Source organism: Vibrio navarrensis (assembly GCF_000764325.1).
Lineage (GTDB): Bacteria > Pseudomonadota > Gammaproteobacteria > Enterobacterales > Vibrionaceae > Vibrio > Vibrio navarrensis.
This window is the reverse complement of the sequence record NZ_JMCG01000001.1, coordinates 1845484-1960826: the sequence shown is the minus strand read 5'-3', so window position 1 is coordinate 1960826 and position 115343 is coordinate 1845484. Positions and strand designations below refer to the sequence as shown.

Genomic DNA, 115343 nt, shown 5'->3' with positions numbered 1-115343 from the left:
GGTGCGAAACTCAAGCACCCAACGGTTACTCTCTTGTAACGCTTCTTTAAGCCCAGCCACCGACACCACTAAAGGCGTCGCCTTATCGGTGACCTGAGACAAACCATCATTAATGCCTTGAATTTTAAACGTACTGATGACGCCCAATAAGATCAACAACAGGAGCATCAACACGAATCCAGCGATAATCCGCTGTACGATAGATAAGCCCATGTACATATCCTCGTTGATGAATGAGTAGATAGATTAAACATAGCCCTGATTAGCGCAGGTGGTGCAACGGGCATCACGATTTGTGATGTTTAGTGTTGCAGTCGGGATTAAGCGAGGAGAAACAGAAAGAGCGCGCTTTGGCTAATCTTCGTGATGGTAGTGGCTTTCACTTTCAGAGAGATAAATCAAATCGGTCGTTTCTGCCATTGAGGCAAAGAAGCGAGTGATATGCACCAATGCATAGAATGCCAACCCATGGTGTGGTGCAAGATTGAGAAAACCGGGGCGAAGTAACTGCTCCCAAGCGGAGATAAACAGCACCATAAACGCCATCGCCAATTCCATCCTCGGAAATCGTAACCAGCGAATGGCCTGCTGCGCAGTGCGCGCCATGGTTTTTCTTGCCGCTTTACTGGCAAAGTAGATAGCGTCCATCAACTCTCCCGTGGTTTTGACCATGAACATCGCCCCCACCAACACTAAGTTCCAGTGCCAAACTTGGCTAAGCGCCACTTCACTATCAAATTCCTGAATCGCTTCACTGACGCCAATCACCACCAGCAATATGGCGATCATGATATGAATCAGAGCAATAAAGTTGAATCTGAGTAAAAATCGCGGCTTCTCTTTTTTATAGAAATGCTGAGCCGAATCCACCAGAAGGTCGACACTTTCAAGCAGCCTTAGCGTTGCCTTAAGCACCACCCAACTTCCAAGTAAGAACAGCCCTTTTGCTCCACTCAATTGATGTGTCTCTTCGACCGCGAACTCAAGTATTGCGGTGATTAAGACAAAAATGCCAATGACCATATCCACTCAAGGATTTTTTATCCAACCAATTAGCCAGCGACGAAAAATCACAAGTTTGGATACAGCCATAGCATCTCCTTTACTCGCCTGTGCGATTAACGTTTTGCGCTTAGCGCCTGACCCAATGAAGAGTAGAGTTCGATTTCACTGAAAATCTCACTGTTTTGCAGCGATTTCTGCACAGACTCATTCACCGCAACAAAACACAGACGTTCGTCTATCGTCAGTTTCTGCTTGATAAACATAATCTCGCGGATCGCCGCCGGGCAAATGGAATCCAGTTGACTGCATTCCATTACCAAACGGCTGCTGCCTTCCATGTCACCGACATACTGACTAAACGTCGGGATAGCGCGCTCATCAAAAGCGCCGGATAGACGTACCACACACGCCTCCGCTTGTTTCTCGACCTGCACTTTAAAGTGATCGACGCCGCTGGTTGGCGTGAGTCTGACTTTTACCGATAAACGGCTGTCCGACTGCGGCAAGTCGACGGTTAACGCCTTGGCATCAAACTTGTCATAAGGCTGGCCATCAATCGATACCGACTCAATCACGATGGAATCCTGCGGCAAGATATCTGGAGCGACGCGGAGAACGCGATTTTTAAATCCGTTCGGCAGCGGCTTGAAGTATAAATCCATCGGCTGTTTATGGATGAGCAAGTTGCCGTACACAGCCGCCAAGTAACACAGTTCAAACGAGTGATAACCACTCATGCTATGGCTGCCTTTTTCTCGTTCTTGCCCAAGCAGATAGGGCAAACCGTTCGCAAGCACGTTGAAGTAGATGCCGCCGTTATCGGTATCCAAGAACCAAGCATTGTAGAAGGCCTGCGATTCACGTGCGTACTTCAGATACTCGTCTTTACCCAAAATGCCGTGCAAAATCAGGTAGGCGAGAATGCCCTGTTCTTGTTGCCACCACGCTTTGCGATCGTGCCAAGCGAAACGGTGGAACTGTTCACCATCCGCCAGTTCACGCTCAACCACGTCATACCAACCGGTACGCTGTTTATCCATGCCATGCTCTGGCATAAGCGCCGCAATGCGTTCCGCCAACTGCTGATAACTGTCCTCTTTTTTTCGCTGAGATGATACGCATCAGGTTCCATGCAATTTTCAGGTTGTGTCCGACCACCGCGCGGTTTTGCTGCCAACCCCAAGTTTGATCTTTGCTCCAGTCCTCGTGGAACTTCTCCTGTACAAAAGCGCTGTGCTCGTAGTCTTGGAAATGGTTCACTACCGTATCGGCGCAGTAGGTCAGCATATCCAGATGTTGCTTTTCACCGGAGGCAAGAAAGAGGTTGATCAGATACGCTGGCGCGTGATCGCCCACTGAGTTCCAATTTTTTCGTGCACGATCGCGAGTCAGGCTGTCTGCTCTTGGATTAAAGGTGATCGGGTCAACATGAGAAAAATAGCCGCCCTGTTTGTGATCTTTAAAGTACTTCTCAAACAAGTTAATCGTCATGCGCGCATCATTGAAAATCTCAGGGTCGCCGCTAATACGGCCAGTCTGCACTGGGCCCGCCAGAGCATAAATCTGCTCGTAGGCCGGAATGGCATCGTAGTCATCGCCAAACTCGGAAGCGAGAATTTTGCGCGTTTTACCGCCTTTGACATCAATTGCGTGATACCAGTAAGTGATGTCTTGCTGCGTGTCGTGGGCACGAAAGTTCTCACGCAGGTAAAGCGTGCCCTTTTCTGCCGCTTCGAGGTACTTGTCTTTCCCCGTCAATAGATAAGCCGAGGCAAAACCGTACACCAAGCGAGAAATGGTGTCTGTCTCCTGACGCATATCTTGTTCGTGGCTCCCTTCTAGCGTTAGATGGGTGCGGTATTTCTTGTAATCGATCTCGCCGTTGCCAAATTGTGCATTGATGTAGAAATCTGCCAGAGAGTCGATTTGCTCAACCCACCAGTTGGATTTTTCAAAGCGAAACTCACCAACATTTTGCCCGAGGAAAACCAAGTGTTTCGCCTCAAAGGGCTTGTGATCCTCTGGATAAAAAAACACCATAGACAAATAAGAAGCGGCCCGGCTCCAACATGTCACGGATATTCGCGGTGCAATCGCGATAGGCTTCACCCAGATTACGCACCACCTCAGCAAACACCGTATCGGTCAGCTTGAGGTTAAACTCACGCCCGTCCGAGGTGTGCATTACGGCGATATCTGTCTTGAAATCAAATGATTGCACGTACCCAGCAATCATGTCAGAAAAAGTAAAATCTACATTTAACATTGTGCTTACTCCTAGCAACTTTTCTTACTTCGAAACCAAAATGGCGATACTGCGGCCGCTGACGTCAAATCGGCCTTCACGCACTTCAGGACGTTGTTTTTCTTCATAAAAATCATCAGGCGATGGGTTCGCGGTATTTAAAGCGAGATACCACTTACGCCCTGTAACTTGCGGTAATTCAAAGCGTTCACTTTCCCAATACATGTTGAGCATGATGTGCAAATCGGCCTCTTCCCCACGCCCCGCCAAGGTGTAAGAGAGCGCTCTGGCGTTGGGGTCATCCCAACCGGGTTGATTCAATTCGACACCGTGCCAACTTACGTCGGCTAAGCCACGCGAGTTGACTTCGTTGTCAAAGAAAGCGTTGGCATACAAGGTCGGATGGGATTTTCTAAATTGGATTAGCTGTCGGAAGAACCGGAGCATCGCTTGGTTTTGCTCAGTCAGTTGCCAGTCAAACCAGTTGAGGGCATTGTTTTGACAATAGGCGTTATTGTTACCCTGCTGGGTCCGACAGATCTCATCGCCAGCCAAAAACATCGGCACCCCGCGACTGATCATCAGTAAAGTGGCGAAGTTTTTCATTTGTTGCAGGCGCAACGCTTTGATTGCGTCATCGTCGCACGGGCCTTCTACGCCACAGTTCCAACTCATGTTGTCATTGTTGCCGTCGTTGTTCCCCTCACCATTGGCTAGGTTGTGCTTTTGGTTGTAACTCACGAGATCATTAAGCGTGAAGCCGTCGTGGCAATTGATGAAATTAATGCTGTTGACCGGTTTGCGCCCTGAGCCTTGATACAAATCGGCACTGCCCGACAGACGGTTGGCAACAGCGCCCACCAGCCCCGCGTCACCGCGTACAAAACAGCGCATGTCGTCACGGTAACGACCATTCCAATCTGCCCAGCGATAGCCGGGAAAATGGCCGACCTGATACAAACCAGCGGCATCCCACGCCTCGGCGATGACTTTAGTATCAGCAAGCACCTCAGAGAGTTCGATTTGCCATAGCACTGGCGGGTACTCCATCGGCTGGCCGTTCATATCGCGACTTAGCACTGAAGCTTCATCAAAACGAAAGCCGTCGACGTGCATCTCTTTAACCCAAAACTCTAAGCTCTCCACCACCAACTTTTCGACAACGGGCATGTTGCAGTCAAAGGTGTTGCCGCAACCGGTGTAGTCCATGTAAAAGCGTTTCTGTTCGGGGTTGAGGTCGTAATAGGTCAGGTTATCAATCCCTTTAAAATTGAGTGTCGGCCCTTGGTGATTGCCTTCGTCGGTATGGTTAAACACCACATCAAGGATCACTTCGATACCCGCTTTATGCAGCGCTTTGACCATGTCACGAAACTCATTGATATGGCAGCCTTCTTGCGGTGAAACACAATACCCGGGATGCGGGGCAAAGAAGTTGATGGTGCTGTAACCCCAGTAGTTGGTCAGCTCGGTGCCATCGTCATTGGTTCGCAGCGGCGTCGTTTCGTCAAAATGCATCACTGGCAAAAGCTCAACCGCGGTGATACCGAACGATTTGAGATACGGAATTTTCTCGATAATGGCTTGGTAAGTGCCCGGATTTTTCACTTTCGCACTGGGGGAGCGAGTAAAGCCGCCCGTGTGCATTTCATAGATGATCGTTTCGTTCATCGGACGATTGAGGGGCTGATCGCCTTCCCAGTCATACGCATCAAGATCAATCACTACGTTGCGCATTGAGGTGGCTAAATTGCCTTTGTCGCCACAGGCATCTGCGCGGACAAACAGATCGTCGGTTGCGCCATTGCCGTATGGGTCTAGCAGCACTTTGCGCGGGTTAAAGCGCAGCCCTTGATCGGGGTCTTGTGGGCCATCAACACGATAGGCGTAATGCATACCCGGTTTGAGCCCTTCCACAAAAATGTGCCAGAAGAAGAAGGTGCGGTTTTCACTCGGATCGAGTGTGATGATTTGCAGCGGTTCAACGCTGTCGTGCTTTTCAAATAGCAGCAACTCAACCGAGTTGGCGGCGCGTGAAAAGAGCGAAAAGTTAACGCCAGCCGTAGTGACACTGGCCCCCAGCGGGTGCTGTTTCCCCTTGCTGGTCGTGTAAGCAAGCATAGTGGTTCCCTCTCACAGAGGGCTAAACATCGCTCAGCCATCTCGCCGAGCATTAACCCTGACATCCTTAAATTGAATTGATCGCTTGTCACTCAGTCACAAGCGGAGGTGGATTCGCCTCATCTCGATACCCCTGATTGAGCTCGACGATATTGTCATCGGGGTCTTTGACCCAAGCGACCTGCATACCGGCAATGTACTGGCTCATATCCAAAGGACCGAGAGAGAGCGGCGCCGCTTGCCCCAATTGCTTGAGTAACGCGTCCAGATCCTCCACTTCAAGGCAAAAATGGCGTATGCCAGTAAAGGCGGAGCCATCGGGCGCGGTTCGCTAGCGCGGAACAGTTCGAGATAACACTCACCGAGTTTGATCATCACCACTTGGTTTTCACCCGGGTCATACACTCGGGTACGTTCGAAACCGAAAAACTGGCTGTAAAATCGCTCAGTGGCGATTGGGTCTTGGCAGTTGAGGGCGATGTGGGCAAGCCTGACGTTAGCCATGTTGCGCCTCCCGCTCTTCCAGCAACTGCAAGATTTTTTGTGCGAACAGATGACAGTGCATTCCCGTTCTTGCGGTGACTAAATCGCCATCCACCACCACATCCTGATCGACGTATTCAATGCCATAGGCTTTGGCATCGCCGAGCAAATTGTTGTGCACCACAGCCTTGCGCCCTTCCACCAGATGCGCAATCGGCGCCATCAACCACATACCATGACAAATGATGCCTTTGAGCAGACGAGGATTGGCGAACGCGCGCTCCAGCAGACGGCAGGCGGGTGGCAGCGCGTTGATATCTTCGGTGTATCTCAATCTGTCGGCGACAATACCGGACGGCACAATCAGGGCATCGAACTCGTCCAATAGCTCGTCACTCAGCGCTTCAAAACTCTCACTGCATTCCAGCGGCACCTTGTATTCGTGGCCAGTAAAGGTGATGGCATTTTGTCCCCAAAGACGGCTAAGTAGATGCAGCTCATAACCTGCTTCAGGGAAGCGAAACTGGTAGTAAAAGATCTCTTTCTCGAAGTAGTCACTTTCAATTAATACCGCGATTTTCTTGCTCATGATAAGTATCCTTGACGTTTGAGTTCATCGAGAAAAGGCTGCAATTTCTTGCTGTCGAGGTAATTCTTTTGCGAAATGATTTTGCCGTTTTGGATCAGATAGACATTGCATACGTCCACTTCTACCGCTTCGCCACTGGCCGTCACAGCTGAAATGTGCGTCTGTGCACAGGCGTGTTCACCATCGACAAAAAATGACAGTAAGTGATTTTGAAAAGAGCGATAGACTTTCGCCAACACCTGCGTGCCATCCGTCAGCGCTTGAATTCCGCTCAGCGTTCCAATTGGCTCTTCGATACTCGCATCATCGGCAAACAGGCTCAGCCAGGTTTGCCAATCGCCCGCGTTGACCGATTCAAAATAAGCTAAAACCACTTCTTGGGTTGTTTTTGCTTGCATAACAGATTCCTTATTCCACGCTGGTGAGAATGGTGATGATCGCCTCTTTGTCGAGGGCCTTGGCGCTGCCAACCGCGCCAAAACGCAAAGTGCGCTCGGCAATCGTCGGGATCAAACTGGTGTCGACACCGCTCGCCGACAACGAGAGATTGATGCCCAAATCTCGCCAATACTCTTTGGTCGCCTCAATCGCAGCTTGGCCGTAGGCTTCGTCACTACGCCCATTTCTTGGCAACTGCCACACGTTCTCAGCCATAGCAACAAAACGCGAAGGAATGGAACTTTGTACCTGCGGCATCCAACCGGAATAGATCAGCGCCATGCCATGACCATGGTTGAGATCGGTCAGCGCGGTTAACTCATGTTCAATCAAGTGAGAAGACCATTCCGGGATAGAGCCACACATGTTTTGATCGCAGCAAGCCCACGCAGCCGCGTAGAGCAGATACGCTCTGGCGTCATAATCTTTAGGGTTTTCTAACACCCGGCGGCCAGACTCAATCACGGTGCGCAGTAAACCTTCTTTGATTCTGTCGGTGGCAAGCGTGTTTACCGAGGGCGAGAGATATTGTTCTAGGTAGTGCGTCATGATGTCCGCAACGCCAAACACTGTCTCATCTTGTGGCAAGGAGAAAGTTAAGCTGGGGTCGTCAATGCAGAAGTTGGCGTAGATGGATTTGTTAATCACCATCAATTTCTCTTTGGTTTCACGCCGAGAAAGCACAGAGGTGTAATCAAATTCCGAGCCAGTTCCCGCTTTGGTCATCACAATCGCAAACGGCAGTACTTCTCCCACAGGGTATTGCACTGCGTAATTGGGGTTGTGCATGGCGCGGTTGAAATCTTCAAAGACATCCCACACGTCGTAGGCAAGTGGAGCCCCAACGGCAATCGCTTTGGCGGTATCACTGACGCTGCCGCCACCAACGCCTAAGACAAAATCCAGCTTATGCTATCGCACCAGTTCGATGCCCGTTTCAACCAGTTTGTATCTCGGATTGGGGTGCACACCTTCTAGCTCGACCCATTCAAGGCCCGCTTTTTTTAGTTGATCGGTGATCTTTTCATACAAGCCCGTTTGCTTGACATGATGTTGTCCGTAGACCAATAAAATGCGATGGCCATAAGGTTTGATCTGCTCGGCCAGTTGGTCGATTTGCCCGTTGCCAAACAACATTCTCACTGGGTTGTAATAGTCAAAGTTTTCCATGACTCACTCCTTAACTTGATGAGCCATTGCTTGATAATCAATGGTTTCGTAAGTGATGGCGTGCACGCTGCTGGACACCTCCGCGGCAAAACCTGCCGCATCTCGATGCACAGGGTGATGAAAGTAGTGGTGATAATCCTCTTGCGTGGCGAAGTCGGCCAACACGCACAGATCATCGGCATTAAATACCGCCGTCACATCTTGTTGGTGTGTACACACTTCGATGTGCTGGATGGAAGAAATGGCTTCGCGCATGTGGTTCACGTTGTGCTGAATACGCGACAAAATCTCTGCTTTATTCATGCCGTTGAATTCGTCTTTAAGACGAAATAGAACGATATGTCTGATCATGAGTTCCTCTCTTGATTGTCCTTGAGTTCTACCACCTGATAGTGAGCAATGCGCCAACGGCCATGCTCGTGGACCACTTGCCAGTGTTGCAGCGCATCAAAATCCAGCAGGCGGCTAAACGGCAGATCGCGATTGCGCTGACGGGCTTGCCAGTTCACCCAAATCGCCAGATGCGCCACTGTAGTGGATTGCCATTGAATATCGAGATGACGAATAAGATGTTGCTGGTCAAAAAACTGCTCACGCACACCGAGATACCAATGGTCAAACTCGTCACGGTTACTGAGTGTGGCTTCGGGGAAAGTCAGTTGGAAATCCGCCGCCAACATCTCCAGCAGCTTGCCTGTTGGGCGTTGTGTGGTGATGGCGAAAAACCAGTTTCGTACTAGTACCCTTTCCATTTAGTTTTGAATGGTTAGTTCATCATAAGCCCGGTGAAGTTTATTCCGGGCTTTGTCTACATCAAACAACCATTCAATGGATGCTTTCTCTGTATTGCGCATAGTCTCCCAAGCTTTAAGTTCCCGATGTAATTCCTCCCAACTCCCGATACGTCGATTAAGGCATTGCTGATTCATAACGCCGATCTCAATCTCCACCATGTTGAGCCAACTGGCATGAGGAGGGGTATAGTGGAAAGTGATTTTCCTTAATATTCGACGAGCCTCTTCCGCAGGGAACGTGTGATAAAGTGCGCCAGCCTTGTGAGTGGTAAAATTGTCTAATACAACATGAATTTGCTCTGCATCCGGGTAATGTTCATCAACTAACTCTTTCATGCACCAAGCAAAGTCTTCGAACTTTTTGGTTTTTGTTGCTTTCGCATGTCGCCAACCATTATGTCGGTCATACATCAGGAAGATATTCGCTACCGCTTCCCTGCGATATTCATAATCGATGCGTTCTGGTTGTCCAGGTTTAGCTGAAATAGGCTCTCTTGTATGGGAAACCATCTGCTTCATGGCCTCATCGAAGTTAATGACCGGCTCTTTGGGGTTGGCAGGTTGAGCATACAACTCCAAAACTTCTTCCATCTGTGCAATGAAGTCCGCATTGAGTTGACCAATGCACCACATTTTCTTCTGCCATGGTTTGAGTTGATTTTCCTTAAGTCGTGAGCGGATTGTTTCCAGAGAAATACTTTCTAAGTCCGTCAAAGCGATCAGCCTGTCTGCAATTAAAGAAAGCGTCCAGCGAGCGACCCCTTCAGGTGGCTTGGTACAGGCGATAGTGATAAGCGTGGCTTCCTCGCTTGAGCTTAATGCCTTCGGCTGCCCACGACGTTTTCCTTCTTCCAGGGCAGATTGCAGGCCTTCTTCAACAAAACCGCGTTTGGTTCTATAGACCGTTGAAGTACTGGTGTTTAAGAGCTGACATATTTCAGCGTCTGTATGTTGCCTGTGATTTGCCAGTAAAAGGATTTGGGCACGTTTTAGCTTTCTGGCGTTGTGCTTCCCTTTACTGGTGAGTTCGTTAAGTTCAGCAATTTCTTCACAAGTCAGTTCAACACGGTAGGAAATATTCATGGCATTATAGGCTTCATTCTTAAAACCAACAATTGATCATACTCCGGTAAAGATGTCGATCTAAGATGGGAAAATGTCTGGGAAATACACCAAGAAACAAGGGCAGTATCTGGCCTATATTTACTACTACACCAAAGTGAATGGACGAGCGCCAGCTCATGCAGATCTACAAGATTACTTTGAGGTATCACCACCAAGTGTTCATCAGATGTTATTGAAGCTTGAAGAGCGTGGATTGATAACGAAAGAAGCTGGTGTCAGCCGAAGTATCAAGGTGGCTATTGATGTAAAAGAGCTACCATTGGATTGGTAGCTCAATCGATCAGAATTAAATGGAAACGGTACTAGTAAACTGATCGCCATGTTGTCCTGACAGCGCTGCTCTGCGCTCATTGCAATATCGTTACTGCCCACATTTCACCCCCACTTGCGACGGGTCGTAATCACCGTCTAATCTGAGTTCAATTAAGAACGGTTTATCGTCAGACAGCATTTGATCCAACGCAGCTGGTACTTGATCGCGATGCTCTATACGCATCGCCTCAACGCCCATGGATTGAGCGATTTGGCAAAAATCGATGGCCGGATAAGAGAGATCAAAGCAGGTCTGATGCGGATCCATCGCTTGAGTTTGCCAGTAGTTGTCAATATTGAGTTGCAGCAGGCGGTAAGAGCGATTATTGCACACCACAAACTTGGCCCCGACACCATGGCGCACCGCAGAATAGAGCGCTTGGATGGTGTACATGCTGCCACCATCGCCGCTAAAACCGACCACGCATTTCTCAGGCTGCGCCAGTTTGACGCCAATGGCACCCGGAAAACCGACCCCAAGTGAGCCACCTCGGGTGATAAAACTCTGCCCGGTTTGGCTGGCTTTAAAATAGTGCGCCAACTGCGGCGAGCTGGTCAGCGCTTCATCAAACACCACCAACTGGTCAGCATCCACTTGCTGGACCAACTGCTCGGCAAAATCCGCCATACAGAGTTGCGTCGCGCTTTTCTGCTCGGTAATCTGCGTTTGCTCTACCTCTTGTCGGCGCAGCGCTTCTTGGCACATCGCCTGCACACGCTCAGCCGCCTTTTGTTTTTGCTCAGCACTTTGCTTTTGCTGCACAGACGCGATGAGCGCTTGCAGAGACAGTAACGGGTCGGCGAGCTGAGCTAAGGCTTCGCCCGCTTGCGAATACGCCACACCATCGCCGCAGTAGATCATTGGCTTTTGGGCAGTGAGCAAGTGAGTGGCAATGTTCGTGATGGTTTGCGGGTCTGGCAGCACGCGGGTGGACGGAATAGACGTCGGCAACAACGGCTCAGCGTTGGGCGCATCGAGAATATCGGCTGGTAGACAGACGTACACCGGCCCCATTGGCGGCGTGGCGGCGATTTTAATCGCTCGGCGCACGGTGCGTAGCAGCGACTTGCTGTCCAGCACCATGGTGGCATATTTGGTAACGGGCTCCATCATCGCCACCAGATCCCCCGCCATCTGTGCATCCATGTTCATGTATTTCAGCCCGGCATCTCCGCCGATAACCACTAGAGGTGCATGACCACGCTTGGCTTGATACAAAGCGCCAACCGCATTGCCAATGCCGGGTGAGCTATGCAGTTGCACTAAGGTTGGCTTTTGCGTCGAACGGGCATAACCATCGGCCGCCATTACTGCGACGGTTTCATGCAAAGTGAGGATGTATTTAATCTCTGGGTAGTCGTCCAAAGCATCCAAAAAACCTTGCTCAACCGTGCCCGGATTACCAAACATGTGATGTAAACCATCCAGCGCAAACTGAGCGAGAATGGCTTGCTTTCCGTTTCTTACTGCCATGCTCTACCACCCGTAACGTGTCAGCCCTTGTTCCAGTACTTCAACCATTTTTTCACCGCACTTCACTGACGATGCCGTGGAGCGGCTGGTTAAAAACGGATAGTCGACGATAACGCTAGTGCGGTTACCGACATTGCTGTGGTATTGACCTTCAGGCCCTGTCGCATCACGCAGAATGTACTCCAACGGATACGGTGGCGGCCCCATATTGAAATCGACGCCGAGAAAACCAGTGCCATCTTTGTAGTCGTACTCAAGCGGGTGGCCGGTAACGTGTTTGCCCCAAATAATGCTCTGCTTATCACGGCAATCACGGGCAAACGCCAGCACCGCCACGCCATAACATTCCGCCGCAATCAATTTGTTGGCTTTGTAAAATGCCAGCACCAGATCGTGCACTCGCTGGTTGTTGACCATGTCCACCACCGGTCCGCTTCCGCCGACCAGCAACAAAGCGTCATAACCACTGAGTTCTTGTTCGGCTTGCTCTAAGCGGTGGTAGTAGTTTTCCAGTGCGTGGAGGTAGTTTTCACTACTCAAGTAAGGGCGTTCAGGAATGAGCTGATTGAGTGCCAGCGGATTGTCCAAGCGATTGGTCGCTTCCAGTTGTTTGGCCGCCAGCTCCATCTCTTTCGATACCACACTGCGACCTAGTGGCGGATCGATGTAGCCTGCGTCCATGCTCGGCGGTAGTGCATGGGCGCGCTTACCTGTCGGGGTAGCAAAATCCACGGTGTAACCTTCCTTATCCAGCGCCTGCAAAGGCCCGACAAGCTCTTCGCCCCAGTATCCATACTCGGACAACACAGCCAGTATTTTCATGTTCAACTCTCTTTTCTTGGAATAATGAGAGCTAATGAGTGCACGAAAATCGCTCACTCTTAGCCCAACCTGACGTTTAGCTTTAAGAGCGTAGGACAGCTTTGTGACGAGGAAAGAACAGAAAACAATCTATTTATATGCAATTTAATTTATATTGAGTCAGTTCAAAAATATGAATGTAATCGTATACAAGATGATGTGTAGGTCTGGATGAGTGCGCGATCATGTACTAATGGCACGGAGAGAAAAGCCACACCGAGAATGGGCGTGGCTTTGGGGTGTGTTGGGGCATGAATGGGCGTTTTAACGCAGCATTGATTGGCTCATTTTTAAAACAGGAACTTATAACCCAACGAAATCATCAATAAACTGAGTGATACGGAAATCGTTCGTTGGATAAGTTTGGCGCCGTATTTCATAGCTGAAGAGCTCCCGAGATGGTTGCCGAGTAAATTCATGGCCACTAGAGGTATCGCCAGCATATAGAGAACATTACCAGCCACCATGAAGGCGAATAATGCGCCAATGTTAGAGGAAAAATTAAATAACTTTGACGTTGCTGACGATGAAACTAAATCAAATTTAAGTAGGTAGTGCAAAGCTAAAATCAGAAAGCTCCCCGTACCGGGACCGAAGAATCCATCATAAAAACCGATGACAAACACCGCGGTAGGAACACCAAATAGAATAACGGTTTTATTAATTGGCGCCGAGTTTTCTTCATTACGGTTCTTCTTAGGAATGAAAGATAGAATAATGCCAAATGGCAGCATAAAAAGAATAATTCTGCCGATAGTATCAGGATCAAAGTAAAGGATCGCTTGGGCGCCCGCATACGCCCCAATTAGACCCGCCGGTAGACCCGTTGCCACCGCCGTCCAAATAACTTTCTTATTTCGAATAAAATTACGGATGGCGGCAATAGTCCCCAATGTGCTGACAATTTTTTCTTGTCCAAGGGCTAATTGAGGAGGTAATCCCGCCAGGATAAAAGAAGGAACCAAAATGAGTCCTCCACCGCCTGCAACTGAGTCAATAAAACCGGCCGCAAAGGCAGATACCATTAATGCGATAAGTATTAACAGCGTAATGTCGTTACCGAATATTTCCATAGTGAGCATTCCTGTCAAAGTTATCGATCGTAGATTTTGAAAAGCACAGAGGTATCCATGCGACCGAAACCTTGTTGTTGCAAAGACTGGTATTCACCGTCTACTTGCTCAATTAACGGCAGCTCAATGCCCATTTTCGTTGCTTCATTGAGGCAAATACTGAGGTCTTTGTGCATCCAATCAATCGCAAAACCAAAATCGAATTTACCTTGTGACATGGTTACACCTCTATTTTCCATTTGCCACGAACCGGCTGCTCCATGCTTTAATACATCGACTAATTGGCTGATATTAAGATCAGTATTTTTTGCCAGAAGTAGGCCTTCGCTTAGTCCTTTTAACACACCAGCAATACAGATTTGATTGACCATCTTACTGCGTTGCCCCTGACCATTCTTGCCCATTAAAGCCGCCCGCTTACCATAACTTTTCAGTACGGGTTCGACGCGGTTGAAAACCGTTTGATCGCCGCCACACATAATGGTTAGTGCCCCATTTTCAGCACCTGCCTGACCACCTGATACGGGCGCATCGATAAACGAAATGTTCCTATCTCTGCATGCGCTGGCCAACTCTTCTGCAAGCTCTGCCGACGTTGTGGTGTGATCAACTAAAACTGAGTCAGGCGCCATACCTGCGAGTACACCATCTTCCCCATAGACCACACTTCTTACATCGTCATCATTTCCCACGCATAAAAAGACAATGTCACAGTTCATTGCTGCCAACTTTGGCGTTAGCTGGTACTCACCGGAAAATTCTTGAGCCCAGCGTTTTGCTTTGCTTTCAGTACGATTAAATACTGTGGTCTTGTAGCCGGCGTTTGCAAGATGACCAGCCATAGGAAAGCCCATGACACCTAACCCAATAAAAGCGACCTTATTTGATTCCATTTTCTTTTCCTTAGTCCTTGCCAATATGTTGTAATTCTGCGGAGACTGGAACGATGCGTTCTAATGTGCTCATTCCGAACATTCGTACTAACCAGCGGTCTGCACCATCTGATCTGGATTTGAATCCTTCACGGCTATGTAGAAGACGTTGGGTTTTCCTCACCTCAACGACATAACATCGAGCTGTCTGTCGCCAATAGCTAAAATAGGCAGACGTCTTTTCATTTTGACATTAAACGAGTTCAATTCCGAAATTGACATATTCCAATAAATAGACCGCGGATAATCAAGGCACATCGATCATGATCTGACTTAAAGCCCCGAATGGTATTGACTAAGTCATCATTTAGACTGTGTTTTACCACATTACCAAGCCATTCTCTTACGTTAAGCCACTCCTCATCCTCTCTAAATCGCAAGTTACTGAACGCACTTTTTAGCTTGTTTGCAGCGTCATATGACACATGAACTTCTTGAACACTTTGCTTTTTAAGTGTTTCTACTTTCTCTTTTAGCATTTCTTAAGCCTAATCTGATGTTGTTATAATCTGCATTGAGTTGGTTCAATTTCTTTTTTTTAGATTATTTACAAAATTGAACTATGTCAATATTTGATTTTGTTTTTGTTTAAAAGGATAAAAACTAAAAAGACATATGTTATAGTCTGCTAAATTAGGCTTATCCGAGGAGAAACCTTGTGAGCGACAGTAAATTCATTCGTATAGCAGAAGTGATAGAGCGGAAAATTGAAAAGGGTGAATATTCGCCAAGTTCAAAGCTTCCCACCCATAGAGCACTTGCAGAAGAGCTGGGGACAACACCTGCGACCGTGGCAAAAGCTTATAAGTTACTTATTGAAAAAGGATTCCTTGAGTCATTTATTGGACGAGGTACGTTTGTTCGCGCTAGCACGACACTCGATCAGGCCATTCAATCTCCCGATGAAGAGACAAACTTTAACTTTTCGATACTTCAACCTTGCCTAGAGCGAAATGTACCTGCACTGAAGAATGCTTATCGGCAGTCCGCAGAATTACTGACCGCAGCAGTGATTGGTTATACCGAATACTCGGGGCATGAAACCCATCGGGCCGCGGGGGTGAAATGGGCGAAAAAGTACGGCTTAGAAGGAGCAAACAGCAGCAATATGTTGCTGACGAACGGTGCTCAGCACGCCCTATCATTGCTTGTCGATACTTTGACAAAACCGGGTGATACCATTCTTGTCGAACGACTCACTTACCCGGGCATTCTGGCCATCGTCAATATGTCTGATCGTCAGGTGATTGGCGTCGATCTGGATGAACATGGCTTATGCCCAGAAGCGTTGGCAACAGCCATTGAACAACACCAACCTTCAATGGTGATCACGGTTCCCAGCCACCAAAACCCAACCGGTATTTCAATGCCGGAATCGAGGAAAAAACAAATCGCGCAAGTCATCAACGACAAGCGAGTGTGGCTGGTTGAAGATGATATCTACTGCTTTTTAGATGATGACCCCATCGCGCCAATCGCTAACTTCGCCCCGGATTATACTTTCCACATTTCGGCATTATCTAAAGCAATTAGCCCGGCTATGCGCTGCGGTTACTTAAAGGCCCCGGACAGCCAGATAACGGTTCTCAATGCAAATATTCGCACCAATATCTGGCTTGCATCACCAATCAATTTTATTGCAGCGACCTTGCTCATCGAATCAGGCGAAGCTTTTCGGTTAGCAGATCAACAAAGGGAAATCGCCAATGAAAGGCAGAAGATGGTCAGAGAAATTTTTACTTCCCTAGACTTTACGGCTTCGGGGTATCATATTTGGCTGCCGCTACCTGATCATTGGCAACCTGACCGGTTTGCGATGGAAGCCAAAAATCGTAATGTGATCGTGACAAGTGGTAGCTACTTTTGCGCGAATAATGGTAGTACTCCGCACGTTCGATTATCTTTGATGTCAATCGGCAATGAAGCCCGCTTGAGAGACGGATTGAATCAACTCCAACAATTACTGGACTCTGATATCAATAGCTTTTTCCCCTACTAATTAATCACACTCATGGTTTTGAGATGATGCTGAATCAATAACCAAACTGAAACAAAACGATTCTGTTAGAAGGCGTAAAAAAACGCGGCAAGAGCCTCGGCTCAAAAACCCATAAACGGGGAGCTTTGCCGCTTGCTCGCGTTTCTTACACAGCCAAACTCTTACCCTGCGTTAATCCAGCGTAGATGCATTTGCGCGAGACGCGTTTTGGTGCTCAATGGGCTGATTGGATTGATAAATCGAGTCATTAAGCGCCAATAAAAGCGGAGGCTATCGCCTTTGCGGCGAGGGATCAGGTGAATGTGTACGTGCGGTATGTGTTGCCCAGCGTCGCGGCCATTATTGACCACCAGTGTGTAATCACTCACGTCATCCAGCACTTCAAACATCTTCTTGCCGATTTGATGCGCAAACTGAAACAGCTCTGCGTGTTCTTCGGCAGAGAGTTGCTCAAGATGAGAGGCGTGGCTACGGCTTAGAATCAGCACATGACCTTCGGCTATCGGGAAGATGTCGAGTACGGCTTTTAGCCCATTTTGCTCGGCAATCCGATAGTGTTGTAAGTTATCGCTATTAATAGCGCAAATGATGCATTCATCACTACTTGGCAAAGCACTACTCCTTGGCTGTTGGCTGTTAACTGTTCGGTTATCGCTCGGCGGTCCAACTTTCCGCTGCTGTTCATCGGCAAGGGTCAAAGGTCACAGCAACCATACTAATCGATAGCGCCCTTTTGGCCACAACTGGCAGGATAAACTCTATTTTTAGAGTTGCGACTGCGCGATGGATTTAAACGTGCCCCGAGGTGACTATTTGGCGCGCGGGGTCGGCTTGGTCGGTTTACTTTGGAACTGTTTGATGCTGTTTTTATTTTGCGTGCGGCGATTGGCTTTTTTGTCACGCGGAGCGCGCTTACTCTCGCCCGTTGAGGGCTGATCCGTAACCGGGAAACCCTCTAGGTTCTGCACCGGCAATTCACGTTGTGTGAGGTGGCGAATGGCATTGAGCGCTTCCATTTCACCGTGGCACACCAGCGAAAGAGCAAGGCCTTGTTGTCCGGCTCTTGCAGTGCGACCGACTCGGTGTACATAGGTTTCGGCGTGCATCGGTAGGTCAAAGTTGATCACCACTGGCAGTTGTTCAATGTGTACACCGCGCGCTAAAACGTCCGTCGCAATCAGCACTTGGCTTTGGCCATTTTTGAACTGCGCAAGCGCCGCCTCCCGCTCGCTTTGGCTCTTATCCCCATGCAATACGCTGGCAGCGACGCCCGCTTTATTGAGCTTTTTATTTAAGCCATCGGCATGTTCTTTCGCACCAATAAACACCAACACCTGTGGCCATTGCTTTTGCTGTAAAAGCTCAATCAAAGCTTTGGTTTTACTGCCTTTATTGACGAGATAGAGCGTTTCCGCCACATCTTGATTAGTGCTGTTTTGCGCGTGAGCCGCCAGTTGAACAGGGTCTTGCATCAGCTGCGCGACTTTGTGCTTTAGCTCATCCGAAAACGTTGCCGAGAACATCGCGGTTTGTCGTGCACGGGCGGTTTGCTCGGCAATCTTCTGCACTTCAGGCCAAAAGCCCATATCGAGCAGCCGATCCGCTTCGTCCAGTACTAAGTAACCAACTTCGCTCAGCTCTAACCCGCTTTTGATCAGATCCAGCAAACGCCCTGTGGTCGCCAGCAATAGATTCGGCCCTTGCTCCAGCGCTTGCAGCTGCAACTCTTTATCGACTCCGCCAGACAAACACACGGTGTGCAAACCGAGCGCTCGACCAATTGGGCTAAGTGCTTCTGTGACTTGTTGCGCCAATTCGCGCGTAGGCACTAACACCAGAGCCTGCTGCTGAGTATTGGCTTTGAGCTTTTCCAGCAAAGGCAAACCATAAGCGAACGTTTTGCCACTGCCCGTATTGGCTAGCGCTAGCACGTCTTTGCCAGCCAGCATTTCTGGGATCACCAGCATTTGGATGTCGCTCGGCTTAACGATGTTTTTCGGCAAAGCCTGAATCAATTCAGGGCTTAAAGAAAGAGAGGAAAATGACATGGCAACGTACCTAGGCGAAAACAGAAACGGTATAAAGGCGAACTTTACCACGGGGCAATACTGCTGGCTAAGAGTTTACTCACCCCTTTTATCCTCCTGTTAGCCTGACGCGGCGCAGAAATAAACGTAAAATTTCGTGTGCGTCACAACTTTTTCAGCCGTATCTATTTGTTGAGCAATTTATCTGCTAATTTATCTTCAAAATAATGAAGATTAAAAGTTATGACTGTTCAATACATTAGTAAAGAAGGCGCGGCGATCATGAATATCGCCCGCTATTTGATGACCACCACAGAAGGTGATCGCCTGCGCACTATTGAGTCGCTGTCAGAAGAGTTTGTGGTGTCCGTCGGCTTTATTCAAAAGGCGTTAACCACCATTGAACAGCGCGGCGCGGTGGTTTTATCCAAACAAGGGCGCAATGGCACGTTTATCAGCCAGCTCAATTATCGCGAGCTGGTTGTGTGTGCGGGTATCAACAATGTGGTGTGCGCGATGCCACTGCCATATACCCGCCACTATGAGGGGTTAGCCAGTGGTCTAAAAGCCCAGCTTGGCAATTTGCCACTTTATTTTGCCCATATGCGCGGTGCAAGTGTGCGCGCAGAGTGTCTAAGAAATGGCACTTATGATGTGGCGATTATGTCAAAACTTGCTGCGAAACAGCTGGCATCAGGACTGGTCACCGCAATCGATTTAGGCGCAAACTCTTACTCTCACGAGCACCGTTTGATCTATCGCCAAGGGGAGTACGAGCAGATCCGCCGCGTCGGCGTCGATCCCGACTCACCCGACCAAAAAATTCTGACCAGCCAAGCGTTTGAAAATAAAACCATTGAGATCGTCGAAATTCACTACGGCGAAAGTTTAACTCACTTAACCAATGGCGATATTGATGCGGTGGTTTGGCTACCAGAAGCGATCGACATGGAAAAATATGGCCTTGCTGAACAATCTTTGGCGCACTTGCCAGCGTGCAAAGAGGCGTCTCAGGCGGTGATGTTGGTCAACGGCCACGCCCAGCACATTACGATTTTACTGCGCAAACTACTCAAACTTTCTCCACTGCTGGCACATCAGCAAGCCGTGGTGAAAGGGGAACTCACACCCAGCTATTAAAGGTGAACTATGCAACAACGTCTGGATCTCCTGCTGCAAGCCAGCGTCATTTCATCACAAGCCCATCGCGGCTGCGTGAAAGCGTTAGCACTACTCGACAGCACCTTCGCCATCGATCATGCAAGCGAGCAATATCAAATGGCCATCACTCACCTCGCGCGCGCCGCCGACCGAATTTGGCAGTTGCAAACGGTTGAAGAGGGATTGGATCCTGAGGTGCTTGCGGAGATACAAAGCGATCCCCACTATCCGCATCTGTTGCTGCTCCACCAAAAGGTGCTCGATGCGATGGGAATCACCGCTCTGCCAGCCAGTGAAGAGAGCTTTCTGCTCGCGAATCTTTACGCTTTGATGCAAGTGTCAAAGGAGCCAGCGCTATGATAGACGCCACTGGGTATACCTACTGCCACGAACATCTGCATATTGATCTCTCGGAGCAAAAGCACAACCTTGACTGCCGCTTAGACCAATTTGAGCTGCTGTGTGATGAGATGCGTGCCGTGCAACAACGCGGGGTACGTAACATCATCGAAGTCACCAACGCTTTTATGGGCAGAAATCCTCAATTTATTGAAAATTTAATCGATGCGACTGGTATTAATGTGTTGCTCTCAACGGGCTTCTACATCGAAGGCTTCTTTCCACAGGCGCTGTATCAGATGAGTGCCGAGCAAATCGCCCAAGGGATGATTGACGAAATTGAGCAAGGCATTCCCGACTCTCGCCTCAAAGCCAGCCTGATCGGCGAGATTGGCAGCAGTGAAGCCCATTTTAGCCCCACAGAACAAAAAGTGTTCCAAGCGGCAGCCATCGCCCACCTGCACACCGGACGGCCGATTTCCACCCACCAGTCCATGAGCACCATGGGCCGTGAACAGTTGCAACTGCTGCAGCACTATGGGGTTGCGATGGATAAAGTCACCGTGGGCCACTGCGATCTGCGCGACAATCTCGACCATCTGCTGTGGATGCTCGATCAAGGCTGCTATGTGCAGTTCGATACCATAGGCAAAAACAGCTACTACCCCGACAGCAAACGCGCGGCCACGCTTGCGCTACTGTGTGAGCGCGGTTACGAGAAGCAGTTGATGTTGTCGATGGACATCACCCGCCGCTCGCATTTAAAAGCCAATGGCGGGCTGGGATTTAGCTACTTAATGGACGAATTTGTTCCCCTTCTCAAGCAACACGGGATCGATCAAGCACAAATCGACACCCTACTCAGAACCAACCCTGCACGTTTATTCGGCGAATAAGCGTTTGAAATCATTAAGGATAGAAGATGAAAAAAATTGCCATAGCGGGTTTGCAGCGTGAGCAAATCAAACAACAGATAGAGACGGCCTTACCAGATGCCTTTGAATGCCACATTCTCACCGACATGGATGCGGCGGTGAGAGTGAAATCCGGGGAGATGGATTACTTCATCGGCTGTTGCAACACTGGCGCAGGCGGCGCGCTCGCCATGGCGATTGCCATTTTGGGTTATGCCCAGTGCTGCACCATCGCCAAACCATCCATCCAAGCCAAACAAGAAGAGATTCAAAGCTTTATCGATAAAGGTTGTGTGGCGTTTGGTCTCTCATTGGAGCACGTTGAACACGCCGTTCCCATGCTGATTAAACAACTCGCCGCCAGATAAGGAGTCGCTATGGACATTCTGCACATTGGGTTAGTAGCTGCGCTTTGCGCCATGACCGCGTTAGTCGCCAATATGAGCGCAGCCGTGTTCCACGACGGCATTCGGCCAATTCTGCCCCAGTTGTTTGAGGGCAATATGACGCGACGTGACGCGGGTTCGGTTGCATTTGGCCTCTCGATCGGTTTCGTTGCGTCGGTTGGCATCTCTTTTACGCTCTCAACCGGATTATTAAACCCTTGGCTACTGTTTCTTCCGACGGACATTCTTGGCGTTTTGATCGGCAGCCGAGTACTCGCCGCGCTGGCGGGCGGTTTGTGGGGCGTATTGGTGGTCACCTCACTCGCCGGGGTCAATGCGGTCTTAACTGGCTTGCCGATTGATGCGCTGGGCGCACTAGGAGAACTCGGCACCCCCGTTATGTCGGCGTTTGCCCTCTTCCCTCTGTTGGCCATTTTCTATCAATTTGGCTGGAAAGCGGGTGCGATTGCTGCGGGCGTGATCCTGTTTGCTCGTTTGATGATCATGAAATTTACTGGCATCTACCCGGAATCGATCCAGATCTTTGTTGGCATGATGATGCTGGTCTTCTTCGCTATCCGTAAAGATTTGGCCGATCGCCGTGCGGGTATCACCCCTCCCGATATGTCAGGCTTGCACAGCATTTTTGAAGAGCGCAGTAAACGCATCGTCAAACATCTGCCTTTTCTGGCCATCACAGGCGCGCTGATTGCAGCCGTCTCCAACGGTGGTATTTTTGCCGGTTCGGAAGTCTCTATTTATTCACTCGCAGACGCGTTGAAACTCAGCGATCCCGCAGCGAAAGAGGCTGCCATCGGCCAAGTGGCGCTGTCTGAATTTATGCGCGGCCTTGGCTTTATTCCGCTGATTGCCACCACAGCTCTGGCTACTGGTGTTTATGGCGTCGTGGGGATGACATTCGTTTTTGTCGTCGGTTATCTCTCACCGAATATGGCCGTTGCGGCAGGGCTGGGGGCAATCACCATCTGTCTTGAAGTGTTCTTGCTGCGTGCCATTGGGCGTTTCTTAGAGCAGTTCCCATCGATTCGCAATGCGTCGGATAACATTCGTAACTCAATGAATACCTTGATGGAATTTGCGCTACTGATCGGCGGCGTGCTCGCCGTGATGAAAATGGGTTCGACGACAGGATTCACCATTTTCGCCATGCTGTTCTACCTCAATGAAGTGATGGGACGCCCAATCCTGAAAATTGCAGCGCCTGCGGTTGCCGCGATCTTAACCGGCGTTATCTTGAATGTTCTGCATCTACTTGGACTCTTCGCCATTTAATTTAAGCAATCCAATGAGCTGATCGTCGGCTTAATACCAGCAAGTGAAACATCGTTGATGGTTATTTCGCGCGTGCTGACCAAAGTCAGTGCCGGCTCAGCTCATGCCTAAAAAGGGGAAAATATGTTTTTACACGCCTTAGAAAAGCAAAATCCCGACTTAATTACCGCCGCGCTGCGCTTATTTAAACAGGGCCAGATACTGCCAGATAGCACCGTCATTGATGTCGACCAGTTTCTTGCCAACGCCCAGCAGATGCGGCGCGTCGCCAATGAGCTGGGCATAAAGCTTTACGCCATGACCAAGCAGTTTGGTCGCAACCCCAAACTAGCAAAACTGTTAATTGAGCAGTGCGATTTTGACGGTATTGTGTGTGTCGATTTCAAAGAAGCACGCACGCTGGCCGCACAAGGTTTGCCCATCGCCAATGTCGGACATCTGGTGCAGCCGCCCAGCCATTTTATTCCAACCTTGGTGGCGGCTATCAAACCGCAAGTCATTACTGTCTACAGTCTGGAAAAAGCACGGCAAATCTCTGAAGCGGCGTACAATGCAAAAGTGACACAAGGTTTGCTGCTCAAATTCTATCATTCGCGCGACCAGTTGTACGTCAATCAAGAATCGGGCTTTGCGATCGAAGAGCTCAAACAGGTCGTGGCGGAAATTCAGGCCATGCCCAACGTCTATATTGCAGGAGTGACCCATTTCCCCTGTTTTTTGTTTAACCAAACATCACAAAAAACCGAACCAACCCCCAATCTGACCACGCTATTGGAAGCCAAGCTCGCTTTGCAAGCGCTCGGCGTCAACTGCGAGCAAGTCAACGCGCCCTCAGCTACCTGTATTGAAACCTTACCCCTACTGGCTAAATATGGCTGCACGCACGGCGAGCCGGGCCACGCCCTGACCGGTACCATACCCGGTAACGCGGTCAGCCCACAGGCGGAGAAAATCGCCATGCTCTATTTAAGCGAAATCTCTCACCATTATGGCGCCGACAGTTATTGCTTTGCTGGGGGATATTATCGCCGCGGCGCGCTCGAGCATGGTTTGGTCCATTATCGCGGGCAAAACGAGCGCGTACGTGTGTATAACGACGATCACGACAGCATTGATTACCATCTGCGTGTTGCCGGCCACTACCCCATCGGTTCTCCGGTGATCATGGCATATCGCACCCAAGTATTTGTCACCCGCAGTGATGTGGTGCTACTCCGTGGCGTCGCCCAAGGGCAGCCCAAAATCATCGGCAGGTTCGATGCACTCGGCAACCGCATCGACCAAACGGAGGTGTGTGATGGCTAGATGTATCGTGGTGGTACTCGATGGCTTTGGCGTCGGTGAAATGCCCGATGTGGCAGAAGTGCGCCCGCAAGACTGCGGGGCCAATACCGCCGACAAGCTGCTGAACCATTTTCCGCTCAAGCGCTTAGCGACGCTGGAAAAACTCGGCCTGCAAAATGTACTGCGCAATGGCAAATCCGTTATGCAGGCTAACCCCTTAGCCAACACAGGTAAAGCGGAGCTGGCTCATCAAGGCGGCGACACCTTTATGGGCCATCAGGAAATCATGGGCACTTGCCCCAAAGCGCCGCTCGTTCAGCCTTTTCAAGCCGTGTTGCCCGCTATTGAACAGGCGCTTATTGAGCAAGGCTATCGCGTGGAAACCATCACTCGTCAAGGGTTGTCCCTTCTGCTGGTCGAAGGCGCTGTGGTGATTGGCGACAATCTTGAAGCGGATCTTGGACAAGTGTACAACTTGACCTGTAATTTCCATCTGCTGTCATTTTCCGCTTTGCTCGACATCGCACAAGTGGTGCGCTCGGCCAACTCCGTCAGCCGCAACATCGCCTTTGGCGGCCACATTGGCGCTCCAGGACAAGCTGCCAGCATGCAGCGCATCTTCAACGCAATTGAAATCAAACCCAATGGTGCTGGCCAAGATACCTATATTGGCATCAACACTCCGGACAGCGGCGTGTACGACAACGGCTTTCAGGTGGCGCATTTAGGTTATGGCGTTGATGCGACGACTCAAGTGCCGTGGCTGTTGCATCAGCAAGGCATCACTACATGGCTGTATGGCAAAGTGGCGGACATTGTACAAAACCGAAACGGACACTCGTATTTGTCGGTGGTGGATACCGATGAGGTCTTTCGCCTACTCAACCACGACCTCGCGCAGCAAAACGATGGGTTTTTCTGCGCTAATGTGCAAGAAACCGATTTATCCGGCCACCAGCAAGATCCCAAGCAATATTGGCGCATCTTGGAAAAAGCCGATGCGGGTATTCGCCAAGTGATGACGCAGATGGGCGCTGAAGACCTATTGATTGTCATGGCCGACCACGGCAATGACCCATTTATTGGCCACAGTAAACACACGCGGGAACAGGTGCCTTTGCTAGCGTATCGGCAAGAAAAGCAATCGCTGGAGTTGGGACAGCGCAAAACACTATCGGATGTAGGAGCGACAGTGTGCACCTTCTTCGCCGCTGAGTTACCGGAAAACGGGGTAGCGATTGAGGCTTTACTCGATTGATCTCAGAATTCTCGCTACTTTTAAATAGGAAAGACCAACGCTGGGTTGGTCTTTTTCATTTTAAGGCGAAGGTGTTTGAAGAAGAACAAAGCGATCCGTTACAGCACGCTTTTGCGCGTTGGCAAAAATACTTCACCAAGCATACAGCGCACCGAACCGCCGCCAATCTCTTCGATGGTCTTCACATCGAAGGGAAGCAGTTTTCCGTGCGTGGCCAGTTGGTTGCGCTGCGCTTCTGAAAACGCATCATAGGCCGATTGCGACATGGCGATCACCTTGCTGCCGTTAACCGTTTCCAGTTGCAGGAGGTTGCCGCAAAAACGGTTCATCTGCTCGATGGAAATGGAGATCACCTGCTTGTCTTTGGCTAATGATTTCAAGACGAAACGACGCTCAAACTCGGGGATCACTTCATCACAAATCACACAAAATTTCTCGCCAATCGCCATCATCACATTGGTGTGATAAATCGGCTTGCCCGACGGTAAGCGGGTTTGAAAAGAGATCACGCGCGGGTAGCCGATACGTTTGGCATACTCTTCCAGCACCAAGCGATCACAACGTTGTGATAAGGCGGCGTAAATAGTTTTGTTGCAATGATCGATCACCATCACGCCCGTGCTTTCCAAAAATGCCTCATCGTGGGTGTATTGGGTCAGTGAATCTTGGTGGGTCACTTCTCGCCCTGCGGCAGTAAGCACGTCAATCAATGCTTGCGGGCGAACTTCTTCCCGGCGGTTTTCACACGCCATCGGAAAAGTGAAAAAAGCGCCCTCTTCGGTAGTACTAAACCAGTTATTCGGGAAAACGGCGTCCGGCGTTGCGACGGATGACTCGGGGTAGTCAAACTCCACCACTTGCACCCCTTCCTGACGCAGTTTACTCACCATCGCCTTAAACTCCGCCATGGTTTTTTGTCGCACCGCCTCTTGGCCGAGGGAGATTTGGTTCTGAAATTCGTTGTCGCGAGCGGTCTCTTCATTAAAACGAAACTCTTTCGGCGGCACCATCACCACGCAGTTGGCGTTTTGTCGCACGCTCTGTTTCGATAGATTTGTCTCATTCGGTAACAACATCGGTTCATTCCTTCTCACTAGATTAGGCAGATTGTAAAATTAATGTTAACCATGTTTTTACTGATTTTAAGCATAGCATACACCCCCTTCAGTAAGAGTTACTATAGAAGTGAGGGATGACAGAAATATTTATCGACACCCAGCCGATAAATATACTATTTCGTCTCCAGAGTGTCGCCTACGCCGAACCATTGTCTTAAAGCCATAACCAACTAGTTACATTTGCCGCGTCAATCCGTTAGACTACTTTTTGCCCTTCCAAGCCACTCTGTCTCGTTTTACCCGCACTTTCCGTCCGTGTGGGTGCATTACTTTAGGACGCGTTATGTTTAAACGATTTGAAAGCTTTACCAATCCGTTTCCGGCCGGACAGCCGGAGCAGCCACCAGAGGGATTACTGGCATTTTGCCGCTACTACACTCGTGGCTTTGAAAAACCGCTGATTTTGATGTCACTGTTGTCAACCATTGTCGCCATGGTCGAAGTCTCCCTGTTTGGCGCGATGGGCCAACTGGTGGATTGGCTGAGCAATAGCGATCCTCGTACCTTTATCGAGCAAAACCAAAGCGAGCTGATTTACTACGGCTTAGTGCTGTTGGTGGTGATGCCCACGCTCGTCGTGGTTTATTCGCTGGTGGTACACCAAACCCTGCTCGGTAACTATCCGATGTCGATTCGCTGGTTAGCGCACCGTTACCTGCTCAATCAGAGCCTGAACTTTTATCAGGATGATTTTGCCGGCCGCGTCGCTACCAAAGTGATGCAAACATCGCTGGCAGTGCGTGAATCGGTGATGAAAACCATGGATGTGTTCGTCTATGTTTCGGTTTACTTCACCAGCATCATCGTGATGCTGGCGGCGGCGGACTGGCGCCTCATGGTACCGATGCTGTTTTGGCTGCTGATTTACATCGCCATTCAGCTCTACTTTGTGCCGAAGCTGAAAAGTGTCGCTTCTGAACAAGCGGACGCGCGCTCCACCATGACCGGGCGTATCGTCGATAGCTACACCAATATTCAAACCGTGAAGCTGTTCTCGCACAGCAAGCGGGAAACGCAATACGCTGAAAACGGTATGCGCGAGTTTCTGGGCACTGTCTATCGACAAATGCGCCTGGTCACGGGCTTTAACATCGCCGTGCAAGTCACCAACTATGTGCTCGTATTTTCCATCGCGTCGCTCTCTATCTATTTGTGGCTGGGCGGGGCAATCAGTGTCGGCGCGATTGCGATTGCCGTCAGTTTGGCACTGCGTATCAACGGCATGTCGATGTGGATCATGTGGGAAGTCGGCGCGCTGTTTGAAAACATGGGCACCGTGGTTGACGGGATGAAAACTCTGGCAAAACCGATTGCCATCCAAGATAAACCGCAAGCCACTGAGCTCACAGTGACGCAAGGCGGCATCGAGTTTGAAGATGTCAGCTTCCACTACGGCGAGAACAAAGGAGTGATCAACCATCTCAATCTGAGCATCAAGCCAGGAGAAAAAATCGGCTTGGTGGGCCGCTCTGGCGCAGGCAAATCAACGCTGGTTAACCTGTTGCTGCGCTTTCACGATGTGGAAAGTGGCAAGATCAAGATCGATGGGCAGACTATCTCTGAGGTCACGCAAGATTCGCTGCGCGCGCAGATCGGCATGGTAACGCAAGACACGTCACTGCTGCACCGCTCGATCCGTGACAACATTCTTTACGGTAACCCCGACGCCAGCGAAGAAGAGCTGCTGCGCGCCACCAAACAGGCGCACGCCCATGAGTTTATCGAAACGCTGACCGACCCGTTTGGCAATGTCGGCTACGATGCACAAGTGGGCGAACGCGGGGTGAAACTCTCTGGCGGCCAGCGCCAACGCATTGCCATTTCTCGCGTGTTGCTCAAAGACGCACCGCTGCTGGTACTCGATGAAGCGACCTCTGCGCTCGATTCCGAGGTGGAAGCGGCAATCCAAGAGAGCTTGAACGAGTTGATGCAAGGCAAAACGGTGATCGCGATTGCTCACCGCCTCTCGACTATCGCGCAGATGGATCGGCTGATCGTGCTCGATAAAGGCAACATCGTCGAGCAAGGAACGCATCAAGAACTGTTGGATAACAAAGGCATCTACGCGCAGCTTTGGGCCCATCAAACTGGCGGCTTCCTCGCCGACGATTGTCCTGAAGAAAACAGCAAGATCGCCTAAATCCAGTCGAAAAACACCCATTTGTTGCCCCAAGCCCCGTTCATTCGGGGCTTTTTTTTAGCGAAAAACGTGCGCTTAAACCTCCATGCGAGGGTGGCTTAGATCACAAAATGTGATTAAAATCGCCGCACCGATGACTCAACTCAAATCAGATTTTGTACTAATGAACAAAAGCTTAATCACTAATTTGCTGTCGCTTGGCGCTTTGGCTGCGGGCTACGCGCTAAGTAACGATTACCTTCTTTACGCTGGCCTGTTTGCTTTTTCTGGGGCGATCACTAACTGGCTAGCGATTCATATGCTGTTTGAAAAAGTGCCAGGGCTGTATGGCTCGGGGGTCATTCCAGCGCGTTTTGAAGAGTTCAAAGCGGCGATCAAAACCCTGATGATGGAACAATTTTTCACCCGCGAAAACATCGACAAATTCCTCAACAAAGAGATGGCGGGTGGCAAGAGCCTCAATCTTGAGCCGATCATCGCCAAAGTGGATTTCAATCCAACGTTTGATTCTTTGGTCGATGTGATCGCCCAATCGCAGTTTGGCGGCATGCTAGCGATGTTGGGTGGAACAGAAGCCTTGGTGCCACTCAAACAACCTTTCGTAGAAAAAATGCAGGCGGCCATGGTTGAGCTTAGCCAGAGCGATAGCATTAAGCAGGCGTTAAAAGAAGAGTTGGAAGCGCCTGCCATGATGGAAGAGATCCAAGCCAATATTGAAAACATCATCGATCAGCGTCTCAACGAGCTGACGCCGAAAATGGTCAAAGAGATGGTGCAAAAGATGATCAAGCAACATTTAGGCTGGCTGGTAGTTTGGGGCGGCGTGTTTGGTGGCGTAATTGGCCTTATCACTGCGGTCATTGCTTAACGAGCCAGCGCCTGTCGCCGCAAACGAACCTTACTTGCAATTAAAACGCCCGCCAATTTGGCGGGCGTTTTGCAGTATGTCGACCAGAACATTTCGCTACTTTTTCGGCATTTCGAAAGACTGAGAAAAGTCGAGTGAAGGCTTTCCTGAATTGGCGTTTGGCGAAACGGGCTCTTGTTCAACTTCTACCGTATCCGCCAGCAAGGTTTCTTCAAACGCAGCGTCATCGCTAAGTAACTGAGTGTCCGCATCTAGCGGCTTTTCCAACGGAGGGAAGTATGCAGGGCGTTTGTAGACCTTGTTCAGCGCCTTGATAATCGAATGTTTGCCGACTTTGCCCGCTTCCAGTTTCTTCATCAACGGTTTTGCTACCGACTGCAAGCCAACAACGATATCTACACCAATTTTGGTCGCTACTTGATCACGCATCGCCCGGGCTTTTTCATAACCAAAATGCGACGCCAGAAACAGCCACACGTAGGCCAGCGCATTGCCCGTTTTACCGTAATCGCGCCACGCTTCACCAGCATGAAACATCGCTTCTGCACTGCCTTTCTCTGCCGCACGCTCCAGCCAGTAGGTGCCTTTGGTGTGATCTTTACTGGTGCCCAAACCACTTAAATAGCTTAGGCCAAGCTGAATTTGCCCATCGACGCTGCCCAAATCCGCCGCTTTGCGATACCACTCAAAGGCACTATCACTTGATTTGTCTGGGTTTTGATAAGACTGGCTCCAATCGCCCATAAACAGCATGGCATCCAGGTTGCCTTTGGTCGCCGCTTCTTCCACTAAACCGTAACCTTTAGGAATGTTCTTTTCTACCCCACGGCCGTTGACTAAGGCCTTACCCGCTTCAAACTTGGCTCCAAGGTTGCCCTCTGCGCCCGCAATCACCAATCGCCAGAAGTTGGCTTGCTCCTTGAGCACCATATCTTCGCGCATGCGTTCACTGATGCGCACAATGCCATACATGCAATTAATGTTATCCAAACGTGCGCCTTTGTTATACCAATAGAGCGCCTCTTTTAAGTTGGTGCGTTCTGCTTCCTTGGCTAAAAACAAAATGGTTGGAATGTGCCCACTCTCCGCCTTAAAAAGGCGTTCTTGCCGTTCCTGTTCTCGCGCTTTTTCAATCGCCCTGCGATACGCAGCCTCTTTTGCTTTCCTTTCCTGTTCTAGACGCTGCTTCCTTAATGACAGCGAAAACATCCAGACAAAAACCAACAGCAATGAAAGGCTGGTAGCACCAATTGCAACCGCCATCATACTCATAGTGTCATTTCTTTTATCATTGGCTCATCCTAAGCCTAATTAAACCACGCCTCGTGCTAAGTTTAACGGCTTTTATCGCAAATTCTTGAGCTATTCTACGAGGATAGCCAAACGGACGTCGCTTTCTCCAGTCACTTGCTCCCTAGCTCTACGCCCCCACAAGGATGAGTTCAATGCATTTCATATTCGCTAAATTAGCCGCTGACCAACCCTACATCTGCAAGTGAATAAACAATGAAAAAACAAAAATATTCAGTTTATCAAGTTTTTACTCGCCTTTTTGGCAACCAATGTGCCCGAAATCAGCCTTGGGGAACGTTAGAAGAGAACGGCGTCGGCAAGTTCAGTGACTTCAATGACGACGCGCTTGCGGCGATCAAACAACTGGGTATTAGCCATATTTGGTACACAGGTGTTCCGCATCACGCTTTGGTGCGCGACTACCAAGCCTACGGCATCAACAACGATCACCCGGCAGTGGTAAAGGGGCGGGCGGGCTCCCCCTATGCGGTCAAAGATTACTATTCGGTCAACCCAGATCTGGCCGACAATCCGGCCGAACGCATGGCGGAATTCGCCGCGCTGATTGAGCGCACTCATCATCACGGCATGCGCGTTATCATCGATATCGTGCCGAATCATGTCGCACGAAAGTATCATGGATTAAACAATCCTGAAGGAGTGCGTGACTTTGGTGCTGACGACGACACCTCGGTCGAATATCACCGCGACAACAACTTCTACTACATTCCCGGCCAAGCGTTTCAACTGCCGGATATTCCAGCGCCGTTTTCTCCCCTTGGCGGCGAAGCGCACCCGCAATTGGCACAGCCGTATGAGGAATTTCCCGCCAAGTGGACCGGCAATGGCTCACGACTTGCCAAACCCAACTTTGATGACTGGTACGAAACGGTCAAAGTGAACTACGGCGTGCGACCCGATGGCAGCAAAGATTTCGCCGAACTGCCAGCCGATTACGCGCAGCGTTCGTTTGAGGAACACTTTGCCTTTTGGCAGCAGCAAGAGGTGCCGAGCTCTTGGCGCAAGTTTCGCGATATCACGCTGTTTTGGCTCGATTTTGGCGTCGATGGTTTCCGTTACGACATGGCGGAAATGGTCCCTGTCGAGTTTTGGAGCTATCTCAACTCACACATTAAGATGCGCAACCGCGATGCGTTTCTGATGGCAGAAGTGTACCAACCTCATCTCTATCGCGATTACATTCATCTGGGCAAAATGGACTACCTGTATGACAAGGTAGATTTGTACGACGGGCTAAAAGCGGTAATTCAGGGCAAAGCATCTACGGCGATTATCGGTGAAATTCAAGCCAAGATGATGGATATTGAGCACAATATGCTGCATTTTCTCGACAATCATGACGAGCAGAGGCTGGCCCACGCCCAATTTGCTGGCGACGCCGATTATGGTCGCCCGGCCATGTTGGTCTCGGCGCTGCTGAGCAGTTCTCCCAGCATGATCTATTTCGGCCAAGAGGTCGGCGAGGCGGGCAATGAACACGCGGGCTTTGGCCTGCCAAGTCGTACCTCGATTTTTGACTACATCGGCGTGCCGGAACATCAGAAATGGATGAACAACGGCCTGTTTGACGGTGGCCTGTTAAGCGACAAACAAAAAGCGCTACGCGCCTTTTACGCCCGCTTACTCAACTTCAGCCTCGATTGCCCTGCGCTGTGTGGCGAGTATATGGATCTCTATCCACTTAACCAAAGAGCACTCGGCCAGCATTGCCATCTGTTTGCTCGCTTTGATCAGCAAACGCTGGTCTTAGCGGCGAGTAATTTCTCTGCTGATCTGAGTAATACGTGCCATGTGACGCTGCCTGAAAAGTTGCTCAGCCAGTTCGGCCTGAGCGACGGAAGCTATACACTCAGCGATGCGGTTGGCGAGCAAGCCGACATTCAGTTGCAAGTGCAACAAGGGCAAGGGGACGTCTGGATTGAACTGCCGCCCTTTGCGGCCAGCGCTTGGGTGTTGCAACAATAAACGGCAACGCGACATAGCCAAATTCCACCAAGATTGGCGAGGCAATATTTAGTTTTTGGGCTTGTTCACAAATTCGCATTAAGGTGACAAGCCCATTGACTTGATAACACGGTTTAGAAGCCTCGCTACAGAGTGTGATATCGATTTTTCCTATATCACTGCATCGCTTAGCTATTTCTCCCGCCACAAAAGAGACGTTAATATTCCACTCAGAACATATTAAACGGAATAATAACAATGAAACGAGTCATCAAAACCCTTTCTGTCTGTACGCTTGCAACCTTGATTGCCACGCCGGTCATGGCGATGCAAGAGGGCGAAATCACCATCTGGATCAACGGCGATAAAAGCTATGAAGGTCTGGCGCAAATTGGCAAACAATTTGAGCAAGATACTGGCGTAAAAGTGATCGTCCAGCACCCAGAATCACTGGAAGCCAAGTTCCAACAACATGCGGCCACAGGCGGCGGCCCAGACATCATCTTCTGGGCCCATGATCGTTTCGGCGGTTACGCGGAAGCGGGCCTGTTGTATGAGATCAAGCCAAGCAAAGCGTTTAAAGAGAAGCTGGTTGATTTCAGTTGGGACGCCGTGACCGTCAACGGAAAAATTGTCGGTTACCCATTGGCGATTGAAGCGCCTTCGCTGATTTACAACAAAGACTTACTGCCAAACCCGCCCAAAACTTGGGAAGAGCTGCCTGCGATTCAAAAGCAGATGCAAAAGCAAGGCAAGAAAGCCATCATGTGGGACATCAAAAACGCCTACTTTACTTGGCCGGTGATCTCCTCAGGCGGCGCGTTTGCCTTTGAGAAGATCGACGGCGGCTACAACGCCAAAAGCACTGGCGTGAATAACTCCGCCGGCGTGGCAGGCCTGCAGTTCCTCGTCGACATGGTTAACCAAGGCGTGCTCAACCCAGACATGGATTACTCTGTCTCGGAAGCCGCTTTCACTAAAGGCGAAGCGGCAATGACCATCAACGGCCCTTGGTCGTGGGGCAACTTGGACAAAATGAACGTCAACTACGGCGTGGCCGTTTTGCCTACTTTAAACGGCGGCAAAGGCAATCCGTTTGTTGGTATTCTCAGCGCGGGCATCAACGCGGCCAGTCCAAATACCGATCTTGCAGTGGAGTTTTTAGAAAACTATCTGTTTAAAGACGACGCGCTGAAAACCATGAACGACGACAAACCGCTTGGCGCGGTGACGTTGAAGTCATTCCAGAAAGTGCTAGAGAGCGACGATCGCATCAGATCTACCATGATCAACGCGGAAAATGGCGAAATTATGCCAAACATTCCGCAAATGACCGCTTACTGGTTTGCTGAAGGCGCCGCGATTGATAACGCCATGCAAGGCAAACAGAGCGTTAAACAAGCGCTGGATACCGCAGCCAAACAGATCACTAAATAACGATTTCATCGTATCCTTGGCACAGTTCGCTGTGCCTTTTTTCGTTTTTGGGAAGAAAATTATGCCTATGCCCACTTTATATTTAAAAGGCACCTTTAACGGTTGGGGACTTGATACCCCCTTTGTGCCTATTTCTGACTCACAGCTGCAAGTCAGCGTGGTGTTTTCCGCCGACCGCCATCAATACAAAATTGCCGATATGGATGGCAGCGCGCAATGGACACTGGCCGCGCATCCAACCAAAGCAGTGGCGCTTAATCTCGATCAGCCACAAACGCTGATCAGCACCCAAGGCATCGGCAACGATCTCGCCTTTACTCCCAGCCAAACTGGCCGTTTTACCTTGACGCTGGACTTATCCGGCCCCGCCCCCACGCTGACCATCACTTCTGGCGCAAGCAACCAACAAGCGCTCGCCCAGCGCGCGCTGCTTGATAGCGCGCTCAAGATCGATTGCGATCCGCTGCCAGCGCTCAACACGCGTCACGGCGCGCTCTCGGCCAACGAGCTGTTCGATACCCTCGCCATTGAAGAGACGGGTTCCTTTGCGTTTGTGTTTGGCGACAACGTCGATGGCTACTACGAAGGGCGCAGCCATTGCTTTGTTGGCGCGGGCCGTTATCGACATCATCAAGGTTGGTACTTAGGCGGCTTCGCCGCTTTTGTCGATGGCAAACTGCTGGATAAAACCCAAGCGAGCAGCGCACGTTTACTCCCTTACGGCATTGAGCACCAGTTTGCCAGCCATAGCCGAGATCGCCTCTCGATGGCGGCAGGGCAACGCTTGGTGACACTCAGCGTCGAAAGCCAAACCGAGGCGGTGCTGTCGCTGCTGCCAGAGCTCAATCTCGGCCTCAACGACTGCACGATTGAAGCGATTGACGACATGGTATTGATTGCGGTGAAACCTGAGCTGTGCCCAGAAGGCGCGCCACGCTTTATCGCCATCAGCGCCAATCAGGCCATTAGCGCCAAAGAGGCCAGCTTTGATGCGTATCCCGTGCTCGACACCGCTGTGCATCTCAACGGGCAAAATTGCAAACTGATGTTTAGTACGGTTCGAGCATGCGCTCAACTGAGTGTTTATCTCTGCTTTGAACACAACTCAGCAGAGGCGCTGCACAAGGCCAAACTGGCCGCCAAACAGCACGCCGAAAAGCAGCATCAACAGCAAATTTATCAGTTCCTGACCGACAATTACCTGTGGTGTGACGATGTGCAATACAACCGCGCGGTGATGTGGGCGAGGCTCGCCAGCCGCACGTTTGTCAGCCATGAATTTGGCGCTGGTATTTGGGCCGGTTTACCGTGGTTCAAAGATTGCTGGGGTCGCGATACCTTTATTGCCCTTTCCGGCACGTCACTAGTAAACGGCGCGTTTGACGAAGCACGTGAGATCATCAATAACTTTGCCGCCATGCAAAAGAAGGATCTGGATGACGTCAATCATGGCCGCATTCCCAATCGCGTCACCAGTAAAACCAACATCATTTACAACACCACCGATGGTACGCCGTGGATGATTCGCGAAGTGATGGAATACATCCACTACAGCGGAGATATGACATTTGCCGAGCAGATCTATCCTGTGGTGAAACGCTTTATCCAAGGGGTAGAAAAGCACTATTTAAGCGACGATGGCTTGATGTCGCATCGCGATCCGGATACGTGGATGGACGCCAAAATCAATGGCCAGATCCCGTGGTCGCCACGTGGACCGAAAGCCAACGACATTCAGGCATTGTGGTTTGAAAGCCTGCAAACTGCCGAACAACTGGCTCTTTGGCAAGGTGATGAGGCGTTTGCTCAGCACTGCCACCAGCTCGCCACCAAAGCGCAACAGAGCTTTGTCGCGAAGTTTTGGCAACCAGAGATTTGCTGTTTAGCCGATTGCCTGCGTGATAGTGAAGAGGCCGATCTCAGCCAGCGCCCCAATCAGTTGATGACATTAACCATCCCGATGAAACGTAACTTGCTTGCTGCCGAGATTGGCCAGCATTTAGTTAAAAACAGCGTTGAGCAGTTGCTCTTTCCATGGGGCATTTGTTCTTTGGCGCAAGATCACCTCGATTTCCACCCTTATCACGACAATCGCAGCGAATATCATAAAGATGCGGCTTACCACAACGGCACCATTTGGGGCTGGAATGCTGGCTTTACCGTCAGTGCTTTGTGCCAATTCAAGCAGCAAGATTTTGCCTATAAGCTGAGTAAAAATCTCGCTCAGCAGATCTTAACCCAAGGGCATCGTGGCACCATGAGTGAAAACCTCGATGCGTATCAATCAGATGAAAACGCCTTGGTGATGACAGGCACTTACGCGCAAGCGTGGTCGGTCTCTGAGTATGCGCGCAACGCACAGCAAGATTATCTCGGCTTTACGCCGCGCCTCGCCGAGCAGCGTATTATTTTGCGCCCTACCCTGCCAAGCGCTTGGCAGCAGTTCAAAGCGCGCCTGCCCTTTGGCCAAGATAATGCGCTGTGGTTTGAGATGACAAGCAACGAGGATGGCATTATTTACAGTGTAAAAGCCGAGCGTGACGAGCCATCGATCACCTTGCTGCTGGAGTTGGAGACGAGCGACAAACATCTGCAAATAACGGCAGCGCTGCAAAGCGAGCAGCAGGTGACTATCCGCGATGGCGAGGTCACTTTATCCCCGAGCGATGTGCACTGCGTCGAAAGCACTGCGGTGCACTATCCATTGCTCGATGGGCTCAGCTTTGCTCAACCGGACTGGCAACGCGAGCATCCAGCGCTGACGCAAAGTGACTACTTGCTGCAAAAGCGCATGGCGGAGAAGCTCAACATCGCACAGGATTAAACACAGCAGAATAGATCTCGACCAATAAAAAGCACTGGCAACCCCAGTGCTTTTTATTGGTGGCTTATTATTGATTGGCGTTCAAGCTCAAGCCTTTTCGGCAGACAAAGCCCAACGCGCAAAGTGTGGAAAGCGCAGTGACCAAGCGAGCTCATTGTGCTGATGACCAGCCCCTTCGATGTACTCCACCTCAAGGTTGGTTTTGTTTTGTAGCAGCGCGTGCATATCGCGCGAGCCTTGCAGATAGACTTGGGCAAAATCACTGCGGGCGTGATCGCTGGTTTCGTCGCTGCCCATATCCATATAAATGCGCATTGGGCAAACAAGCGTGGTGCGTTCGACCAAATCAAACATCGCTTGGCGATTAAACCAGAACGCCGGAGAAAAAACACCCAAAACGCCAAATACCGCCGGGCGCGTCATTCCCGCATACAAGCTGATGTAACCGCCCATCGAACTGCCCGCAATGACAGTGTGCTGGCGGTCGCTCAACGTCCGATAATGCTGGTCGATGTATGGTTTGAGCGTCTCTGCGAGAAAACGCACGTACGCTTCGCCTTCTCCACCAGAGGCGTGCAGCCCCTGTATATCGCGCCCGGGCAACTCAAACTGTGCATCCATTTGCCACGGCGAGTATTCATTAAAGCGACGTAGATCCTCTCCACAATCGATGGCGACCACAATCGCGCCCTCTCCTGATTGCTCATGCAGCGCATCTAACGTCTCCCCAACCCGCCAACTGCGGCCATAACTGGCTGTGGCATCGTCAAACACATTCTGTCCATCCTGCATGTAAATGACCGGATAGCGGCGCAAAGTGGTGTGATAGTCACGTGGCAGATAGAGACGAATGGCTCGCTCGCGCGCCAACTGCGGCAAGTGAAAAGCATCCAGAATCTGTAAACGTTCAGGATCAAATGCCATGACAAGCTCCTTAAAAATAAGACGCTCACAAGGAGCGTCTAAAAACGAAGGGATTTATTTCATCTGATTGACCGCGCGGACAAACGTCTCTTGCGCGCCGGGAATATTGAGCGCTTTGGCTTCATCCAATAGGCTCAGCGCTTTAGGAATATCGCCTGCCGCCACCGCTTGTTCAATCGCAGACAAGTAAAACTGCTGCGACTCTGGCTGTGCTTGAATGGTTTTTTCTACGACTGGCATTTGTACCGATTGTACGGTTTCTGCCGCGCGGAATGGACGCAATTTACGCGTCTCAACCTGCAACTCAATACGTCCGCCTAAACGATAGGTATAAACCGGATCAACCACCATCGGCATGACTTCACCAAATTCTTTGGCGCGTATTTTCGCAGGATGGTCAACCGTCACTTGTTTGCCCAATTGATCGGCGGGAGTGTAAATCACAAAGTACGGGGTTTGCTCTGCGTTGGTGGTGAATTTTTCAATATAACGTGTGCGGGTGAAAGCATCGGACGGCAAAATCTGGAAATCTTGCAGTTTTAAGGTCTCAACCACTTGAAACTGGTTATCCAGCAGCAGCACTTCTGGCGCAAACACCGAGTCATCAATCATCAGACTGGAGAGCGTCACCGTGACATCGCCGCTGCGCTCGCTAAAGCGAAATGCCGCAAAGTGGCTATTGCCCGCAGAAAAAGTGCCCACTGGCGAGGCAAGATCGACATCAAATTTGAAATCTTCGTTATCGTTCAGCTGAGCGTAAGGAAACTGAGCAAAATCGGTGCAACAGACTTCAGCATTAGTCGGAGGAGTAAGTTCTGTTTGCACCTTGGCATCCGATGCACAACCGGTAAGCAAGGCACCCAGCACGACTGCTAACAAAGAGTGTTTGTTTTTCATTTTATTTCTCACTATAGGTTGTAGGATACAAAGTCAAAAAGGCAGCCCGTGGGCTGCCTTTAATACTAAATGGTTTAGAACCAAATTTCAGTGTGGACACCAAAGACAAATTGGTCTTTTCCGTTTTCGATACCAATAACACCCGCACTAGTCTCATCATCCGCTTTGATGTAGCTGATGTAAGGCTTAACTTGTGGACGACCAAAGTAATCTGAGTTTGCTGTAAATGCGGTCGCAATCTCTAAGTTGATAACTTTCGTCTCATCCGCGTCTTTTCCTCGACCCCAATCACCTGGCTTGCCAAGCTCTTCATTGCCATAAGATGCTGTCGCTTCTAGACGAACATTGTCGCTTAGTTTGTAAGAAGGACGAGCAGCTAAAATCCAACGAGTAAGGTCTTCTTGCCCAAACAGGGTATCCAAGCTTGTGAAGTATGTTGCTTCCGTACCTAGTTGCATCTTATCTGAGATGTTCAATACACCGTAAGATGTGAAGAATAGAGACTCAGCTTTGTCATCACCGCCTGACCAGCCACCGAAGTTCACACCGCGGTTTTGCATTACACCTTTACCGTATGCAATCGCGGTTTGAGTCCAACCGTCTAGGCCGTAGTAGCTTGTATTTAGAGTCACCGATGCGCCGACGCCGTCATCATCTTTACCATCTTTTGCTTGGCGACCAAGTTTTAGGTCGAAATCAAGGCTACCAATACCAGCATCAACACCGTAGAAGTACAGGTCAATAGAAGAGTTGGTTTGACGAGTATTATTCGGATTTGCACTTCCTGCATCAGGATCGGCCATTACGTATGCAATACCTGCAGTTTTGCCTGCAAGTTTAGTTTGAATACCCGCACCGATACCTGAGGATTGCTTCCAGAATTCACCCGATAGGATACCTGCGCTACGGTTTAGAAAACGTTGGCCACCCCAAATAGAAGTGTCTTCGCCTAGAATGCCACCGAGCTCAACAAACGCTTCTTTCACTTCAAACTGAGCTGTATCGTTTGCTTTTTGGCTACCAGAAGAAGAATACGCGTAAGAGTTACCGTTACCGTACTCAGCACGTAAATTATAATCCGCCCATACACCGTTCTCGTATTCAGTGTGTTTTTTCACTGTAAACTCAACTTGGTTAGTACTCTTACCGTGAGTACCAGCCGTTAGGTAGTCAGGTTTACCAAATTCAGTATCAGTGGTGGTGCCATCAACAACACGCACGTTCGAAGACATGTAACCGTGAACTTCCCATCCGTCGGTTGTAACGTCAGTACCAACAGCAAAGGCAGTACCCGCTGCTAACGTAGAAGCCACTGCGGCAGCGATCAAACTTACTTTTTTCATTCTTAACTCCATTAAGGGTATTTATCGTTCTTTCTCCCCGCTCGCTCTCAAGATGAAGTAGGCAGTAAAAATCACCTAAAGAAAGAGAGGTAAGATGGGACAAAGTCCCCAGTTGTTTCAACACCGACTATGCTAAGAGAGGAGGAACAGAATAGCGTCCTCCACCCCCAAAAAAAATGGGGGGGATGAGAAAGGAGGATAGATTTTACAGAACGATGTTTAATAGAGCAGGATCACTGAATTAGGGTGGAGTTAGTAACTTTGCTAGAGATCTTCGCGCTACAAAGTGAGGCACAATTCATATTTTTGCCAACAATGGTAGGTAGAAAGTAATTTTATTACATATACATTAATCTTTGAGAGGCGCTTGACCTCTTTGTGACAAAGTTTTTTACTAATAGTTCAGAATATGGATAAAGACCCAAGAAAAATAACCATGACAGCATCGCTCTCACGCCCATACCCTCTGGGTGCTACGTTACACCAAACGGGGTGCAACTTTGCCATACATGCACCGGACTGTCCGTCGATTCGTTTGGCTCTGTTTGATGAAAAAAAACAATTCAAAACCTATGAGCTAGAAAATGAGTACGCGGGCATTCGTTACACTTTTGTTCCGGGCATTAAAGCTGGGCAAAAATATGGCTACCTAGTGGATAGCGAGGAAGGGCCATTGCTCCTTTCCGATCCCTATGCCAAAGCCTTAGATGGGCCACTACATTACAAGACACCTTACAGCGCAGAAAAAAGCTTCGCTATGCCCAAGTGCGTGGTCTATCAGGATGATTTCGATTGGCAAGATACCGATCACCCTCGTATTGCACGTGAAGAGATGATTCTGTTTGAAACGCATGTAAAGGGAGTGAGTAAACTTCACCCTGATGTTGCGGTGAGCGAACAGGGTCGGTATTTGGGCTTAGTGAGTAAGCCCATGCTGGCGTTTTACAAAGAGCAAAACATCAACACCTTACAGCTGTTGCCCATTGCCGCCTGCATGCACGAGCCACATTTGCTCGATATGGGCAAAGTGAACTATTGGGGCTACAACCCTTATTTGTTTATGGTGCCTGACCCGCGCTACGCCGATAAAGACGCGGTGCTTGAGCTTAAAACCGCAATACGGGAACTGCATCGCCACGGTATTCAAGTGATTCTGGATGTAGTTTACAACCACACCGCAGAAGGCGGCGCTGGCCCAACCGTGTTTAACCTAAAAGCACTCGATTCACGCTTTTACTTTAAACATGGTAGCCATTTTGCCAACTTTACCGGGTGCGGCAATACGATGGATCTCACCTATCAACCTGCGCTCAACTTGATTATGGATACCTTGCGCTACTGGGTAAGTGAGTTCAAAGTCGACGGATTTCGTTTTGATCTCGCTGCCACGCTGGGCCGCCAAGGGGATGACTACAACCCGGAAGCGGCATTTTTCAAAGCGGTCGCGCAGGATCCTATTTTAAAAGAGACCAAATTGATCGCCGAACCTTGGGATATTGGGCCAAATGGCTACCAAGTCGGCAATTTCCCGTTTGGTTGGAACGAGTGCAACGACAAGCTGCGCGACATCACTCGCAGTTTTTGGCGTGGCGATCAAGGCTATCTCAAAGAGTTTGCCACCCGTTTGATGGGTTCGCGTGATATCTACAGCGCGGTAAACTGGCCATACAAACTCACCGTGAATTACATCACCTATCACGACGGTTTCACCATGCAAGATCTGGTGTCTTACAAGCATAAGCACAATGAAGACAATGGCGAACAAAACCGCGATGGGCACGGTGACAACCGCTCTGAAAACTATGGCGTAGAAGGCCCCACAGAGAACTTGATGGTGATCGCCACGCGTGAAAAGCAAAAGCGCAACTTTATGGCGAGCCTACTGTTTGCCTTTGGTATCCCGCATGTTCTAACCGCCGATGTGTTGTCTCACACACAAAAGGGCAACAACAACGCCTATTGTCAGGACAACGAAACCAGTTGGCTTAATTGGCAATCATCAGAGCGTAAGCGAGATTTTAAACACTGGCTTTCCCAGATGGTGGCCAATCGACAGACCTATATGGTGCCGTTTATTCGTGCGTTCAGTGGCTCAAACCGCAACCTCAACCGCATTTTTTGGCGTAGAGTGGATGGCTCACCAATGGAGCACGAAGATTGGAATCGTTTAAGCGCGGTGGCACTGCATATTGGTATTGGCAAAGATGGCGCGGAAATGGTCTATCTCATCAACCAAACCAGCGCTCCGGCACGTTTTACCCTGCCCAATGACTGTAAACAAACCTGGACGCTGATCTGTGATACCAACGTACGTAATATCTCGCCTGGGCACGCAGAGGGCGAGTTATTGCTCTCTCCGGTGTCGATGGCGATATTACACTATCAGCCCCAAGAAGCACCCAAAAGCAGACTTGCTGAATAACACAAAGTAGAGGCTGGCAAAACCAGCCTCTCTGATTTTGACGCCATTGGCTTTTTTAGATTATTTCGTTATTAAACAACATTCTTAATGTTTCTTTTCGCTATGCATCTTGTCACCTATTGATAGTCAAATTTTTGCCGACAACATGCGTAACACGTTACATTCCCTTGCTTTAGGCCAAAGAAAGCCGATGGTCGTAACGACAAATATCTAACACTGCGACAATCCGTTCAGTCTCACATATCACCATACCTAACTAACACTTTTGAGGTATTGGTTCAAAAATCCATTTCTCAACTACAATTACGCTGTGAAGGAGTACAGGTTACAGAATTTATTGAGGGAAAATGGCCAGTTTAGCAGGACAACATATCGAAGAAATGGCGGATATAAGGCTGACGAGAAAGCGCAAAATTGTCAGCATATGCTCGCTCGCCTCCTGCGGACTGTTTCTCTACCACACCATTGAACAAGCGTTGGCGGCTCATCTGAGTATTGCGCTACTCAATGGTGCGTTTGCTTTGTTGAGCTTAGTGGTATTTGCTTACCTTCAACGCAGCGGTAAAGGCCTTAACGCCGACCTGATTTTGAGTGTCATTTTATTGCTTGGCGCAATGCCGATGATTTTCCACACCACGCCAAACCCTGATCGCTTGCTGTGGTTGTTCCCCATTCTAAGCGCAGTCATTCTAATTAACCGTTTTAAAATCGGCTTGTTACTAAACTTACTTTTTTGTCTCACCGTTTGCCTGACTCTGCTTGTCAGCCATCCCGCGCAAGGGTATCCGATCCAGACTGCCTACAGCCTTGTGATCGCCTTAATTTTCACCAGCCTTATTTGTCATGCCTTTGCGTTTTACCACTATAGATTGATCAGTTACGTCCATTCACTCTACCTCGAAGGTATCGAAGATCTCGCCTATACCGATAAGCTCACTGGGTTAGCCAATCGCTGGAGTTTCGAGAGCTGGGCAAAAGAGAAGCTCAAAGATATAGACGCCACACCCACGACTTGCATCACCGCACTTATCTTCATTGATATCGACAATTTTAAAACCATCAATGACAACTACGGCCATGATGTTGGCGATAAGGTGCTGCAACATTTTGCTCGAAGGCTGAAAAATAACATCCGCAATAAAGATCGCCGCACCGACAAGCATGATTACTCCATCGCCCGTTTCGCTGGCGATGAATTTGTCTTGATGCTCTATGATGTGAAAAGTCGCCAAGATCTGGACAACATCCTCAAACGCATCATTGCGCTCTATCGCACTGGCTATCAAGCGAATGAGCGAATTCAAGGTTTGACCTTAAGTTTAGGTGCGGCGATATACGGGCAAGATGCTGTTGAGCTCTCAGAGCTGAAACGCTGCGCAGACAAAGCCATGTACAAAGCCAAGCACGCAGGTAAGAATCGTTTCGCTTACTACAATGAGGACGAGCAAAAGCGCTTTAGTAACCCGTTGGAAACGTATCAGACAGCCTCTATGTCGAATGTGTCACCCTTGATACCTCGCCAACGCCCAAGCAAACATTAATGAGCCTGAACTACCCCGCCATATACATCAGCCACAAACAGACAGCTAAAAAAGTACATAACCAAATGGCATAACGCACTTTATTGATTTTATTTGGCCGCGGTTGTACCACTGGCTTCAACGCTGCCCGTTTGGCTGTTTTAATAATGGTGGGACGCACTTCCAACTGCTCTTTTCTTACCTGTGCTTTGTTGGCCACTGAGGTAAAGCGATGTCGCTGCTCGTTGGTCATATCCGGTACATCATAATGAGCGGGATGATCACTGTGTTTCGGTTGTACAGCCACACGACACCTCCGTCTTAGCTAGCCTACTGTGAGTATAGTCAATTCCCCCTGTGACGGTTTAAATACGTCTCTCAAATGAGAGTGAAAACCGTAAGCATGTGTTTCCGACATGCAGAATTGTCCAGAGCAGGATACAAATTTTCTCGCCAAAACACTTTCTGGTTTTCAAATCTTTCGAACATGTTGAACAACTTTCCAACCTGCTCTCATTAGACGAATGTCATTAAACTCATTGGAAAAACAAGGAGTCAGCCATGTCCTCATACCGCACTGTAAAACAACTCCATCGCGCCGTTCGAACCTCAGATGGTGACGGGGTAAATATTCGTCGTGTCGCGGGTTTTAACCAACCGAACTTTTCTCCCTTTCTGATGATTGACGAGCTGAAATCAGATGAGGCGGCCGACTATATCGGCGGCTTTCCACCACATCCGCATCGCAGGGCAAGATCATGAACATTTCTTGTACAACGCAAGGTTAAATTTGACCTGAAGCACGGTCTGTGATCTTATGCTCTTCTTTTGGGGAGCGACCATGAATATTAATACCATCAAAGCGCATTTCAGTATCATCCGTGACAAACGGCAAAGTGCAAAAGTTGATTATCCTCTGTTTGATATTTTGTTTGGGTCTATCTGTGCCGTGATAGCCGGAGGTCAAGGCTGGACTGACATTCGTGAATATGTTCTTGGCCACCATGAGTGGTTTCTTAAACAGGGACTGTTTGAAAACGGTGTGCCTGTCGACGATACCTTTGCTCGTTTGATTGCAAATATTGATCCTGCCGAGTTTCGCGACTGCTTCCTGGGTTGGATGAATGCGGTACATACCATGACGTTTGGTGAGGTGGTTGCCATTGATGGCAAGACTTTGCGCGGCTCCTACGATAGAGACGACAGGAAAAGCACCATCCATATGGTGAGCGCCTATGCAAGTGCCAACCAACTGGTATTGGGCCAACTCAAAACTGACGATAAGAGCAATGAAATTACCGCGATTCCAGAGCTTATTAAGATGCTCGACTTGCGAGGAGCTATCGTGACGATTGATGCGATGGCCTGCCAGACCAAGATTGCCAAGGCGATCACTAGCAAGGGCGGTGATTACTTGTTGGCAGTAAAGGGGAATCAAGGCAAGTTGTCGGCAGCCATACAGACAGCCTTCGCCCCACACCGCCGTGCCCCGATTGACAAAACCACTTATCAAATCGAGAAACAAAAAGGCCGCGTTGAAGCACGTACTTGCCATGTACTCAAGGCTAGTGAGTTAGAGGGTGACTTCTCAACGTGGAGCGGACTCGCCAGTATTGTCATGGTTGAAAATTACCGAGTAGCCAAAGGTAAAGCGCCAAAGTTGGAGTACCGCTACTACATAAGTTCAGCAGACCTGACCGCGGAGCAGGCAGGAAATGCCATTCGAGCCCACTGGGGCATAGAGTCAATGCACTGGATTTTAGATGTGAGCATGCGAGAAGATGCTTGTCAGATTTACCGACAAAACGCGGCTGAAAATTTGGCAGGTTTAAGACACATGGCGCTTAACATGCTAAGAGCTGAGCCAAGCAAAATTAGTGTGCCAATGAAGCAGAAACGTTGCATGATGAACCCCGGCTTCTTGGAGCAAGTCTTAGTCGCTGGATTTAAGTCAATGACTAAATTCTAACCACTCATGCGGACGCCCTGATCCGCATCGCGGTATTGAAACTTTGACCTATATGCTCAATGGTCATTTTCAGCATAAAGATCATATGGGGAATGTCGGAGAACTGAGAAGTGGTGGGGCTCAATGGATGGCGGCAGGTCGCGGCGTGATACACAGCGAAATGCCGATTATGACGGATGGGCAGTTGCATGGTTTTCAGATCTGGATTAACCAGCCAGCCAAAAACAAAATGTCGCCAGCGCAATACCACGATTTCCAGCCTGAGAGCATTACCGAAAAAAGCCATCCGGATTGGGGCTTAGTCCGCGTGATTGCCGGAGCGCTATCTATCGATGCGCAGGAGATCGCTGGCCCGCTGCAAAGCAGTTCGATAGCCATGACCATTGCCGATTGGCGCAGCAACGCCGCCCATGATCTCACGGTCGAGATCCCGCCAGACTTTCAATGTTTAGTGTTTGTCTACCAAGGGAAAATTGCCATTGACCAACACCTTATCAGTGCAGGGCAACTCGGCATTTTGAGCAGCGCAGACCAACTTAAACTGTCTGCATTAGAGGAAAGCGGCGCACTGATTCTTGCTGGAATGCCAATCCATGAACCTATCGTGCACTACGGCCCTTTTGTGATGAACAGCGTGGAAGAAATTGAGCAAGCCATCAAAGATTACCAAACGGGCAAATTTGTCTAGGTAGAGAAAAGGGCCCGAGATTCGGACCCTTTGTTTTTATAAGTATTCGCACAGATAAGCAGTGGCGATTTTGACCTGTAAGTCGAAAGAAGATTTACCCGCCACTTCAAACGCTTCACCTGCATTGTAGGTACTCCAAGTATCCTCTCCGGCGCGTTTAATGACCAAGGAACCTTTAATCACCGTCATGCGCTCAGGGGCATCGGTACCGAAAGTATAATTGCCTGGCAGCATCACACCCACGCTACTGTCTTCGCCGTTTTGTTCGAAGCCAAGAGATTTAACGGTACCTGCAAAATAGCTGTTTTCTTTGATCATTGTTTATCCTTAAACACTTCAATTACCGCTGGATGCGGAACCTCTTTTTACCGTGTTTTCCCATCGACCTCAAGCCATTCCTTGCGTGGTGATAAAAAAGCTCATCACCACATCGCTCACACAGAAAAGTACAAACTTTCTGAGGGAAAAGTTGCTAATTGGGCGCAAAAAAACCACTATTAGCCATGAACAAGGATGATGTATGAACACAAGTAAAACCACCAACGAAAATCGTAAACTGGACGACAATCGGGAAGAGGCAGAGCGAAGACGTCGCATCCGGCGTATTTTGGTTGCCTCGACCGTAACACTGTTTTTCCTTGCTCTAGTGACTTATTTTTCTTACCGAATTTATATCGAGTACCAGAAATACATTGACCCATCCAATGTATATGGCGATTGGATTGAAATTGGTGCGCCCCCCTATCAAACCGAAATACTGACCTTGAGTGACAAAGGTGTGTATCGCAATAATCGTTTGATCGCCACCAGCTATCAGTTTAATGGCAAACGCATCACCATTGAGACGGGTATTGGTTTGACCGTCTATCAATTGGCAGGTAACGCCAATTCACCTCAATTACGCCGTATCATTCCGGACTCCCCAACTCAGCGGCTAGTGAAAAAAGGCTTTGAACACACAGTGTTGCCGAGCTCTGGTGGAGCTGCGCAAGAGCGTCGCCAAGCATTGCGAGAACATTTCAACATTTCTAATTGATGCATCCTGCGATGGTGAAATCACTGACATATGACCAAATCATGTCAAACTGCAAAATTTTCACAATGCCGTACGATAATTTATAAAACTTTATGCCACGGTTCCATTTTCAATGTAACACGTCCTTTTCTTCCATCAATTTCTCTCTGGTCACTCGAAAAGCGCTTTAATTTTTTTTGCTGAAAAAAAAAGACTCTTCAATACTGTCCATGATGCCAAGTGAACTCATTCACTGGCAGCTTATGTCTCACTTTTTAATGACATAACATTCAAGGACTGAGAGAAAAATGATGAACAAATTAAACCTATGTGCAGCGAGTATTGCGTTGGCTCTTTCCGGAACCGCGCTTGCCGTACCTACCGCACCCAGCTTGGATCTGTATGGCTCCAACAATCTGCAGTTTTCAAAAATTGAACTCGCGATGGAAACCACGGCTGGTTACAACCAGATGGTGAAATATCATGACCAAGCCACCATATCGGTGAAATTTAATCAATGGAGTGGCAATACTGGCGATACATACAATATCTACTTTGATGGCGTTAAAGTGGCCTCTGGTGCTATCTCTGGTAGCCAGACCACAGCCACTTTCCAGTATGGTAAAGGCGGTTTATTCCAGATGGAAATCGAAGCTTGTGATGCCACTGGCTGTGCCAAAAGTGCCCCCGCAGAAATTACCATTGCCGATACCGATGGCGCGCACTTAAAACCACTGGTCATGAATGTTGACCCTAACAACAAGTCTTACAACACCGATAAGAATACCGTAGTAGGCACTTACTTTGTTGAGTGGGGCATCTACGGCCGCAACTACACAGTGGATAACCTTCCGGCACAAAATCTCACTCATATTCTCTACGGTTTTATCCCTATCTGTGGTCCAAATGAATCGGTCAAATCAGTTGGTGGCAACAGTTTCAACGCACTGCAAACCGCCTGTCAGGGAGTGCCAGATTATGAAGTGGTGATCCACGACCCGTGGGCCGCTTACCAAAAAAGTTTCCCACAAGCCGGGCATCAGTACAGCACGCCAATCAAAGGCAACTACGCGATGATGATGGCGCTCAAACAGCGTTATCCTGATCTGAAAATCATCCCATCTATCGGCGGATGGACTTTGTCTGACCCATTCTATGACTTCGTTGACAAGAAAAACCGTGACACCTTTGTTGCCTCGGTAAAACGCTTCCTGACCACATGGAAGTTTTACGACGGCGTTGATATCGATTGGGAATTTCCTGGCGGTGACGGCGCAGCAGCAGATAAAGGCGATCCGATAAATGACGGCCCTGCATATGTAGCATTGATGCGTGAACTGCGCGCCATGCTAGACGAGTTAGAAGCAGAAACAGGCAAAACTTACGAGCTGACTTCCGCTATCGGTGTCGGCCATGACAAGATCGAAGATGTCAACTATGCCGATGCAATCCAATACATGGATTACATCTTTGCCATGACGTATGACTTCTACGGCGGTTGGAACAATGTGCCTGGACATCAAACGGCATTGTACTGTGGTAACTTTATGCGCCCCGGCCAATGTGACGGTACTGGCGTCGATGAGAATGGCGTACCATACAAAGGCCCTGCGTACACCGCCGATCACGGTATTCAGTTGTTGCTTGCACAAGGCGTACCTGCGAACAAGTTGGTACTAGGAACGGCGATGTATGGCCGTGGTTGGGAAGGCGTGATGCCGAGTACCCTCACCGACCCAACCGATCCGATGACAGGCACAGGCACAGGCAAACTGAAAGGCAGCACAGCCCAAGGTGTTTGGGAGGATGGTGTCATCGATTACAAAGGCATTAAGTCTTACATGCTCGGGCCAGATAATACCGGCATCAATGGCTTTGAATATGGCTATGATACACAAGCTGAAGCGCCGTACGTTTGGAACCGTAGCACAGGAACGCTGATCACCTTTGATGACCATCGCTCAGTGCTCGCCAAAGGTGCTTATGCGAAAGCGCAAGGCTTAGCGGGCTTGTTCTCGTGGGAAATTGATGCCGACAACGGCGATATCCTTAATGCCATGCATGAAGGGTTAACTGGCGGTGTCGTGACACCACCAAACAAAAAACCCACAGCTAATGCGGGCGCTGACATCACTGTTGTCGGTCCTGCTACTGTGACGCTCGATGGCTCTGCGTCCAAAGACGCAGAAGGGCCAATCGCTAGCTATGCGTGGAAGCAAGTCAGCGGTACAGCGGTGACATTAACTGGTGCAAACAGCGCGTCCGCCAGCTTTAGCGCAGCGGAAGTGGCCGCCGATCAATCTTTGACGTTCCAACTGACCGTCACTGATGCTGATGGTGCCAGTGCAACCGATACTGTTGTGGTCACAGTGAAAGCGAAAGATACTGGCCCAGTCAACACCGCGCCAGTCGCGAAGGTGAGTGCGCCAGCAACAGCCAACGCTGGCGATGTGGTGGTGGTAGATGCTTCGGCTTCTTCCGATGCGGATAACGACGTCTTAACTTACACTTGGCAGTTACCACAAGGGCTGAACGCACAAGTTAACGGCTCGAAAGTGACCTTCACCGCCGCAGAATACAGCGCAGATACCAGCCTAGTTTTCTCGGTAACCGTGAGTGATGGCTTAGCAAGCTCGGTCGCTTCTACAACGGTTGTGGTGGCGAAGAAAGATAGCGGCAGCACCTGTAGTAATGCATGGGATGCATCCGCTGTTTACACTGGTGGTCAGCAAGTCACTTACGCAGACAAAACTTGGGAAGCGAAATGGTGGACTCAAGGTGATGATCCAACCAAATCTGGTCAATGGGGCGTATGGAAAGAAGTGGGCCCAGCCAACTGCAACTAACCTCCATTAGTTACTTAATCCACTAAAAACCAAGATCAGGTGCAAGCACCTGATCTTTGCTTTCTCAACGCACTCTGGCTAAACGATCAAAGCTCTCAAACACTTGCTGACATTTCATTACACGACCATGCCCCTGACCGCTGGTACTGATCAGTTCAACACGTGGCATTTCTCTGGCGGCAGAGGCCGATATTGCGTGGCTGGTGAATTTATCTTGCTGGTCGTGCACTATGATGGTCGGCGCTTCGCGCATTGCCAAACGGCGATACGGGTCGATAGACTGGATGGGATAATTGAACTGCTCTTCAACCTCTGACACCACCGCCTTAAACAGCTTCATCGAATACCCTGAACGTTCAATGCTGGAGAACAAGTTCTCAACATAATTGAGCACGGGTGCAATCAACAAAATCGGCTTGTTTTCCAGTTTACGATGACGGCATTCAAGCGCGGATGCGGTTCCCATGCTGTGGCCGATCAAACCTTCGATTTGCTCAACTGAGTCGAGTATCGCCTCTAAACCTTCGACAAAAGCGGGAATGTGTCCAATCTCACCTGAGCTCTCACCATGCGCCGGATGATCATAGGCAAGCGCAGTAAATCCTTGCGCAGCAATATACTCCATTAGCGGGAAAAACTGGCTGGCCGTTCCTGACCAACCATGGGTTAGCACCCAAACCGGCCCCGCACCTAACTGATAGGTGGTCAAAGTGCCGTGAGGTGTGCTGACTTGGCCTTTCACCAGTCCATTCGGTTGTGCATTTTTGCTCTTCGTTCGCGCCGGAGTCAGTAATAACTTACGTGCGGTTTTCTTCGCATGAGTCGGGGCAAGCGTATGATGCAAGCGAGTAGACCAGTTCACTAAACTGCGCTTTAGGCTAAACTTTCCTGACGTATTGAAGTAGATTTTTTCACTCATTTTGTTGTCCTTGGATCGCAATAGAACGACCGTGCTATTTTCATGCTTTAAAAAGGGCAACCGCGTTGCCCTTACTCATCGACGCCTAAAGCGCGCGCCAACTGACCAATAATTTCTCAACACCTAACCAAAAATGCGTTTGGCTATCCTGCTTACCACGAATCGAATAGAACACGTGAGCGCTTAAGTAGAGGCCATACAATTCAAATACCGCTTGCTTCGCTTGCAGATCAGCACGAAACGCACCGAGTTCGATGCCTTTTTCTACCTGAATTTGCAAGTAATCCAGCCACTGCCCTATCGATTGGCGCAACGCGTTTTGCAGCTCGCACTCTTTGCTACTTACGTCATTCCACGCATCAAGAAACATACAACTGCCTTGAAAAGAGTGATTCCACGTCATCCAATTATCGAGCAGCTGGCGGATCTTCTGTTCAATATCGCCATCCCCCAACCGCCTTGCTGGCGCAATGACACGCTCGGTAAACACTTGATTGGCGTACTCAAGCACGGACAACTGCAAATTCAATCTGGCATTGAAGTGGGCAAACAAGCCACTTTTCGACATACCGCACTGCTTTGCCAGTTCACCAATGGTTAAGCTGTCTAGCCCATTTTCACTGGCTAACTGAAACGCTTGCTGCAGTATGTACTCTTTTGTAATTCGACCTTTACTCATAATGGCCCTTTTTAGCACGATCGTTCTTTTCAACCAAGCAATAATTATCTGGTCACACCTGAAGCAATCAACTAGCGAGGAATTTTCCATGATCTTCCTCAGCAAAATTGTGATTAGACCTTTGCAAACTGCGACTCAAATCCCACTTCGGGCAAACCAGGTAAAGTAGCCAGCTCATTCCACATGTTGTAGCCAAAGATAGCAAGGAGGGGGTTATGTGGACCAGTCAATTAACACCGATTTTAGAACTCAGCGCCTGGTTGTCTCATGGCCTGTATCTTGTTGCCGCTCTGCTCAGTGTCGCAGGTTTATACAGTCTCAAACGCTAACCTTAGCGACGTCCAACGAATTGGACTGTAATCACACCTAAGCCGTTAATTTGTGTCTAGAATTTCTCCAAACAAATAAGGAGAAATTTCTATGAGCATTTTTCAATGGATGGCTGCATTCATCCTGCTATTTTTTCCTACTTGGAGTCATGCGGCGGACACCAGTACGCTTGATCACACCACTTCTGCCATTGGAATCGTCTCGCTGGTTATTTTCCTTTTCGCCTATCTCTTGGTGATGCTGGAAGAGTATCTCAAGATGCGTAAGTCGAAGCCTGTGCTGCTGGCGGCGGGTCTCATCTGGATCCTGATTGGTTTTGCTTATCAAACACATGGACAAAGTGACGTTGCCAAACTGGCCTTAGAACACAACTTACTGGAATATGCCGAGCTACTGCTGTTCTTGCTGGTGGCAATGACCTACATTAACGCGATGGAAGAACGTGGATTGTTTGACGCTTTGCAGGCTTGGATGGTGGGAAAAGGCTTCGATTTTCGCAAACTCTTCTGGCTCACGGGCTCTCTCGCATTTTTCATCTCTCCGATTGCCGATAACCTGACCACTGCTCTTTTGATGTGCACCGTGGTGCTCAAAGTTTCCGGCGATAATCGGCGCTTTGTCAATATTGCCTGTATCAATATCGTGGTAGCGGCCAACGCTGGAGGCGCATTCAGCCCATTTGGCGACATCACCACTTTGATGGTGTGGCAAGCTGGCCATGTCAGTTTTTCTCAGTTTATGCCGCTGTTTCTGCCTTCCGCCATCAACTACTTGGTGCCCGCTTTGATCATGTCGTTTTTTATTCCTCAAGAACGACCACAAACCATTCACCAGCACGTCGAAATGAAACGTGGTGCAAGGCGTATCGTCGCTCTGTTCGTCCTGACTATCGCCACGGCGGTAGCTTTCCATGCCGTGCTGCATTTTCCGCCTGTGATGGGAATGATGATGGGCTTGGCCTATCTGCAGTTTTTTGGCTATTTTCTCAGAAAAACCTTGGTGCGTTCTTTGGCGAGAAAAACCACCATCGCCATTGCCAATGGCGATGAAGAGGCGTTGAAACGTTTAGGTTCGGTGATGCCATTTGATGTTTTTCACCGTATTTCGCGCGCCGAATGGGACACCTTGCTGTTTTTCTACGGCGTAGTGATGTGTGTCGGTGGGCTCAGTTTGCTTGGCTATTTGCACGTGGTTTCGCTCACCATGTACAGCGAGTGGGATCCGATCTGGGCCAACGTCATGGTTGGTTTTCTCTCGGCGATTGTTGATAACATCCCGGTAATGTTCGCCGTGTTGAGTATGGAGCCCGCCATGTCGATGGGTAACTGGCTACTCGTCACGCTGACCGCAGGCGTTGGCGGCAGTTTACTCTCGATTGGTTCAGCGGCAGGTGTCGCATTGATGGGCGCAGCCAGAGGGCAATATACCTTCTTTGGCCACCTAAAATGGACACCTGTGATTTTGTTTGGTTACTTTGCCAGCATTGCCGTCCACTTAATGTTTAACTCCGCGCTGTTTACGCTCTGAAACGAAAAAGGGGTAAACCGATTCGTTTGCCCCGATAAAGCTTTCGCTTGGCGCGCTTTGGCGCAGAAATCAACTTTGCCAATTATTGCTGGTCCGCTGGGTGGTTGACGCCATCCATGAGCGGCACATCGCCCAACTCATACGGGTTCACACCATCCAGACAGCCTAGGTTGTAGCCATATTCATCCGGCGCGGAACGACGCTGATGATGAGTATAGATGCCGCAGTGAGAGCAAAAGTAGTGCTTGGCGGTGTGGGTATTAAATTGGTACAGCTTGAGCGATTCTTCACCTTGCAAAATACGGATACCGTCCAATTTTACCGAAGCGACGATGGCCCCTTTTCGGCGGCAGATGGAGCAGTCACAACGTCTTGGTTTCTCAACGCCATTGGGCAGGCTCAGTTCGAGCACGACCTTGCCACAATGGCAGGAAGCCGTGTGTTTTTCTAAGATCGGGGTTTTTCCAATTTGTTTGATCATCGATGCTCTCCTTGTATGCGCCTTGTAGCGAACTCGTTTTTTCCCTCAACCTCAATTCAGCCGTGTAAATTTTGTTAAACACATAACATTTTGCCGATTTAAGTATGCCACTCGACAAAAAACACAATAATCGACATCTTTAGCCCGTTTTACGTCTTTGACAACCAAATAAGAAAGGAATCATGATAAATGGATAAAGATCATAGCCTCAGAGAAAATCTATTGGCTCTGACGCTCGGTAGTGCCTTGGTTTCACTCGGCGTCATTTTTTTCAGTAAAGTGGGACTACTCACTGGTGGTACCGCTGGATTAGCGATTTTCCTGACAAAAATCAGCGATTTTAGTTTCGGTCAGGTATTTTTTGCCCTCAACTTGCCTTTTTACCTACTTTCCGTGCTGCGCATGGGTTGGCGTTTTACCATCAACACCTTTATCGCGGTCACGATTGTCTCTCTCGCCGTTGACCATCTGCATCACGTGATTGAAATCGCGCATATTGACCCGTTCTACGCAGCGCTATTGGGCGGCGGATTGATTGGGATAGGCATGCTGATCATTTTCCGCCACAAAATGAGTTTGGGCGGCTTCAACATTCTTGCGCTGTTTTTACAACAACGTTTTGGCATCCGAGCAGGCAAAGTGCAAATGGCACTCGATTGCAGCATCGTCATCATGTCGCTGTTTATTGTTGAGCCCACTCTGATTGCACTCTCCGTGTTAGGCGCAGTGGCCACCAACTTGATTTTGGCCATGAATCACAAACCCGGGCGCTATCAAGCAAAAACTCAAACGGCTTAACAATCAATTAGTCAGGGACTTATCGTCCCTGATTGCTTTCTCTTTCCAATAACCACTGTTTACGCTCAATGCCGCCCGCATAACCCGTTAGTTTGCCGTTTTTACCAATCACACGATGGCAAGGCACTACAATTGAAACCGGGTTTTTACCGTTGGCAAGCCCCACCGCCCGAACTGCTTTGGGGTTGCCAATCGTATTGGCTAACTCCTGATAACTCCATGTTTCTCCGTAAGGAATGGTGGTTAACGCCTGCCAAACCTGCATCTGAAAAGCGGTTCCTTTAGCCGCAATCGGCAAATCGAATTGGGTCCTTTTTCCTGAGAAGTATTCATTCAACTGAGTTAACGCCAGACCAAGTACTGGGTGGTTGGCATCTTCCTGTCCGAGATCATCAGGCCGAGTCGTTTGAGTGGTAAACCAGATGCCAAGGATGCCTTCATCATTGGCTTGTAACGTCATCTCACCCAGCGGGCTTGGTGCGATAGTGTAATAGTTCATCTTATTGATTCCATAGATGAAAAGTGGCGTAACTGCCCCATGGGGAGGCCGTTTTTGCGTTCAGTTGCGGATAAGCTAACAAGGCTTTTTTCACTACCAAGTCCTTATCTAAAAAGCAATCTGGGCGCGATTCTCCCCTGAGCTGCGCATAACTGACCGTCCATGGACCTATCCCTTTGAGCGCTAACCACGTTTTTGGATCCGCATCAGGGTTGTCTTGCACATAACAGGCGAAGCGATGCAAGGTCTCTTTACGACTTTGCGGCATACGCAGAAAATCGAGATTCGCTTGAGCAAGTTGCAAAGGGGTTGGGAAACAACGCTCACTAGGCTCTGGCATTAACGTGCTCACCAGCAAGTTAAGCTGTCCGATGGCCGCCTTAACCGACACTTGCTGACCTAAAATAGCGCGAACGCCCGCTTCCCACGTATTCCACACACCGGGAATGCGAATACCAGTTTGTTTGACAAGGCCAAGGGCGAGTGACTGCAAATGGCGCTCAATGTTATCGGTATTGCAATTCAGATCGAGCATTTGGCGAACTTTTTTCACCAACAAATGCAGTTGGCCAACATCGTCTAATCGAAACCACACCGTCATCTGCTGTTCTGCCGTTTTCTGCACCCTAAACCAAGCGCGTGCTCCCGCCAAATCTGCAAATCGGGAATAGCTGTTCTCATCCACTTGCTCGACACCCTCAATGGCGCGCAAACGGTAGAAATTCAGCATATGTGACCAATTGAGAGCGCCCTGAAAAGGGATAATCAGCGCTTGTTCACCGGCTGGCAGCGTGACTTCTCGCCGCACCTGTGAGGGGGTCAACTGGATCACTTTTTTAAAAGCATCATTAAAGCGACGCGTGCTGTTAAAACCCGCGGCAAAGCCGATGTCTGTGACACTGAGATTACTCATGTGCAGCAGTTGTTTGGCAAACATCAGTTGTTGATATTGGGCGTACTGCTTGGGCGCGATACCCAAATAGCGTGAAAAAAGTTGCCGCACATAACGATCGCTCACGCCCAATCGCTGTGCAAGTTCAGTGAGTGAGTGCTGCTGCAACGCGCCACTGTCAATAAGATGCAGTGCACGCTGGAAGGTGGTTTCCACCCCTTTCCACGCCCAAGAGCCTGGGTGACTTTCTGGCCTACAACGCAAACAAGGTCGATAGCCTGCATCAAGCGCTTGGGTGCGATCGCTGTAGTACTCCACATTTTCTTCTTTCGGCAGATTAGCCGGACAAACCGGACGACAAAAGATGCGTGTGGTTTTTACCGCTACATAAAATAAGCCGTCGAAACGACTGTCACGCGCCATTCTTGCCTGCTGGCATTGCTCTGTCGTCAACGGTGAATAGACTGATATCGCCACAAAAACACTCCTTCGCTTGATGCCCTAATTGTAAACATCACAGCGCGCACAACCAGCCATTTTCGGAACTCAATGATGACGAATGAAGTTTCACGACCATGCTAAATCTCCATTTTGTTCATTCTTGTGGCAAATTTATCAAACTGAACTAAGGTAAAAATTGTGACACCAGTTCACCGCTTATTAATGACTGGGTCAGCAACGTCAAATAGAAGGAAAAACGGCTATGGATCTGCATACCTGCATTATTGTGCCGCGCAACAGCAATGTCATTACCAGCAACTCAGTAGAAGACTCTCTAGGCATCATTGAAGCTCAGGGGCCTAAAAGTATTTCAACCATTCAAATCAACGCCCGTGATGGGAACTTTATCCGAACCTATCACTGCAACAATATTGAGGATTCTCTTGAAAACCTGATGAACCTGTAGCGCCGCTCCTAAAACACAAAAAGCCTCTTCATGAAGCTTTTTGTTGTCTGTTTGGGCCAGAACAATTTTATTCGTCGTCAACAGGCCGCTCGGCCACTTGTTGCAAACTGTAGGCAGTTAATGGATCGATCATCTTCACCAGCTCTTCCACTTGGCGAATCGCATCTATGGTCGAACTGGCTTTGCGATAGCTCAGATAGATTGGACGATACCAATCCTCAACGCTAGGGACACGATACAGTTGCTCATTGGCAATGAACGGCTGGACCAAAGAAGCCGGCAAATAAGCGCTGCCCCCTTTCTCTAAAATGAAGTCCAAGGCAATGCGCGCAGTCGAAGTACGTAAGTATGGAGCCATGCTTTTGGGGTGGCGCTCGGCGTGCTCAGACGCAAATTTGGTGCCCCAATCGACGTAAACATATTTGTCGTCAAACACCGTCTCTTTGTTGTGCGGCTGAGTCGACACCAGCACCAACACTAAATCGGCCACTTTTTTGCAGTACAGTTCATCGGCTTTAATTTGGTCAAACGCAAACGCCATGTCTAAGGTACGTTCTTGCAAGCCACGATTGAGTTGCTCCCGCCCCATCACTTCGGCGATAAAACCGTAGCCACCAAACGCATCGCTCACCACACTCAAACAGTTTTGCAGATAGGCATCCCACACGTTAGGCGTTCCACCCAGTGTCAATTGCAATCCTCGTCCATCTTGCATAGAAAGCTCTAATTTAGCCTGCTGCAGCGTCGCTACCATCACTTCCGCGTAGCCAACCAAACGCTCACCTGCGGACGTCAATTTGATGTTGTTGCGATCACGAATAAATAACTGGGTATCAAAATAGCTTTCTAGCTGCTTAATTCGAGCGCTCACCGCAGCCTGAGTAATGTAGAGATTTTCTGCCGCTCGACCAAAATGACGGACCTTAGCCAACTCTAAAAATGTTCGAAAGACCTTTACGTCCATTGCACTTCTCCGGGTTAATCGGCATCAGATTAACAATAAAAAACAATCTTTTCGATAAAAATGTTTTGTTTTTCTTTTGTTAACTTTGCGCCTAATTTTCGCCGTAAATCATCATTGTTGATCAATAACGGTTATAGAGGCTGTTTGATATGTCTGACACGACGATTCGTCATGGCAAAAAACGTTTTTACGATAACGCAAAGTTTCCTAGAGGATTTGCCAAGTCCGGTGATTTTACTCTGGCAGAAGAGGAAATCCTAACACTTTATGGGGACACTTTGCAGGCTCTGGAAACAGGTGAATTGACACCAGAAAACGAAGCAGAAGAACATTTTCTGACTCTGTTGGATAACCCAGAAAATGCCAACAGCAAAGTAGAACGCACTTGGCTCAAATACGTTCGTTTAGCGCGTGGTCGCAAGCGTTTTCACACCCTGAATGGCCGCAATAAGCCAGACGCAGGGGATGATTACGTGGAAGAGGACGCAAGCCTAAACGAGGAAGATTAATGCATATCTGCTTTTTGATGTATCCATGGGAGCAGGTATGTGCGGAAACGGACACCACGTTGCGCTTAGTGCATGAATGCGCGTCCAGAGGCCATACGGTTGCCATTACAACAACAAGCGGGTTAACCATTCGTGACAGCAACGTGTTCGGTTTCTGTCAGGTCCTGAAAAAGGGCCAAAAAATCTCCGAGAAAGTGCCCACTTTCTATCGCCAAGCTGAGTTTCAAAAAGCCCGCCTCCCCATGGCGGGCTTTGACGTTATTTTTATGCGCGCCAATCCGCCACTGGATAATCTGGCGTTAAACTTTCTTGATTCAATCAAAGATGACACCTTGATCATCAATGACTTAGAAGGGCTACGCATTGCCAATAACAAGCTTTACACCGCCAGCATGGGCGGAGCGGCAAGCGAGTTTCTCCCCAGCACCCACGTTTCAAAAAACCGCGATTACCTTCAGCGCGTGTTGGAAGAATCCCCCTGTGAGAAGATGATCCTAAAGCCACTCAATGGCTTTGGCGGTCATGGCGTGATTGTGATTGAGAAAAACGCGCGGCAAAACTTTCGCTCTCTGCTCGATTTTTACATTGGCGAGGGGGAACAGAGTAACTACGTGATTTTGCAAGATTATATCGAAGGTGCTGAAGAGGGTGACAAGCGCATTCTGATGCTAAACGGAGAGCCGATTGGTGCGATGCGCTGCGTCCCGGCGAGCGGAGAGTTTCGCTCTAATGTCCACGCGGGCGGCTCGGTGGTTAAGCATGTGATAAGCAAAGAGGAGCGCCGTCTGTGCGCGGCAATCGGGCCCAAATTAGTTCGCGATGGCCTCTATTTTACCGGTCTCGATGTGATTGGTAACAAGCTGGTGGAAGTGAACGTACTCAGCCCCGGTGGCATCACACGCATCAACAAATTAAACCGCGTGCGCCTTCAGCGTCAGGTGATTGATTTTGTTGAAAACATCGTCAACTCAAAAGACCTGTTGCAACAGCGCAAAAGCGCATTTCGCAGCGCCGTGCAAAATGCACACATCGAACACTAATGCTTACTCCTTGCAAGAGATGCTTGGGTTTATCAAGCAAGGATTGCCATTTAACGGCGAGTTAATCGGTGCGGGCTGTTACATTAAAATCGATGAATATCTTCCCGTGGTCTGTACCGCGATTCACGCCGGACATCGTTTAAGACCCGAGCTGCACAAACAGTGCTTGCTTAACCCAGACGAACGCTTTTTTGAAGAAGACCCGTTTACCGAGCAAATGATCGCTTCCCAGCCGATTACGTTAATCGGTCTGGACTCTCGTTTTGAGTACGATCTTAATCGTCCGATGGCGCTCAGCACCTATTACAAATCGGCATGGAGTCGACAGGTGTGGCAAAAAGCGCTCAGCGCCCATCAACGGCAAGAGAGCCATCGCAAACATGCCGCTTTCTACACGCTCTATCAAGCACTGATTGGCAGGCTAGAAGCTCTGCACGGGATGGTGGTGGTGTTTGATCTTCATTCGTACAACTACAAACGGCAGAAAACCGACGCGCCAGTATTCAACATCGGCACGGCGCAGATCGATATGGAACGTTGGGGCCCGGTAGTGAAACGTTTCTGCACTGAGCTTGAGCAGATAACGCTACCCAATATGACCACCAGCGCGGCAATCAATGCGGTTTTTGAAGGTCGAGGGTATCTGATTTCCCACACCAATGCCCACTTTGACCGCACGCTGGTGTTGCCAACCGAAGTGAAAAAAGTCTTTATGGAGGAAGAGAGCGGAACCCTATTTCCGCTGGTGTTGGAAGCTCTGCAAACCGGGCTCAAGCAAGCCTTTAGCCAAACAAGTGCTTATTTTCAGCGCCGCTTTAACCGCCAGCATCGCATTGGCAAAGCCGACATGCTCAGCTCATCGATTGAACCTGCGGTACTGCACGTTGACAAGGCGCTGTACAAACTGGCGCAAAAATTGGAAACACTTAAATACGTCAACCCAACCAATCTTAGTGCAGAGAAAAAGCGTTTTGAATCTGCGCCTAGTCGCTATCAACCAGACTACCGTTACCGTCAGCTTCCCCTGCATGCCAACGAGTTTAAATCTCAGTTGTATCGCTTACCGATTGAAGAGATTGCCGATCCAGACATGCGCCAGCTTTACAGCGACACGCTCAACAGCTTGAGCGAACAAGTCGATCTGCTTACCCACGTCGGCCAAGAATCGTTTCTGTATCACTCTTTGCGCCACTATGGCCGCCCGGATAGCAACGCGATCAATAACGCTCAGTTTCTTCTTTACGCCAAAGCGCTGGCAGAGGATGAAATCGAGCAATACAACGCACAGCAGGCCAAGCAGTTAATGCAACAGGCAGCCGAACAGTGGCACATGCCGTGTAAAGTCACTGTGTCTACGTCATTGGCGGCCAAAGCCATGGTGACCTCCCAACCACCGACTCTGCTGATCAATGGCAAAGCAGGCTTTTCTCACGCCGAAGTGCAGCGTTTAATCCACCACGAGCTTGGCGTGCATATGGCGACAACGCTGAATGCAAGAAAGCAGCCGCTCAATCTGTTTCGTTTAGGTTTGCCCGGCGCGGCCGCCACTCAAGAAGGGCTGGCCATCTTGGCCGAATACAACGCGGGCTGGATGTCCCACCAGCGGCTGAAACTCTTAGCCACGCGAGTACTGGCGGTGCACTCGATGCTCAAGGAGCACCATTTCTACCAAACATACCAATATCTGCGTGAGGAACTGGCGCTGCACCAAGAGAATGCCTGGACCACCACCATGCGCGTTTATCGGGGCGGCGGTTTTACCAAAGATCATCTCTATCTCAGCAGCTTTTTGCACATGCGCCAACTTGAGCAGCAGCGCAGCCTCAATAATCTTTTATTGGGAAAATGCAGCCATCGCTATCTCGATCTGCTTGACGAACTAGTCGCGCGTGGCTGGTTAGCCAAACCGCCTCATCTATTGATGGATAAGCGTGCCGAGGCAGAGCCACATCTCACGTGTTTAATTGACAGCCTAAAAATCTGACGGCCACTGAACCGCAAAACGACCCCATAGAAAAAGCCCCACAGACCACGTGGAGCTTAGAATTTTATGACCTGCCTCGGCAGTTGCACTCTTCTTGCTATTTCGCCAGCATCGCCACTTTCTTCAAGAAGCTCTCTTTGAGGTGCTCCTGGATCGTAGTCAAGATGATAAGTGTTGTGAAAACCAATTTTCAACTCAACGCCATTACCGCGCATGTAGACACTGTAGCCATCGTAATCGGAGAAGGCTTCAACACCTTCATAGATTTTTCCGAACTCCGTTGGCGTACCACGCTCCATAATGACTTCATAAGCATGCAAAATTTTGGTGGGATCGAGTTCGTTTTTCATAAGGGTACTCCTGATCAGAGAGACATATTGAGTATGGTTAACGACTCAAAATTTAGCCAATAACGAAACATGAAACCCATCAAAAGTTTACTTAATTCAAGTGGTAAATTTATCCTTTCATTCCAGCGAGCATATGCCAATCTAGTTCGCCCATCCGTGGCGCACCTCGGTCATAATATAGACAAAACTTCCACTAACTCAGTGAAATGTAACGTAGAAAAACAAAAGTTGTGAAATTTTGACCTAAAACAATGGCAGACCCAGAAAACTTATTTTATAATGCAAAATAATGTTTCAGCATAACAAAATTTCCAATATCTAGGGGCGAAAAATGAGACTTATCCCGTTACAAACCGCGGCACAAGTTGGTAAGTGGGCAGCGGCGCACATTGCTAAACGCATCAATGATTTCAACCCAACGGCAGAGCGTCCATTTGTGCTTGGCCTGCCAACTGGCGGAACTCCGCTCGCGACTTATAAAGCACTGATCGAGCTATACAAAGCAGGTGAAGTGAGCTTTAAACACGTGGTCACGTTCAATATGGACGAGTACGTGGGCCTCGATCCACAGCATCCAGAATCTTACCGCTCGTTCATGTACAACAACTTCTTCAATCACGTGGATATCCAGGAAGAAAACATCAACCTGCTCAACGGCAACGCTGAAGATCACGAAGTCGAATGCCAACGCTACGAAGATAAGATCAAGTCTTACGGCAAGATCAATCTGTTCATGGGCGGCGTGGGTAACGACGGTCATATTGCCTTCAACGAGCCAGCGTCCTCTCTGTCATCTCGTACTCGCATCAAAACTCTGACCGAAGACACGCGTATTGCCAACTCACGTTTCTTCGATGGAGATATCAATCAGGTACCCAAATACGCACTGACCATCGGTGTTGGCACTTTGTTGGATTCGCATGAAATCATGATCCTAGTAACGGGCCACAACAAAGCGCTTGCACTGGAAGCCGCAGTAGAAGGCAGTGTTAACCACTTATGGACCGTGTCTGCACTGCAATTGCATCCGAAATCGGTGATTGTGTGTGACGCCCCATCGACCCAAGAGCTCAAAGTAAAAACCGTGAAATACTTCTCTGAGCTAGAAGCAAAGAACATCGAAGGCTTCTAATCGCCCGCGCAGCGTTTCAATTTGCATAAAAAATCCCGCATCAAACGCGGGATTTTTATTGGCTTTTTCAGTAGGCTTTGATACCAAACTGACGCAGCCTTGCTGGCAGCACGTCATCCAATTTATCCACCTCTTCAGGCTCAATTTCGATCAGATTAAAATGGTGCGCTTGGTAGATAGCTCTGGTTTTTTCTCTGATGCTGTCTGCCGTTACACTGCTGTCTGAACCCCAAAATTGCAGATAGACCTTGCCTGCGGGCAAGTAGAAATCGCTCATCACCTCTTCTTCTATCGGCAGCTGTCTTTCATAAGCGTGCACGACACCTGCCATGTACAACCAATTATCAATCAGCAGCTCACCTTTCGAGCGAACGTAGTGGCCATCTAAAGTGCGGTGTTTGGCCTCAAATTTCTGCCGAAAATTCGACAGCGAGCGATCGGTGGACTGCGTCTGTGCGTCTTGACCTAAAAATTCCACCACCGATTGACGCAAACGCTTGTGACGCAGCAGAGAATCGTGCCACAGCACGTAGAACGGGTGCTCGCTACCATCGCCTCTTTGCTTACCACCAGCGCGGACCCCAGATTCGGTTAACTGCCAACCTTGCTCTGATTTGAACATCCACCCCAGCTCACTCAACAGTTGGTTGATTTTTTTCGCATTAAGTTGCCACGCTGCCCCCAATTCGGTGGCGCTAAGCAGCTTGCCTTGAGTATTGGCCAATTCAATATGTAAATTGGCGGGCCACACAATGAATTGACCGAACTTAGGGTGATCGACGTACTCTCCGCCAAAACGGGCGCCGAGTTCCGTTAAGATCCATTTATCACCCACGCGGCTAATGTAGCCAGCACGTTTGAGATCGCTAAACAACATCGGAGCATCCATGTTGCGCATTTTGGCCAATGCCGTGGTGGAAATTTTTTCGCTCATCATGCTGCCCTCGGTTTACCTTTCCTCTTTATGCCGCCAGCAAAACGGTGCAAACGGTTGCAAAACCATTGTAATAGAAGATGGCTGAATCAGATAGTTCGCTGTTTTATAAAGAAAAGGGAGCTCACGCTCCCAAGTTAAAGGCTTAGCCAAGCAGGGAAATAAACCCCTGTAAGATGATCATGTTCATTAAGTCGATAAAAAAAGCGCCAACAATCGGCACCACCAGAAATGCCTGTGGAGAAGGGCCAAAACGATTGACGATGGTCCCCATGTTCATCACCGCTGTTGGCGTCGCGCCGAGGCCAAAGCCGCAATGGCCGCTGGCAATCACCGCGCTGTCGTAACCGCGCCCCATCAAGCGATACGTCACGCCATAGGCAAACAGCGCCATGGCGAAAGATTGCACCGTAAGAATGAGCAAAAACGGCAGCGCTAGATCAAAAATATTCCACAGTTTCAAACTCATCAACGCCATAGCCAAAAACAGTGACAATGAGACGGTGCCGATGATGTCCACCGTCTCCGCTTCCAATTTTCTCACTCGGGTAACTTCAAGCAAATTTGTGACCACAACGCCAATCAGCAAGGCATAGACAAAATCGGGGATCATCAACCAGCGGATCGCTAAGGCACTGACCCAATGCTCCAGATAGCGAGCACCCAGAACACACAGCAGAATCAACGCTAAGCTCTCTATCACTTTCTGCGCGGTCACTTTGTCTTCTTCATACTGGTTGTAGGTAACAAGTTCAGGGAAGCGTTGATGCGCTTGTGGTCCACGCCCGTATTGCGATTCCAACTGATGCTTATCAATCAGGCGCTGCGCCAGTGGACTGCCTAAGATCCCGCCCACCACCAAACCAAAGGTGGCCGATGCCATGGCAATCTCCAACGTATTTTCAATCCCATAAAGCTCGGTGAGGGTTTGCGACCACGCCGCGCCTGTACCGTGACCACCAGACAAGGTGATCGACCCTGCAATCAAGCCCATCAGCGGATCGAGCCCCAACAAGCTTGCCATTGAGACGCCAATGCCATTTTGAATCACAATGTAGAGCGATGCGATCGCCAAAAAGAGCACGACTTTCACGCCTCCTTTGAGTAACTGGCTATAGTTTGCCGCCAAACCAACCGTTGCGAAAAACATCAGCATTAAGGTTTTTTGCAGCGGCAGGTCGAAGTTGAGTGTCGTGCCACGAAAGTGCAGCAAGGTCATAACCGCCGCTACTACTAAGCCACCCACGATCGGTTCAGGAATATTGAATTTTTTCAGAAGAGGAAAACGGCCATTTATCAAGCCACCAAGAAACAGCACACCAATCGCCACGAGAAAAGACGCTAGCGGGCCAATAGAGACAACATTATTCATAACACCCCTTTTGTTGCTCGTTGTTGTCCAGACAGACAACAATTTTTCAAACAGGCAGTGTGCCGCCATCGTCAGGAATGTCACTGAATCATGCCCACCCCATTCTCACCCAAAGAGAATTTAAGGCAAATATCTTTAATTAATTATCATCAGGTAAGAAAAATGAGCCCGCAAGCTCCTTATTTTTAACATGAATCACTATTTGATAAACGAGATAAACCCTTGCAGGATGACCAAGTTGACGATATCGATAAAAAACGCGCCGACAATGGGCACCACCATAAACGCCTGAGGCGACGGGCCAAAACGATTGACAATTGAGCCCATATTCATCACCGCAGTGGGGGTCGCTCCCAAGCCAAAACCACAGTGTCCTCCGGCCATTACTGCCGCATCGTAATTGCGCCCCATCACTCGAAACGTCACGTAGTAAGTGAACAGCGCCAACACAAGCGACTGAACTGCCAGAATGAGCAGAAATGGAATCGCCAGATCAAAAATGTTCCACAGTTTTAGGCTCATCAGCGCCATCGCCAAAAACAGAGACAATGAGACGGTGCCCAGCATATCGATGGTTTCTGCGTCCAATTTGCGAATTTTGCTCACTTCCAAGAAGTTGGTGATGATCACGCCAATAAACAGCGCATAGACGAAATCGGGTATCATCAACCATTTGATTTGATACGCACTCACCCACTGCTCTATGTATTTGGCACCAGTGACACAGATCAGCAGGAAAAACAGCTTCTCAATCACCTTCTTGGCGGTTACTTTGTCTTCTTCATATTCGTTGTAGGTCACCAGTTCGGGAAACTTCTCGTGAGTTTTCGAACCACGTCCGTATTCCGATTCAAATTGGTGTTTATCCACTAAACGTTGCGCCACGGGGCTACCGATCAAGCCGCCGATAATCAGGCCAAATGTCGCTGACGCCATTGCAATTTCTAGCGTATTTTCAATACCATACAGTTCGGTGAAGGTTTGCGACCACGCCGCGCCCGTACCATGGCCGCCAGACAGGGTGATCGAGCCAGCAATCAGGCCCATCAATGGCTCCAAACCTAGCGCACTGGCTAACGTTACCCCCACCCCGTTTTGAATCACGATATACACGGAAGCAATGGCTAAAAAGAGCAGCACTTTGGCACCACCTTTAAGTAACTGCGTATAGTTCGCCGCCAGCCCTACGGTAGCAAAAAACATCAGCATAAAAGTGTTTTGCAAGGGCAAATCAAACTGCAAATCCACGCCATGAAAGTGCAACGCGGTAATGGCGCAAGCCACAATCAACCCACCTACGATGGGCTCTGGAATGTTGAACTTACGCAACACGGGCAATTTTGCGTTAAGAAAATGACCAAGAAACAGGACGCTAATCGCTACCAAAAAAGATTCCAGCGCGCCGACGGTAATTAGATGATTCATACAACCTCTTCATCTCAGACTCTTTATCCTCCTTGATGTCAGAGTGTTGTTGTTACTTTTGAACGTCAGTGCTGCATCGTGTTTGAGGCGTCGAACTAACCTCGCCAAAACGCATGGTTAGCAACAACAGAGATAAGCCATCTGGTTAGGCTCAGATAGGAAGACGATCATCGGGTGATGTCTCAAACACCCTTTGCAAGCTTCCAAAATGCAAAAGGAGCTATCTCTAGCTCCTCCTATAATATCGGCAAACTGCACATCTCAATTTCCTCGATGAGGTGCAAAAGCCTTACGCGCGTACTGGCGTTCAAATCCGTTGCTATTGAGTTGGCCAAACAGAACCTATCAGCGGCCAAGCCATCGTATTATTGCGATGCGGCTTCTGGCACCAAATCAATAGGCCGCTGACTATAGCATAACTCGACAAAAATGTCCGAACTTAGCTTAAACAGCCAATTTAATCAGAAAAAACCTCGATAAAATCCAGAAAGTTAAGCGCTGGCAGTATAAAAAAGATCACCTAGACATTTCTCACAGATGACTTTGCACACCAGTGTAACCAAGCGTAGCTACCGTGAAAACGCAATAGTAAGCAAACGAACGCTTAATGCGTGCGGCATAAAAAATGATAAAAAACAAAAAGACGGCAATAACTTCATTTTTCATCCACAAAACTTTCAGATTTCACAGTCTGCTCATCCAGATTTGGCTACGCTTAACACATAACTATTACACTGTTCTATCAACGCAAAGTTGTCGCAATATAAGCCGATTAAGCAAGGAAAGTAGCAATGAGTTTGACCATAAGAAAAAGACTCTACATTTTGTCAATAGTGCCAGTTGTCACCATTGTATTGGGCATGATGTGGTTTACCTATCTCAAAACCATCGCGTTTAATGAGCAGCAGTTCAGTGTCACCCACGAGAACATGATGCGCATGAAGCAAGAGGAACTAAAAAATTACATACAAATGGCCGAATCCGCCATTCAGCCGTTATTGAAAAAAAACGCCCCGCTCTCTGAAGCCCTGCCGATTTTAAAAGAGATACAGTACGGTGACTCCGGCTACATCTTTGGCTACGACTCCAAAGGAACGCGAGTCTTTCTTGGCAAAAGCGATAGCGGCATTGGCGAAAACTTTCTGAATTTGCAGGATCAAAAAGGCAACTACTTGATCAAAGATCTGCTAAAAAATGCCAAAACGGGGCAATTCACCACCTACTATTTCCCAAAACCTAGGCAAAACACGCCGCTGCCTAAGCTCAGTTTCTCCGTATATATTCCACAATGGGATCTGACGATTGGCACCGGCTTCTACACGGACGATATTGATGCCACCGTCAACGCGATGAAAGCGAACGCGCATCAAGCCTTGCAAAACACGCTCACCGCCATAGGGCTGTTTTGTGTTGTCATCGCAGCGCTGGTGGGGATTTTCGCCGTATTTGTTAACCGTAGCATCATGAGACCGCTGGAGCTGTTTGACCAATCGATCCGCTCGTTTGCCAGCGGAGAGGCCGATTTAACCGCGCGCATGGAGCCGTTCAGCGTTCCTGAGTTCACGCAACTGAGCAAAAACTTTAACCAGTTTGTCGCCAGTTTGCAGAGCATCATTCGCCGCGTGAGTGAAGTCGGACAAGAAGTGGTCAGTGAAACCAACAACATGACCGGGCGTGCAACCCAAGTTGACGACATTGCCACAGGCCAACGGGAAGAAACAGAGCAAGTGGCCACGGCAATGACCGAGATGACCACCACGGCAACTGAAATCTCAAATAACGCCAACCAAGCGGCGCAAGCCGCACGCGACGCAGAAGACAATGCCAATGAAGCGCAAACCATCGTCAACTCAGCGGCCACTTCGGTGCGCGATCTGGCGGGTGAAGTTTCCAAAGCCAACCAAGTCATCTCCCGTTTAGAAGATGATGTGAAAAACATCTCATCGTCGCTGGAGGTGATTCAAGACATTGCTGAGCAAACCAACCTGTTGGCGCTAAACGCGGCCATTGAAGCGGCGCGTGCGGGTGAGCAAGGACGCGGTTTTGCCGTAGTGGCCGATGAAGTGCGCAAGTTAGCCAGCCGAACCCAAGACAGTACCGGCGAGATCCATCAGATGATTAATCAGCTCAAATCGGCTTCCGATGCGGCAGTGAAAGCGATGGATGCCAGCCAAGCCCGTGGTGAGCATACGGTAAAAGAAGCCAATGCGGCTGCAGAAGCACTTCTCAAGATAAAATCTTCGATTGGCACTATCATGGACATGAACTCGCTTATCGCCACCGCAACTGAGGAACAGAGCATCGTCGGGCAGGAAATCTCTCAGCGGATTGTGGTCATTTCCGATCAAAGTAGCCAATCTGCCGATCTGGCGAATCAAAACCGAGCGGGCAGCCAGAGCTTGAACCACAAAGCCCATGAGCTGTATGACTTAGTCGGACGATTCACCGTATAAGCTAGCGGTACATGTAAAGTTCGGGCAGCCGATTGGCTGCCCGATTTACACTGTAAAGCCTGTATTACATGCCTTTAAACAGGCTTTGCGATGCGCGGCTTACCGGCAGTTGCGTTTTGCCAATATGCACAAACATATGTCCACTAAAGTCCTTCTTCACCTTAGCAATTTTACTCACCTGCACCACGCAAGAGCGATGGATCTGCCAGAACTGCTCAGGGTCAAGCTGTGCCAGCAACTCTTTTAACGAGGTGCGAATCAGATACTCTTGCATCGCTTCGCCAGCTTGCGCGATAAAAACGGAGACGTACTTCTCTTCCGCTTTGAAATAGAGCACATCCGAAATCGCAATCAGATGGATCTCTTCGGCCAATTGCGCCTTGATCCATTGTAAATGAGGCGGTGTGCGTAATGGCGTCGAAAGTTGCTGCAGCTGATTCAACAAGGCACAGAGCGAGGGATCACTTTGCGTTTGCCCTGCACGCTCATGCAAGCGCTGTTCAACCCGCTGACAACTCTTTTGCAATCTCGCCGCCGAAATGGGCTTGAGGATATAATCCACGGCATTTTGTTCAAAAGCGCGAATTGCGTAATCATCGTACGCGGTGATAAACACCACCAGCGGCGCGCCTTGTTTGCCATGTAGCTGCTTCGCCACTTGTAACCCATCCATCACAGGCATGCGAATGTCGAGAAACACCACGTCAGGCTGATGCCGCTCTATGGCCTGCAACGCTTGTTCACCATCTTCAGCCAATGCGACTATCTCCAGCGTTGGACATACATCGGCGAGGCTTTTGTTCAAATGGTGTCGCAGCAGCGGCTCATCATCCACGATGATCGCGCGATAGCTTTGTTGCATCTTGTTATTCCTATTCTTTTTTCTCTGCCAACGCTAACGGCCAGCTCAAGCGTACAATCACACCTTGCGGCTTGTTCTCAATGATGCTGACCTGACCACGCCCAGCAAACAAAGTCTCTACCCGTTGCTTAAGGTTATTCAATCCGACACCGGAACCCACATGCGTCGAACTTGAACCGAGCCCTGCCCCAGTGTCTTTTACACAAATCTGCAATGCTTGATCGTGCGTATCGATCGTTACCTCAATCTCGCCGCCCGTTTTGAGCGGTTCAATCCCATGTAAAATAGCGTTCTCAACCAAAGGTTGCAGCATCAACGGCGCAATATTGACGTGATCTAAACCGGGTTCTACCTGGATTCGATAGCGCAGTCTATCGCCCAAACGGATATGTTGGATGGCGAGATACGCCTCAATCAGCGCGACTTCATCGGCAATCGTGGTGTGTTCTTCACGGCAATTGCAGAGCGTCGCCCGCATCATGGCGGTTAAACTTTCCAACATCAGCCTCGCTTTGTCGATGTCTTGCGACATTAAGGCACTGATATTAGCCAGCGTATTAAAAAGAAAATGCGGCTCAATCTGGCTTTGCATTTGTTTAAGCTGACTGAGCAATAGTGCTCGCTCCTGCTCGGCCTTTTCTCTTTTGATCACTTCCAGTTCGTGCAGCGCTCTCATTTGCTGCTCTTTCGAGTGAAAGTAGAAATAACACATACCGCTAAAAAGTAATCCCATCAAGCCAACGGCCACCATATCTGACATGCCCATGTAGTCACCTACCCAGAAGTGAGCATTGAGAATACCAAACAACAAGCAAGCGGTGAGCGATAGCAACACTTCCGCCCGGCGAGACACCGCAGGGAAAAGACGTTCAATCAGCCAAGAAAAAAACAGCGCTGAATACCCAAATCCCAAGCTGATAAACAGATGGGTATAGTAAGGCCCGCCCCACACCGACAGCGTCAACAGAGAGACAAACAGACAGAATAGCGAGGTCACGATGACACTTTTCAGCCAACTGTTTTCATTGACCACATTAGCGAGAAACATTAAAACCTCCCTTTAAGATTGAAAACCATCATATGCTGGTCGGGGAGATGGGCGTACACAGAATTCCCATTCCCGGTTAAAAATCGTGCGGCAAATTCCACTTCAACGCTTTGCGCGCCCGTGTCGAGCCACTGATAACGTAGCCACTGAGTGGCAATTACCCCGCCATCTTGCGGCGAGAAAAGCAGATCCAGCGTTGGCGTGACATCCGCAAGCCAGGTTGGCCCGGTGAGACCGTTCCACATCATCCAAGCTTGCAGATCCCAACGCCAATGCAGCATCAGGTTATGCTGTACTAAGTTGGCATGTTGAAAGCCTTGCTGATAGCTGGCAGCCAATCCGGCCGTTTGTGCAGCCGTCTTGAGGCTTTCTGCTCGTTCAAGGGCCAGTTGCCACTCATCATGCGACCAAGATCGACTGTCGTACCAGTACTCACCAATCAGGTTGTGGCCGTCTTGGCTAGCCCAGTTCAGCCCCACCAACCCCTGTAGCGCATGGCCTTGATCTGCAACGTACGGCGCAGTGTAGGTCGTCGTCGGAAACTGATAGCCGACGCTTTGCCGCTGCCAGAGCGCAGAGACGTGCCAAGCCAGAGAATCCGACCACACGGAGCGCAAACTGGCTGCAAGCAACCCGCGGCGTACGTCATCGTAGTAGCCAATCCATTGATACTCACTTTGCTCATTTAACCAGTAACGGCGGAGACCGGAACCACGCTGCTCGCTGGCTTTATCCAGCGCCGTTTTTGTGACACGCGTCCAGCTTGAGTCTGTCGCCAGCCAAGTCCATTCTCCGTCTACGTCAAAATGCGACAACGACACCACGCCCGTGCCCTCTTCGGCCACCAAGCTGATCGGGTTTTGCTGATAAGGACGAAACAGATCCAATGGCCGATAGCCATAGCCGACACCCCAATCAAGGCGCAATTTGCCGACACTAACATCCAGTGCTAACCCATCAATCGTCCATTCACCTTGCCAGGCGAGCTCACGAACAATCAGATCCGAATCTCGCTCCTGCCACCATGCGGATTGATGGCCATCATCAAGATACAAACCCTGGCTGTAGAGCGTCCAAAGCGAAGTCCAAGTACCGTACTCACTGGCATAATCAAGCTGCAAATCCAACATGCCGTTAACAGCAGCGCGATGACTCGTTTGCGCCGCGACAAAAGCGCTCTTACGCGGCGTGGCCGTTTTGTAACTGAGTGCCCAATCCCAAGCCGTGCTTAGCCCTGCAACACTCGGCGTAGCACCACTGAGCAGCGCAAGAGTAAACCAAATACGAGACCAGCGCATTGACGCCTGTTTGTGCATCAAAGTTACCATTGGCTGACATCCGCTTTGATGAGGTAGCTCGGGTTGTAAAACTTATCCTCCAAAGCCCATGGCTGAATATCTTGATACTCAATCACGGTTTTCTTTGCGGGCTGAATACTGTCGAGCAAGGTCATCGAGACAACGCGGCTAACACCTTGCCGATCGCCACGCTCAAACCACGCTTGCTTGGCGAGCTTACCGGAACGCAGATAGAGATCCGCTTTGATGGGAAAGTCATCCTTTTGCGCGATCCAAAGGTTGATATGCTGATAACTGGCGCCGCTGGTAAGTGCGGTTAAGGCCAACTTGTGCGTGCTCAACGATTGGCCATCAGGCAAAGTGAGTGTCTCTTGCGCCTGCCACTGGCCTTGATAATCGTCACTCCAAGTCAGGGTCGAAATGTCGCCCACCGAGGCTTCGCCAAGCAGTTTTTGCATCGGCGTAATGCGGATCGGACGGCGGCTTTTCGGCATTTGCAACCAGTAGTTATCTTGTAGCATCAGCATCTTCTGCCCCGCTTCAACCGCCGATTTGAAGATCACCAGAGATTCGCGGTTAGAACGAGTGTACACGTGATACTCGCGGGTTTTATCCAGTTCGCCCGCTTGATAGAGACTGACCAGTGAAATCACTCGCGCTGCATCCTCTTTCAGTCGATAGTCGTCGGCGCGCTGAAGCATTTGCGCTACTTGTTCAGGTGATGGTGCGATGGCGGCCATGCTGGCTGGGGCAACAAGCGCTAGGCCGAGCAAAATTCGCGATAAAAATACGATGAGATTAGACATAAATTAGCGCCTCCGTGATCGGTTTTTTCACCCCTTTGCGGGCAGAAAGGTAAGCGGCAAGGAGACAGATCCCCACCACGCCGAGCGTTGCACTCAGCACCAGCGGCCAAGAGAAGTAGATGGAAAGCGGGTAACCATCGGTTCGCCCCGGTGGCGGTGGCATCTGCACATCCACCACCATCAAAAGAGCACAAAGCGCAGCGCAAGCCAGCGCGCCGACCACACTGCCAATCAGGCCGATTAATCCCGCTTCACGTAAAAAGCCACCAATAATTTCATTGGGATAGCTGCCCAGTGCCGACAAGGTGCCAATTTCTCGCGTGCGTTCGGTCACCGACATGGTCATGGTATTAAACAGTGCGACAAACACCACCAGCGCCATCACCGCGCCCATGATGCCAAAAATGCGATCATAAAGATCTTTCACTTTGAGGTAGAAAAAGGCTCGCTCTTGCCAAGGGGTGATCTGCAATGCTTGTTCTTGGCTAGCGAGGCGCTTGGTCAACATTTGCCCGACTGGCTCAGTTTTCGCCGTCTCAAACAGAAACACGGAGAGAGTGCTTACTTTGTCGCTGCCCAGCAGCGATTGCGCACTGTCAATGTGCAGGTACAACTGACGTTTATCCAGCTCAGGTACACCGGTTGAGTAGATACCGCGAACTTTGAAATCGTACGCGTTGAGCGCACCATCGGTGGTGGTTGCCAGCAATGTCACCCAATCCCCGACGCTGACGTGTAAGTTGCGCGCCAGATCGGTCGCCAACATCACTTCCGGTTCGCCCGGGTCATAGCGTGCAGAGCGTGGATCAGACAAGGTTTTTCCTTGGCGCACATCCAAAAACGGCCCTTTCATATCAAACTCGCGCTCATTAACGCCAATACCAGCAAAAATGGTCGATTTGCTGCCGTTCGACACCAATCCGGTCAAATCGATGCGCGGCTGCACGCCACGGACCGCTTCCAGCCCCATCAGATCGCGCATCAAAGAGTCGGCATTGCTTAAACCGTTGCTCAGCGGCATCTCTTCTTCTTTCTCGAAGTAGCCAGGGGTACTGATGGTCAAATGACCAGTATCTCTAGCGGTTGACTCTTTGAGGCTGTCGTAGGTGTACAGGCCAAAACCGCCCGCGCTGCCTAACGCAAACACCGCGATGGCGATAATGCTGGCTGAGAGTGCGCTGCGACGTCGATTGCGCTGTAAATTGAGCAAAGCAATGCGTAGCGAATCAGGCAAACAGCGTGCGATTAACTTGCCCATGAGATCACCTCCTGCTCCCCGTGATACTGGCTGAGCTGGCCGTCTAGCAGCTCAATGGTCCGATCGCAGCGCGACGCCATACGCGCGTCATGTGTCGCGACAATAAAGGTCGTGCGCCGCTCATGACCCAACTGCTTCATGATATCAATCACCCGATTGGCGGTTTGGCTGTCGAGGCTGGCCGTTGGCTCATCGGCAATCACCAGCGCAGGTCGGTGCACCAAAGCGCGTGCAATGGCAACGCGCTGTTGCTGGCCTCCGGACAAATTGTCCGGCATGGCATGCAGATACGCTTCAAGGCCAACCTGCAGCAACATCTCTGTCGCAATGCGTTCGCGCTCTGCTTTGTGAATGCCATTTAATCGCAGTGGATAGGCAACGTTTTCCAGTGCCGTCATCACCGGCACGAGATTAAATTTTTGGAAGATAAACCCCAGTTGCTCACGACGCATTTTGGCAGCTTGCAACGCATGGCGAGGATAACAAGCGCCTTGAAAAGTCACCTCACCTCGATAGTCCATATCCAGCATGCCCAAAATATTGAGCAAGGTGCTTTTGCCCGAGCCAGATGGGCCGCATAACGCAACCATTTCCCCTTGTGTAATATGCCCGCTCACGCCGCGTAGTGCGGGGACACTTTGACTCCCTAAAAGGTAGTGGCGCTCAAGTTGGCTAAATTCAATCATCTTGCTTCCCCTACCCTTTAGCATCCACTTGCGCCAATGCCGATTGAGTGTCTAAATTGGCTTTGTCGCGCTGTTCCATCTCACTGAGCCATGCTTTCGCTTGTTTAATGTCTTCCGCTCGCAATGCCGCTTGCACCGCGTAGCGGTAAATCCATGAGGTGGCTGCAAACGGCTGCTCAACGAAGCCCGGTTCATCAAGCAAATTGAGGTACAAATCGTAGCCACGTTCAAAGTGATTAAACATGTCGGGCAGCGCTGTGAAGGTGGCAGCCGCCATTGCGCGAACTAAATAGCTTTCTGGCAAACCCTGAATTCGTTCTTGCTTTTCGAGAGAGGAAGGTAAAGTGTGCAGCAGCGCCAAGCCTTTATTAATGGTCGAAAGCCCCTGCTCGGTGAACTTCATTTTGTTCCACGGTAAGAAGGCATCTCGGCCTTGCAAGGTTTGCGTACTGCCAAGGTAGACCAGAGACAAAGGCGTCGCGCCTTCTTTCTCAATCAAGCGGTTGAGTTGACCGAAAACCGAGTCGACCTGTGCCGTTTCGACTTGTGCAGCAAGATTATACTGGTTGATCAACGCTTGATCGGGGTTAGCAAGCACCTGTGCTGTCCATAGCGACGTCGCGACTAAGAGACCAGAGAGCAGCGTTTTTTTCTTTAGCAACATCATCACCGTTATCCTTCTGTTGGTTTGATGATGCCAGCATATCGGGCCCATTTCCCGCTTGCAGGAGCATGCGACCAAACGCATCGAGGCGCGATAAACGGTCAACAGAGAGGATAAACGGGAGAGCTTAAGGGCGATGGCGAAATTGCGGTTGAGCTAGTTTCGTCAGCAAGGCTTCAATCAGAAAAGTCAATGCGAGCGAGAAAAATCGAGGCGTGGAATAACGTCGAGGTATAAAAAACCGAGCTTCGAACAGCTCGGTTTTTTTTCATTACAGTTCAGCGTTGTGGTAAACCTGCTGAACGTCATCACAGTCATCCAGCATGTCGAGGAACTTCTGGAATTTTTCTGCGTCTTCTTCCGGCACCGGGCTGTAGTTCTGTGGAACGAAAGTGATCTCTTCAACATCGATGACCAGATCAGGGTACTCTGTATTCAACGCAGTTTTCACTTTGAAGAACTCAGTGTTTGGAGCGTAGATAGTGATCACGCCGTCTTCAAGTTCGATGTCGGTCACATCACAGTCGGCCATCATCAGCGCTTCAAGAATCGCTTCTTCGTCTTCGCCTTTGAACTGGAAAACCGCTTGGTGATCGAACATGTGTGCAACCACACCAGGAGTACCGATTTTTGCACCAGTCTTCACAAAGCACTGACGAACGTCCTGAAAAGTACGGTTGCCATTGTCTGTTAGACAGTCAACGATCACGCTAATACCACCAGGGCCAAAACCTTCGTAACGTGCGGGTTGGTAATCTTCACCACCACCGCCGTTTGCTTTGTCGATCGCTTTCTCGATAACGTGCGACGGTACTTGGTCTTTTTTCGCTTTAGTGATCAGGTGGCGAAGAGACAGGTTCATGTCTGGATCTGAACCACCATTTTTCGCACACATGTAAATTTCTTTACCGTATTTGGAGTAAACTTTAATTTTTGCGCCTGCTGTTTTCGCCATTGAGGCTTTGCGCACTTCAAAACTTCTTCCCATCGGGATGTCTCTCTACATTACATTTTTAACGCGAAGGATTTTAGCAAAAAGCGAGATCAATTCAATTCTCGCTCCACGAGAAATCAGAGCCGCCACTCACGGCCAATTTGACTGCTAGGCCAACCTGCTCATGCCACTCTCATTGCTCGTTTGTATTTTTCAATTGATTGCTCAAAAAATGCCTTTTCGCGCGGATCAGTGATTTTATTGGCACGCTCAATGATAGCCTCTGGACCACATTTCGCTTCTTTCATTCTCCAGACCAAGAACGAAGCCTGCTTATCTAACTCAACTTTGTTCTTTTCATCCGGCGCCAACAGTGAAAGATTAAACGACATGAAAATCTCCTGAAGTTCTACATCGGTACGTATCTGGTTGTTATAAGGAGCCCTCTCTGTGAAGAAATCGCCACCTTTAAGGACAACGAGTCGCGAAATATAACACAGCGCCCGCTTTTTACAGAAGATAAATTGAGGGCGCTGGTTGAGCAAGTCGTCCCGAAAAACACTCGTCTGCTTGCCAAAAAGCACAAAGGGTGGCTAGCGGCCACCCTCTCAATTGAGTTCGTTAAATCATACAGTCGCGTTAGTGAAGCAGTCCTAATTCTTTTGCTTCCTCGATACTCAAACCGCTTTCACGGATCTCTCTCAGCGCTTCAATGCGGCGTCTCGCTTCTGCGGATTTCACTTGTTTTTCTGGTCTCAGCGCAACTTCCTCTTCCGGAACTTCCCACTTGTGAGCCATATCTGCCATCTCGTCATGGTTTATTGAATTAATGGACATATTACCTCCGAACACACCATGTTTTGACACTTGATGTATAGCAAACCCGATTTGCTGAATTAAGTAAAACAGTAGGGAAATGTGACCATTCCCACTCTTCCATCAACTAAATTATAAAACCGTCATTTACCTTTTGCTAAATTCCCTATCGCCCAGTAAATTTAAAAAATTGCCCCTGATAAAAACAGGGAGATCAAGCTCTCATTTCCCTTTCACCGTTTTGATTCAAACGCCCTGATTTAAACCAACTCACTTGCGCTCACACCCCTGTCTACAACTGGTCAATTCTTCAAACATCAACCAGACTCAATGGTATGAACAACACTCAAGATTCAATCAGAGGTAGGACGGATAATGGAACTGACTCTCTGGCTAGCCGATATTTCCCACTGGTATCAACAGCGAAAAGATGATCAAGGGCGTGAGTTGGAAACGATCCTCTTCTCTGCACCTGACGCGGTTTTTGGTCCTTATCTCACGGCTGATCAAAGTAAAGCGATCGCTTGTTGGCTCGATGGATGCCTGCGACTTTTCCAACACTATCGGTATAATAATCCCTCTCGCGCTTTTGAGTACTTAATGTATACCGCCAGTAAACTCGAGCAAGTTGGCTGCAATTCTTCCACCGATATTGAGATCCGCGATTGGTGCCTCAAGCGTTTACAACACATTACGGTTCTTAGCTTAGAGTTTTGTGCAGAACAAAGCGATCAAACGGCTTGGTTAGCCAAAGCCAATCGTGTTATTGAAGGGCATGTAAAACTGATGGAAGCACTTGCTTGGAATGAATCTCGAAAGCATGATCAAGTGATTTGGCATTGATCGAACTAAATAGGGAACCATGATCAAGGTAAGAACGGCTTAATGGCGAATTTTGGGTAAAAAAAAGCGAGTTCTGAGAACTCGCGAAATCTATTCAGAATGAATGTAACAATATGAGCCAATCTATTAATCATCAGAAAGGACAAAAGGTTGTCTATTCGAGGCCATAGTAGCTTTGGCGAACGATACCAATGTCAGCAGATTGTTAACGTTCGGTCTGAATTCAATCAATATACAAATTATTGCATTGGTTAATATTTACTTACATGAATCACTTGAAGGTTGGCAGAGACTTTTACTCTTTGCTTGCATTCAACATCACCCCAGAGAAGTGACTGTAAGCTCTCAACATGATGTAAAGATCTTCCCCTGCTGCAGGTACAGAGCAAGACTCATTGTTGCCTGAACGAAAAGGCCGGCAATCATAAACGCTCGTGGTGGGTTGCGCCCCTGAGCGTACATATAAATCGGCATCACCCGCGCCAAATTGAATCGCCACTGTCAGCGCTGACAGCCTATTTTTCGCTTTGACGACAAACATCTTCTCTTCCCCTTTATTCAAAGCCAAGTCGGTGATCGCGGAATCTGGGATGAGTTCTTCAATCGTTGGCGCGGTTGGATCAACGGAGCCCTCAGGCAAAGTATTGTTAAAATACGTGGCCACTTGCGGCCAAATCTGGCTCATTTTGACCCCTTGATTCTCACAGCCACCAAAATGGTGGAGCGCAATCGCCTTGTTATTGGCCGCGTTCAATACTGGAGAGCCCGATGATCCAGCGATGGTGTCGCAGAAATAACCGGTATCGGTGTTGGTGCCTCGGCCATTGGTTGAAGCAATATCAATTTGGCACAAACCGGAGCCATTTTGATCGCTTTCAATCGCGAGCTCTTTCGGATTGCCTGCGCCATGTTGCGGAATGTAGATGCCATCGCCATAGACGGGTTCATTGGCATCCAAGCCTAAGTAACCAAAGGCTGCAATCTTGGCAAAGTCATCAACACTAAACAGGGTGTAGTCCAAGGTGTAGTCTGTGCGCAGCAGCTCACTGCCCATCACTTTCACCGTTGTTGCCAAAGATCCGTTACAACTACTGCGTTGATAGTTGAACCACACTTCGGTGTTTTTCAACTCAGATGCCGTACTTACACAATGGTTGTTGGTAAAGAGTGTATTGTCAGGGCCAACACGCCAAGCGGTACAGAGGCTACGCCCGTTAATCAGTAGCCGAGCCACCGGGCTTGACCACGCCACTTTGTCAGCATGGCTCTCTTGCCAGCAAGCAACATCCTTACGCTCGCTTATTCCGCAAGTGGAGAATGTGCTATCTCCCCTAGACGCTGTCACTCCAGCCTGATGACCGGCGGTAAAATAGTCAATGTCGAACTCACCGACTTCACCCGCTTGGTTAGGCAGCAACTCAACGGTGACCTGTTCACCGAAAATCGATTGCGCGAACCAATTCTCTTGGCTCTGCGTATACACCAGCACCTCGGTTCCCTCTTTTGAGGTCAGGCGGATCGAACTTCCTGTCGGTAAGATCAAGGTTTTGAAGTGGATCTTAATAAACTGCGCACCGGGATGCTGAACCACCAGAGGATTGTTCGCCTTGAATGCAGAGGAGTGAGTGAATGGTATCTGATCGGCGATCACTGGTAGATCCACTTGCGCATAAGCCGCGGAAGCGGTGCAAAACGATGAAGCCAATACAAGTTTGCGTAGAATGTTTCTCATTGGATGTCCTTATCGGTTGTAGGTATCGATAAAAACATAATTGCTATGACAAAATAAGCAACTAGTTGCTTATTTGTGGTACGTAAACTATTGCTGACAGATCGCCGATAGGTACTCAGCCAATGTGAGCTAACATGCTGATATTTTTAACTAATGTGAGAGATTCAACCTGGGCGGCACCACATCCGCCCAGTGAAGAAGATGGTGCGTTGGAAAGTTAGACCGCCACTTCGTCAAGCGCGCGGAACACGGTGTCATCCAGATGACCCTCAAACACTTGACGACACACTTTTCGCCGCACGGCAAGGCCAGCAATCAAACGCTCAATCGACAAATGTTTATTCTCCGTCTGGCTGTTGTACAGTTCCACGACTTTACTGAGCGCTTCATAAGGCAAAACATGCTCATCGACACGAATGTAATCCAGCTTCTCTAACAGCTCCTGACACTCTTCTTTGATAGAAACATACGGATGCCCTGTCATGGCTGACAACGCCGTTATACTGCGTTCTAGGGCCTCTGGGGAGGTATATTTGGTTAGCGTAATGGTGATCTCATCGGCATTGATCTCCACCAAGTGCTTACGCAGTTTCACTCGGCGCCCCAAATTGCCTTTCGGAGAACGCTCTTTGCGCTGAATCGGCTCAAACTCACCATCAATGATGCCCGATAGCTCTTCCAGCTTCTGCTTGCTCACCATCTCATTGCGTAGCGGATTAGGCAGCGTTGGTGCCATATTGCGTTTGCCAGCATTGGTGGTACGAGCTCGCGAGTAACGCAGCACTTCTTCAACATCACATTTGATATCGATCTGGTAGTCGATCACCTTGTCTTTATCTTGGATCGTCGCGACGCTCAGGTGGTAGCCCCACAAGTTGACGCTAAAAAGATCTTCCGATCCTTTCCCTTCGGATAACCTGCGTAACTCACGGATCAGATCCATCGAAAAACGGCGCCATTCAATGTTGCGCGCCAACTTTTGATTGAGCTCGGTTAATAGCATGCTGTCGGTGTGACGGCGAACCATACGACTGCGGAAAAACGAATACAACTGGAACACTAAGGTATGTTGTTTCAAGATCTCTGGTGGAAAGAGGAAGAAGTAATCGCGCGTCAGCAGCTCCTCATAAAATGAAGGTTCCCAAACTAAAATGTATAGATTGGGTTTAATGCGAATTTCGCCATCACTGCCCTCTGTAGGCGCCTCTTCCGATGCAGTAATGGTGCGAGCAAGAAAGCGAAAGCGATCGCTTTTAAACCCTTCGGGCATATTCTCACTCAGCCAACGCCCCGTCAGTTCATGCAATTGAAAATCGGTAAACTCAATGCGATCAATACTATCGCGGATCGAATCCCGCGCAGGGCCACTGTCTTTTTTGCCTCTTAGCGACAAAATATCCGTGATATAGAGTGGGGTTTTGTTCGGAATGTGAGTGGCATCTAACTGATATTCCTCTTTGTGATGATCATGGTACTGCACCGTCAAAGTGAACAGCGCAAACAGCGTCATCAAATCATCCACCGTCATGATGTTTTTTGAGGAGCGAGTTTCAATGACCGCTCGGGTGCCTGAGATTGATACCATCGATTTTTGGTAGCTTTTACGCGTCCTTGGTGGAGCAAGTGCTTGGTCAATGATCCCGGCCCAGTTGGTCGGTGAAACAACAAACTGATCGGCTTCATCTTTCATACTCGGCGGCGTGTTTAAACCGTGTTCATTGAGCAATCGTTTATTGACCTGAGTTTGCGCTAAGGCTTTAGAACGTTTCTCTTTTTCGCTCTGTTTTACTTTTTCGGTGACTAAACTGGTCGCGCCTAATACCGAGATCAGTTTGTTCGGGTTAACAAAGCGGTGCAGCATGGTTTTGCCTGCAAGCCCTTCTTCAAAGCGCACGGGCGTTTGGGTAAACAAGCCGATGCTAACTGCCGCTCGTAAACGTTGCTGCAGTGCGGCTCGGGTTAACTGTCCGTCGGTCGCGTCGACAATTTCAGTGGTAGATACCAATCCATCTTTGCTGCTAAACCCACGTAAAGAGATCAAATTCAACAGTTCTAAAATGCTTTTCGTTACCCCTTTGAAATGCTGATATTGCTCCACCCAATCTGCAGATGAGTCACTGACTTCAAATAGATGGCCGTCTTTGTGGCTCCGCGGAGCTTTGATCAGTATTTTTTCTTCGGTTGTCATGTTAGATCTAGATCACTTTGACCGTAAAAGTACTATAGTTCCAAGAGAATAATGAAAAAAAGATCATAAATAAAGTGAAAAGAGAGATCTTTAAATAACTGATCTTTTTGCTTTATTTGATCTTATTGATAAAAGTGATCTAATGATCTGTTGCGTGTTTTTGTTATAGGTCTATGTAATATAAGTCTTTTTATTTTTGTCGTCTGGAACCATGATCATAGCCAAATGGAAAACATGATCATCATTGGTGGGAAAGCATGATCATAAGTTTATGAAAACATGATCATTAGAGAGTCGAAACTATGATCAGCAAAGCATCGAAAGCATGATCATTAGTCGCAAACAATTTATCCACAGAAAGAAGCCAAACGTAAGCTTTCTATCTCTATCGGCCGAGCTGAATGGCTAACGGAACGATGATCAAGCATGGCCCATTTTGGCAATATGCGATGAGAATAACAGCAGTATCGGTTGGTAGTCTAAAAATTGTGCGTTTGCCAACGTTAATAGAGCGTAATTGGCTTGGGTTAATCTTTGCGAAAGCATGATCATGGAAATATGGATGATGTAATGCGTTTGTCGTGACTGCTTAATGCACCAAAGAAACGTGCGGGATTGCTTGAATCCCCATTCCATCGGCATTCTTCCGTAGTTTGGTGAAGTATTTACATGCTTCCGAGCATGGTGGTACTTGATCATGGTTCCGTAGAATGGATCCTCCTGCCCTCTCTCTTTCTGTAGACCTTATCGATCTTCATTACCATGATCATCGTTTCGCCAACCAGACTATTTACGGAAAGATGATCAACGGGCTTCCTTGATCATCTTTCCTAGTGCGATTTACCCAAAATAAAATGGAAAAGGCGCTGACTTTTTACAGAAGCATGATCACGGTGCGATACCGCGCTTTGTTTCTCTCTTTTTACGTGATTGCGATTAGAGCGGCTTTTTCGCTCGTTTGGCTAATCGATTTGACAAGTGCCGTAATTTAGAGGTGTTATCTAATCGTTCCGATGATTTATAACATTTACATTGTAAATTAGTGACACTGTAATTCTTTCATTCTATCTCAGTTGCAAACGTTAGGTTTGATAAAAGCCATGGTGAGCAAAAGCACATTATCGTTCTTTTTTACATCATTATGACGTGATTAAAACATTTTTATGTGATTGTTCTTCAAAATGAACGTTCACCTTTTTGTTGTATTTGAATTAAAGTGCTGTACAATCGTGTGAAAGATATTTCTCTAAGGAATCGATAATGAAAAGAGAGCAAACGATAGAGAATCTCATTAAGTTGGCCGAATCAACTCAACAAGTTCAGGCGGACCGAATTGAGATTGTTCTTGAAGAGCGCAGTGATGATTATTTTCCGCCAATGTCCAAGGCATTAATGGAAACTCGTTCTGGTTTAACCCGTCGTAAGTTGGATGATGCGATTAGCAAAATGGAAGCGGAAGGGCATCAGTTTACTAAAAACAACGCCAACCATTACTCGATCTCTTTAGAAGAAGCACATATGTTGATGGACGCTGCGGGCGTGGCGAAGTTTCACCAGCGTAAAAACAGCACCGGAAACAAGCCGTGGATTATCAATGTGCAAAACCAAAAGGGCGGTACGGGTAAGTCGATGACCGCTGTGCATTTAGCCGCTTGCTTGGCGTTGAATTTGGATAAACGTTACCGTATTTGTCTTATTGACTTAGATCCACAAGGCTCTTTGCGTTTGTTCCTCAATCCGCAAATCAGCATTGCTGAGCACGATAATATCTATTCTGCGGTTGATATCATGCTGGACAATGTTCCGGAAGAGGTCGAGGTTAATCGTGAATTCTTGCACCGCAATGTGCTTTTACCAACGCAATATCCTAATCTGAAAACCATTTCGGCGTTCCCGGAAGATGCGATGTTTAACGCTGAAGCTTGGCAATATTTGTCACAAAATCAGTCGCTTGATATCGTGCGACTGCTCAAGGAAAAACTGATCGATAAGATTGCTGACGATTTTGATGTCATCATGATTGATACTGGTCCTCACGTCGATCCCCTAGTGTGGAATGCGATGTATGCATCGAATGCGCTGTTGATCCCATGTGCGGCGAAACGTTTGGACTGGGCGTCGACCGTCAACTTCTTCCAACACTTGCCAACCGTGTATGAAATGTTTCCAGACGATTGGAAAGGGCTGGAGTTTGTCCGCCTTATGCCAACCATGTTTGAAGATGACAATAAAAAGCAAGTCTCGGTATTGACGGAGATGAACTACTTACTTGGTGACCAAGTGATGATGGCGACCATTCCTCGCAGCCGCGCTTTTGAAACCTGCGCTGATACGTACAGTACCGTATTTGATTTAACCACGGGTGACTTTGAAGGTGGCAAAAAGACACTAGCGACGGCGCAAGATGCGGTGCAAAAGAGTGCGCTTGAACTGGAGCGTGTGCTTCATTCTCATTGGTCTTCACTGAATCAAGGATAAATAAGTCATGGCAATTAGAACCTCAGAACTCAATGCCAAACTCTTTGGTAAAGCAGATAAGCGCCGAGTCACCACACCTCAAGAGGCACAGACCGCGGCGAAAGAGCAAGCACAAGTGATTGAACTGTCTGTGGCAGGCGAGCAGAGCGTCACGTTTGAATTGGTGCGTATTGCCGCTCAAGAGGTGGAACAGAAAACGGTCGTGTTTGCAGAAAATGCACGTGAACAGGCATTTTTAAATGAACACGCGTTGTCCGATGTTTTAAGTACGCTCAAAGAGAGAGGACAGCAATACCCAGCGGTTGGTCGTCGTGCGGCTGACGGTAAGATCGAAGTACTCGATGGTAGTCGCCGTCGTATGTCTTGTATTCTCGCGAAGCAAGATTTCCTCATTTATGTCGCCGATAACATCAGTGCCGAGCAGGCGAAATTTTTGTCTGATGTCGCTAACGCGCACAAGCCACTCTCTCTGTATGAGAAAGGCAAAGAGATGCAGGCGAAGCTGGATAAAGGGGAAGCTGAAGATCAAAAAGCGCTGGCAAAAATGTTCCAATGTAGTGAGGCATTGGTTAGCGGCGCGCTCAAAGCGGCGTCGCTGCCTCTGGAGTTGCTGCAAGCTTACCCAAATGTGGGCGAGCTTGGCCGCCCGACGATCGTAAAACTGCACAAACAATACTTCTCTTTGCCAAGTGAGCAACAAACGCAGCTTTTGCATAAATGTCTGAGTGAAGAAGGGCTGGTTTGGCAACGCAGTCAGGCTCAGGGAGTAGCGCGTTTGACCAAAGAAGTGACGGAAACACTTGAGCAGTGGATGTCTGAGTTGCTACCAAGTAAGCCTAAAGCCAAAGCAGAGAAGACAGAGCTTATTAAAGGACGCGCATCTTACAGCCGTAAGGGCAGTAATTTAGCGCTGACACTAAAGAAAATAGATGACCAAACGATGGATGAGATCCTCAAATTCCTTGAGTCCAAGCTAGGATAAGCCGTCATTTATTGTCAAAAAGCCGCTGATGCGGCTTTTTTTGATCCTGTGCTACCATAAGCACACTTCGAACTTGGGTACGATTTATGGACACTCCTTTACAAGCGTTGCATGCGATTTCCCAGCAAGCATCGACGACAGGTTGGCGTTATGGCGTGGTTTTACGTGGTGACGCTAAGTGGCAAGATGAGCAACTGCATCACTGGCTAACTCGACAAACCTCGGCGGTGATTTTCTCTGTTGGACTAAGTGATGACTTTCATCCGCAGATCAGCAAAGCGGTCGGATATAAACAGGGGCAGCGCCTTTTAGGGCAGGAGTGCCAGATTCTTGTTGTCAATGCGCGCCAGCCGTTTGATGCCAATAGTTTTACTGCGGCTTGCGGTGCATTAGTTGGCGGCGGAATATTGCTGATATTACCCAGTGATGGACCAACAACCTCTTATGCTCAAGCTTGGTTAGAGCGTCACTTCGCCGAGTTAGTGCAAATCGATAAAGGGCTGTTCACACAGCTTCCCCAACAGGTTGTAGCGCCAGCCGTTGACGATGGCTACGCAGAGCAGCGCAATGCGATAGACTTAGTCAAAAAAGTGCTGACTGGGCATCGCAAACGTCCCCTTGTGCTCACCGCCGATCGCGGACGAGGAAAAAGCAGTGCGCTTGGTTTGGCTTGTGGCCAGTTAATGCAGCAGCGGCCGTTGAAAATTTTGCTGACCGCACCGTCATTTTCAGCAGTTGAAACGTTATTTTTCCACGCACAAACCCAGTTGCTCAACAGCCATAGAGTTGGCAAATTCATTTTGCGTACCGGTGAATCGTCACTGCAATTTATTGCGCCCGATGAGCTGTTATCACAACGCCCATCGTGTGATCTCTTGCTGGTTGACGAAGCTGCCGCCATTCCTTTGCCGATGCTAAAAGCGATGGTGGCGGACTATCATCGTTTGGTCTTCTCTTCTACCGTTCATGGTTACGAAGGGTGCGGCAGAGGTTTTTCCAATAAGTTCATCCCTTGGCTGCAAGCTGAGCGGCCCGGAATGAAAGCGTATCATTTAGAGCAGCCGATCCGCTGGAAGAAGAATGACCCACTTGAAGCGTGGCTCAATCGCGCCTTTTTGTTACAAAGCGATGATGTGTCGATTGATGACGTGATTAGTGATGCGTTGCGCTTACGCTTAGTGAGTAAAGCGGAATTACTTGCGCAACCAGCCATACTTCAATCTTGTTTCTCTCTTTTGGTCAACGCGCACTATCAAACCACACCCAATGATTTACTTCAGTTGCTTGCCGATGAGGCGTGTCAGCTTTATCTCGCTCAAGCACAAAATGCGGTCGTTTGCTGCATCTTGACTGTTGACGAAGGCGGGTTGGAGGCCGATCTGATTAAAGCAGTTCAGCTTGGCCACAGGCGCCCAGCTGGGCATTTGGTCGCGACCACCATTGCCAATCATCTCGGCATTACGCAAGCCGCGCAGCAAAGCGCGACACGGGTAATGCGGATTGCTGTTCACCCAGATTGGCAAGGGCGTGGCATCGGGCAGAATTTATTAGCTCAGTTGCAAGCTCTGCTCGAAGGTAAAACGGATTACCTTGCGACCAGCTTTGGTGCCAGCGCGGAATTGGTTCGCTTTTGGCAGCGAGCGGGTTATCTGCCACTGCGATTGGGTTTTTCTCGAGATGCGGCCAGTGGATGCCATTCTCTGGTGATGGTGAAAGCGTTAAGTTCGTTGGCTGAAAGATGGCAAACGCAAGCGCATCTGATGTTCAAAGAGACACTGCCGGATTATCTGTCGTCGAGTTTTTCTGAGTTGGATGCGATGCTAGTGCGATCGCTGCTCAACACGGTGAGCTACTCAAGCCCCAATCCGACTTGTATCGCTCTGATTGTTAATTATGCTGAAGGTGGCAATAGTTTTGACAGCGTCCAACCTTGGCTTAAAGCTTGGATACTGTCGCTTGAGGTGCAGAGCTTATCGGATCTGCTAATCAGTAAAGTGTTGCTCAACCAGTCGTGGCAGCGCTGCGCGGAGCGTTTTGCTTTCCCTGGCCGCAAACAAGCAGAACAAGCGCTAAGAGACGATGTACGCCAACTGGTTTTCCTGTCGAATTTACAATGTAAATTGGATCATCTTGCCGAGTAAACCCATTGCTCTTTACACTGTAAATCGCTCGTGGTTTTAGCGGTTTATTCCCAGTACATAGAGATTGTGAGCTTCAGCGGGAAATGAAAATACCCTTGGTGCTGCGTTTTACCTAATCGGCTTCTCTTTGCTTGTGGCTGGCGACGTGGATTTACAGTGTAAACCGATTGAGCGAGAAATGAACCCGCAGTCACAAACTGGATGCAATCTCGTTCGATATACCCTTTAGTGATGTGAGCCAGATTATTCCCTTTCCATGATTCTCAGCGATCCTCATTTTCGTTAGACTAGTTCCAAGATTGTCTTTCGGCTTTAACTGCACGTGGCTGTTTATGTGGAAACTTTGCCTTTCATGGAATGAAAATAAGACCAGCATCATCGCCAAACTCCCCGAAGTGGATTTGGGTGGTGAGCTGATCAGAAAAGAAATTGATGCCGTACTGGCTGAGATGGATGCTGGAAATCTGTTTCTTGATGAAGCGGAAGTGGTGCGGTTTATTAACAGTGTGCGGGAGAAAAAGGCCGAAGCGTATCAAGGTATTGAGGTTGCAAAACGGTTGAATGCGCAGCTAGAAGTCGAATTGTCAAACAATGATATGTTGGCCAGTATGAAAGTCACGGGCGCCTATGGTGGTCGAGGCTTGCGCGGTAGCGAGATAGTCCACGCGCTAGCCAGCGCGCATGTCACTAAAGGCATTAACAAGCTGGCCTTGAAAAAAGTGCTGGTCATGAGCAACCAGCTCAAACCGGGTGAGAGCTTTGTACAGGCCGTGGCGCAAGGCAAACAACCAGTCAAAGGCAAAGACACCCAATTTGTCCCTTTGGTGGAAGACATCACCAAGCGAGTGCTTAAGCCGGAGAAAGGGAAGTCGGCGAACGCTAAAATCGATATGCGCAATCTTGGTGAAACCATTACCGTTGAACGCGGAGACGAAGTGATGCGTCGCGAGCCCGCCACTAAAGGTTCCCCAGGATTCACGGTTCAAGGCAAAGCCATTCCGCCTTTAGCCGGGAAAGATGCTGCATTAAAACCTGGTAAAGGAACGGAAATTGCGTCTTACAATCCCAACATACTCGTCGCCAGTCAAGCAGGCATGCCGCTGATTAAAGAGAAAACCATCGAAGTTGACAGCGCGTTGTGCCTTAATAACGTCGGTGTCGGGACGGGGCATATCAAATTTAAGGGTAATGTAGTGATCTCCGGTGATATTGAAGCTGGGATGAAAGTGCGTGCGACAGGCTCGATCACCGTTGGCGGCTTTATCGAATCTGCCGATGTGCAAGCACAAGGCGATATTGTGGTTGGCAAAGGCATCATAGGTCATACCGTGAGTGATGGTGAAGCCAAAAGCTGCTCGGTTAAAACCAAAGGCAATATTAGCGCAAACTATGCACAATATTGTGAGTTGCAGGCAGCGCACAACATTGACCTTGCAGTGCATTCGCTCAATAACGACATTTTATGCGGGCATGATCTCACCGTGATGGATGCCAATGGTAAAAACGGCACCTTGAGTGGCGGGGTTGCCCGCGTTGGCGGAAAGGTAAAATGTGTCTTTCTTGGTGTTGAAGGGGATACGGCGACCAAGATTGAAGCCTTTGCTCGTTTCGCCGCCTATAAAGATAAAATCGCTTTGCTCAAAGAGCAGTATAAGATTGCCCAAGAAGAGACGATGGATGTGATTCGTCGCGAACTCGAATTTAAGAAGACGCCGAAAGCGGAGAGGCAAGAAGGCGTCGAAGCTGAAATTGCAGAGCTGAAAGCGCAAAACAGTGCACAACTCGAATCGCTTAAAGGTGAGCTCGAAACCGTCGACTCCGAATTCAACGCATTGTTGGAAATCAACACGGTGGAGGCGACGGAAAAAGTGTTCACCCGAGTGACGGTGCAATTTGGTGATGAACAGGTGGTGACCAAGCGAACTCATGGTGGCAGTATCTTCCGCTTCAATCAGTATGAAATCAAAGTTTCTTCAACTCTGGAAGAAGAAGACGTGGCCGCAAACTAGCACTCATTTTGAGTATTAGTTTTTGGAAGATTGCTTTTTAGAAGATTGCTTTTTAGCCACAACTCCTTTAGGTTAACTACATGACACAGACTAAGATTGTTACCCAAGCCCTTTGTTGCTGCTGTAAAACTCCGTTTTACGGCCGAAGGCGCGTGTCTGTTTGTTAGTATAACTACCCGTATTTCTAAGGCCGTCGATGCATGCATCCACGGCCTTTTTTATTTTTGCAAGGAAGAAGCTATGAATTATCCCTCTCCCGTTCAGCTGTTTAATACGCTCACCAGGACCCTTCAGCCCTTTCGCACCATTCGGGAAAACGAAGTCGGGCTCTATGCTTGTGGCCCGACAGTTTATGATTACGCGCATATCGGCAATTTGCGTACCTACTTGTTTGTTGATGTTTTGACACGAGTACTGAGACTAAACGGTTATCAAGTCAAGCACGTCATGAATATCACCGATGTTGGTCATCTGGTCTCTGATGATGACAGTGGAGAAGACAAAATGGAAAAAGGCGCGCGTAAACAAGGGAAAAGTGCGTGGGAAATTGCTCGCTACTTTGAACAAGTCTTTTTCACGGATTTACACCAATTGAACATCGACCTACCGAGTCAGGTGTGCCGTGCCACAGAGCATATTGAAGAGCAGATAGCGTTTGTGCGTGAGCTGCAAGAAAAAGGCTTTACCTACAGAACCAGTGACGGTATCTACTTTGATACAGAAAAGCTCGCTAATTATGGCGAGTTGGCCAAACTGGATAAAAAAGGACTCGCGTCTGGTATTCGTGTGGAGATGGCGGAGAAAAAGCTGCCCACCGATTTTGCGCTGTGGAAGTTCAGTGGCGAGCAACAAAGACAAATGGAGTGGCCGAGCCCTTGGGGCATTGGGTTTCCCGGCTGGCACATCGAATGTTCCGCGATGGCCGAAAAGTATTTGGGTAAGCGATTTGATATTCATGTCGGCGGCGAAGATCATATCCCAATTCATCACACCAACGAGATCGCCCAATGTGAAGCAAAGAATGGCCATATTCAGGCCAATTTTTGGTTGCATGGCTATTTTCTGCAACTCAGCAATGAAAAGATCTCCAAATCCGGAACGTCAATGCGCTTAGAAAGTTTGTTGCAGCAAAGCTACACCCCGCTGGCTTATCGTTACCTCACGTTGACTGCCCACTATCGCAGCCACTTGAACTTTACTTGGCAAGGGTTAAGCGGTGCGCAGACCGCACTGAATCGTATGAGGCGGAGGCTCGCTGATTTACCCGAAGGCGGGCAAGTGGATGCGGCTTTCCGAGAGCGTTTTATTGTGCTGGTCAACCGCGATCTCAACATGCCGCAAGCTTTGGCACTTGCTTGGCAAGTGTTCGACAGTGACATTTCACTGGAGGATAAAAGAGCAACCTTGCTCTATTTTGACCGCGTGTTTGGTTTACAGTTGGAGCGCAATGAGGAGATTATCGTCCCAGCGCAAGTACAAGTACTGGCGGATAAACGTTTGGCGCTGAAACAGCAAGGACGTTATCAAGAGGCGGATAAACTAAGAGATGAGATAGTGGCACTCGGTTACCAAGTGAATGATGTTGGCAATCACACCACCACTTTACAGAGGCGTTAAGGTTGGATACGACGGGTCTATTTACACTGTAAACTGAAGACAAAAACAACCCCAGCCTGTGCTGGGGTTGGTGTTAACTGACGGCGCGAACTTTGCCTTGTTTGAGATCACTGAGCACTTGTGTTTTGGGCCCATCGGCAATAATGCTGCCTTTTTCCATCACGATGACGCGCTCCACCACATCCAACATCGAAGTTTTATGCGTGATGAGAATCAGCGTTTCACTCAGTTTTAGTTGAGAGAGCTGATGCTTGATCTGCATTTCCGAGCGGTTATCCATCGCGCTGGTTGGCTCGTCCATTAGTAGGATTGGCGGCCGCCCCAAAAACGCCCGCGCAATGGTGACCGCTTGTCGCTGACCACCCGAGAGCATTGCGCCACCTTCGCCCACTTGGCGTTCCAAACCAGCAGGATCGGCTTGGGTAAAGTTAGTTACCCCTGCGCGGTTAGCGGCGTCTAACACATCCCTATCGTCGACCAAAGGACGCCCCAAGGTAATGTTCTCGCGAATGGAGCCAAAGAACAGAGTGCTATCTTGCGGAACACAACCAATGTTGCGGCGGATATCGACATGATGCAACTGCTCAATATCGGTGTCATCGATACGCACGTGTCCAGCTGTGGGTTTGTATAAGCCCATAATCAGCCGCTCAAGGGTGGTTTTACCCGAACCAATACGGCCAATAATGGCGACTTTTTCTCCCGGATTAATGGTCAGGCTCAAATCACGAATAGAAGCGATGGGAGCATCAGGGTAGTGAAACGTCACTCGATCCAGCTCAATTTTGCCTTGCACAATAGGGCGGTGAATATAGCGTTTGCCTTCTTCTTGCTCGTCTGGCATTTCCATCACCTGATTAATGATGGTCATTGACGATTTGGCTTGATTGTAGCGAGTCGATAACAGTGAAAGCTGCACTAGCGGGCCGATCGCTTTGCCGCTCAGCATGGTCGCGGCGATCAGGCCACCCATGGTCAGATCACCCTCAGAGATGAGATAGACGCCAAGAATGATCATGCCCACGCTGGCACTTTGTTGCACAAAGCCAGCGGCACTTTGGATGCTGTCGGTGATGCGGCGGGTTTTGATGTTCCAGTTGGCCATGTGTGCAACCGCTTCTTCCCAGCGGTACTGGAACTGTCCTTGTGCGCTGAACAGTTTGACCGTTTCCAGCCCGGCTAGGCTTTCGATTAGGTTGGCGTATTTCTGTGACGCCAAACGGGAACCTTCTTCAATCGAGCGGCGCAGCGGGCCTTGAATGAGGAATGAGTGAATCATCACGATCAGCACGCCGATGATGGGTACCCAAACCAAGTTGCCCGCCATCAGCCAAATCAGTAAGAGAAACAGCAACGCGAAGGGAAGGTCAATCAGCGAGCTTATCGTTGCCGAAGTGAAGAACTCGCGAATCGATTCAAACTCTTGCAGATGGCGAGCAAAAGCGCCGACTGAAGGTGGCTTCGATTCCATACGAATGCCCATCACTTTGCTAAACAACTTGGAAGAAATCAAAATGTCCGACTTTTTCCCTGCCACATCAATAAAGTAATTGCGCAGCATTTTTAGGACAAAATCGAACAGGAAGACAACAAAAATTCCGCTTGCCAGTACCCACAAGGTTTCAAATGCGAGATTTGGCACTACCTTGTCGTAGACAATACGAGTAAACATCGGCGCTGCGATAGCAAATAAGTTAATCAGGATAGAAGCGATTAAGACGTCACGATAGATGTGTTTTGATTGCCACAAAGTAGACCAGAACCAGTGACCTTCGCGCGTTTTAAGAATCTCAGGCGAACGTTCGTCATAACGAAACTGCTTTTTGACTAAGAAATAGCGCCCAGTGTACTGCGCTTTGAGCTCGTCTAAAGGAATGACGACCGGCACCATACCACTTTCTAAGGTGGTGATTTCCGCTTCGCCTTTTTCTTGGTTGAGGCTGTTAAGCACGCACGAGTCACCGCCTTTGAGCAGCAAAATGGCGGGCAAGACTAAGCTGGAGATGGCTTCGAGTTCTGCGCGGTTCTCTTTCGCAACCAAGCCTGCGCGCTCTGCAGAGCGTGGCAGCAGAAAAGGCGTCAGCTTGCCATCGGAGAGTGGCAAACCATTGACCAGCGCCTCCGGCGAGTTGGCCAGCCCGTAATAGCGGCTGACGTATATCAGCGAATTCAACAATGGATCTTTCATGAGATAACCTTACTACTCTTTATCTACGATGAAGCCCTGGAATACTTCAACAAAATGTTCTGACAAGAAGTCCAACTGCGTTTGGGTTTCTACCCTTGAGGCGATGGTGGTGATACCCAGATTGTGGGCCGCCCGAGAGATGGACGTCAGGGTGAATTTCTGCTTTTCATCGTCCAAATTGTGGGTAAACAGATAGTCGAGTTTGACGTAGTTAGGACGATACTCATTAATGTAATCGAGCGATTGGAAGTTACGACCGTAGTTGTCCACGCCAAACTCGGCACCAGCGTTACGAATAGCGTGGCACAATAAAGCGGTGTGGTGTGGCTGGTTTACAAAGCACTCTTCTGGGATCTCAAAATGAAGCAAAGACGCCACTGATTTATGTTTATCGAGTGTATTGGTTATCCAACGGATGAAGCTGGGCTGTGACAGACTGCTGTGGGCGATGTTGATCGCCATCGGCTCGGTGAAGGTTTTACGCTCCAGCAGCTTGATCATCGATTCAATCACATATTCGTCAAACAGGTGGGTTGCTTCGAGCTGTTCCAACGCATAGAGATATTGGTTAGCACGGTAAACCACGCCCTCTTTTTCAATGCTGGAGAAGACTTCACGGTGGAACGTATTACCAGTGCGGCTGTTGGCTGATTGAAAACGGAACTGAATCCAATCGTTATGAATCGCTTCTTCCACCAACGCTTTCCACTGCTGTTTGCCCATAGTACTGCCTTGTGTGTCGGTGCCGACAAAGCCGTAGGTAAGCTCTGGTGACGCTTTGGCTTTGGAAAGCGCGTTGTCGACCATAGAGAGCATTTCTGTGCGTGTTTTGCTGTCTTTGTTATGCGCAACCCCCAACGCCACTTTGGCATCAGCAGTACCTGTTGGGTCAGTATTGAGCATTTGTACGCAATTGATGATGCTGTCCGCGACAATTTTGAGCTCACTCTCATCCATGTGAGGGAAGATAAAACCAAACTCATCGCTTGAGATACGTGCCATGGTTGCGCCCGGAACGGTGATGGTGCTCTCGAGCTGTTTTGCCAGCTCTGCCACCATACGATCGGCCGATTGATAATCTTTGTTGTCATACACTTCGCCGATGTACTCGGCGTTGAGTACCGCGACGCCGCCGGGCGCATTTTCCGCAAGCCACTGATCGAGCTGACTGATATAGAAAGAGCGGTTGCCCAGCTTCGATACAGGGTCGATGTACGCCTGCTCACGCAGACGCTGTGCCTCTTTCGCCTGAATCTTAAAGGAGACTTCAATCTGTGATGACATGCGGTTAATGCCATCAACGACGGCAATCAAATCTTTGGTGTGAGGGCGAGCAAGTGGTTCGCCAAACTTGTTGTTGGCGATGTCGTTCATCTTCTCAATGATGGCGGTGAGCGGTTTCAGCGAGCGTTTGAGGATGTAAGCAATCGCGAGTAGACCGATGACAAAGATGCCACTAAATGCGCTGACAAGGCGCATAAAAGCTTGCCAAAGCTGTTCGTATGCAGCGCCAGGGTGGCTCACTATCTCCACTTCCGCCAGTTGCAACCAACCGCTGGTGACAATGCGCTGATCATGGATGCGCTGGAACAGGTTTAACTTGCTAAACCAAGCAGGCACTGAGTTCGGCTTGACTGGGTAAGTGCGAATGATCTCTTCCCCAGAATCGAGGAAGATAAGCCGCACCACCGAGTAAGTACTGCCATCAAACAGGGCGTTGATCACCGATTCCACCGCAACTTTATCTTTGTCTTTCAGATAAGGAGCCAGCGCTAAACCAACGGTGTTGATGGTGTTGTTCATCTCGGAGCGTTGCTGCTGCTCTAGGCTATTCCGAGTGGTGTTGAATTCGATTACAAATACTGATGCCATCAGCAGGATAAACACTGTAATCATACCAACCACAAGTTGCTTGTATAATGTCATGCTCATTACTCGTCATAGTTAATGATAGGTTTGTTTAGCTTGAGTGTTTTTTCTCTTGAACGAAGATCGTTCCACAAGCTTAAACGGGATGAATCGCCAGCCAGTTGTCCGTTGGAGTTGGCGGATTTCATCAACCAGAGATTTTTACCGTTAAAACTGTATATCGGCAGCAGATCCTGACGCTTGGACGCTTTAAGGATCCTTGGATTGAGGTTGTCGAGGATCAATGGCTCCGAGCTTGGCGTTTTATAGTAAGCCAGTACCATGTGGAACTGATTGAGTTCCAAGGCTTTGACGTACACCAAGCGCAGTTTGTTGTCCGAGACGCCCAATTCCAGCAATGAAAAATATTTGGCGATGGTGAAGTCTTCACAATCGCCTGCATTACTGCCTAAAAATTCCAGTGGCGTGGCCCAATAATCTTTTTGTCCCCACAGCTGAATGTCGTCGACAAAATAGAGTTGGTTGAAAAAATCGTTGATGCCTGCCAGTTGTTCTTGTTCTTCTAACTGTTTGAAAAAGTCTATATTCTCGCGCCAAGCCGCTACACGTTTTCCTGCCCTTTGCCCATAGGTGCTGGATACCGCATCAACCCATTTCTGCTCGGTGGTGTTGAGCGCTTGAGAGCTAAACGCCGCCCAACCGAGTAACGCGAGTCCAACCCATCGGCCTGCGTTGTTGGTGTTGTGCCTTAGCAGACTGAGCGCTGCTTTAAAGTGTCTCTTATTCTTTAAGGGCATTGCTTTGCGCGCTAAGAATGGGTTTAAGCAAATACTCCAATACTGTTCGCTTACCGGTGATGATGTCCACTGAAGCCGTCATGCCGGGAATAATCGGCAAATCGGCATCTTGGCCAAAATTGGTCTTTTCCGTGCGAACGCGAACAATATAGAAGCTGTTTCCCTCCTCATCTTTGGTGGTATCGGCGCTGATGTGCTCCAGTACTCCCGTCAGGCCGCCGTACTTACTAAAATCGTAGGCGGTGAACTTCACCACCGCCGACAAGTTCGGTCTGAGGAAGGCGATATCTTGCGGGGCAATTTTTGCCTCGACTAAAAGCGTGTCTTCGGTGGGGACTATCTCAACAATATCCATCCCCGGCTGAATCACGCCGCCGACGGTATTAATGTTCAGCGTTTTAATTTTGCCGGTAACCGGTGAGACCACCACGGTTCGTTTCACTCTGTCTTTTAGCCCAACGGTAGATTCCACAAGCGCCGAGAGCTGATCTTGCGCTTTATTGAGCTTTTCTTGCTGTTCCGAGCGAAACTTCAGCGCCGCATCAATGCGGCTGAGCATGGACTCGCGAATCGAAGACTGCAGAACCGGAATTTTTAGCTCGGTCGACGTCAGTTCACGGCGGGTATCGTTGACTTGACGCTGCAACTTGAGCAGCTCGATTTTTGGCACTACACCTTCGTCGGCCAGCGGTTGAGTGATCTCCAGCTCTTTCTTGGCGAACTCGTACCCTTGTCGCAAGCTTTTCACGCGCGATTGGATTTCCACCAAGTCTTGCTGTTTCTGCCTAACTTGCTGGGTTAACACGGAAAGTTGGTTGCGTAAGTTATTTAAATTTTGGCGATATTCTGCTTTTTGTCTCTGGATCAGATCAGCCTGCTCTTGCTCCAATTGTTCAGGGAAACTGAGCTGGCTGTAGTTGATCACCACACTTTTTTCCCACTCGGCGTTGGTAAACTCTTCATCGATTTCGACACTGTCGATTGAGGCGGTGAGTTGCAGCACTGCCGCCGTTAAGTTCGCTACTTGCTGCTCACGTTCGCGATAGTCAGAGCGAAAACGGGTGTCGTCGATCAGTAACAGTTGCTGGCCTTTTTGTACCAACTGACCCTCTTTTACCAGAATTTCTTTAACTAACCCCCCTTCGAGGTTTTGTACAATTTGGATTTGCGACGAGGGGATCACTTTCCCTTGACCGACGGTCACTTTGTCGATTTCGGCCCACGAGGCCCAGCCAATCGAAATGGCAAAAAACAACACAATCACCCACAACATAAGGCGCGCATTGGTGGGGGTGTTTAAAAGCAAAGCGGCGGTTTTGTCGTCGACAAAATCGAGCTCTTGGTTGCTGAGCTTGTTGTAGTTGTTGCTGCTCATGCACTGTCCTTGTTTGATTATTTGTCTAAGTAATTGTAAGCCCAGTCGGAAATAATGTTAAAGGCAGGACCGGCAAATCGAGTGCTGCCTAATATTACTTGCTTACGGTTCTTTAAATTGAGATTTATCTAGCTGATGCTTTTTAAGCTTATCATACAGCGTTTTACGCGATATCTGTAATTCGTGTTGCACGTCTTTTAACCGCCCACCATGCCGTTGCAGAGCGTCAAACAGCAAGGTGTATTCGAAATAATCCATACGTTGGGCCATGCTTTGCGCTTCGCCTTGGTTGAGCTGTTCGACATCTTGCCAAGAGACAAACTGCTGCGCTTTCAGTGCCCGCAGTTCGGCAAACTGACGCAACTGGCGAATATTTTCTGGCCATGATTGCTGTTGGATGGCGTCTAGCTCAGCGGCGGTGATACGCGGAGGTTGCACTTGATAGCGGCTGCAAGCATTGCGCACAAAGTGTTTGTACAGCGCCGGAATGTCCTCTTTGCGCGCATCCAACGGTGGCAGTGACACGCTATCAATTTCGCCTTGCAACGCGGTTGGCAGTGCTTGCGTTGAACAGACCAAGCGGGTGCCGTTTAGGGGCACAGAGAGCAGCGCTTGCCATTGAGACGGTTTGAGCACTTCGCCATCATTAATATACAAAGTGCCGTGCTTATGTTGTTCCAGCAGGCGAGCAAGCTTGCTCTGGATCTCGTCTGCGGGCATATCGCTAAAGTAAAAACCAGAAATGGGGACCAGTTCGCCTTCCGCGCGGTTGTGAATGTCGTAGAAAAACTGCGCGCACAGCCGCTTCCCCGTGCCACTGTCACCCAGCAAAATCAGCGGTTTTTCGGGATTGGCACTGATCAAAGCGCGGCGAATCTGCACCATGGCTTGTGAATAGCCAATCAGCTTGGAACCGGCATGAGTCTGCATGTCGAGCTCTTTTTTCAGCCAGACGTTTTCTTGCAGCAGCGCCAGCTTATCTTGTGCATTGCGGATCGCTTTCAGCAGACTATCGCTGGAAAAGGGTTTTTCGAGAAAATCGTACGCACCGCTTTTCATCGCTTGCACAGCGGTTTTTACATCGCCGTAGCCAGTTAAGACGATCACCTGAAAATGCGCGTTGCGCTCAAGCAACTGAGCGAGGAAGGCTAAGCCATTCATCACTGGCATATGAATATCGGTGATCACAACCGCAGGCTCGCCGCTATCGATCTGTTTGAGCGCTTCTACGGCGTTGGGGAAGGTTTGTACTTCAACGCCCTCTATCATCAGGGCTTGGCTGACTGAATCGCGGATGTGTGGTTCGTCATCGACGAAGTAAATTCGGTTTTGCATGCTTTATTCTTGTGTCGGCACGAGACGTGGGAGGCGGATGGTAAAACGCATGCCTAGCGGCGAGCGCGCTTGTACCTCAAGCGAGCCTTGATAGCTCTCGATGATGCGCCGGGAAATGGTTAAACCCAGCCCTAATCCTTCAGGCTTGGTAGTATAAAAAGGGTCAAACAAGTGAGCGAGTTTTTGTGTCTCTACGCCCGGGCCGTTGTCCGCAACACTGAGTTGGCACCAATCACTATCATGGTGGCATTCGACAACGATTTGCGCGTCGGCCTGCCCATCCATCGCTTGTGCGGCGTTATGGATAAGATTGATCAGCACCTGTTCGAGCTCGACATGGTGAATGTTGGCGGCGAGTGTGGTCAAAATGGGCTCGACTTTGAGGGTGACGCCTGATTTGATCAGTTTATTGCTTAAAATTCGCGTGGCATTGTGCACCGAATCGTGCAGATTGGCGCAATAGCGCCGATCATCGGTGGTGGATTTACGGGTAAAGACTTTCAGGCGCGCAATCACCTCATGGATGGTTTGATTGAGCTCAAGCATCTGTTCAAGGTTGCCCTTGACGAGATCAATTTTGTCCATCGCCAGCAGCTTTTGGCTGTTTTCAGTGTAAGTACGTAGCGCCGCAAGCGGTTGGTTAATTTCATGATTGATGCTGGCCGAGAGCTCACCTAGTAGTGCCAGTTTTGCCGCTTGCGTTAGTTCTTGTTGTGTCTGTTTGAGCTCTTGCTGGCTTTTTTCATACTGAATGATGGTTTGCTGCAATTGGCTATTCGCTTGGCTGAGCACTTCGGTGCGCTGGGTCACTTTCTGTTCAAGCTCGGCATTGAGTCTGGCGAGCTGCTGCTTATTAGTTAGGGTTTGACGCCAAGCAAAGGCGATCAGGGTAATTAAACCGAAAATCAATAAGAAGATGGTGTCGGCTTGTAGCGCAGCGAGAATACGTTGCTGATGCGGTGCGAGCGTTACCACACGAAAACCGTTTTCGTTACTGGCTGAAATGAACACTTGGTAGCGTGCCGCCATCAAGGCGGCCGCTTCAGGACCGAGATACAGCGGCAGTTGAATATCGGGGTGCGCAGCAGGCGCTTGCAGGCCATATTGCTGATTTTGCACGATTTGCGCGATACGTTGCCCATCAATCGGTGCTAGGGCCGTGTAGCGCCAACGCGGATGATTGCTTAGAAACGCCACTTGGTTCTCATCTAACACCATGATGTCTGCCCGCTCTGGTGCGATGGTCTCTTCAAGCGCTTCCAAACTCACTTTCACGGTTATCACGCCAAGGATTTCATCGGCGTGCCAAATCGGCGCAGAGTAAAAATAGCCGCGTTTGTTGGAGCGAATACCCAAAGCAACGTAGCGGGCGATCTCGCCCTGAATGGCGGTCATAAAGTAAGGGCGAAAAGAGAAGTTTTCGCCGACAAAGGAGTCGTCTTGCTGGTAGTTACTCGACCCTAGCACCAAACCGTTTCGATCGTGCAGATAGATGGTATCGGCCAATGTCTGCTGCGACCAATCGGCCAGCAAGCGATTGAGTGCGCTTTGATCGCCTTGCTCCGTGAGGTAGGCCGCTAGGCGAGGATCGTGGCTGAGCAGCTTGGGGATCTGCTCAAATTTCGCCAGCTCCGAGGCGATCTGCTGGGTGGCTCTTTCCGAGTAGTTCTTCAGAGTGTTGGCCCATTTTTTTTCCAGATAGTGCGAGGCAGAAAAATGGGTGACCAAAAGGCCGGCAACACCAAGTAAGGTAACGAGTAAGACAAAGCGACGCAACGATGGACGATTAGAAACGGACACTGGAAACCCAAGCCACAGCGAAGATGAAAGGAGGTTTACTTTAACTGCGAGCGCGCCAAAGATAAACCGATGCACCGCAACAACGCGAAACCGATCTTAGTTTTACAAACGGCCATCAAACCTTGAGTTTGTCTGCGTTCGGGCGCACAATCGGCAAAAAATAGTGAAGGAGTAGAGATGGAACTTGCTGATATTCGCCGTGAATACACCAAAGGTGGTTTACGACGCAAAGATTTGAAAGAAAATCCGATTGACCAGTTTAATCTTTGGCTGGAGCAGGCGATTCGTGCCAACTTAAGCGATCCCACCGCGATGACAGTGGCCACGGTTGATGAAAATGGCATGCCTTTTCAACGCATCGTACTGTTGAAAAGTGTCGATGAAAATGGCTTTGTCTTTTACACCAATTTAGGCAGCCGCAAAGCGCAGCATTTAGAGCACAACAGCAAAATCAGTCTGCATTTTCCCTGGCATCCACTCGAGCGCCAAGTGCACATTACCGGCACAGCGGAGAAGTTGACGGCGATGGAGAATCTGAAATATTTCACCTCGCGACCCAAAGAGAGCCAACTGGCGGCGATTGCCAGCCGTCAGAGTAGCCGAATTTCAGCGCGTGGTGTGTTGGAAGGGAAGTTCCTTGAGTTAAAACAGAAGTTCGCCAACGGGGATATTCCGGTGCCCAGCTTCTGGGGTGGTTTCCGAGTTAAGCCGCAAAGCGTTGAGTTTTGGCAAGGAGGCGAGCATCGTCTGCACGATCGCTTCCTGTTTAGTCGAACTGAAGGCGAGTGGCAAATCGATCGTCTTGCTCCTTAACGCTTTTTTCTGGCGGCCGACGTCACAGTTGGTCGCCGTTGAGTACTACCGAAAGCTGCGTTTGCAACAAACTCTCCGGGATCATCGATCCAAATCCTGCCTCTAGCGCTTTATCAATCAGCTGATTTTTACTATTGGCCGCAAATTTCGTGCGCAACCTCGCCACATGCCCTTCAACGGTCTTGATGGAAATGCCCATAATTTTCGCGATGTATTGTGGCTTGCGGCCGTAAAGCAACAAAAACAGCGTCTCTTGCTCTCGCGCGGTTAAGTTTTTTGGCACGCTGACCGATTCATCGAATCGAAAACTGCTGCGTGTATCTTGATGCAGCCCCGTAGCGCGGCACACCCAGTAACCCACTTCCAGCACCGCTGTGTCGGTCAGCTCTTGCCCATAAAAAATAGTGCCTTGCACTTCCCCTTCCGCGTTACGCCAGGGAGATTTAGTGAAGATGTGCGCGTGCCAGTGACCATCTGGATAAGGATGAATATCGAGGATTTTTAGCGTGCGGCCTGTTTCCATCACGTATTTATCTTGACGTTGGAACTCTGCGGCGCATTCAGTGGTTGGGCTGGGCATCTGGAAATCGGTTAAACCAATGCAATCTTCTGCTTTGCGATGGCCGATTAACTGCGCGTAGTGATGATTGGCGTAACGAAATACGGAGTCTTTATCTTTGCAGCCCCAACAGCCAGGTAACTGATGAAAAAGAGATTGTTCGACAGAAGTAAATGAAATCGTCACGTTGCAACTCGCTTTTACGACACTAGGGCAGAATAGATATGCGCTTGATTGGTGTGCAATCTTTTGGTTGCGCTATATATTATAAGCAATGTCTCATTTTTGCGAGGATTATCAATAAAGAGACGAGGCGCAGAAAAAAAAGCCAGCCTGAAGACGGGCTGGCAATACAAGATAATCATCTTGTCGACGTGTAGAAGAGGTTCTAAATCACATAGCGAGGGTCTGCTACGGGGATTTAGAGGTATCGATTGATACCGGGATCTCAGCGTACAGCGGTACCTTGAGTTCCTGAGCGCTACTGTATGGGAAATGGTGCATAAGCAAAAGGGGGGAAAACCCCTATTCATCAATAAGATGGCATAAAAGTGGTTATGCTCGGTTGGTCGTACAGTGACCGTAGCATGACGCTACATGATCATCGTTCCGGAACAATGATCATCGAAGCTGGCGCATGGATCCTCGTCAATCAAATGAGTGCAGATAGGCAATCGGCCTGTGCTGGGGTATGATTTATTGGTCCTTTTCTCACTAAACTTGATTATGAGCGAACAACGGAAAGTGCAATCTAAGATCACGCCGGAGCAGAGTAAGCCCAGACCCGCAGAGCTGGTGACGTTACCCTCGTATATGGATTGCCATGATCATCAGTACACGCAAATTGTCATTGGCCTCAAAGGGCAGGCGGAATTTGAAGTGCGCGGGCGCGGTAATTTGGTTGGCCCCGGGCAGGGATGTGTGGTGACGGCGTGCTCTGATCATGCTTTCGGTGGGGTGATTGGTCAGTCGGATATTTTGGTGCTCAATATGCCGCTGCCCAGTGGCGATGATCCTCTGATGCTGCAAAAAATCAATCAGTTGGAGCAATCTCATCTCTACTTTCAGCTAGATGGGCAGATCCAAAAGTTGATCCAGATGTTAGTGCGTGAAATGCAGGCCAGTCCAGACGATCTTCTGCTGAGTCGCGCTTGCAATGATACGGTCATGGCGCTGCTACAACGTCATATCTCAGCGTTTGAGACGCTGAAAAAAGAGTCTCGCTTTGATCTCGACGCGATTGATCGCTACATCGAAAGCCACTTGAGCCATAAGATCAGTGTCGCGCAACTGGCGGGGAGCGTTTTTCTCGGCGAGAGTCAGTTCCATAACTTGTTCAAAGAACAGATGGGCATCACCCCGCATCAGTATGTGTTGGGTAAACGCATCGACATGGCCAAAGAACTGATCGAAAAAGGCACCCTCAGCTTAGGGCAAATTGCCGAAATCACCGGGTTTTCCGGACAAAGCACCTTTACCCACTCCTTCACTCGCCTGCAGGGTATTTCTCCTTCTCTCTACAAAAAGCAAAATAGCGTTAAATAAGTTGCATTATGTATTGGTTTATTTTGCTTAATTTCGTGTGATCATGTGTTTGTTTTGTTAAAAAAGCGAGTTTTTAGCAAAAAGCTCGGAGTTTTTGACAAGTATTCCTCTCAGCCTCAAAATACACTGCCTGCCATATGTATAGCCCCGGAGCGGTTTTCGGGGATGAGATTGAGGAAAACGCATGTTTACAGCGACAGATGTGTTGAAACCGGAGTTTGTCCAGCAGCCGCTTGATACGCTTTGGTCATTGATCTCCCCATTGTATATGGTGGACGAATCTCAATGGCTACAGCAGCTCCTGCCACTGGCGACCCCTTCAGCGGAAGAAAAAGCGGCGATTGCCAAAAGCACCACGCAACTGATAGAAGCGATTCGCGCTGATAAGAAATCGATCCAATTGATCGATGCCCTTTTGCTGGAGTACAGCTTAGATACTCAGGAAGGGATCTTGTTGATGTGTCTGGCTGAGGCGCTGATGCGAATTCCGGACTCGGCCACCGCCGATGCCTTGATCAAAGATAAACTCAGTGTGGCCGATTGGAAATCTCACCTAAAGAACTCGGAGTCGGTGTTCGTCAACGCCTCCACTTGGGGATTGATGCTGACGGGCAAAGTGATCGGTCTTGCGGATGAAGATACCAGCAGCCCAACTCAAGCGGTGAATCGTCTGGTCAACAAGCTCTCTGAGCCAGTGATCCGCAAAGCGATGTATCAGGCGATGAAGATCATGGGCCACCAATTTGTTCGTGGTCGCACCATCGAAGAGGCGCAGAAAAACGGTCGCCCAATGCGTGATAAAGGCTTCACTTACTCATTTGACATGCTGGGTGAAGCGGCGCTGACCACGGCCGATGCCAATAAATACTTCAAAGATTACCTGATGGCGATTGAGTCGGTGGGCCGTGAAAGCTATGGCAACAACACCAGCCCAGCGCCGTCGGTGTCGATCAAGCTTTCTGCGCTGCACCCACGTTATGAAGTGGCCAACGAAGCGCGTGTGATGAGCGAGCTTTATACCACGCTTGAACAGCTGCTTAAGCGTGCGGTTGAATTGGATGTCGCCATCACCATTGATGCAGAAGAAGCGGATCGCCTAGAACTGTCGCTCAAGCTGTTTGCCAAACTCTACCGCAGTGAAACGGTTAAAGGGTGGGGTAAGTTTGGCCTCGTCGTTCAGGCGTATTCCAAACGTGCGCTGCCTGTTTTGGTGTGGCTCAACGCACTGGCCAAAGAGCAGGGCGATTTGATCCCGCTGCGTTTGGTAAAAGGCGCCTACTGGGATAGCGAAGTGAAATGGTCGCAGCAGCGCGGCTATGAGAACTATCCAGTCTATACCCGTAAAGAAGCGACCGATGTGGCTTACCTTGCTTGTGCTCGTTTCCTCTTGAGTGACAACGTGCGCGGTAACATCTTCCCTCAATTTGCCAGCCACAACGCGCAAACCGTCTCGTCGATTGCCGTGATGGCGCAACACAAAGATTTTGAGTTTCAACGTCTACATGGCATGGGCGATTCGCTCTACAACCATGTGATGGACAAATATCGTCAGCCCGTGCGCATTTATGCGCCAGTCGGTAGCCACAAAGATCTGCTGCCTTATCTGGTTCGTCGCTTGCTGGAAAATGGCGCCAACAGCTCGTTTGTACACCGTTTGGTTGACGCACGCTGCCCAATTTCTGAGCTAACCAAACATCCAGTTGAAGCCTTGACTTCCTTTGCAACCCTCAACAATACCAAGATCCCACTGCCGAGCGCGATTTTCCCAGAGCGTAAGAACTCGTATGGCGTGAACGTCGATATTGAAAGCGAAGCCAAGCCGTTTGAAGCGCAGGTTGAGTCGTTTTTAGCCAAGCAGTGGATCGCTGGCCCAGTGATCAATGGTCAGTCTATGGCTGAAAGCATGATCAAGGATGGGCAAGCGGAAAGCGTGACCGCGCCTTATGATCGTCGCATCGAAGTTGGCAAGATCGCCTTTGCGTCACTTGATCATGTTTCCGCCGCGATTGAGGGAGCGCAACAAGCGTTTGCCGGTTGGCAAACCACCCCACTGGCGGAGAAAGCACGTTGCTTGGACTCGCTGGCGGATCTCATGGAAGCCAATCTGGCCGAGCTGGTGGCCCTGTGTCATCAAGAAGCGGGTAAAACGCTACACGACAGCATCGATGAAGTGCGTGAAGCGGTCGATTTCTGTCGTTACTACGCCAAGCAAGCGCAAAACCTACAACCTTTCGAGTTGCAAGGTTTTGATGGCGTGAAGCGCATCGCCAGTCGTGAAGGCTTGGGGGTGTTCGTTTGTATTAGCCCATGGAACTTCCCGCTGGCGATCTTCTTAGGGCAAATTTCCGCCGCTTTGGTGGCTGGTAATACCGTTGTCGCTAAACCCGCTGAGCAAACTAGCCTTATCGCAGCGCGTGCGGTGGAATTAATGCAGCAAGCGGGGTTCCCTGCTGGTGTGATTCAATTGATCCCCGGCCGCGGTGCGGATATCGGCTCGGCGCTGACGTCTCATCCTGCGATTGCGGGGGTCGCTTTTACTGGTTCGACGGCGACCGCTCAGCGCATCAACGTATCCTTAGCACAACGTGAGGCCAAACCTGTGCCATTTATCGCAGAGACGGGTGGGCAGAACGCGATGATCGTCGACAGTACTGCGCTGCCAGAGCAAGTGGTGCGTGATGTGATCCGCTCTGCTTTTGCCTCGGCGGGCCAGCGCTGCTCGGCGTTGCGCGTGCTGTTTGTGCAACAAGACATCGCTGATCGCGTTATTTCTCTCATCCAAGGGGCGATGAACGAGCTGAGCGTTGGTCTGCCGTATTTGCACAAAACCGATGTCGGCCCTGTGATCGATAACAAAGCGAAAGAGAAGCTACGTGCACACTTGGCACAGATGAGTGCCACGCAGAAGAAAGTGGCGCAACTGACGCTGGATGACGTCTGCCAGCATGGTGATTTTATCGAACCAAGTGCGTTTGAAATTGAAGGCATCCACGTGCTACAAGAAGAGCAGTTTGGCCCTATTCTGCACATCGTGCGTTTCAAAGCGTCTGAGCTGACGAAAGTGGTTGAGCAGATCAATCAAACGGGTTTTGGCTTGACCATGGGGATACACAGCCGTAACGAGACCACCTATCGCTGGATAGAAAAACATGCGCGTGTCGGCAACTGCTATATCAACCGTGACCAAGTGGGTGCGGTGGTGGGCGTACAACCGTTTGGCGGCCAAGGGCTGTCTGGCACTGGGCCGAAAGCGGGTGGGCCACACTATTTGTACCGCTTTACCCAGATCCAATTCAAACCAACTGAGAACGCATAAGGAGTCACAACATGGTTCATCAAGTAACAAGTTTTGCGGATGCATTCTCAGCGTGGGAACAGTGGAATCTGACCAATTTTGATTACAAATGCGAGCACTTGCTGGCATTTAAAAACGCGCTGGAAGCGAAGCATTCTACGCTGGCGAAAGTGGTGTCGTACCACTTGCAACAAGCGGCTTCACTTTTGGCGGAGGCCCATCTTCTGGTTGGGCCAACCGGAGAAACCAACGAGTTGTACACCGCTGGCCGTGGCGTCGCGCTGGTGATCGTTGAAAATGAGCAAAGCGACCAAGAGGCGGCTCTGTATAGTGCGTTTGCTCTGGTGACCTGTGCGCTGATCGCTGGAAACAGTGTGATTGTGTGCAGTGATAACCAAACGTTCAATGGCTTGCTCGGCAGTGCCCTTGAACAAACCCCTTTCCCATCAAACCTAGTACAGATGGTGGCTTATGATGCTGCTCAGCAGTTGATTGAGCGTGATGTACGCAGTGTCGGTTATGTTGGGCATACTTCGGTTGAGCGCGAGCTTAACCTGCAATTGGCTAAACGCAACGGGGCGATCGTTGGTTTAGTGTCTGCAACGGATCCGGCAACGTTGAACGTAGCAAACGATCCGCATCTCTCGCTGCGCTTTATTACCGAGCGCACGCGTACCATAAATATTACCGCTGTGGGTGGTAACGCAACTCTGCTCGAGTTGGGGAACGATACTCACTAACCTTTCTCCACTCCCCCCAAGCCGTTTGGGGGGAATCAGGGAAAGATAACTATTCTAATGAGGACTATCTAATGATAGAGAATAGCTTTGCTATTACGGGCACGTTTGCTGCCTATTTAATTCTTATGGTCGCCATAGGGATTTACGCTTATAAAAAGACGTCTAGTTCGAGTGACTACTTCTTGGGAGGGCGCAGCCTTGGGCCGTGGCCAGCAGCACTGTCGGCGGGTGCGTCTGACATGAGTGGTTGGTTGCTGCTTGGTTTGCCGGGTTACGCTTACGCTGCGGGTATCGAGTCTCTATGGCTCGCGGGTGGTCTACTTGTCGGCACTTGGGCCAACTGGCTGATCAACGCTAAGCGCCTGCGGACATACAGTATTCAAACAGACGCTCTTACTTTGCCTGAATTCTTATCTCGTCGTTTTGATGATAAATCAAAACTGATTCAGACAATCTCTGCGTTCTTCATTCTTCTGTTCTTCCTCTTCTACACCAGCTCTGGCTTGGTCGCAGGGGGCAAACTGTTTGAAACGGTATTTGGTTTAGATTACAGCATCGCGGTGATTGTTGGCACTGTGTGTGTCGTATCGTACACCTTGTTTGGTGGCTTCCTCGCGGTATCGTGGACTGACTTAGTGCAAGGCCTACTGATGGCTGCGGCGCTGATGATCGTTCCTGTGGCGGTGATGGAAGGCGGTTTTGGCCAGTTGGCGAGCGATATGCACAACATCAACCCTGAGCTGTTAACCCTTTGGCATGACGTAAAAGGGGAGCCGCTCTCTGCGATTGCGATTATTTCACTGGTTGCGTGGGGGCTGGGTTATTTCGGTCAGCCACACATTCTGGCGCGCTTTAAAGCCACACGTTCAAATCGTGAACTGGGTACGGCACGTCGTATCGCCGTGGGTTGGACTGCGCTTTCGATGGGCGGCGCGATTTTGGTTGGTCTTGTTGGTTTGGTGTGGGTCAATGGCCACCCGGGCACTGAACTGGCTGATGGTGAGAAAATCTTTATGTTGCTGGTCAATACCGTGTTTCATCCAGTAATTGCGGGCATCTTGCTGGCAGCCATTCTGGCGGCCGTAATGAGTACCGCTGACTCGCAGCTGTTGGTTTCTTCTTCAGCCTTAGCGGAAGATTTCTACAAACAAGTCTTCAAACCAAACGCTTCTTCTGAAGAGATCGTCATGGTTGGCCGTATTGGTGTGATCGTTATTTCGGTGGTGGCGCTGTTCTTGGCGATGACGCCAGACAGCTCAGTTCTGGGTCTGGTGTCCTACGCGTGGGCAGGCTTTGGCGCGGCCTTTGGCCCTGCGGTAGTGCTCAGCCTGTACTGGCAAGGGATGAACCGCAATGGCGCGTTAGCGGGGATTGTGTTGGGCGGCGTGACTATCGTGGTGTGGAAACAGCTTTCTGGTGGCTGGTTCGATGTGTACGAAATTGTCCCTGGCATCATTCTTTCGACTGCGGCGATTGTGATTGTCAGCAAACTGACGGGCGGCCCTGCGAAGAATGTGGTTGAGCAGCACAAACAGTTCGAACAGAAACTGGTTGAGCTCGACTAAGCTGCCGCTCGATTTACATTGTAAATAGTCAAACCCCGTTCAGTTCGCTGTGCGGGGTTTTTTCTTGTTGAAAGAAAATGACTAATTTGTCGCTATTTTGTCATGCTCTTAACACAAGCAGTACGTTGAACGTTATACTCGCTGCGTAACAAAGTGAGAGCTGACGAGCATAGCTTGCCGATACGCTTCTCACTTTCGATAAAATCAACAATAAATTTTGAATCTGTACCACAAAAATTAAAAGTATCTTTTTTCATGTGGGAAATTTTTGCACAAAATAGGTCACTTTCATTAACTAGTGGTCGGACATCGGAGGAAAGGTCATGCCGGAAATTTACTGCTCAGCTTGTAAAAAGACAACCGCACACAAGGTTATCATGTGTCGTTGTGAGTCACAGCCAGTAGAAAGTTTTACCGGAAGGATCTTGAGCTTTACGCAACTGATGGCCAAATTCGTCTCGGGTGAGCACTACTACGAAATGGAGCCGCAGCATTTCTGCCGCTACTGCAATCAGAAAAACATCGCGCCAGTGAAGAAGATCCCCGCACCCTCGGTTGTGCAGCACATTTAAATTCGTACCGATACTTTGTCACTTACTAGCCTGAGCTCTCCGCTTGGGCTTTTTGCATGGATTATTTTTAATCGGCATGTGAAACCGTGGCGCCGACGGTTGCTGATCAAAGCGCTGGGCGATTACACTGACAAAAAAGAGAAAAGGACTCAAAGATGCCAGGTTACCAACTCGATCGCATCGACTTACACATATTGCGGATACTGCATCTGAAGGGGCGTCTGCCCGTGGTAGAGCTGGCAAAAATAGTCAACCTCACCACCTCACCTTGTTCTGAGCGGGTTAAACGCCTAGAAAAAGAAGGCTACATCAAAGGCTATCATGCTGAGCTCAATGCGGAAAAGTTGGGGCTAGATGTGCAGGTGTTTATTCATATTCGCCTCGATCAAACCAGTTTTTCTATTTTCGACAAGTTTGCCAAAGCGGTGGCGGATATGCCGGAAATCGAAGAGTGCTATTCCCTCTCGGGCGACTTCGACACCATGATTAAGGTGCGAGTGAAAAGCATGAAAGCCTATCAGGAGTTTATGTCGAGTAAACTGGGCACCTTGCCGGGAGTGATTCAAACTCGCAGTGAAGTGGTGATTGAAGAGCATAAAACGGGTTTTGGTGTTAATCCTGAACTGCTTTCGACCCTATATCAAAAATAGCCTTTCCTGCTCTGCCGTTACACGCCTTTTTCGACCAAGAAAAGTGAAGATGTTGACGCACAATTTTCACTGCTTAAACAGAGCCTTGAGCGATTTTGTGCTAGGATGCGGGCACGGTTTATCTTCCCAGAATGCCAATGAACAACTTTCTCAAATTCGTCGCACTGATGCTGGCTCTGGCTGGTGGCTACTTCGTCCAAGACGTTGCCAGCTATTTCTCTACTGAGCATAGAAGCGTCGATCTCGCCGATTATTGCCTATTGTCCACAGAGCCTTGTCAGCAGCAGCAAGCGTCCATGACGCTAAGCGTTGACACGCTGCAACCGCTTGCCGCGGCCACGCTCACCGTTGATTGGCCGCAGAGCAGTGCCAAACAACTGGTACTGAGCTTGACGGGGGTGGAAATGGAGATGGGCAATCCAAAATACATTTTGCAGCAAGTTTCTCCCGGCCACTATGTGGGCGAGTTAGTGCTGCCTGTGTGTACGTCCGACTCAATGACCTGGGCGGGGGAACTGAGTGACGGACAACATACCCTTTACCCCGCGATGAGGATGCAACGATGAGTAGAAATTGGTCACTGATTTTAGTGGTGGCTTTTGTATTAGGTTTTGGCGTAAAAAGCTATTTTGATCAGCAGCAGAAAGTTGCTCCTAAGCCCACACCAAGTGCCGAGCAGCCGATTTTGTTTGGCGAAAACGAGCAGCCAGTCGATATTTTTGACCAGAATGATCCACGCATTCGCATCGCTTATTTTGGTTTCACTCGCTGTCCGGATGTTTGTCCAACCTCGCTTGCGATGCTCGCTGGCGCGCTCAATCAACTGGATGATGCCACCAAAGCCAAGTTGCGCCCGCTGTTTATCTCTCTCGACCCTGAGCGAGATGGCGCTAAGGCTTCCGCCGAGTACGCCCACTACTTCCACCCCATGATTGAGGGGCTGTCTGCGCCACTCGATATCACTAAATCGCTGGCTAATCGCTATGGGGTTATTTTCCGTAAAACCGAGCTGAAAGATTCACAACTCAAGTACACCCTAGACCATAGCTCCTATTTTTATTTTTTGAAGCCTGACGGCACCTTGATCACTAAAGTGCCGCATACCTTAACGCCTGCACCGATTGTGGATGCAATTAAAACCACCACACAAGGACAATAAAATGAAACTGAAAGCTTTAATGATTGGCGCGCTGCTGCTTAGCCCGCTCGCACACGCCAGTGATGTTATGTTCCACCATCCTTATGCGCGCGCCATGGCACCGGGGGCGGTCAACAGCGCAGTGTTTGTCGAACTGGTTAACAATGGCGCCCAAGCGCAAACCATTGTTGCGGCTAGCACTCCGGCGGCGGGAAAAGTCGAACTGCATGATGTGATCAAGCAAGGCGATGTGATGCAGATGCGCCAGATTGAAGGCATTGAGGTTCCAGCCAATGGCAAGACGGAACTTAAACCGGGCAGTTTGCACATCATGCTGTTTGAGCTGGCACAGCCACTGAAAGAGGGCAGTGAGATCGAAGTGACGGTCACGTTCGCCAGCGGTGAGAAACAAACCTTCACCGCACCAGTGAAGAAAGTGATGGCAGGCATGAAGCACGCCAGTCATTAATGTGACAGTATGCACAAAAAGGAGCGACAACAGTCGCTCCTTTTTCTTTGCTGCGCCTATACTGCCGCTGTCTAAAACACACTGGAGGAATTCTGATGATTGTCACTAACCAACTTCAAAGGGCATTGTTGGGTTAACGGAAAGTCCGTTCACAAACCTTTTTATCGCAACGAGCGACTTCTCCCCATCCCTTCTTGTTTGCCCGGTACAACCGGGGTCATTCTATCGTAACGAACGAATTACACCCTGAATCCTAATGATTTAGTCAGGTGCTTTTGTGCACTGGGAAGATTCGCAATGAATAAAACAAGTAATCCACTTCAGCCAGCAACACTTTCTCAACTTGGCTGGAAACCTTTTTTTCAACAACAACTGACACTGGACGACTACGACGACACGCTGATTTGCCGTGTTCTTGCTCATCATCGTAGTGGATATCAACTCGCTTGTGAGCAGGGCAGTTTTCATTTAGCCATTCATCATACGCAGCCCAAAATAACGGTTGGCGATTGGCTGTTGGTCGATACGCAACATCAGTTCAAACGGCTGCTGGAACGCCAGAGTGAATTGAGCCGTAAAGCGGCGGGCAGCAAAGTTGAGGAGCAATTGATTGCGGCCAATGTCGATACGCTGTTTATCGTCTGCTCGCTCAATGATGATTTTAACCTCAGCCGCATTGAACGTTACCTTAGCGTCGCCAAGGAAGCGCACATTGAACCTGTGGTGGTACTCACCAAAGCAGATCTTTGTGTCGACGCCGAAGCGCGCATCCAGCAAGTGAAGCAGTTAAGCGCGACGTTGCTGGTTGAAGCGGTCAACGCACTCGACAGCCATAGTGTTGACGTGTTAAGACCGTGGTGCACGACGGGCCGCACTGTGGCGTTTCTCGGCTCATCCGGGGTCGGAAAATCAACCTTGACCAACTCGCTACTGGGTGATGAAACGCAACAAACGGGCGGGATTCGTGAAGACGACAGCAAAGGACGACATACCACCACCGCGCGTTCGGTGCATCTGATAGCCGGTGGCGGCATCATTATTGATACACCCGGGATGCGTGAGCTGCAGCTGGCTGATTGCGGTGAAGGGGTCAGTGAGACCTTTGCCGAAATCGAAAGTTTGGCAGAGCGCTGCCGTTTTAGTGATTGTCGACACCAGCAAGAGCCGGGTTGTGCGGTACAAAAAGCGATAGAAAATGGCACATTAGAGCTAAGACGCTATCAAAACTACCTAAAACTGCAAAAAGAGCAGGCTTACAATGCGTCAACCTTCGCTGAGCAAAGGAATCGATTGAAGCAAATAGGAAAAATGCATCGTAACGTACTCAGCGATAAGCAAAAATTAAAAGCGCCTTATTGAGTTAACTAATAACGCATCCTCTTATAGCCAAAGTGGTTAGCAAAACTGCTTTGGCTATTATTTTATTCTTCTTCCTCTTTCTTATAACAATCTAGCAACATTTTTCACCATTCATCACAACTTTGTACAAACAATCAGCCCAGAAACAAACTAAAACTAGACACAAAATATTCCCCCGCTACTATAGGTACCATTCAGCACAACTATGCTGAATTTCGCTTAGTTCTATAAAATGAATAATCAAACCACCATAATTCTGATAAATGCAGGAATGATGTATGCAACATAACAGTCTTATAGCGCGATTTGCCCGTGGCAACCTCGTGCTACAGATCCTAGTCGGTATCGTCCTTGGGATCTCACTCGCCGTCGTCTCACCAAGCTCAGCCGAAAGTGTTGGCTTGCTCGGTAGCTTATTCGTCGGTGCGTTGAAAGCGATCGCCCCAATTTTGGTCTTTATCCTTGTCGCCGCTTCCATCGCCAATCAAAAGAAAAATCAACATACCCATATGCGTCCAATCGTGGTGATGTATTTGGCGGGAACCTTTTTTGCCGCTCTGACAGCCGTTGTCTTGAGCTTCATGTTCCCAACAACACTAACCTTAGTGACAGGCGCGGAAGGGGCGAACCCGCCGCAAGGTATTCTGGAAGTACTCAAAACCTTGCTGTTCAAGCTGGTGGATAACCCAGTTAACGCGCTAACCAATGCCAACTACATTGGTATCTTGGCTTGGGGTGTGGGCCTTGGTTTGGCACTGCATCATGCCTCAGCAACCACCAAAGCGGTGTTTGAAGATCTCAGCCACAGCGTTTCACACATTGTGCGTTTCATCATCCGCTTGGCACCATTTGGTATTTTCGGCCTCGTTGCGTCTACTTTTGCGACCACGGGCTTTGACGCGTTGGCCGGTTACGCGCACCTGCTAGTGGTACTGCTGAGCGCGATGGCGATCATTGCACTGGTGGTTAACCCTGCGATGGTTTACGTAAAAACCAAACAAAACCCATACCCGTTAGTGTTCCAGTGTCTGCGTGAAAGTGGCGTAACGGCTTTCTTTACCCGTTCAAGTGCGGCTAACATTCCAGTCAACATGGCCTTGTGTGAGAAGCTAAAACTGGACGAAGACACCTACTCGGTATCGATTCCACTAGGCGCGACCATCAA

Annotated in this window: 98 protein-coding genes and 4 pseudogenes (2 of these 102 only partly in view); 47 read left to right on the top strand and 55 right to left on the bottom strand. The window is 49.3% G+C overall.

Annotated features, from left to right (window positions below; all coding sequences use genetic code 11):
- From EA26_RS08680 to EA26_RS08630, 13 genes and pseudogenes are all read right to left on the bottom strand, one after another.
- Positions 1-213, bottom strand: the beginning of a protein-coding gene (locus tag EA26_RS08680) for a methyl-accepting chemotaxis protein (RefSeq protein ID WP_039426783.1). The gene continues 1764 nt to the left of window position 1, outside the view; the window shows 213 of its 1977 coding nt (coding positions 1-213); it begins with the start codon at positions 211-213; its stop codon lies beyond the left edge, outside the window.
- 141 nt (positions 214-354) lie between these two features.
- Positions 355-1023, bottom strand: coding sequence for a hypothetical protein (locus EA26_RS08675; protein ID WP_039426780.1), 669 nt, complete (start codon positions 1021-1023; stop codon positions 355-357).
- 95 nt (positions 1024-1118) lie between these two features.
- Entirely contained in the window at positions 1119-2084 is a 966-nt protein-coding gene (locus tag EA26_RS22090) for an STAS domain-containing protein (RefSeq protein ID WP_200877689.1), read from the bottom strand.
- Positions 2038-2997, bottom strand: a complete 960-nt coding sequence (locus EA26_RS22085; protein ID WP_200877688.1) for an AGE family epimerase/isomerase — start codon at positions 2995-2997, stop codon at positions 2038-2040. Before EA26_RS22085 ends, EA26_RS22090 begins: the two co-directional genes overlap by 47 nt.
- A gap of 10 nt (positions 2998-3007) precedes the next feature.
- The gene (locus tag EA26_RS22080; RefSeq protein ID WP_200877687.1) at positions 3008-3271 is read right to left on the bottom strand and encodes a hypothetical protein; all 264 of its coding nucleotides are present in this window, start codon (positions 3269-3271) and stop codon (positions 3008-3010) included.
- A 24-nt stretch (positions 3272-3295) separates the two neighbouring features.
- Complete coding sequence (glgX, locus tag EA26_RS08665; RefSeq protein WP_039426777.1) at positions 3296-5371, bottom strand: glycogen debranching protein GlgX; 2076 nt, start codon at positions 5369-5371, stop codon at positions 3296-3298.
- A gap of 204 nt (positions 5372-5575) precedes the next feature.
- Positions 5576-5875 (bottom strand): VOC family protein, encoded by a 300-nt coding sequence (locus tag EA26_RS08660; RefSeq protein ID WP_052079667.1) that lies wholly within the window; start codon positions 5873-5875, stop codon positions 5576-5578.
- Positions 5868-6443 carry a DJ-1/PfpI family protein gene (locus EA26_RS08655; protein WP_193244137.1) on the bottom strand — a complete coding sequence of 192 codons (576 nt, stop codon included), beginning with the start codon at positions 6441-6443 and terminating at the stop codon, positions 5868-5870. The genes EA26_RS08660 and EA26_RS08655 overlap by 8 nt, the downstream gene beginning before the upstream one ends.
- Positions 6440-6841, bottom strand: a complete 402-nt coding sequence (locus EA26_RS08650) for a nuclear transport factor 2 family protein (protein WP_052079665.1) — start codon at positions 6839-6841, stop codon at positions 6440-6442. The genes EA26_RS08655 and EA26_RS08650 overlap by 4 nt, the downstream gene beginning before the upstream one ends.
- A gap of 10 nt (positions 6842-6851) precedes the next feature.
- Positions 6852-8018, bottom strand: a pseudogene (locus EA26_RS22665) (iron-containing alcohol dehydrogenase).
- Between the two features lie 36 nt (positions 8019-8054).
- Positions 8055-8402: a Dabb family protein gene (locus EA26_RS08640; protein WP_039426774.1), complete on the bottom strand. Its 348-nt coding sequence runs from the start codon at positions 8400-8402 to the stop codon at positions 8055-8057.
- A complete protein-coding gene (locus EA26_RS08635; RefSeq protein WP_039426771.1) occupies positions 8399-8803 on the bottom strand; it encodes a nuclear transport factor 2 family protein in 405 nt (134 codons plus the stop codon). Before EA26_RS08635 ends, EA26_RS08640 begins: the two co-directional genes overlap by 4 nt.
- The gene (locus EA26_RS08630; RefSeq protein WP_020432849.1) at positions 8804-9928 is read right to left on the bottom strand and encodes an IS630 family transposase; all 1125 of its coding nucleotides are present in this window, start codon (positions 9926-9928) and stop codon (positions 8804-8806) included.
- A 73-nt stretch (positions 9929-10001) separates the two neighbouring features.
- Between EA26_RS08630 and EA26_RS08625 the strand changes: the two genes are divergently transcribed.
- Positions 10002-10241, top strand: coding sequence for a LexA family protein (locus tag EA26_RS08625; protein WP_020432846.1), 240 nt, complete (start codon positions 10002-10004; stop codon positions 10239-10241).
- Positions 10242-10331: 90 nt separating this feature from the next.
- Here EA26_RS08625 and EA26_RS08620 read toward each other — a convergent pair whose 3' ends face one another.
- The 4 genes from EA26_RS08620 to EA26_RS08605 all read right to left on the bottom strand — a co-directional run bounded on the left by EA26_RS08620 (position 10332) and on the right by EA26_RS08605 (position 14583).
- A complete protein-coding gene (locus tag EA26_RS08620) occupies positions 10332-11756 on the bottom strand; it encodes a thiamine pyrophosphate-binding protein (protein ID WP_039426768.1) in 1425 nt (474 codons plus the stop codon).
- Between the two features lie 3 nt (positions 11757-11759).
- A complete protein-coding gene (locus tag EA26_RS08615) occupies positions 11760-12578 on the bottom strand; it encodes a type 1 glutamine amidotransferase domain-containing protein (protein ID WP_081947055.1) in 819 nt (272 codons plus the stop codon).
- Between the two features lie 329 nt (positions 12579-12907).
- Positions 12908-13690, bottom strand: coding sequence for a sulfite exporter TauE/SafE family protein (locus tag EA26_RS08610; RefSeq protein ID WP_039426762.1), 783 nt, complete (start codon positions 13688-13690; stop codon positions 12908-12910).
- 20 nt (positions 13691-13710) lie between these two features.
- On the bottom strand, positions 13711-14583 hold the full coding sequence (locus tag EA26_RS08605; protein ID WP_039426759.1) for an NAD(P)-dependent oxidoreductase: 873 nt from the start codon (positions 14581-14583) through the stop codon (positions 13711-13713).
- Between the two features lie 697 nt (positions 14584-15280).
- Between EA26_RS08605 and EA26_RS08595 the strand changes: the two genes are divergently transcribed.
- Entirely contained in the window at positions 15281-16621 is a 1341-nt protein-coding gene (locus EA26_RS08595) for an aminotransferase-like domain-containing protein (protein WP_039426753.1), read from the top strand.
- Positions 16622-16782: 161 nt separating this feature from the next.
- Here the strand turns inward: EA26_RS08595 and EA26_RS08590 are convergent, their stop codons facing one another.
- Entirely contained in the window at positions 16783-17232 is a 450-nt protein-coding gene (locus EA26_RS08590) for an HIT family protein (RefSeq protein ID WP_039426750.1), read from the bottom strand.
- A 198-nt stretch (positions 17233-17430) separates the two neighbouring features.
- On the bottom strand, positions 17431-18669 hold the full coding sequence (locus EA26_RS08585) for a DEAD/DEAH box helicase (RefSeq protein ID WP_039426747.1): 1239 nt from the start codon (positions 18667-18669) through the stop codon (positions 17431-17433).
- A gap of 222 nt (positions 18670-18891) precedes the next feature.
- Here EA26_RS08585 and yhfZ point away from each other — a divergent pair, with 222 nt between their 5' ends.
- From yhfZ to EA26_RS08550, 7 genes are all read left to right on the top strand, one after another.
- Positions 18892-19788: a GntR family transcriptional regulator YhfZ gene (gene yhfZ, locus EA26_RS08580; protein ID WP_039426745.1), complete on the top strand. Its 897-nt coding sequence runs from the start codon at positions 18892-18894 to the stop codon at positions 19786-19788.
- 9 nt (positions 19789-19797) lie between these two features.
- Positions 19798-20169, top strand: a complete 372-nt coding sequence (locus EA26_RS08575) for a hypothetical protein (protein ID WP_039426742.1) — start codon at positions 19798-19800, stop codon at positions 20167-20169.
- Complete coding sequence (locus EA26_RS08570) at positions 20166-21044, top strand: phosphotriesterase family protein (protein WP_039426739.1); 879 nt, start codon at positions 20166-20168, stop codon at positions 21042-21044. Before EA26_RS08575 ends, EA26_RS08570 begins: the two co-directional genes overlap by 4 nt.
- Positions 21045-21070: 26 nt before the next feature.
- Positions 21071-21430 (top strand): DUF2620 domain-containing protein, encoded by a 360-nt coding sequence (locus EA26_RS08565; protein WP_039426736.1) that lies wholly within the window; start codon positions 21071-21073, stop codon positions 21428-21430.
- A gap of 9 nt (positions 21431-21439) precedes the next feature.
- Complete coding sequence (locus EA26_RS08560; protein ID WP_039426734.1) at positions 21440-22741, top strand: YhfT family protein; 1302 nt, start codon at positions 21440-21442, stop codon at positions 22739-22741.
- Positions 22742-22864: 123 nt separating this feature from the next.
- On the top strand, positions 22865-24046 hold the full coding sequence (locus EA26_RS08555; protein ID WP_039426731.1) for a YhfX family PLP-dependent enzyme: 1182 nt from the start codon (positions 22865-22867) through the stop codon (positions 24044-24046).
- Positions 24039-25283, top strand: a complete 1245-nt coding sequence (locus tag EA26_RS08550; RefSeq protein ID WP_039426730.1) for a phosphopentomutase — start codon at positions 24039-24041, stop codon at positions 25281-25283. Before EA26_RS08555 ends, EA26_RS08550 begins: the two co-directional genes overlap by 8 nt.
- Positions 25284-25381: 98 nt before the next feature.
- On the opposite strand, the gene EA26_RS08545 is transcribed toward EA26_RS08550, so the two are convergent.
- Positions 25382-26359 carry an arginine deiminase-related protein gene (locus tag EA26_RS08545; protein WP_039426728.1) on the bottom strand — a complete coding sequence of 326 codons (978 nt, stop codon included), beginning with the start codon at positions 26357-26359 and terminating at the stop codon, positions 25382-25384.
- A 325-nt stretch (positions 26360-26684) separates the two neighbouring features.
- On the opposite strand from EA26_RS08545, the gene EA26_RS08540 reads away from it, so the two are divergent.
- Together EA26_RS08540 and EA26_RS08535 are read left to right on the top strand one after the other, a co-directional pair.
- Positions 26685-28541, top strand: coding sequence for an ABC transporter ATP-binding protein (locus EA26_RS08540; RefSeq protein WP_039426724.1), 1857 nt, complete (start codon positions 26685-26687; stop codon positions 28539-28541).
- Positions 28542-28704: 163 nt separating this feature from the next.
- Complete coding sequence (locus tag EA26_RS08535) at positions 28705-29409, top strand: DUF445 family protein (protein ID WP_039428907.1); 705 nt, start codon at positions 28705-28707, stop codon at positions 29407-29409.
- A 96-nt stretch (positions 29410-29505) separates the two neighbouring features.
- On the opposite strand, the gene EA26_RS08530 is transcribed toward EA26_RS08535, so the two are convergent.
- On the bottom strand, positions 29506-30681 hold the full coding sequence (locus EA26_RS08530) for a tetratricopeptide repeat protein (RefSeq protein WP_039426721.1): 1176 nt from the start codon (positions 30679-30681) through the stop codon (positions 29506-29508).
- A 234-nt stretch (positions 30682-30915) separates the two neighbouring features.
- Between EA26_RS08530 and EA26_RS08525 the strand changes: the two genes are divergently transcribed.
- The 3 genes from EA26_RS08525 to EA26_RS08515 all read left to right on the top strand — a co-directional run bounded on the left by EA26_RS08525 (position 30916) and on the right by EA26_RS08515 (position 36928).
- Entirely contained in the window at positions 30916-32688 is a 1773-nt protein-coding gene (locus EA26_RS08525) for an alpha-amylase family protein (RefSeq protein WP_039426718.1), read from the top strand.
- 237 nt (positions 32689-32925) lie between these two features.
- A complete protein-coding gene (malE, locus tag EA26_RS08520; protein ID WP_039426715.1) occupies positions 32926-34104 on the top strand; it encodes a maltose/maltodextrin ABC transporter substrate-binding protein MalE in 1179 nt (392 codons plus the stop codon).
- Between the two features lie 61 nt (positions 34105-34165).
- On the top strand, positions 34166-36928 hold the full coding sequence (locus EA26_RS08515; RefSeq protein WP_039426713.1) for an amylo-alpha-1,6-glucosidase: 2763 nt from the start codon (positions 34166-34168) through the stop codon (positions 36926-36928).
- An 87-nt stretch (positions 36929-37015) separates the two neighbouring features.
- On the opposite strand, the gene EA26_RS08510 is transcribed toward EA26_RS08515, so the two are convergent.
- The 3 genes from EA26_RS08510 to EA26_RS08500 all read right to left on the bottom strand — a co-directional run bounded on the left by EA26_RS08510 (position 37016) and on the right by EA26_RS08500 (position 40092).
- Positions 37016-37852 (bottom strand): alpha/beta hydrolase, encoded by an 837-nt coding sequence (locus EA26_RS08510; RefSeq protein WP_039426710.1) that lies wholly within the window; start codon positions 37850-37852, stop codon positions 37016-37018.
- A gap of 54 nt (positions 37853-37906) precedes the next feature.
- Complete coding sequence (locus EA26_RS08505; protein WP_193244173.1) at positions 37907-38749, bottom strand: MalM family protein; 843 nt, start codon at positions 38747-38749, stop codon at positions 37907-37909.
- A 74-nt stretch (positions 38750-38823) separates the two neighbouring features.
- On the bottom strand, positions 38824-40092 hold the full coding sequence (locus EA26_RS08500; protein WP_193244172.1) for a carbohydrate porin: 1269 nt from the start codon (positions 40090-40092) through the stop codon (positions 38824-38826).
- 436 nt (positions 40093-40528) lie between these two features.
- On the opposite strand from EA26_RS08500, the gene glgX (EA26_RS08495) reads away from it, so the two are divergent.
- Together glgX (EA26_RS08495) and EA26_RS08490 are read left to right on the top strand one after the other, a co-directional pair.
- The gene (gene glgX / locus EA26_RS08495; RefSeq protein ID WP_193244171.1) at positions 40529-42514 is read left to right on the top strand and encodes a glycogen debranching protein GlgX; all 1986 of its coding nucleotides are present in this window, start codon (positions 40529-40531) and stop codon (positions 42512-42514) included.
- A gap of 347 nt (positions 42515-42861) precedes the next feature.
- Complete coding sequence (locus EA26_RS08490) at positions 42862-44055, top strand: GGDEF domain-containing protein (protein ID WP_052079660.1); 1194 nt, start codon at positions 42862-42864, stop codon at positions 44053-44055.
- Between the two features lie 10 nt (positions 44056-44065).
- On the opposite strand, the gene EA26_RS08485 is transcribed toward EA26_RS08490, so the two are convergent.
- A complete protein-coding gene (locus EA26_RS08485) occupies positions 44066-44341 on the bottom strand; it encodes a hypothetical protein (protein ID WP_039426701.1) in 276 nt (91 codons plus the stop codon).
- Between the two features lie 254 nt (positions 44342-44595).
- Here EA26_RS08485 and EA26_RS08480 point away from each other — a divergent pair.
- The 3 genes and pseudogenes from EA26_RS08480 to EA26_RS08470 form a co-directional block, all read left to right on the top strand.
- Positions 44596-44781, top strand: a pseudogene (locus tag EA26_RS08480) (cupin domain-containing protein); the annotation flags it as partial.
- A 94-nt stretch (positions 44782-44875) separates the two neighbouring features.
- A complete protein-coding gene (locus EA26_RS08475; RefSeq protein ID WP_039426512.1) occupies positions 44876-46003 on the top strand; it encodes an ISAs1 family transposase in 1128 nt (375 codons plus the stop codon).
- Between the two features lie 16 nt (positions 46004-46019).
- A pseudogene (locus EA26_RS08470) lies at positions 46020-46691 on the top strand (pirin family protein); the annotation flags it as partial.
- Positions 46692-46727: 36 nt separating this feature from the next.
- Here the strand turns inward: EA26_RS08470 and ppnP are convergent.
- Positions 46728-47009, bottom strand: coding sequence for a pyrimidine/purine nucleoside phosphorylase (gene ppnP, locus EA26_RS08465; protein WP_039426699.1), 282 nt, complete (start codon positions 47007-47009; stop codon positions 46728-46730).
- Positions 47010-47211: 202 nt separating this feature from the next.
- On the opposite strand from ppnP, the gene EA26_RS08460 reads away from it, so the two are divergent.
- Positions 47212-47727 carry a DUF2850 domain-containing protein gene (locus EA26_RS08460; protein ID WP_081947054.1) on the top strand — a complete coding sequence of 172 codons (516 nt, stop codon included), beginning with the start codon at positions 47212-47214 and terminating at the stop codon, positions 47725-47727.
- Between the two features lie 290 nt (positions 47728-48017).
- Complete coding sequence (locus EA26_RS08455) at positions 48018-50552, top strand: glycosyl hydrolase family 18 protein (protein ID WP_039426697.1); 2535 nt, start codon at positions 48018-48020, stop codon at positions 50550-50552.
- A 64-nt stretch (positions 50553-50616) separates the two neighbouring features.
- Here the strand turns inward: EA26_RS08455 and EA26_RS08450 are convergent, their stop codons facing one another.
- Both EA26_RS08450 and EA26_RS08445 read right to left on the bottom strand, forming a co-directional pair.
- Positions 50617-51471: an alpha/beta hydrolase gene (locus EA26_RS08450; RefSeq protein ID WP_039426694.1), complete on the bottom strand. Its 855-nt coding sequence runs from the start codon at positions 51469-51471 to the stop codon at positions 50617-50619.
- An 85-nt stretch (positions 51472-51556) separates the two neighbouring features.
- Positions 51557-52150: a TetR/AcrR family transcriptional regulator gene (locus EA26_RS08445; RefSeq protein ID WP_039426691.1), complete on the bottom strand. Its 594-nt coding sequence runs from the start codon at positions 52148-52150 to the stop codon at positions 51557-51559.
- A 438-nt stretch (positions 52151-52588) separates the two neighbouring features.
- On the opposite strand from EA26_RS08445, the gene nhaD reads away from it, so the two are divergent.
- On the top strand, positions 52589-54007 hold the full coding sequence (gene nhaD, locus EA26_RS08440; protein ID WP_404976179.1) for a sodium:proton antiporter NhaD: 1419 nt from the start codon (positions 52589-52591) through the stop codon (positions 54005-54007).
- An 82-nt stretch (positions 54008-54089) separates the two neighbouring features.
- Here nhaD and EA26_RS08435 read toward each other — a convergent pair whose 3' ends face one another.
- Positions 54090-54488 carry a GFA family protein gene (locus tag EA26_RS08435; RefSeq protein ID WP_039426686.1) on the bottom strand — a complete coding sequence of 133 codons (399 nt, stop codon included), beginning with the start codon at positions 54486-54488 and terminating at the stop codon, positions 54090-54092.
- Positions 54489-54677: 189 nt separating this feature from the next.
- On the opposite strand from EA26_RS08435, the gene EA26_RS08430 reads away from it, so the two are divergent.
- Entirely contained in the window at positions 54678-55286 is a 609-nt protein-coding gene (locus EA26_RS08430) for a DUF6198 family protein (protein WP_039426683.1), read from the top strand.
- A 19-nt stretch (positions 55287-55305) separates the two neighbouring features.
- On the opposite strand, the gene EA26_RS08425 is transcribed toward EA26_RS08430, so the two are convergent.
- Entirely contained in the window at positions 55306-55785 is a 480-nt protein-coding gene (locus EA26_RS08425; RefSeq protein WP_039426681.1) for a methylated-DNA--[protein]-cysteine S-methyltransferase, read from the bottom strand.
- A gap of 1 nt (position 55786) precedes the next feature.
- Positions 55787-57154: a DNA-3-methyladenine glycosylase 2 family protein gene (locus EA26_RS08420; RefSeq protein ID WP_039426680.1), complete on the bottom strand. Its 1368-nt coding sequence runs from the start codon at positions 57152-57154 to the stop codon at positions 55787-55789.
- Between the two features lie 226 nt (positions 57155-57380).
- Between EA26_RS08420 and EA26_RS08415 the strand changes: the two genes are divergently transcribed.
- On the top strand, positions 57381-57584 hold the full coding sequence (locus EA26_RS08415) for a hypothetical protein (RefSeq protein ID WP_039426677.1): 204 nt from the start codon (positions 57381-57383) through the stop codon (positions 57582-57584).
- A gap of 67 nt (positions 57585-57651) precedes the next feature.
- Here the strand turns inward: EA26_RS08415 and EA26_RS08410 are convergent, their stop codons facing one another.
- Positions 57652-58548 carry a LysR family transcriptional regulator gene (locus tag EA26_RS08410; RefSeq protein ID WP_039426674.1) on the bottom strand — a complete coding sequence of 299 codons (897 nt, stop codon included), beginning with the start codon at positions 58546-58548 and terminating at the stop codon, positions 57652-57654.
- A 149-nt stretch (positions 58549-58697) separates the two neighbouring features.
- Here EA26_RS08410 and EA26_RS08405 point away from each other — a divergent pair, with 149 nt between their 5' ends.
- Genes EA26_RS08405 through EA26_RS08395 form a run of 3 tightly spaced genes read left to right on the top strand, consistent with a single transcriptional unit; the run spans position 58698 to position 62081 of the window.
- The gene (locus EA26_RS08405) at positions 58698-59057 is read left to right on the top strand and encodes a MaoP family protein (RefSeq protein WP_039426671.1); all 360 of its coding nucleotides are present in this window, start codon (positions 58698-58700) and stop codon (positions 59055-59057) included.
- Positions 59057-60097 (top strand): glutathione synthase, encoded by a 1041-nt coding sequence (gene gshB, locus EA26_RS08400; protein WP_039426668.1) that lies wholly within the window; start codon positions 59057-59059, stop codon positions 60095-60097. Before EA26_RS08405 ends, gshB begins: the two co-directional genes overlap by 1 nt.
- Positions 60078-62081, top strand: coding sequence for a flavohemoglobin expression-modulating QEGLA motif protein (locus EA26_RS08395; RefSeq protein ID WP_039426666.1), 2004 nt, complete (start codon positions 60078-60080; stop codon positions 62079-62081). Before gshB ends, EA26_RS08395 begins: the two co-directional genes overlap by 20 nt.
- A gap of 97 nt (positions 62082-62178) precedes the next feature.
- On the opposite strand, the pseudogene EA26_RS08390 reads toward EA26_RS08395, so the two are convergent.
- A pseudogene (locus tag EA26_RS08390) lies at positions 62179-62431 on the bottom strand (DUF3081 domain-containing protein).
- 331 nt (positions 62432-62762) lie between these two features.
- Between EA26_RS08390 and nagB the strand changes: the two are divergent.
- Complete coding sequence (gene nagB / locus EA26_RS08385; RefSeq protein WP_039426665.1) at positions 62763-63563, top strand: glucosamine-6-phosphate deaminase; 801 nt, start codon at positions 62763-62765, stop codon at positions 63561-63563.
- A gap of 67 nt (positions 63564-63630) precedes the next feature.
- Here nagB and EA26_RS08380 read toward each other — a convergent pair whose 3' ends face one another.
- From EA26_RS08380 to gltS (EA26_RS08370), 3 genes are all read right to left on the bottom strand, one after another.
- A complete protein-coding gene (locus EA26_RS08380; protein ID WP_039426663.1) occupies positions 63631-64497 on the bottom strand; it encodes a hypothetical protein in 867 nt (288 codons plus the stop codon).
- A 145-nt stretch (positions 64498-64642) separates the two neighbouring features.
- Positions 64643-65869 carry a sodium/glutamate symporter gene (gene gltS / locus EA26_RS08375; RefSeq protein WP_039426660.1) on the bottom strand — a complete coding sequence of 409 codons (1227 nt, stop codon included), beginning with the start codon at positions 65867-65869 and terminating at the stop codon, positions 64643-64645.
- A gap of 198 nt (positions 65870-66067) precedes the next feature.
- A complete protein-coding gene (gltS, locus tag EA26_RS08370; RefSeq protein ID WP_039426658.1) occupies positions 66068-67294 on the bottom strand; it encodes a sodium/glutamate symporter in 1227 nt (408 codons plus the stop codon).
- Between the two features lie 791 nt (positions 67295-68085).
- On the opposite strand from gltS (EA26_RS08370), the gene EA26_RS08365 reads away from it, so the two are divergent.
- Complete coding sequence (locus EA26_RS08365) at positions 68086-69747, top strand: methyl-accepting chemotaxis protein (protein ID WP_039426656.1); 1662 nt, start codon at positions 68086-68088, stop codon at positions 69745-69747.
- Positions 69748-69811: 64 nt separating this feature from the next.
- On the opposite strand, the gene EA26_RS08360 is transcribed toward EA26_RS08365, so the two are convergent.
- The 10 genes from EA26_RS08360 to EA26_RS08315 all read right to left on the bottom strand — a co-directional run bounded on the left by EA26_RS08360 (position 69812) and on the right by EA26_RS08315 (position 78140).
- Complete coding sequence (locus EA26_RS08360; RefSeq protein ID WP_039426655.1) at positions 69812-70609, bottom strand: LytR/AlgR family response regulator transcription factor; 798 nt, start codon at positions 70607-70609, stop codon at positions 69812-69814.
- Positions 70610-70619: 10 nt separating this feature from the next.
- Positions 70620-71657 carry a sensor histidine kinase gene (locus EA26_RS08355; RefSeq protein WP_039426652.1) on the bottom strand — a complete coding sequence of 346 codons (1038 nt, stop codon included), beginning with the start codon at positions 71655-71657 and terminating at the stop codon, positions 70620-70622.
- Positions 71657-72985, bottom strand: coding sequence for a hypothetical protein (locus EA26_RS08350; RefSeq protein ID WP_039426649.1), 1329 nt, complete (start codon positions 72983-72985; stop codon positions 71657-71659). The genes EA26_RS08355 and EA26_RS08350 overlap by 1 nt, the downstream gene beginning before the upstream one ends.
- Positions 72979-73761: an outer membrane lipoprotein-sorting protein gene (locus tag EA26_RS08345; RefSeq protein WP_039426646.1), complete on the bottom strand. Its 783-nt coding sequence runs from the start codon at positions 73759-73761 to the stop codon at positions 72979-72981. The genes EA26_RS08350 and EA26_RS08345 overlap by 7 nt, the downstream gene beginning before the upstream one ends.
- Positions 73754-75019, bottom strand: coding sequence for an ABC transporter permease (locus EA26_RS08340; protein ID WP_039426642.1), 1266 nt, complete (start codon positions 75017-75019; stop codon positions 73754-73756). The genes EA26_RS08345 and EA26_RS08340 overlap by 8 nt, the downstream gene beginning before the upstream one ends.
- On the bottom strand, positions 75007-75705 hold the full coding sequence (locus EA26_RS08335) for an ABC transporter ATP-binding protein (protein WP_039426639.1): 699 nt from the start codon (positions 75703-75705) through the stop codon (positions 75007-75009). The genes EA26_RS08340 and EA26_RS08335 overlap by 13 nt, the downstream gene beginning before the upstream one ends.
- A gap of 10 nt (positions 75706-75715) precedes the next feature.
- The gene (locus EA26_RS08330) at positions 75716-76369 is read right to left on the bottom strand and encodes a hypothetical protein (RefSeq protein WP_039428898.1); all 654 of its coding nucleotides are present in this window, start codon (positions 76367-76369) and stop codon (positions 75716-75718) included.
- Positions 76370-76640: 271 nt separating this feature from the next.
- Positions 76641-77357: a YebC/PmpR family DNA-binding transcriptional regulator gene (locus EA26_RS08325; protein WP_039426638.1), complete on the bottom strand. Its 717-nt coding sequence runs from the start codon at positions 77355-77357 to the stop codon at positions 76641-76643.
- A gap of 128 nt (positions 77358-77485) precedes the next feature.
- Positions 77486-77695 carry a DUF3283 family protein gene (locus EA26_RS08320; protein WP_039428896.1) on the bottom strand — a complete coding sequence of 70 codons (210 nt, stop codon included), beginning with the start codon at positions 77693-77695 and terminating at the stop codon, positions 77486-77488.
- Between the two features lie 247 nt (positions 77696-77942).
- Entirely contained in the window at positions 77943-78140 is a 198-nt protein-coding gene (locus EA26_RS08315) for a PA3496 family putative envelope integrity protein (RefSeq protein WP_039426636.1), read from the bottom strand.
- 354 nt (positions 78141-78494) lie between these two features.
- Between EA26_RS08315 and EA26_RS08310 the strand changes: the two genes are divergently transcribed.
- Positions 78495-78962: a hypothetical protein gene (locus tag EA26_RS08310; RefSeq protein WP_039426633.1), complete on the top strand. Its 468-nt coding sequence runs from the start codon at positions 78495-78497 to the stop codon at positions 78960-78962.
- A 295-nt stretch (positions 78963-79257) separates the two neighbouring features.
- On the opposite strand, the gene EA26_RS08305 is transcribed toward EA26_RS08310, so the two are convergent.
- Entirely contained in the window at positions 79258-80694 is a 1437-nt protein-coding gene (locus EA26_RS08305; protein ID WP_039426630.1) for a serine protease, read from the bottom strand.
- A 217-nt stretch (positions 80695-80911) separates the two neighbouring features.
- Positions 80912-82882, bottom strand: a complete 1971-nt coding sequence (locus tag EA26_RS08300; RefSeq protein WP_039426627.1) for a replication initiator protein RctB domain-containing protein — start codon at positions 82880-82882, stop codon at positions 80912-80914.
- 1260 nt (positions 82883-84142) lie between these two features.
- Here EA26_RS08300 and EA26_RS08290 point away from each other — a divergent pair.
- From EA26_RS08290 to cysS, 5 genes are all read left to right on the top strand, one after another.
- A complete protein-coding gene (locus tag EA26_RS08290) occupies positions 84143-85360 on the top strand; it encodes an AAA family ATPase (RefSeq protein ID WP_039426622.1) in 1218 nt (405 codons plus the stop codon).
- A 7-nt stretch (positions 85361-85367) separates the two neighbouring features.
- Positions 85368-86342 carry a ParB/RepB/Spo0J family partition protein gene (locus tag EA26_RS08285; RefSeq protein ID WP_039426620.1) on the top strand — a complete coding sequence of 325 codons (975 nt, stop codon included), beginning with the start codon at positions 85368-85370 and terminating at the stop codon, positions 86340-86342.
- Positions 86343-86428: 86 nt separating this feature from the next.
- On the top strand, positions 86429-88483 hold the full coding sequence (locus EA26_RS08280) for a tRNA(Met) cytidine acetyltransferase TmcA (RefSeq protein WP_039426619.1): 2055 nt from the start codon (positions 86429-86431) through the stop codon (positions 88481-88483).
- A gap of 332 nt (positions 88484-88815) precedes the next feature.
- Positions 88816-90492: a flagellar assembly protein A gene (locus EA26_RS08275; RefSeq protein ID WP_039426617.1), complete on the top strand. Its 1677-nt coding sequence runs from the start codon at positions 88816-88818 to the stop codon at positions 90490-90492.
- A 240-nt stretch (positions 90493-90732) separates the two neighbouring features.
- Positions 90733-92109: a cysteine--tRNA ligase gene (gene cysS, locus EA26_RS08270; RefSeq protein WP_039426614.1), complete on the top strand. Its 1377-nt coding sequence runs from the start codon at positions 90733-90735 to the stop codon at positions 92107-92109.
- A gap of 73 nt (positions 92110-92182) precedes the next feature.
- Here cysS and EA26_RS08265 read toward each other — a convergent pair whose 3' ends face one another.
- From EA26_RS08265 to EA26_RS08240, 6 genes are all read right to left on the bottom strand, one after another.
- Positions 92183-94297 (bottom strand): type I secretion system permease/ATPase, encoded by a 2115-nt coding sequence (locus EA26_RS08265; protein ID WP_039426612.1) that lies wholly within the window; start codon positions 94295-94297, stop codon positions 92183-92185.
- A gap of 12 nt (positions 94298-94309) precedes the next feature.
- On the bottom strand, positions 94310-96223 hold the full coding sequence (locus tag EA26_RS08260; RefSeq protein ID WP_039428894.1) for a bifunctional diguanylate cyclase/phosphodiesterase: 1914 nt from the start codon (positions 96221-96223) through the stop codon (positions 94310-94312).
- Between the two features lie 5 nt (positions 96224-96228).
- Positions 96229-96963: a transglutaminase-like cysteine peptidase gene (locus EA26_RS08255; protein WP_039426610.1), complete on the bottom strand. Its 735-nt coding sequence runs from the start codon at positions 96961-96963 to the stop codon at positions 96229-96231.
- Complete coding sequence (locus EA26_RS08250; RefSeq protein WP_039426607.1) at positions 96947-98338, bottom strand: HlyD family type I secretion periplasmic adaptor subunit; 1392 nt, start codon at positions 98336-98338, stop codon at positions 96947-96949. The genes EA26_RS08255 and EA26_RS08250 overlap by 17 nt, the downstream gene beginning before the upstream one ends.
- Before the next feature lie 102 nt (positions 98339-98440).
- Positions 98441-99673, bottom strand: a complete 1233-nt coding sequence (locus tag EA26_RS08245) for a sigma-54-dependent transcriptional regulator (protein WP_039426603.1) — start codon at positions 99671-99673, stop codon at positions 98441-98443.
- 3 nt (positions 99674-99676) lie between these two features.
- Complete coding sequence (locus EA26_RS08240; RefSeq protein WP_039428891.1) at positions 99677-101473, bottom strand: sensor histidine kinase; 1797 nt, start codon at positions 101471-101473, stop codon at positions 99677-99679.
- 177 nt (positions 101474-101650) lie between these two features.
- Here EA26_RS08240 and pdxH point away from each other — a divergent pair, with 177 nt between their 5' ends.
- Positions 101651-102286 carry a pyridoxamine 5'-phosphate oxidase gene (pdxH, locus tag EA26_RS08235; RefSeq protein WP_039426601.1) on the top strand — a complete coding sequence of 212 codons (636 nt, stop codon included), beginning with the start codon at positions 101651-101653 and terminating at the stop codon, positions 102284-102286.
- Positions 102287-102308: 22 nt separating this feature from the next.
- On the opposite strand, the gene EA26_RS08230 is transcribed toward pdxH, so the two are convergent.
- The gene (locus EA26_RS08230) at positions 102309-103031 is read right to left on the bottom strand and encodes a helix-turn-helix transcriptional regulator (protein WP_039426598.1); all 723 of its coding nucleotides are present in this window, start codon (positions 103029-103031) and stop codon (positions 102309-102311) included.
- Positions 103032-103571: 540 nt separating this feature from the next.
- On the opposite strand from EA26_RS08230, the gene EA26_RS08225 reads away from it, so the two are divergent.
- The 11 genes from EA26_RS08225 to sstT all read left to right on the top strand — a co-directional run.
- Positions 103572-104390, top strand: coding sequence for a helix-turn-helix domain-containing protein (locus tag EA26_RS08225; RefSeq protein ID WP_039428889.1), 819 nt, complete (start codon positions 103572-103574; stop codon positions 104388-104390).
- A gap of 184 nt (positions 104391-104574) precedes the next feature.
- Positions 104575-107706 carry a bifunctional proline dehydrogenase/L-glutamate gamma-semialdehyde dehydrogenase PutA gene (gene putA / locus EA26_RS08220; protein WP_039426596.1) on the top strand — a complete coding sequence of 1044 codons (3132 nt, stop codon included), beginning with the start codon at positions 104575-104577 and terminating at the stop codon, positions 107704-107706.
- An 11-nt stretch (positions 107707-107717) separates the two neighbouring features.
- Entirely contained in the window at positions 107718-108425 is a 708-nt protein-coding gene (locus EA26_RS08215; RefSeq protein WP_039426594.1) for a 1-pyrroline-5-carboxylate dehydrogenase, read from the top strand.
- Positions 108426-108496: 71 nt separating this feature from the next.
- The gene (gene putP, locus EA26_RS08210; protein WP_039426593.1) at positions 108497-109990 is read left to right on the top strand and encodes a sodium/proline symporter PutP; all 1494 of its coding nucleotides are present in this window, start codon (positions 108497-108499) and stop codon (positions 109988-109990) included.
- Positions 109991-110313: 323 nt separating this feature from the next.
- Positions 110314-110562, top strand: a complete 249-nt coding sequence (locus EA26_RS08205; protein WP_039426591.1) for a hypothetical protein — start codon at positions 110314-110316, stop codon at positions 110560-110562.
- 155 nt (positions 110563-110717) lie between these two features.
- Complete coding sequence (locus EA26_RS08200; protein ID WP_039426589.1) at positions 110718-111212, top strand: Lrp/AsnC family transcriptional regulator; 495 nt, start codon at positions 110718-110720, stop codon at positions 111210-111212.
- 137 nt (positions 111213-111349) lie between these two features.
- The gene (locus EA26_RS08195; RefSeq protein ID WP_039426587.1) at positions 111350-111778 is read left to right on the top strand and encodes a hypothetical protein; all 429 of its coding nucleotides are present in this window, start codon (positions 111350-111352) and stop codon (positions 111776-111778) included.
- Complete coding sequence (locus EA26_RS08190; RefSeq protein ID WP_039426585.1) at positions 111775-112371, top strand: SCO family protein; 597 nt, start codon at positions 111775-111777, stop codon at positions 112369-112371. The genes EA26_RS08195 and EA26_RS08190 overlap by 4 nt, the downstream gene beginning before the upstream one ends.
- 1 nt (position 112372) lies before the next feature.
- Positions 112373-112819 (top strand): copper chaperone PCu(A)C, encoded by a 447-nt coding sequence (locus EA26_RS08185; protein WP_039426582.1) that lies wholly within the window; start codon positions 112373-112375, stop codon positions 112817-112819.
- A 297-nt stretch (positions 112820-113116) separates the two neighbouring features.
- Entirely contained in the window at positions 113117-114178 is a 1062-nt protein-coding gene (rsgA, locus tag EA26_RS08180; protein WP_039426579.1) for a ribosome small subunit-dependent GTPase A, read from the top strand.
- A gap of 278 nt (positions 114179-114456) precedes the next feature.
- A protein-coding gene (gene sstT, locus EA26_RS08175) for a serine/threonine transporter SstT (protein WP_039426576.1) crosses the window boundary here: on the top strand, positions 114457-115343 show its 5' portion. It continues 334 nt past the right edge of the window; only the first 887 of its 1221 coding nucleotides appear in the window; the start codon lies at positions 114457-114459; the stop codon falls past the right edge of the window.

Coding starts and splice junctions, on each gene's coding strand:
- EA26_RS08675 (WP_039426780.1), bottom strand. CDS start 1,023: ATGGTCATTGGCATTTTTGTCTTAATCACCGCAATACTTGAGTTCGCG.
- EA26_RS22080 (WP_200877687.1), bottom strand. CDS start 3,271: ATGTTAAATGTAGATTTTACTTTTTCTGACATGATTGCTGGGTACGTG.
- glgX (WP_039426777.1), bottom strand. CDS start 5,371: ATGCTTGCTTACACGACCAGCAAGGGGAAACAGCACCCGCTGGGGGCC.
- EA26_RS08660 (WP_052079667.1), bottom strand. CDS start 5,875: ATGGCTAACGTCAGGCTTGCCCACATCGCCCTCAACTGCCAAGACCCA.
- EA26_RS08655 (WP_193244137.1), bottom strand. CDS start 6,443: ATGAGCAAGAAAATCGCGGTATTAATTGAAAGTGACTACTTCGAGAAA.
- EA26_RS08650 (WP_052079665.1), bottom strand. CDS start 6,841: ATGCAAGCAAAAACAACCCAAGAAGTGGTTTTAGCTTATTTTGAATCG.
- EA26_RS08640 (WP_039426774.1), bottom strand. CDS start 8,402: ATGATCAGACATATCGTTCTATTTCGTCTTAAAGACGAATTCAACGGC.
- EA26_RS08635 (WP_039426771.1), bottom strand. CDS start 8,803: ATGGAAAGGGTACTAGTACGAAACTGGTTTTTCGCCATCACCACACAA.
- EA26_RS08630 (WP_020432849.1), bottom strand. CDS start 9,928: ATGAATATTTCCTACCGTGTTGAACTGACTTGTGAAGAAATTGCTGAA.
- EA26_RS08625 (WP_020432846.1), top strand. CDS start 10,002: ATGTCTGGGAAATACACCAAGAAACAAGGGCAGTATCTGGCCTATATT.
- EA26_RS08620 (WP_039426768.1), bottom strand. CDS start 11,756: ATGGCAGTAAGAAACGGAAAGCAAGCCATTCTCGCTCAGTTTGCGCTG.
- EA26_RS08615 (WP_081947055.1), bottom strand. CDS start 12,578: ATGAAAATACTGGCTGTGTTGTCCGAGTATGGATACTGGGGCGAAGAG.
- EA26_RS08610 (WP_039426762.1), bottom strand. CDS start 13,690: ATGGAAATATTCGGTAACGACATTACGCTGTTAATACTTATCGCATTA.
- EA26_RS08605 (WP_039426759.1), bottom strand. CDS start 14,583: ATGGAATCAAATAAGGTCGCTTTTATTGGGTTAGGTGTCATGGGCTTT.
- EA26_RS08585 (WP_039426747.1), bottom strand. CDS start 18,669: ATGTCATTTTCCTCTCTTTCTTTAAGCCCTGAATTGATTCAGGCTTTG.
- yhfZ (WP_039426745.1), top strand. CDS start 18,892: ATGACTGTTCAATACATTAGTAAAGAAGGCGCGGCGATCATGAATATC.
- EA26_RS08575 (WP_039426742.1), top strand. CDS start 19,798: ATGCAACAACGTCTGGATCTCCTGCTGCAAGCCAGCGTCATTTCATCA.
- EA26_RS08570 (WP_039426739.1), top strand. CDS start 20,166: ATGATAGACGCCACTGGGTATACCTACTGCCACGAACATCTGCATATT.
- EA26_RS08565 (WP_039426736.1), top strand. CDS start 21,071: ATGAAAAAAATTGCCATAGCGGGTTTGCAGCGTGAGCAAATCAAACAA.
- EA26_RS08560 (WP_039426734.1), top strand. CDS start 21,440: ATGGACATTCTGCACATTGGGTTAGTAGCTGCGCTTTGCGCCATGACC.
- EA26_RS08555 (WP_039426731.1), top strand. CDS start 22,865: ATGTTTTTACACGCCTTAGAAAAGCAAAATCCCGACTTAATTACCGCC.
- EA26_RS08550 (WP_039426730.1), top strand. CDS start 24,039: ATGGCTAGATGTATCGTGGTGGTACTCGATGGCTTTGGCGTCGGTGAA.
- EA26_RS08545 (WP_039426728.1), bottom strand. CDS start 26,359: ATGTTGTTACCGAATGAGACAAATCTATCGAAACAGAGCGTGCGACAA.
- EA26_RS08540 (WP_039426724.1), top strand. CDS start 26,685: ATGTTTAAACGATTTGAAAGCTTTACCAATCCGTTTCCGGCCGGACAG.
- EA26_RS08535 (WP_039428907.1), top strand. CDS start 28,705: ATGAACAAAAGCTTAATCACTAATTTGCTGTCGCTTGGCGCTTTGGCT.
- EA26_RS08530 (WP_039426721.1), bottom strand. CDS start 30,681: ATGAGTATGATGGCGGTTGCAATTGGTGCTACCAGCCTTTCATTGCTG.
- EA26_RS08525 (WP_039426718.1), top strand. CDS start 30,916: ATGAAAAAACAAAAATATTCAGTTTATCAAGTTTTTACTCGCCTTTTT.
- malE (WP_039426715.1), top strand. CDS start 32,926: ATGAAACGAGTCATCAAAACCCTTTCTGTCTGTACGCTTGCAACCTTG.
- EA26_RS08515 (WP_039426713.1), top strand. CDS start 34,166: ATGCCTATGCCCACTTTATATTTAAAAGGCACCTTTAACGGTTGGGGA.
- EA26_RS08510 (WP_039426710.1), bottom strand. CDS start 37,852: ATGGCATTTGATCCTGAACGTTTACAGATTCTGGATGCTTTTCACTTG.
- EA26_RS08505 (WP_193244173.1), bottom strand. CDS start 38,749: ATGAAAAACAAACACTCTTTGTTAGCAGTCGTGCTGGGTGCCTTGCTT.
- EA26_RS08500 (WP_193244172.1), bottom strand. CDS start 40,092: ATGAAAAAAGTAAGTTTGATCGCTGCCGCAGTGGCTTCTACGTTAGCA.
- glgX (WP_193244171.1), top strand. CDS start 40,529: ATGACAGCATCGCTCTCACGCCCATACCCTCTGGGTGCTACGTTACAC.
- EA26_RS08490 (WP_052079660.1), top strand. CDS start 42,862: ATGGCCAGTTTAGCAGGACAACATATCGAAGAAATGGCGGATATAAGG.
- EA26_RS08475 (WP_039426512.1), top strand. CDS start 44,876: ATGAATATTAATACCATCAAAGCGCATTTCAGTATCATCCGTGACAAA.
- ppnP (WP_039426699.1), bottom strand. CDS start 47,009: ATGATCAAAGAAAACAGCTATTTTGCAGGTACCGTTAAATCTCTTGGC.
- EA26_RS08460 (WP_081947054.1), top strand. CDS start 47,212: ATGAACACAAGTAAAACCACCAACGAAAATCGTAAACTGGACGACAAT.
- EA26_RS08455 (WP_039426697.1), top strand. CDS start 48,018: ATGAACAAATTAAACCTATGTGCAGCGAGTATTGCGTTGGCTCTTTCC.
- EA26_RS08450 (WP_039426694.1), bottom strand. CDS start 51,471: ATGAGTGAAAAAATCTACTTCAATACGTCAGGAAAGTTTAGCCTAAAG.
- EA26_RS08445 (WP_039426691.1), bottom strand. CDS start 52,150: ATGAGTAAAGGTCGAATTACAAAAGAGTACATACTGCAGCAAGCGTTT.
- nhaD (WP_404976179.1), top strand. CDS start 52,589: ATGGCTGCATTCATCCTGCTATTTTTTCCTACTTGGAGTCATGCGGCG.
- EA26_RS08435 (WP_039426686.1), bottom strand. CDS start 54,488: ATGATCAAACAAATTGGAAAAACCCCGATCTTAGAAAAACACACGGCT.
- EA26_RS08430 (WP_039426683.1), top strand. CDS start 54,678: ATGGATAAAGATCATAGCCTCAGAGAAAATCTATTGGCTCTGACGCTC.
- EA26_RS08425 (WP_039426681.1), bottom strand. CDS start 55,785: ATGAACTATTACACTATCGCACCAAGCCCGCTGGGTGAGATGACGTTA.
- EA26_RS08415 (WP_039426677.1), top strand. CDS start 57,381: ATGGATCTGCATACCTGCATTATTGTGCCGCGCAACAGCAATGTCATT.
- EA26_RS08410 (WP_039426674.1), bottom strand. CDS start 58,548: ATGGACGTAAAGGTCTTTCGAACATTTTTAGAGTTGGCTAAGGTCCGT.
- EA26_RS08405 (WP_039426671.1), top strand. CDS start 58,698: ATGTCTGACACGACGATTCGTCATGGCAAAAAACGTTTTTACGATAAC.
- gshB (WP_039426668.1), top strand. CDS start 59,057: ATGCATATCTGCTTTTTGATGTATCCATGGGAGCAGGTATGTGCGGAA.
- EA26_RS08395 (WP_039426666.1), top strand. CDS start 60,078: ATGCACACATCGAACACTAATGCTTACTCCTTGCAAGAGATGCTTGGG.
- nagB (WP_039426665.1), top strand. CDS start 62,763: ATGAGACTTATCCCGTTACAAACCGCGGCACAAGTTGGTAAGTGGGCA.
- EA26_RS08380 (WP_039426663.1), bottom strand. CDS start 64,497: ATGAGCGAAAAAATTTCCACCACGGCATTGGCCAAAATGCGCAACATG.
- gltS (WP_039426660.1), bottom strand. CDS start 65,869: ATGAATAATGTTGTCTCTATTGGCCCGCTAGCGTCTTTTCTCGTGGCG.
- gltS (WP_039426658.1), bottom strand. CDS start 67,294: ATGAATCATCTAATTACCGTCGGCGCGCTGGAATCTTTTTTGGTAGCG.
- EA26_RS08365 (WP_039426656.1), top strand. CDS start 68,086: ATGAGTTTGACCATAAGAAAAAGACTCTACATTTTGTCAATAGTGCCA.
- EA26_RS08360 (WP_039426655.1), bottom strand. CDS start 70,609: ATGCAACAAAGCTATCGCGCGATCATCGTGGATGATGAGCCGCTGCTG.
- EA26_RS08355 (WP_039426652.1), bottom strand. CDS start 71,657: ATGTTTCTCGCTAATGTGGTCAATGAAAACAGTTGGCTGAAAAGTGTC.
- EA26_RS08350 (WP_039426649.1), bottom strand. CDS start 72,985: ATGGTAACTTTGATGCACAAACAGGCGTCAATGCGCTGGTCTCGTATT.
- EA26_RS08345 (WP_039426646.1), bottom strand. CDS start 73,761: ATGTCTAATCTCATCGTATTTTTATCGCGAATTTTGCTCGGCCTAGCG.
- EA26_RS08340 (WP_039426642.1), bottom strand. CDS start 75,019: ATGGGCAAGTTAATCGCACGCTGTTTGCCTGATTCGCTACGCATTGCT.
- EA26_RS08335 (WP_039426639.1), bottom strand. CDS start 75,705: ATGATTGAATTTAGCCAACTTGAGCGCCACTACCTTTTAGGGAGTCAA.
- EA26_RS08330 (WP_039428898.1), bottom strand. CDS start 76,369: ATGTTGCTAAAGAAAAAAACGCTGCTCTCTGGTCTCTTAGTCGCGACG.
- EA26_RS08325 (WP_039426638.1), bottom strand. CDS start 77,357: ATGGGAAGAAGTTTTGAAGTGCGCAAAGCCTCAATGGCGAAAACAGCA.
- EA26_RS08320 (WP_039428896.1), bottom strand. CDS start 77,695: ATGTCGTTTAATCTTTCACTGTTGGCGCCGGATGAAAAGAACAAAGTT.
- EA26_RS08315 (WP_039426636.1), bottom strand. CDS start 78,140: ATGTCCATTAATTCAATAAACCATGACGAGATGGCAGATATGGCTCAC.
- EA26_RS08310 (WP_039426633.1), top strand. CDS start 78,495: ATGGAACTGACTCTCTGGCTAGCCGATATTTCCCACTGGTATCAACAG.
- EA26_RS08305 (WP_039426630.1), bottom strand. CDS start 80,694: ATGAGAAACATTCTACGCAAACTTGTATTGGCTTCATCGTTTTGCACC.
- EA26_RS08300 (WP_039426627.1), bottom strand. CDS start 82,882: ATGACAACCGAAGAAAAAATACTGATCAAAGCTCCGCGGAGCCACAAA.
- EA26_RS08290 (WP_039426622.1), top strand. CDS start 84,143: ATGAAAAGAGAGCAAACGATAGAGAATCTCATTAAGTTGGCCGAATCA.
- EA26_RS08285 (WP_039426620.1), top strand. CDS start 85,368: ATGGCAATTAGAACCTCAGAACTCAATGCCAAACTCTTTGGTAAAGCA.
- EA26_RS08280 (WP_039426619.1), top strand. CDS start 86,429: ATGGACACTCCTTTACAAGCGTTGCATGCGATTTCCCAGCAAGCATCG.
- EA26_RS08275 (WP_039426617.1), top strand. CDS start 88,816: ATGTGGAAACTTTGCCTTTCATGGAATGAAAATAAGACCAGCATCATC.
- cysS (WP_039426614.1), top strand. CDS start 90,733: ATGAATTATCCCTCTCCCGTTCAGCTGTTTAATACGCTCACCAGGACC.
- EA26_RS08265 (WP_039426612.1), bottom strand. CDS start 94,297: ATGAAAGATCCATTGTTGAATTCGCTGATATACGTCAGCCGCTATTAC.
- EA26_RS08260 (WP_039428894.1), bottom strand. CDS start 96,223: ATGACATTATACAAGCAACTTGTGGTTGGTATGATTACAGTGTTTATC.
- EA26_RS08255 (WP_039426610.1), bottom strand. CDS start 96,963: ATGCCCTTAAAGAATAAGAGACACTTTAAAGCAGCGCTCAGTCTGCTA.
- EA26_RS08250 (WP_039426607.1), bottom strand. CDS start 98,338: ATGAGCAGCAACAACTACAACAAGCTCAGCAACCAAGAGCTCGATTTT.
- EA26_RS08245 (WP_039426603.1), bottom strand. CDS start 99,673: ATGCAAAACCGAATTTACTTCGTCGATGACGAACCACACATCCGCGAT.
- pdxH (WP_039426601.1), top strand. CDS start 101,651: ATGGAACTTGCTGATATTCGCCGTGAATACACCAAAGGTGGTTTACGA.
- EA26_RS08225 (WP_039428889.1), top strand. CDS start 103,572: ATGAGCGAACAACGGAAAGTGCAATCTAAGATCACGCCGGAGCAGAGT.
- putA (WP_039426596.1), top strand. CDS start 104,575: ATGTTTACAGCGACAGATGTGTTGAAACCGGAGTTTGTCCAGCAGCCG.
- EA26_RS08215 (WP_039426594.1), top strand. CDS start 107,718: ATGGTTCATCAAGTAACAAGTTTTGCGGATGCATTCTCAGCGTGGGAA.
- putP (WP_039426593.1), top strand. CDS start 108,497: ATGATAGAGAATAGCTTTGCTATTACGGGCACGTTTGCTGCCTATTTA.
- EA26_RS08205 (WP_039426591.1), top strand. CDS start 110,314: ATGCCGGAAATTTACTGCTCAGCTTGTAAAAAGACAACCGCACACAAG.
- EA26_RS08200 (WP_039426589.1), top strand. CDS start 110,718: ATGCCAGGTTACCAACTCGATCGCATCGACTTACACATATTGCGGATA.
- EA26_RS08195 (WP_039426587.1), top strand. CDS start 111,350: ATGAACAACTTTCTCAAATTCGTCGCACTGATGCTGGCTCTGGCTGGT.
- EA26_RS08190 (WP_039426585.1), top strand. CDS start 111,775: ATGAGTAGAAATTGGTCACTGATTTTAGTGGTGGCTTTTGTATTAGGT.
- EA26_RS08185 (WP_039426582.1), top strand. CDS start 112,373: ATGAAACTGAAAGCTTTAATGATTGGCGCGCTGCTGCTTAGCCCGCTC.
- rsgA (WP_039426579.1), top strand. CDS start 113,117: ATGAATAAAACAAGTAATCCACTTCAGCCAGCAACACTTTCTCAACTT.